Genomic DNA, 112,584 nt, shown 5'->3' on the forward strand with positions numbered 1-112,584 from the left:
TCCGGGAATATAGAGCGAACCGAGAGGGCACCACAACAATTCGGCGGCACAGCACTTGCTGCTTTGGAGATGCAGCTATGTCACCATGCCCATACGCGGCGTGGTATTTAATGACCTATCGTGCAGACGTGCGAGGCGCTGGGGATAACGTTAAAAATTCATCGTTGCTGAGAGCATCAATGTGCGCCCCTCGCTCACATTCAACGTCCCTGCTCCAGGGTATGTGGTCCAGAAACTTTTGTTGAACACATTGCGCACGTTCGCTCTCAGCGTGATCGGATACCCTCCTGAATGCTCCAGCACGTAGCGTGCGCCGAGATCCACTGTGGTCCATGGTTTGATGGACTGGGTATTGGCGGCATCAACATATTGCCGGCTGGCATGCATCACGCGCGAGGTCAAGGTCAGTCCGGTGACAAACGGTGTATCCCATTCCACCCCTAACGTGAAGTGATGGCGCGATGTACCGGGCGCTGTTTTGCCATCATTGACGCCGCCTGCAGTGTGGGTGAGTTTCGCGTCCAGCAGCATGTATCCCCCCAGCACACGCAGGCCATGCCACGGCTCGCCTGCCACGTTGAGCTCTATGCCGCGATTGCGTTGCTCGCCATCGTCGGTCAATGTATTGGAGATGGGATCGGCAATGGCAGACGCTTGTTCGATCTGGAACGCAGACAGTGTTGTACTGAGATTTCCCCAATCGACCTTGACGCCAGCCTCGTATTGTTTTGAGAGGTACGGTTCCAGCACTTCGTTGGCATTGGCATAGCTCGCGCCAACGACGGCACCCTGTTGCATGCCCTCGATGTAGCTCGCGTATAACGAAACGTCTTCCGTCGGTTTGACAACCAAGCCAACCATGGGCGTGTACGCTGTCTTGTCATAGCGCGACGTGCGCTCGTTGGTCGTGATGTTGTAGTTGTCCGCCATGATTCTTTGCTTGCGCACGCCCACCGTCAATTGGGCGCGTTCATCCAGAATCGAGAGCGTGTCGGACAGCGCGTAACCTGATAGCACCGTTCTGCTGATGCGGTTGCGTGATGGGGGATCCATGTCGGGTTTGTCCAGGAAAACAGGATCATAGATGTTGGAATTGATCGAGCCCAGCGTCATTGTCCCCGCACTCGTGCGATCCGCTTTGTAGCCATTCACGCTGAAGCTGATATCGTGCCGCACGGGCCCCGTATCCACCCGTGCGCGCAGTCCGGCTTCGCCGACAGTGCGTTCGATGCCGGTGAAATTCATGCGGCTGGTACTGAGAAAATCCCCGTTCTCTTGCAATTGCGTGCCGAAATCGAGGGCTTGTTTCCAGTCAGTATTACTGCGGCCGACGCTGGCGTATGCGGTCACTCGTGTATTGATGTCGAACTCGCCGCGCAGCATGCCGTAGAGATCCTCGGTATCGACGAAATTCCATGGCGACATAAAGCTCTTGTCGGCTGATGGCGGATTCGGGATGGACTGTCCGACGGCTGGCGCAATGGTGCTGTTTGCCCGGTCAGTGTGCATATTCTGGTAGCCCACATCCGCCGACAGACGGAACCGATCGCCGCGATAGTCCACGCCTAGAGTAAAGGTACCGAGCCGTTGCGATTGCTGATCGACCGAGGTATCACCGTCTCGATACATGGCGTTCAGGCGAATGCCGACGCGATTTTCCGGCCCGAAACGCCGGCCGATATCCAGATGGCCGCCGAACTGCGAATCGGATAGATAGCTGGCCGTGAATGACGTCAACGGGGTATCCCCGGCGCGCTTGGACACCAGATTAATCGCTCCGCCCGTTCCGCTGGGCGACATGCCGTTCAGAAACGCGGTCGGTCCCTTGATGACTTCTACGCGTTCGATACCTGTCAGCGTGGTTTGGTTATTCGGCGCCAAACCAAACAAGCCGTTAAATCCGACTGATCCGTTACCCAGCAAGAGTCCGCGCACCGTGAATGTGTTGGCGTAACTGGCATTCGTCGGATCGACATTCAGAATGGCTGGGTCGTTGGTGACGATGTCGGCTACGCTCTGAGCTTGTTGGTCCTCGATCGTTTGCAGGGTATAGCTGTTCACGGAGAACGGGATATCCATGATGTCCCGATCACCCAGCACACCCATCCCGGCGCCTCGTGCTATCTGCCCGCCGGCATAGGGTGCGGGCAAGTCCGGACGGTCACCGCTGGCGCCGACGACAGTGACGACCGGCAGTTCTGCTGCCCCCCCAGTAGTGGGGCGCTGGCGCAACGAGTAACTGCCGTCCGGGCGCGCAACCGATTCCAATTGCGTACCCGCCAATAACACCGACAAGGCCTGCGGCACGCTATAGCGACCTTGTAACCCTGCCGTCTGTTTGCCCGCGACCAGCGCGCTATCGAACGTCAATAGAATCCCCGCCTCGTTACCGAAACGCGTGAGGGCCGGTCCCAATTCACCAGGCGGCAGGTTGTAGGCGGCCTCGGCGGCTTGAGCATATCCCGGGACCGCCAGCCACATCGCCGCAAGCCCGGGAACGGTCCCGGTGAGCATCGCGCAGTATGAGCGACGGACGAGGTGCCGCCCGACAATGGTGCGGGGTGTGCGCAATAGCGATCTGTTCAGCTTGCCTGGGGTCATTCGACGTCCTTGAATCAGGTAGAAAATGAGGCTTCTATCTGTAAGGCCGGACGAAAAACGCAAACAGCTCATGTAACTCAAAAAAAGCCCCCACGCTGCGCCTTCGGCTTGCTGCCCCCCGAGGGGGTGTTTTTGTCTGGGGGCGGCCCGGCGACAAAAAAAAGCGTCACGACGGACGCGCCCGCAGCGTGACCCAGTAATTCGTGTAGCGCCGCACGTCGACCGGCAGCTCATACTCCAGCGCGCGCAGGATCCGATCCGTGTCTGCGAGCGGAAATGTTCCCGAGACCGGGAGCGACGCGATCTCGTCTTCGCAACCCAAATGGCCTCGCCGATACCGGGATAATTCCTGCAGGAATTGGCGCAAGGGCATTTCCGTGGCCACCAGCATGCCGCGCGTCCAGGTGGCACTGGTTTCCTGCGCAGGGCCGGCAGGGGTGATACGCATGTCGTCAAAGCGCACGCGAAAACCAGCGTGTATGACTTGCGCAACGGAATCGTTACGCGTGGCGCGAACCTCTACCGCACCCTCATACACCTGCAGTTCGCTATCGTCGCCATCTTGCCTTACCAGGAAACGCGTCCCCAGGGCACGTAATGTCCCATGGGCAGTTTCCACCAGAAAGGCGCGGCCGTGAGGTGCGGCATCCGCGGCAGTCGTCACCAGAATTTCGCCATGCAACAGCACCACCCGGCGCTCATTTGCGTCATATCGCACGTTGATGGCCGTGCCAGTATTCAATACGAGCCTGGACCCGTCTGGCAGTGTCACGTGACGAGACTCACCGATCCGCGTGGACTCGTCGGCACGCCAATCGACCCAAGGCGCTAAACGCACTGTGGCTATGCCCGCGCCGGTGACGCCTGCCAGCAGCAATAGTGTCTTGATGGCTTGGCGTCGATTCGTGCGCCGGGGTGTCAGTAACGTTGCTTGAATCAGCGGTTCAGGGACGCCGTGCAGCTGTCCCGTCACTGCCTGCACGCGTTGCCACGCGCGCTCGTGTTCCGGATTTGCTTTGCGCCACTCTAGACATGCCTGACGCAATGACGCTGTAGCCCCATCGGACTGCAGATCGACCCACCATTGGGATGCCTGGCGTACGAGGCGCGGGTCCAGGGTGGAGTGAGGGGATGAGGTCATCATCGCATCACTGCAGCAGGCAGCATTGCGTCAACCCACGCACAATATGGCGTTTCACCGTCGCGACGGAGATGCCCAGTTCGGTGGCGATACGTGCGTGTGTCCATCCACTGAGCTGCGACAGCAGAAAAGCCCGCCGCACCGCCGCCGGTAATTGGTCAAGTAACGCGTCCAGGGCGTTCAGCGCCTCTAATTGCAGTGCGCGTGTTTCCGGCGACGGTTGCAGCGGTTCCGGCAATTGCTGCAACGCCTCCAGATAGCGCTGTTCCAAAAGCTGACGCCGGCGAAAGTCATACACCAATCCGTTGGCGATGGTCGCGAGATACGGCCTCGGTTCACGGATGTTTACCGGTTCGCTCTTGCTCAGGACTCGGACAAACGTGTCCTGAGCCAAATCCGCTGCATGGTGCACGCAACCCAGTTTGCTGCGCAGCCACTTTTGCAGCCAGAGATGATTCTTGGCGTACAAATCCTCGATAGCGTGGATATCGGGTAGGGGTCCGGCGGACATGGTGCAGTGAACGGTAGATGAAAATGTTAATAATAACCATTTTCATAAAAATAGGATGCAAGAGCTTTCCTGGATGCGAGGCAGGTCGCCTCCCTGAGGCGGATTGCCGTATCTGCATGGCAACGAACGCTCGACGCCGAGGTCGGTATACACTCGATCGAAAGCCAGTCGCCCTGACTGCTGTCGGGTCGGCCCTAGTACAACATTTAGGAGAGAAAACATGCCCAGTCTGTTGCCCGACGTCGATCCGGACGGTTTGCTGGAATACTCGGTGGTGTACACCGATCGCGCCGTCAATCACATGTCGAACGCTTTCCAGGGCGTGATGAAAGACATTTCCAGGGTATTGAAGCAAACCTATAACGCCTCGGCGGCTATTGTTGTGCCGGGCAGCGGCACCTTTGGCATGGAGGCGGTCGCCCGTCAATTTGCGACCAACAAGCGTTGCCTGGTCATTCGCAATGGTTGGTTCAGCTATCGCTGGACGCAGATTTTTGACATGGGCAGCATCCCGTCGGAATCGGTCGTGCTCAAGGCGCGTCCCGTGAGTGATGGCAGACAGGCACCTTTCGCGCCCGCGCCAGTGGACGAAGTCGTGGCGGCCATCAAGCAGCACAAACCCGACCTGGTATTCGCTCCGCACGTCGAGACAGCATCAGGCATCATCCTGCCCGACGATTATTTGCGCAAAGTGGCCGATGCCGTACATGCCGAGGGCGGGCTCTTTGTGCTGGACTGTATTGCAGCGGGCACCATATGGGTCGACATGAAGGCGGTCGGCGTTGACATTCTGATCAGCGCTCCGCAGAAGGGCTGGTCGGCATCGGCATGCTGCGGTCTGGTCATGTTGAGTGAGACGGCGCGTCAGCGTATTGGCGATACGGTCAGTACCAGCTTTGCAGCGGATTTGCGTAAATGGCTGCAAATCATGGAGGCATATGAAGGCGGTGGACATGCCTACCATGCGACCTTGCCTACGGATTCATTGACGGTCTTGCGCGATGCGATGTTGGAACTCGAGGCCTATGGCGTCGATAAAGTACGCGCGGAACAACAGGCGCTAGGCGATGCCGTGCGTGCGTTGTTGCGGGAAAAAGGTTTTAAGAGTGTCGCGGCTGACGGCTTTGCTGCGCCCGGCGTGGTCGTGAGTTATACCGATGATGACGGCATACATTCGACTCGAAAATTCGCCGCGCTAGGGATACAGGCGGCTGCGGGCGTGCCGTTGCAGTGCGACGAGCCCAGCGATTTCAAGACCTTTCGGTTAGGGCTGTTTGGCTTGGATAAGCTGCACAATCTGGACCGTACCGTGGGGAATTTGAAGCGAGCGTTGGATGCCATGTCGTGATGGTGCATTAGCCCTGCGTTGACGGTCGCGGGCGTGTGACGATCCTGCTGGAATGCTACTTTTCAGCAGGATCGACTAGCTCGTTTTAGTTCACTTGAACGTCGCCCAGCTTCTTGTACAGATGCGATCGCGAAATCCCCAGGTACTCTGCTGCCTTCTTTTTGTTTCCGTCGAATTTTTCCAATGCGTCGCGGATCAGGTCCAATTCGACCCGTGACTTGGCCTGACGTACATCGGCCGATTCCTTGGGAGCAAACGGGAGGGTGTCAGACGGTGCCGCGATGTCTTGCAGCGCGGTATTCAACGGATCGAGGCTGACGCTCGTGTTCATTTCCAGAGGGACTTCGCAGTCCGAGCAGGTGATTTCGTTTTGCTCCGAAAAAATGGCAGAGCGTTCGACCGTGTGCTGCAGTTGACGCACGTTGCCGGGCCACGGCAATGATTGCAGATAAGCGATGACGCCCGGTCCGAAATACTTGCCCCTTACATTGTGGCGTTGCATGAATCGTTCGAGGAAGGTCTGAGCCAGCAATGGCACATCCTCAAGGCGTTCGCGTAGCGGCGGTACGCGGATAGTGACCGCACTGATGCGGTAGAACAGATCGAGACGAAAATCACCATCGGCCAGCATGCGCTGAAAGTCGCGGTTGCTGGCCGATATCAGGCGAAAATCCGACCGGCGTTGCGTGCTACTGCCCACGCGCTGAAAAGTACCGTCTTGCAGCGTGCGCAGCACCTTGACCTGTATGTCCAGCGGCATGTCGCCGATCTCGTCCAAGAACAAGGTGGTGTGATCGGACTCTTCGAATTTTCCTGTGCGGCCGCGCTTTTCTGCGCCGGTAAAGGCGCCGCCTTCGTAGCCGAATAGTTCGGCCTCCACCAGATTGCCCGGAATGGCTGCGGCGTTGACCAGCACCATGTCTTTGCTGCCGCGCGGACTGAGTTGATGGATGGCATGGGCGACGAGGTCTTTGCCTACGCCGCTTTCACCGACCAGCAGCACGGACACATCGAGGGCGGCGATTTTTTTGATGCGGTCTTTCAGTTTGCGGATGGCATCGCTCTCACCGACGATGGAATCCATGCCGTGTATATTGCCGCGCAGACGCGGTAACTCACGTTCATAGAAACTGATCTCCTGGCGCAGGCGTCTGATTTCCTCGCCCAGGGCCTCGACGGCGGCGGGGCTTTTGAACATGACCTGGCCGATGGCACCGACAATGCGGCCTTCGGGGTTGACGATAGGTGTGCGGCTGACCACCCGGCTGGTCCCGCGCATGCGCTGAATTTGGCCGATTTCGGTTTTGCCGCTGCGCAGCACGGCGGGCAAACGGCTGTTTTCAATGACGGTATTGACATCCGCACCCCAGCTTTGCCCCCGCTGAACGCCGAAGAATTTTTCGTGCACCGGGCTCATGTATTGGATGCGAGCCTTGTCGTCGATGACCGTGATGGCCTCGTACGGGTCGGTCACGAAATGGCGCAGGATATCGGCCGAAAAATCCACACTGCTGACGAACTCGTAAAGCGCATCGCCGCTATCGTGGCGATACAGCACAAAACAGCCTGTCCCCGCCGATACGAACGATACGACCGTGATGGGTTCGCTCGTGCCTTCGAGGGTGAACATGGGCGACACCGCTCGCAGGTCTCGATCCTTCCACAGGGAAGTGAGTTTTTCCTGGATGTGTTTATCCAACCCGGTACCGGAGGCGAAAACGGCGCTACCCTCGGAGTCGAGTACCAGAACGCCCTTGCGTGTACTTTGATTTTGTCTGCCTTCATCCATTTACATGTCCTTGTTCGATACATGGTGGACAATTTTTGGACACTTTACCACTCTGGCCGGTGCGGCAGTAGAGGGAAGACACACTTGGCATGAATTGTGCTTGAAATGGGAAGGAGAACCAGGACAAGGTAGCTGACACATGCAAAAAGAAGTGCTTGAACCCCCGTTTGCCGAGTTGCCGATGGTGGACAAAGAGGGGCACGACCTGTTGGGAGGGATGTGCGTGGTCGACCTGAGCACGTCGGTCGCGGGACCATACGCCACTCAGCTGCTGGCCGATTTCGGCGCCACGGTGATCAAGGTAGAGAAATCGGGCGCGGGCGATGATGCGCGCCAGTGGGGGCCGCCGTTCCTGCATGGCGAGTCGCCCTGGTTCCTGAGCGTGAATCGCAACAAGCATAGTGTGATGCTGGATCTGACCCGCCCCGAGGGCCTGGCCGTACTGGAAAAACTATTGGCCAAGGCCGATGTGCTGGTACTGAACATGACCGAGCCCGTGCAGAAGAAGCTGGGCATCGATTATGCCCGCCTCGGGGCTAAATTTCCGCGCCTGATCCATGCGTCCCTGACCGGGTTCGGCCTACGGGGAGCGCGCAGTCATCTGCCCTGTTATGACCTCATCGCCGAGGGATACTCCGGCGTCATGGACCTGACGGGTGAGGCTCAGAATGATCCTCAAAAGGTAGGCACGCCCGCGGCCGATCTCCTGGCGGGACAGGATGTGGCCATGGCGGTGATGGCCGCGTACGCCGCACGCCAGAACACCGGGCAGGGCGCGCAAATCGATGTGTCGATGCAGGCGAGCATGACGCGCTTCATGGCACCGCGCCTGGTGTCTTACTTGAGTTCGGACGAGCTGCCCAGGCGATCTGGCGGCAAGGACTCCGTCATTGCCATTTATCAGGTGTTTGACACAGCGGACCGGCAGATTTCGCTAGGGTTGGGCAATGATGCGATCTGGCGTCGTTTCTGGTCGGCCGTCGGACAGCCAGAGATAGGTGAAAACCCCCGTTATAAGTCGAATGCCGATCGCCGCCTGCATCGCGAAGAGATCGTTGCGAAGATCGCTGAAATCCTGATTACCCGCACCCGGGACGAGTGGCTAGACATCCTGGGCGAGCACCGTATTCCTGCTGGCCCTATCAATGGGTTGGACGACGTGGCACGCGACGAGGAACTGCTGCAGCAGCGATTCCTGTATCAGGCCCAGGCTGCCAACGGGCCGGTGCCGCAGGTTGGCCTCGGGATTGCCATCAATGGCAAGACAGCAGTACATCGTAAGGCACCGCCGGTATTGGGTGAGGACACGGAAGCGATTCTGAGCGGCATGCTCGCGCTGACGTCCGCTGACATCAAACGATTACGAGAAGCCGGTGCGGTGTGACCGCGCCGCTCGTGCATAGAAAGATTCATGGAGGAGTGTTGTGAACACCATACTGACGTTGCATGATCCACAGACCGCCAGGGAAAACTACCTGAGCGGTGTGTGGCACCAGGACACACTGTATTCGTTGACGCGCGAGCACGCCCGGGTACGGCCCAACGCCTGCGCGGTGCGCGACCCGTACCGCCGCCTGACGTGGCGAGAGGTCCTCGCTAATGTAGACATCATCGCCGAGCACTTATATCAGGGTGGCCTGCGGCGTGGCGACCGCGTGGCGATCTGGTTGCCTAACCGCATCGAGGCGGTGCTGATTTTCCTGGCATGTTCGCGCAACGGCTATGTATGTTGTCCGTCTTTGCATCAAAATTACACCAACGCCGAAATCGTCAAATTGCTCACGCGCATCCGCTGCAAGGCATTGTTCGCGCAGCCGGGTTACGGCGCCGACTCGGATCGCTATTCGATCTTCAAGGAGTCCGCGGGCATTGCGACGCTGAAGCAACTGTATGCCTTGGCTCCGCAAGGCTCCGAGCCCGCGAGCGGTTGGCTGCCCGAGGGAGCGTTGTCGTTTCCTGATCATGTCAGCAGCATCGGAATCAGCAGCGCACCGGTGCTCGATCCGGACAAAGTGGTATACCTGGCGTTCACCTCGGGCACCACCGGCGAACCCAAGGGTGTGATGCACAGCGACAACACGCTGCTCGCCAACGGGCGCGCGTTGGTCGCGGACTGGAGGCACGATGCGTCGACGATTCTGCTCGCGCTCAGCCCCATGAGCCATCACATCGGTACGGTGGCGCTGGAGCAATCTTTGGTCGCGGGCATTGAACTGGTGTTGTACAACCCGGCCGCCAGCCGCTCGACGCTGGATTGGGCGCTGGAAACCGGCGCCACGTATGTCATGGGCGTGCCCACGCACGCCATGGATATGCTGAGCGCACTGCGCGAGCGTGGCCTGAGCCAGCTGGGCAACGTCACGGTGTTCTATATGGCGGGGGCTCCCATTCCACGCGAGGTGGCGCAACGCTTTTTGGATCTGGGCGTCAAACCACAGAACGTGTATGGGATGACGGAAAACGGCTCGCATCAGTACACGCTGCCTACAGATGACAGCAATACGATCGTGTCGACATGCGGGCGTGCTTGCAAAGGCTATGAAATCAGAATCTTTAGTCCAGAAAACTCGGACGTTGAAGTTGCGCCGGGCGAGACGGGCGAGATTGGCGGCAAAGGCGGCGTGTTGACGCTGGGCTATTACGACAACCAGGATGCGACCGAGAAATCCTTTAATTCCTCGGGCTGGTTCCTGAGTGGGGATCTGGGCATGCTGGATGAAAACGGCTGCCTGCATGTGATGGGCCGCAAGAAAGATCTGATCATTCGCGGCGGCCACAACATCTATCCGTCACAGATCGAAGATCTGGCGCATCGGCATGCGGGCATCGTCAAATCTGCGGCTTTTCCAGTGCCCGATGATCGCTTGGGAGAAAAAGTCTGTCTGGCAGTGATTTTTGCGTCCGGCGTTTCGCTCGCTGCTAACGAAGTCCTGCAACACCTGCATGACGCAGGGCTGTCCAAGTACGACATGCCCGAGTATTTCTTGGCGATGGAGGCGTTCCCGCTCACCCCCAGCGGCAAGATCCTCAAGCGAGAGCTGATCGAGTGGTTGAAAGACGGCCGTCTCGTGCCTGAACCGGTACGCTGGAAAGCAGCATCTACATCCCATGACGTCAAAAATGCTATCAAGGAAGGGGTATCGCTATGAGCGTGAAGCTGGAGTATGACGGCGAGTTTGCGCATATCTCGCTCAATCGCCCTGAAGTTCTCAATGCATTGAGTTTCGAGATCTTGTCGGAACTGGGTAACGCGTTGACTCGGGTCGCCGAATCAGATGCGCGAGCATTGATTTTCACCGGTGCCGGTGAAAAAGCGTTTTGCGCCGGCGCAGACATCCCCGAGTTGATGAACCGGCCCTTGATGCAAGAGCTAGAGGGGGCTGCCAAAGGGCAAGCCGTGTTCAACCAGATTGCTGCGTTGAAGATTCCGTCCATCGCGGTGATTCACGGCTATGCCTTTGGTGGCGGCCTCGAGCTCGCTCTCGCGTGCACCTTCCGGGTCGCGACAGAGCGTGCGAAAGTCGGATTGCCCGAGGTCAAATTGGGCCTGATTCCTGGATACGGCGGCACTCAGCGGTTGCCGCGGTTGGTGGGCGAGGGACGCGCGCTGGACATGATCATGTCCGGCCGAACCGTCGCGGCGGAAGAGGCCGAGCGCATTGGCCTGGTCAACCGTATCGACAACGAGGGCAGCCCGTTGGAGATCGGCAAGCGGTATCTGGAGCCGTATCTGAAGCACAGTCTCTGCGCGCTGTTTTTCGCGCGCGAAGCGGTGCTGCGAGGTGGACGCACTGGTCTCGAAGACGGCCTGCGCATCGAACGCGATCTGTCGACGCTCGCGTACCGCAGCGATGATGCGGCTGAGGGCCTGCGCGCCTTTGTGGAAAAACGGCCCGCCAATTTCAAGGACTGCTGAAGCATGGACTCCGGACTGATTTACGTAACGGGTGCGAGTCGCGGTATCGGGGCGATGATCGCTTACGAGCTGGCCCGCCGTGGCTACGAGGTGGGATGCCTGTCACGCTCGGGTGACAAGCCACATGTCGCAGACGTACCTGACGATGTCGCTGCACGCTGGCATGCAGTGGCCTGCGATGTGACCGATGGCGAAGCGATGAAAGACGCCATGGCGGCGTTGCATAGCAAGCTGGGCGTACCTGTCAGGGGGCTGGTGAACAATGCCGGCCTGCATACCGAGGCACCCACTATCGACCTGCCGATGGATGAGTTTCGCAAGCTGATGGACATCAACGCGGTATCCCTGCTGCAGGCGTGCCAACTCGTGCATCCGCTGCTGAAGAACCAAGGTGGTGGCGTGATCGTCAACATTGGGTCTTTCTATGACAAGCTGGGCGTAAAGCGCAACGTGTCCTATTGCGCGTCGAAGGCGGCAGTGGGCGCGATTACGCGCTGCCTGGCGGTCGAGTGGGCCAAGGACGGCATCCAGGTGATCGATGTGGCCCCGGGCTACATCATGACGGACCTGAATCGCGAGGCCATGGAAGCCGGCCCCTTGCGCGCCTATCTGGACAAGCGCATTCCCCGCAAACAGCCCGGCGAAGCGCGAGACGTAGCCGTACTGGTGGCGTCGCTGTTCCAGGAAGGCATGGGCTTTCTCAGCGGGGAAACGATTTACATCGATGGCGCACAGAGCGTGTCGGTCTGAAGCCGCGCGACCACGCATGAACAGTGAAATGATCAAGGAGAAAGCATGAACGTACTGGAACGCCTGGACCAGGCGCTGGCGTTCTCGGAAGAAGAGGGCATGCTGCTCGATTCCGTCCGTGAGTTGGCCAAGAACGAATTCGCACCGCGCGCCGCGGCCTATGACGAGAAAAGCGAGTTTCCCTGGGAGAACATCAAGGCCATCAATGCGCTGGGTCTGAACGCCATGTTCATCCCCGAAGCCTATGGTGGAATGCCCTTGTCGTACCGGTGTTACCTGGCCTGCGTACGCGAGATATCCAAAGCCTGCGCCTCCACCGGCATTATCTGGGCCACCAATTTTCACGCGATCAAGCCGGTGATCCAGTATGGATCGGAGGAGCTCAAGTCTCGAATTCTGCCGCGTATGGCCGAGGGCGCGCTGGCATCTCTGGTGATCACCGAGCCATCAGCAGGCTCGGACGCAACGGGCATGAAGACGCAGTTCCGCGAAGACGGCGACGACATCGTCGTGGACGGACAGAAGATCTTCATCAGCAACGGTGATGTGGCGGACGTGTATGTCGTGTTCGGCAAATGGGCGGGCGCGGAGAACGCCAAGGAAGCCATTGGCGCCGTCGTGATTGAAAAAGATACGCCGGGACTGACGGTCACTGGCACCGAACATAAGATGGGTACGCGCGCCTCTGGTACGGCTTCGTTGTCGTTCGAAGGCTGCCGCATTCCGCGCGGCAATATTCTCGCGCCCGTCGGCAAGGGACTGAGCGTGCTGCTTGGCTCGCTGAACAAGTCGCGCCCCAGCGTGGCGGCGCATGCACTCGGCATTGCACGCGCAGCATTCGAGGACGCCACTGCCTATATCAATGACCGCAAGCAATCGGGAAAACGTATTCTCGAATTCCAGGGGATTCAGTTCATGGTGGCCGATCTCGCAGCGGAACTGGCACTGTGCGAAAGCTGGCTCTGGCACGTTGGCGGGCTGGTGGATCAGGGCGTGGACGACATGGGCATAGAGGCGTCCATCCTCAAACTCAGGGCGACCGATCTCGCCATGCGCATCACCACCGACGCGGTGCAACTGCATGGCGGCTATGGCTATTGCCAGGATTTTCGCGCTGAACGCCTGATGCGCGACGCGAAGATCACGCAGATCTGGGAAGGCACGAACCAGATCCATCGACAACTCATCGGCCGCAGCTTTTTGAAAAAGGAAGGAAAATGAGCGAGATAAAGACGGTCGGTGTCGTCGGCAGTGGCACCATGGGAACGGGCATCGCCATCGTGGCTGTACGAGCGGGATTCAGGACCATCGTGCTCGATGCGCGCCAGGATGCCCTGGACAATGCTCGCAAGCAGACCGCTGCATTTCTGGCGAAGTCTGTCGCCCGCGGCAAACTGGCAGCGGGGCAGGACGAGGCCATCATGGCGCAGTGGAAAGGCACCACGCGAGCCGAGGATCTGGCCGAGTGCGATGTGATTATCGAGGCCGTGTTCGAAGACCTGAAAGTCAAACACGCGCTGTTTTCTCAGCTTAACGACATCTGCCCGCCTCACACGCTGTTTGCCTCCAATACGTCAACCATCTCGATCACTGAGATCGCCGGTGGCAGCGGTCGCGCGGATCGCGTGGTGGGCATGCATTTCTGCTTGCCCGCGCAACTGATGAAGCTCGTCGAGATGTCGCCGGGGCTGTCCACGTCGGATGAGACCTTTGCCAAGGCCTGGGCTTTTTGCGAAGCGCTAGGGCAAAAGCCTGTCAAGACACGCGACACCCCGGGATTCATCCTCAACTATTTCCTCATCCCCTGGCACAACGATGTCATCAACATGGTGGACCAAGGTGTGGCCACGCCGGCGGACATTGATCTCGCCGTGAAAACGGCACTTGGCTATCCGCTCGGTCCGCTGGAATTGCTGGACATGGTCGGTATGGACACGCAGAAGCTCTTGTCAGACGCCATGCACGGGCTCACCAATGAGCCTCGCGCGGCTTGCCCGCCCCTGGTCAAACGCATGATCGGTGCTGGGAAACTCGGCAGAAAGTCCGGCGCCGGTTTCCACACCTATGACAGCAACAAGATTTTCGGAGCTTGAGAACATGAGCTATCAAATTATCAAGCGTGGCGAGAGCCTTTCTTTTCCTGATGCCCATGCGTTTATTGAAGCCGCTGCCAGCCAGGGCGACGGTGTCGTGTTGATCGGTGACGGCGCAGGCAAGGGATGGAGCGAAGGTGTCGAAGGGGCCGCAAGCAAAGCTTTCGTCGCCATCGAGCTCGATATGGAATGCCTTGGCGTGCACACCGGTGAAGACGAGGGCCCAGCCAATGTCGTGGGCTTTGCCCGCTTTAGATTGGGCGACGACGCGCCCACCAATCTGATCGAGTTGGTGAAGAAGCCCTACACAGACGAGGCTGCCGTAAACGCTGCCAAGCAAGCGTTCGAGGCTGCGGGCCTGAAAGTGGCCGTGTGCAACGACTTTCCCGGCCGCATTCTCAATCGCCTGGTGCGGCCGTACTACAACGCTGCCTTGCGCCGTCTGGACGACGGGTTAGCCAGCGCGTCGGACATGGACAAGACACTATGTCTGGGGCTGGGCTACCCAGAGGGCCCGATCTCATTGCTCAAGCGCAGTGGTCTGCACCATCACTATCGCGTCACACAAGCGCTGTACGAGGCGCTGGGTCAGGAACCCTACGCACCCGCACGCCGCGCCCAGGTCGCATGGGCACGCCACAACAAGGATGCGCCATGACGCAACCCCTGAAAGGGATAAAGGTGCTGGACCTGAGCACCTTGCTGCCCGGACCGATGTGTACGTTGATCCTCGCTGAAGCGGGGGCGGACGTGATCAAAGTGGAGCGCGACGCCGGCGACGAGATGCGCAGCTACGAGCCGCGTTTTGGCGACGATAGCGTCAATTTCGTATTGCTCAATCGCGGTAAGCGTTCGGCTTGCTTGAACCTAAAGGCCGAGGCGGATCGCGCGCAGCTGCTGGAGCTGGTGCGCGATATAGACGTCGTGGTGGAGCAATTCAGGCCGGGCGTCATGAAGCGTCTAGGGCTGGACTACGAAACCCTGTCGCAAATCAATCCTCGGCTGATTTACTGCTCTATTACCACCTACGGGCAGCATGGCCCCAAAGCGCTCAGAGCCGCCCACGACCTGAATTTTCAGGCTGAAACCGGCATGTTGGGCCTGTCTGGAGACGCGGGCGGCGTGCCCATCGTGCCGCCCACATTGACGGGCGATCTGGCGGGCGGAACGTATCCTGCGGTCATCAACATTTTGCTCGCCCTGCGCCAGCGTGATCTGGACGGCAAGGGGCAGCATCTCGATGTTTCCATGACGGATAACCTGTTCACACTGATGTACTGGGGCTTGGGCAACGGTTGGAGCCAAGGGAAATGGCCACGCGCAGGCAAGGAGCTCGTCAGCGGGGGCTCGCCGCGTTATGCCATCTACAAAACGGCCGATGGCAGATTCTTGTCGGCAGCACCGCTCGAGGACAAATTCTGGGCTACCTTTTTGTCACTCATCGAAGCCCCTCAACTGGCTGACGAGAAAGACGACGAACGTGCTTTTGCAGAGGTGTCACGTATCATCGCGTCGAGATCGGCGGACGAATGGATGCAGCGGTTTGACGGGCATGACGTCTGCGTTTCTGAAGTCGTCAACCTGGAGCAGGCGCTACAGGACCCGCATTTCAAGGCACGCGGCCTGTTCGAGCGCGAGGTATTGAACAGCAGTGGCGTGTTCATGCCCGCGCTGCCCGTGCCGGTGTGCGCAGCGTTCAGATCAGACGAGCGCNGCGTCGCGGCGCCAGCGCTAGGCCAACATACACAACAATTATTCGATGTCGCCACAGGAGACAGCGCCAAATGAAAGCGGTCGTTATTCATGAATTTGCTGAGCCCGAGAACCTCAGCGTTGAGGACTTTTCTGAACCCGTACCTGGCGAGGGAGAGGTTGTGATCGCCGTTACCCATGCCGGGGTCAACTACCCAGATCTGCTGGTGATGACTGGCAAATACCAGAATCTGCCCGCACGCCCGTTTGTGCCTGGCAAGGACGCTGCAGGCACGATCGCTGCGGCCGGGCCGGGCGTACAGGGCCTGAAAGTGGGCGACCGTGTCGTGGCGCAGGTCGAGTTTGGCGCCTTTGCCGAACGTACGCTCGCGGCCGCCGCGTCCTGCTATCCCTTGCCCGATAGTATTTCCGATGCAGATGCCGCAGGCATGGGACTGGTGTATCAAACGGCCTACTTTGCGTTGGTGGAACGCGGACAGTTCAAAAAGGGCGAGATCGTCCTGGTCAATGGCGCCGCGGGCGGCGTGGGCGGTGCGGCAATTCAACTCGTGAAGGCGCTGGGCGGAACGGCCTTGGCCGGCGTGGCGGGCGCAGAGCAGGCCGAGGCTGCACGCGCCCTGGGTGCCGATCACATCATTGATCTGTCGGCACCAGACCTGCGCGAATCACTGCGAGAGCAGGTATTTGCCTGCACCGGCGGACACGGTGTTGATGTCGTGCTCGATCCCTTGGGTGATGAAATTTTCGACGCTGCCATTCGTGCGGTGGCATGGTGTGGGCGGTTGGTGTGTATTGGTTTTGCTGCGGGCCGTATCCCGACACTTAAAGTGAACTATCTGCTGGTCAAGAACATCGCCGTTTCCGGGTTGCAGTGGAGCGACTATCGCGATCGTCAACCGGAAAAAGTACGCGAGGTGCAACGAGTGTTGTACGAGCTGCATGCCAAAGGCGCCTTGCGTCCACACATCGTCGAAGTGCTGCCTTTGGCACGTTTCGCCGAGCCGCTACGTGTGCTTGCGAATGGCAAAGCAAAGGGCAAGTACGTGTTGCGACTTTCTTGATCGATAGAAGGTTGAGCGAGCGGGCTGTGGCGGGCAGCGAGGATCTGCATTGCCTCGCGAGCGCTGAAATTTTTATGTGACGAACACAGATATATTGCCCAGAAAAAAACGCCGGCCTCGTGAGCCGGCGATTTTCATGGCGCGTCTACTACGTATCAGAACGGGCAGTCGGGATTGAAGCTGGGGCTGCGCTTTTCAAGGAACGCGTCAATGCCTTCCTTGCCTTCCGGCCCGGCGAAGCCTGTGAATTCAAATGCGAGCGACGCATCGAAAATCGGCATGGCCTGTTTGATCCAATGATTCAGCATCATCTTCGTCCATCGCTGTGCGGCCGGAGCGCCTTGCGCCAGGCGGTTGGCGATCTCCAGCGCGCGTGCTTCTACTTCCTCGTCCGGCAAGGCCAGCGACACCAGATTCATGCGCTCGGCCTCTTCACCGGTAATCGTATCCGCCGTGAGCAGGTAGTACTTCGCCTTGGCCATCCCGCAGAGCAGGGGCCAGATGATCGCAGCGTGATCGCCTGCGGCTACGCCGATCTTCAGATGGCCGTCAGAGAACTTGGCGTCTTTCGCCGCAATCGACACATCCGCCAGCAGCAGCGTCGCCAGACCGGCGCCCACCGCCCAGCCGCGCGCCGCCGTTACGATAGGCTTGCGGCAATCCAGCATATTGGTCACCAGATCACGCGATTCCTTCATCGCCCGCATGCGCAGCGCATAGTCGTCGCATACCTTGCGTTCATGCTTCAGGTCACCACCGGCGGAGAACGTCTTGCCGTCGCCTGTGAAGATCACCACATTCACGCTGTCGTCGGCGTCTACATCGCGCCAGATCTCCGACACCTCGCGGTGCATCTGGGCATCCATGGCACCCATCGTCAGCGGCGAGCGCATGGTGATGCGTAGCACCTTGGGGCCGGGACGATCAAAGGCGAGGCGTTCGTAGCGTGCGTAGCGGTCAGTCATGTCTTGTGTCTTCCTTCTGATTGAGAGAGGCGGGCGTTGTGGGGCACCCGAATTCAACTGTTAAAGATACATATGCAAAAGGCGTGCCAGGTATGGGAGGCTTGCTTTTGTGAGGGATTTCCCTAGGTGGATGCCGGGGAGTGACCGGGCCGCGGGGCGAAATATGTAATCGACAAGACCAGGGAGAGGCGCGATGTGTCCTCAGAGTGTCTTTATTTTGGGCACATGGCATAAAACGACGCAAGTTTGTCCAATTTCGCTGTGACGTGTTCGTTGTGGAGCACAAGGCCGAGTGATGAAATGAACATCTGTCGTCAGGCTACTAACTCACTCGGAGCATTCATTCGTGGCTGAAACCATCGCCGGTATCCACATTCCAGACAGTGCCATCGCACGCGCTGCCACTCAACTCGTTCGTGACACGGAGGACGATCTGCTCTATCACCACAGTCGCCGAGTGTTCTGTTGGGCGGCACTGACTGGAGAGCGTCGTGGCCTGGACTTTGACCCAGAGCTGCTGTATCTAGGCGCCATGTTTCACGATATGGGGCTGACAAAAACATACTCCAGTCGCGACTTGCGCTTTGAGGTTGATGGTGCGAACGCCGCTCGCGAATTCATGCGGGGCTATGGCGTTGCCGAACGCGACATCGAAGACGTTTGGACGGCGATCGCATTACATACGACACCAGGGATCCCCGAGCATATGCGACCCACCGTTGCGCTGGTAACGGCTGGGGTAGAAATGGATGTGCTGGGCATTGCTTATAACGATTTCACTCATGGCCAGCGTGAGCACGTATGCAAGTGCCATCCACGCGGACTGAACTTTAAAGAAAACATCATTGATCATTTCGCGGACGGCATACGTCATAAGCCGCTGACGACATTCGGCAACGTAAAAGCTGACGTGCTCGAGCTCAAGGACCCGGGCTACCAGAGGATGAATTTCTGCTCAATCATTCGAGGCTCAGCCTGGCCAAGTTGACCTAATAGGCTAGGTGCTTCTGGAACGCCGCGTGTATACCGAGAATCAGGGCGCGCGGCGGACCTGCTTTCTCCATGACGCGTTCGACGCAGGCTCCACTCATTGTCTGAAGCTGGCGCGATACTGCGCAGGCGTCACGCCTAGCCGTTCCTGGAAAACAATGCGCATGCGATCCGCAGCGCCGAAACCGCAGGCGTAGGCGACTGACTTCAGGGGACTATCGCTTGCTTCCAGCATTGTGCGCGCAGCGTCGACACGTATGCGTTGTACGAATTCGTGTGGCGTAACGCCGGTTTCCTGTATGAAGTGCCGAGTGAGATTACGGGGGCTCATCGATACTTCAACCGCCAGCGACGCCAGGGTGTGCCGTTTTTCAATGTCCGCCGTGATCAACGCCTGTATCCGTGCCACGGGCGAGTCGGGGTCCTGAACTGCAGTCAGGTAGGGACTGAATTGCGATTGACCGCCCTGGCGCTGTGCTACCACGACCAGCCGCTTGGCCACTGCCAGTGCAATGTCGCGTCCGTGGAGTTCGCGGACGAGCGCAAGTGTCATGTCTATCCCGGCCGTGACACCAGCGGATGTGATCAGGCGGCCATCGCGAATGTAGATGGCATCAGCTTCGACGTTGGCTCGGGGGAACATGGTTGCCAATTTCGCTGCGTTCTGCCAGTGTGTCGTGACGCGACGTTGTTCGAGCAGTCCTGCGTGGCCCAAGGTAAAGGCGCCGGTGCAGATAGAGCCATAGAGATCGGCATGGCTTGCCGCCCATTGCAGCCACTCGTTGAGCTGAAGATCCGGCGTCGCGTCTGGTAATGCAGGTCCGCCGGCGACGAGCACGATATCGAACGGTCGCGAGGTTTCGCTAAACGTCATATCCGCGATCAACCTCATTCGATTGGACGCATGAAGCGGAGCTCGCCTCGGCGCCACGAGGACTGTTTCATACCGGTCCCCTTCCTTCAAATGGCCATTGGCCTCATGGAATGTGTCGACCGGGCCTGCAACATCCAACGCCTGTACGCCCTCGTGAATGACGATAGCGACCGATCTGTTCTTCATCTTGCGCTCCTTGCGTTGAATATTTTTTTAGGCCGCACAGCTTTTCCGGGATGCCCTTACGTACCGCGCTTACTTACTACGCTTGACCATCGCCCGGATGGTTTCTGCCAACTCGTCCTGTGCTTGCTGTTCGCTGATATCACCGACAACGGTCGCCTGCGAAAGCGCATCCGCAGCCCCCAGCATTGCCCACAGGCTTGTCTGCGACACGCCCTGTGCGCCAGCAAAAGGTGCAAGGATCTGCTTGCACTTTTCGATGAAGGCCAACTGGTACTGGCGCTTGACCGCAGCCAGTTCCGCAGAGCCGCTGAGCGCTGCGAGCAGTTCTGGGATCTCGCGCCCCTGGGTCAGCACGCAGTTGACGTAGCTGGATGCGATGACGCGCGCCTTTTCGTTCAAGCTTGGCTTGCTCGCGGCAATCGCCGCATCAATCAGCGCGGTCTGGCGAATATCGTAATCCTCATAGAGCGCTGCCAGCAGTCCATTGCGCGTGCCGAAATGATCATAGGCCACGGGCTTGGTGACGCCAGCTTCTGCGGCAAGCCGTCCCAGTGTTAACGCGTCTGTGCCTTCATCGCTGATCAGTTTCCAAGACACATCCAGCAGTTGGCGCAGCCGCTCTTCCTTGGATAGGCGGCGAGGCGAAGCGGCCGCGGCCGCGCGTGAGGAGACTACCTGTGGACGATTTTTCATGCTTCGATTGCCTCTGCCTGTGTAGCAGCATGGGAAGCAAAAATCCCGCTACCGATTTCTCGTGCCGTATCGAGGTGCGCGTCGGGAAATCCGGCATCCGACGCAAGCAGCAACTCCGACGTCGCAACACGCGCGCCACAATAGCCGAAGATTCCGTGGTCGATTTGCGTCTTCATCGCATCGGAGTAACCATGCCGGACATATGTGCGCTGGCTGGCGCCACCCAATCCGATCAGATGTATTGGCAGGCGATGCAGTTTCTTGATGAGCTTGCCGTCTGCATCCTCCTCGTACGCCCAGCCCTGGGTGAATACCCGGTCGATCCATCCTTTGAGCAACCCAGGAAAAGACCACCAATACACCGGATAGACCAATACCAGGGCATCCGCGCGGTCGATGCGCGCATGCTCTGCCGCGACATCGGGCAATGGCTCCGCTTCCTTCAAATGCAGGGCCACGTCGGCCAGGGTAAATCGCGGGTCGAAACTCTCTGCAGCCAGGTCGGCGATTTCGAACGTGTTCTGAGAGCCCGATGCGGCTATCCCCTCTGCTATCTGGGCGGCAACTGCATGGGTCAGCGACGTTGGGTCAGGATGTGCGACGACGATAAGTGCATGCATGATTCGTTTACTCCATCGGAAGTTTTACCTACCAATGGTAACCTACTAATGGTAAGTTGTGTTTTTAATTTGATGGGGCGCGAAATTGATCGTTGTATTGACGGGAACAGAGCATGGGATCATCCGCTAGTTTCTGCTTGGTAGCAGGCCTGGCGTTTCGTGTTGTTCTGGGCACATCGCATTTCATCGGGTTTTGACCTGATCTGAAAAAAGCCTGTCCCGTTTTGTCAATCGACTTTGACCAGGGCTCCTAAAGTGTTCGCAACTGGTGTTCGCAACTGAGCCAACACTTTGCACTACGCTCAAAGGAGTCCGTTATGAACGATAAAAGCACGATCCAACCCTGGCAATGGCCAGAACAGGAATGGCGGCGTTTAGTCAGCCGTGTCAGAGCAGGGCGGCGGCTGCGTCCGCAGAAATGGAAAAACGGTGCGCAACTCGCTATCGCGTTGGCCTTTGACTCGGATCATGAGACCAACGAACTGCGCGACGGCGGCCGTTCGATCAATCGTCTTGCGTGGGGCCAATACGGCCACCGAGTTGGTGTCCCTCGTATCTTGGATTTGCTGGAGAAACACGCGGTCCCAGCCAGTTTCTATGTCCCAGCCGTGACAGCCTTGCTATACCCCGAAGAGCAGAAAAAAGTAATCACTGCTGGACATGAAATCGGCATCCATGGCTGGATTCACGAGCTGAATTCCAACCTCAGCATCGACGATGAGCGGAATTTGATGCTGCGTTCGCTCGACACGTTGGAAAAGGTGACGGGCAAGCGGCCCACGGGTTTTCGTTCGCCCTCGGCAGATTTCTCCGAAAACACGTTGCATCTGCTGCGTGAGCTGGGCATTTCGTACGATTCGTCGTTGGGGGCCGATGATGATTGCTACGAGCTGGAGATGCACGGCGAAGCCACCGGCATAGTCGAGATCCCCTTCGATTGGGTGCGCGATGACGCAGTCTATTTCCTGATGCACAGGTTCCAGGGGTTGCGTCCCTACACGCCGCCGACAGATGTGTTTGACATCTTCAAGCGCGAATTGGACGCTGCCTATACGGAAGGCGGTCTGTTCGAACTCACCATGCATCCGCATGTGATTACCAACCGCTCTCGGATTTGGATCCTGGACGAGTTAATACAGTACGCCAAGACGCTGCCGGGCGGAGTCTGGTTCGCGCGGCATGACGAGATCGTTGCCTATGTATTGGCGCATGGGGAAGAACAATGACATTACCTTTGCGAGTCTTTGTAGCGGGGTTCAAGCACGAAACCAACACTTTTGCCGCGCACCTGGCCGATTGGGCTGCGTTCGAACGCGGAGAGAGTTTTCCCCCTCCCGTTCACGGTCAGCCCATGCTGGATATGGTGATGAGGGTCGAGATTTCGGCGACGGGCTTTGCGCGTCAGGCGCAGCAGCGTGGCTGGACCCTGGTGCCTAGTCTGTGGTGTGGGGCGGTGCCTTCTTCCTATGTTACCGACGAGGCATTCGCGCGTATTTGTGAAACAATCGTGGCCGACGCGCAGCGCCTGGAGTACGACGCAATTTACCTCGAACTGCATGGTGCTGCGATGGCGCAATCGTTTGACGATGCCGAGGGTGAGCTGTTGACACGTATCCGTCGAGTGGTAGGGCCGTCAGTTCCTATTGTGGTCAGTCTGGATCTGCATGCGAACGTCACAAAAACCATGCTTGAACAGGCGGATGGCCTGGTTGCGTTTCGTACCTATCCGCACATCGATTACGTCAAAACCGGAGAGCGGGCCGCCGATTTACTCGAACGATACTTGCATAACGGCGGGCGTGAGGCGCTCAGCGTTGAACGGCTGCCGTATCTGATTCCGGTTAACTCTCAGGGCACCGCGTCCGATCCGGCAAAAGGCGCCTATGAGTTGTTGAACGAGATAGACGAACGCTTGGGCACGATGACCAGTTTCTGCATGGGATTCCCGTCTTCGGATTTCGATGAATGCGCTCCTGTATTGTGGTCTCACGGCGATCGTGCGGAGGAGGCCGTTGCCACCTTGCTAAAGCGGGTCGCGGAACCCACGCAATGGCGACTGAAGGCGCTGAAAGCAAGGGAGGCGGTCCTCTCCGGCCTGGAGCGCGCCGCCTCGACCCATCGCGCCGTTGTGATCGCAGATACACAAGACAATCCCGGCATTGGAGGCACCAGCTCGACAACAGGAATGTTGCACGCGTTACTGGATGCCAAGGCGGGCCAAGTATTCCCAGAGCGGGTGGCCCTAGCCGTACTTTATGATCCTGAGGCCGCTGCTGCCGCGCACCGTGCAGGAGTCGGGCAGACTTTGGAAATCCAGATCGGAGAATCGATCGAGACACCGACAGGGCAGAGTGAATCCCCTGTTTTTGGGACTTTCCGCGTCCTTGCTTTGTCAGATGGCGTGACGACGTTCAAGGGGCCCAAAATGACGGGCTTTCAAACCCGACTCGGTCCGAGCGCCTGTCTGGAAATCGATGGCGTGTTGATTGTCGTGGCGAGTGGCCGGATCGGAGCCCAGGACCGCGAGCTTTTCCGGATGGTGGGTATCAATCCGGAGGAAATGAAGATCATTGTCGTCAAGAGCACACAGCATTTCCGTGCCGATTTTGAAGCAGTCGTGGAAACCCCTGACACCGATATCCTGTATGCGTTGGCGCCCGGTATGCTGGCGGCCGATCCGGGCGACCTGCCGTGGAAAAAGCTTTCGCCTGCTACACGGGTTCGCCCCTGAAGCATTGACGTAGTCATTCGTCCCATGGACCAGGTTCTTGACCCCTTGCGATACCGATATCGTACCCATCCGAATCAGTGATTCCCCCAATATGTCTTGTCCCAATATGACAAGTGTATGTCCCATTTTGACAAAGTAGTTTTGGCGACTGGATCACTATGACGGTCAGGGCAGCTCATCATCACAGACTGATACGAAGCACAAATCGGGAGATGGGTTGTGCCCTCACAAGAAACAAGAACGCTGGTCCTAACCAACCTTTCGAGGGCGAAATGTCTACACAAATACCCGCGGTCAACGCTGCCGCTCACCCAGGGCCGTCTAACGCGACTACGAGGCCCAGCATAGCGAGCGTGCGTACGATCCTGGCACCGGTGATGGGCAATGTATTGGAGTGGTACGACTTCGCAGTCTATGCATTCGTTGCGGGTTTGATTGCAAAGAACTTCTTTCCCTCCAGCGATCCGGCGACGGCCTTGTTGGCGTCGTTTGCAGTATTCGGAGTTGGGTTTGTCGCCCGCCCTTTGGGCAGCATTGTGATCGGTCGAATTGGCGATACCCGGGGCCGCAAGGCTGCCTTGTTATTGACCGTCTACATGATGGCAGCGGGAACGCTGCTATTGGCAATACTGCCTACGTACGCAAGCGCGGGCATCATCGCGCCAGCATTGCTGGTGTTGGCGCGTCTGCTGCAGGGGTTCTCCGCTGGTGGTGAATGGAGCGGGGCGATCAGCTTCATCGTCGAATGGGCGCCCGAACGGCGCCGCGGCCTGTACGGCAGCCTGCACATGGTCGGTGTCGTCGGTGGCTTGTTGCTGGGATCTGGTGTGGCCGCCGTGCTCAATTCACTGTTAACGCCCGAAGAAATGCTTCAGTGGGGATGGCGCATGCCCTTTATCATCGGCTGCGTCATCGGACCCTTTGCACTGTGGATGCGCCGATCCATCGACGAGACGCCCGCTTTCGAGCAAGCGGCTGCGTTGCAAGAGCGTCCGATCCCCATGCTGCAGGACGGTGCGGGGTTCAAGCTGGCGGTCAAAGCATGCGGCATGTCAGTGCTGTCCAATGTCAGCTTCTACATACTGTTGTTCTACATGCCTACGTGGGTGACGTCGAATCTGCAGGTGACGGCATCCGAGGCATTGTGGGCCAATACCGTGGGACTATTGCTGCTGGCGGTGCTGACGCCAGTGTTTGGCCAGATATCTGACCTGATAGGCCGCAAGACCGTCCTGATGTTTTCCTGCGTGTTTGCATTGCTCGCTTCTTACCCGGCTTTTAACCATCTAGTGTCGTTGACGCCCGCAACACTGAAAGACCTGCTGTTGGTGCAATGTGTATTCTCGGTGATCCTCGCAGCTATCGCGGGTGGATTGCCAACGACGTTGGTCGAGATGTTCCCGACTCGCAATCGGACGACCTGGATGAGCATCGGGTACGGTGTTTCGGTGACGTTGTTTGGGGGCTTCGCGCCATTCGTAGCCGTGTGGTTGATTCAAAAATTCGAGACGCCGATTGCACCGGTGTATTACCTGATGGGTGGTGCGCTGTTGTCAGGCATAGTCACACTGTTTGCGCGAGAAACTGCCTTTGCCAAATTGAAGTAATCGCCGGCGGGACCATGCCCGTGCGGCGCAGGTCGAACGCAGCAGCAGATCTATTACTATTCGTACTGCCATCGGCCGCGTCGGTTGGGGAATAAGCAATGGAAGCGCGAAACAGAAGAACGATCCGAAGCGCCACGCTGGTAGGTTTCCCGGAGGCTGCCAGGGCTGTGGGATTAGATCCCGTAAAAATGTTGGCCGGCGTGGGCCTGGATATCGCCTGTATGGAGGATCTGGAAACTCAAATTTCCTTCGACGCATTTCTGAGACTCCTGGCCGAATGTGCTCGAGCGGCCGGTTGTCCAGACTTTGCGACACGCGCCGCGATTCAGCGTGGCATGCCCAACCTGGGAGAGGTCACGCTGTTAATGCGCGAGGCTGAAACCGTTGAGCAAGCGATCAATTTCTACACGTCCCATTTGACACTGCATGCCGACGGAACCTTTATCCAGTTGGATAAACGCTTTCAGAATCCTCTGGTAGTGATCGAGATCTCGGCACGCACACGAGAAGAATCCTTTCAATGTACGCAATTTGCATTGGTGGGTATAACGATGTTGGTGCGCTGGCTGCTGGGCGAAGATTTTCAACCCGATATGATTGCGCTCGCATTCGCCAAGCCCCCCAACATGCGAGTATTTCAGCGATTTTTTAAGTGTCCGGTTCAATACAAGCAGGTCTTGTCTGGGTTGGTCATCAACGAAAGCATCCTGCAGCGCACGCCGGTGACGTCATCCCCGTTTCTCAGACGCCTCGCCATGCAGCAGCTGACTCCCATCATGAAGCGCTCAGTGACCAGTTTCTCGAACAAGGTCGAGCGGCAGATGAGAAAAATGTTGGATGAGGGCGGTTGTGATGCGGAATCGTTGGCGGCCCATTTCAACATGGACCGCAGGACGGTGAGTCGGCATTTGTCGAGCGAGGGGGTGACGTTCTCGCGGATTCTCCAATGCGTGCGAGCGGATATTGCGACTCGTGCGTTGGCAGAAACCACCAGTTCGCTAGCCATGATTGCCGACCAAACAGGCTTTGAAAGCCTGAGCTCATTTTCTCGTTGGTTTCAGCAATCGTTCGGTTGCAGCGCTACCCACTGGCGCAGTCAACAGGCCGCACGAGATTCTGCGGAAGCTGGCGCCCTAATGAGCCTGGATAAACAACGCTAGCCGATGTATGTTGTAGTGCAGCCGCTGTAAGAGGGCTTGACCGTCTCTGCCTCAATGGAACCGCTCGCCGCGCTCAAGCTGGGCAAGGATTTTTGACAACCGCCTGGCGCGTGTCTCGGGACGCTTGGCCGTGTGAAGCCGATAGTAGATCGAATAGAGGTTCTTGCGATCCAACGTCTGGAAAAAGGCCAGAGCGGCAGGTATTGCCTCCAGAGCATCCAGAAAGTCTTGCGGGATGGTCATGGCGGCGGAGCCTTCGTAGGCGCTATCCCATTGACCACCAGCCTTTGCCGCCTCGACATGAGCGAGGCCCGCAGGCGTCATTCGCCCCTCTGCGATGAGCCGAGTCGCATGCTCGCGGTTCTTGGCAGACCAGTTTGACTTCTGCTTTCGAGGCGTTAGACGTTGCATAAACGAAGCCTCATCTAGCGGCAGCTTTTGCCCATCGATCCAGCCAAAACGGATAGCTTCGATCACGCAGTCTGTCCACGTGACCGATTGCTTGCCAGATCCTTTCTTGAATATCTGCACCCACACCTCGCTGCTGTGCTGATGATGACTCATCAACCACTCGCTCAATTCTGCAGAGTTCCGGAAGGCGATTGTTTCGTGTTTGCTCTGGGACATGCCATGAGGTTAGCAGAACTGAGAGCACGGCTGGTTATGTTGAATCCTGGGGGTGCCCAATGATAGAGGCGTTCGACTTCGTCGGATCGTCGTCAATCGAAATCCGTGGCGATGGACATCTCGCGCCACGCATCAATATCTCGACGGAACATTTCCAACTTGCGTTCTGCCTGTGAGTGCGCATGTGGGCCGATCGGTAAGTGCAGTGGCGGATCATCGGCATCGATCGCCCGAATCATCACGGCGACAGCTTTGCTCGGGTCCCCCAGTTGTCGTCCGTCGTTGCTCTCGCGATAGATGCGGGCGGCGCCTCCGCTTGCCGCATAGGCCTCGAGCTTCTGTCTGGCGACCGCGATAGAGCGCCCCAGGAACTCGGTGCGAAACGGCCCCGGCTCGACGATCAACACCCGAATATCCATAGGCGCTACTTCTTGCGCGAGTGCCTCTGACAAGCCTTCAACCGCAAATTTAGTTGCGTTGTAATAACCACGCCCACCCGTGCCGAGGATGCCGGCTCCAGATGAGAGGTTCACGATCCGACCTCCTTTGGTGCGACGCATTAGTGGCAGCGCGGCACGTGTCACCTCAATCAGGCCAAAAACGTTGACCTCGAACAGAGGGCGATATTCGTCTGACGTAGCCTCCTCAATCGCTCCCATGAACCCATGTCCGGCATTGTTGACCAGTACGTTCAGTTTGCCAAAGGTCTCCTCTGTCATCGCTATGGCAGCCCGTATCGTCTCTGGCCTGGTGACGTCCAGAGAAGCAAGGCGCACCGTATTGGGGTAGCGCTGCGCCAGATCTCTCAGGGTATCCAGGTTCCGTGCCGTTGCTACGACCTCGTCTCCGCGGGCTGCTGCCTCCTGAGCCAAATGCCGCCCGAAGCCGCTCGAACAACCGGTTATCAACCAAGTCTTTTTCATGCCTTTTCCCTTTCGCTTAATCGTGCGCTCAACAGTTCATTCCAACGCTAGGGTGGTATGTTGATATCAACAGAATTGTTTGAGAACTGCCATTTTTGTATATTGGTTGTACATTTTTGAACGCACAGGGTCTATGGCATGGAATGGAGCGATGTTCGAATCTATCTGGCAGTCGTCCGCTGCGGATCTTTCGGCGAGGCTGCCCGCAGCTTAGGCGTGAGTCATCCAACGGTCGGGCGCCGGATAAAGGCACTCGAAGACGAGGCAGAGCAGCCGCTCTTTCGCAGAACGGGAGATGGACTGGTGCTCACGGACGCCGGAGACACTGTACTCGCGTTGGCGGAGTCCATGGAGAACTCCGCCTTGGCAATGGAAAGGCGTCTGGCAGGCAATCACGAGCGACTCGAAGGTATCCTGCGGATATCTTGCGCAGAGTGGTTTGCCGGCTATGTGCTGGCCCCTGTCCTGGCCGAACTGACGCATCGCCATCCAGCCGTTGTGCCAGAGGTGATCGCGAGCTATCGATTGCTCAACCTATCGCGCCGTGATGCCGACGTGGCCTTTCGCATCGTTCCCTTCACCGAGCCGGACATTGTTCAACGCCGGCTGATGACGATGTCATATGGTCTTTATGGCTCGGCCGAAACCGCGCGTGCAATGCGGGACGATCCGAGTTCTGTGGGGCTTATTCTGATGAATACGGCGCAATCCCATTTTCCTGATGTCGTCTGGCTACTCGACAGGTTTCCACATTCACGGCGTGTCTTCACAAGCACGAGCCGAGCTGTTCAGGCGCAGATGTGCCTGCGCGGCATGGGCGTTGCCGTACTGCCAAGGCCGCTTGGCGATGCAATGTCCGGGCTGCAGCGTGTCGAAACACCAGATGAGATTCCACCCCGAGATATATGGGTGGGCTACCATCACGATCTGCGACATATGGATCGCTTGCGAGCGATGCTGGATATTGCCGATGCGATGCTCGCGGATTCGGCGATTGCAACACAATGGCCCCGTGCGTAGTCGGACCGTTTATTGCCACTGATGGGGCCTCGTCTGCGCAGGACTATTGATGCTTTTGTAGACAACAGTCTGTAGCTCTTGTTGCTATTTATCTATCTTCCTATCACCCCTAGAGTAGTGCTTCCAATGCACTATTCGGAAGTTAGAAAGCAAATGAAGATCGGTATTTTGAATGCAGGCAATGTCGGCAGTCGCCTGGCGAGAGCCTGGGCAGCCGCAGGTCATGACCTCGTCATTGCGAAGGACGGCGAGGATCGAAAGATCGCCCCGTTGCTTGCAGAATTGGGTGACAGGGCCCGGCTCGGCACGATTCGCGAGGCCGCCGAATTCGGCGAGGTCGTTCTGTTCTCCATCTACTGGCCGAGAGTCGATGCGATCGTCAACGAAGTGGACGATGCGCTCGATGGCAAGGTCGTGATCGAAACGATGAACCCGCTCGGCGTTACTGCCGAGTTCGTGCATTTCCACGATCTGGACTTTATGCGCGACAACTCGACCTCCGAGGTCTTGCAACAGCGCTTGCCGAAGGCTCGGATCGTCAAGTCATTCAACCTGTTGGCGGCGCCGCTGCTTGAGGCCGCTGCGTGGTCGAAGTCGCTGGTACAACCGAATGTCTTCTATGTCAGTGACGACGCAGCGGCTGGGCTGCTGACGCGCGGTTTGATCGCTGATGCCGGCTTCAAGCCTGTCAACGCCGGCCCGCTCAAGGGCGCCCGGCAACTGGAGCAGGCCGGCGTTCTGTTGCACCACGTCGTAGACCATGAATATGGCGGGAACGCCGACGACTTGATCCGCCTTGGCCTTTCGGTAATCGAGGCGAGTGGCGGCTACAAGCTCTGATCCCGCCTGGGAGGAGCTAGCTCCTACAACAATGAAAGATGGTATGACAAAGACTGGCAGGTGCTCGACGTTGTGCTAAAAAGTAGTAGAGCGAAACCCAACGAAAAGCGGAGGCTTTGCATGTACTTCATCGGCTATCACGGCACGAGCGAGGCGTCGGCCGTCAACATTCTCACAGTAGGAGTCCAGGAGCGGTTTCTGCCGCCGACGGGGCAGATCGGCCGGGGGTTCTATGTCGCAAAAATGAATGGCAAGCTGCCGAACTGGGGGGCTGAACAAGCGACTGCGCCCTCCCGCGCGCGTCAGCCACGATTTGTTCAAATCGTCAGCTGGCTTACCGGCGAGGCGAGGAACCCATGGCTCGACAGCAGTGCCAAGCGAACGATCCTGAAAATCTATGCCACGCGTCCGTTGTTGCGCTGCAAGTGGAACATAATGAATTCCGGTGATTTGGGATTCTTGAAGGCCGCGCTGTACAACAATGGCGGCCCGGGTTTGGATCTGGCGGGCGACGGCCAATGGCTTCAGATGGTGATACCGCCAGAGGAGCTTCAGTACCTGCGTGCGAGGCGAGATGATGGACTGTTCGAGATGCCGCAGAATTGGCATTCGAAAGAGGCGAGAACCTGAAGGGGCTGATGGGAATTGGGGTTGCGTGACAAGGGGGGGCAGCGGCCTCGGGCGGGCCGGTGGCCCGGGAGGGAAGATGAGCTGCCCTCCCGCTAGAGGTTGTGACCTCGCCGGCTTAATTAATTCGTCGTAATGTGGCCGACTTCGATCACGCGTTTCCAACGATCATATTCTTCTGCCTGGAATTTCTCGAACTCGGCGGGGGTGTTTCCGACGATCTCGAAACCCAGCTCCAACAACTTGGGTTTGATGGATGGGTCATTGAGGCTTTCGACGATCGCGTTACGGAGCTTGTCGCGGATAGTGACCGGCAGCCCTTTGGGTGCAGCAAACGCTTGCCAGGATGTGACCGTGACACCTTTCAAGCCCTGTTCTTCCATCGTCGGTACGTCAGGCAGCAGGGGAGAGCGCTTGGCGCTGGTGACAGCCAGCGCACGCAACTTACCAGACTGTACGTGCGTAAGGCACGTATTGATATTCGAGAACGACGCATCTACCTGACCACCTAGCAGATCGACGATCGCTGGTGCGCCACCCCTATAAGGAACGTGCGTGCCTTCGGTCTGCGTTTCCTGCCAGAACAGCGCCGCAGTCAAGTGATCCGAGGTGCCGTTGCCCGCCGACGCGAACGTCATCTTGCCTGGATTGGCTTTGAGATACTCGATGACGTCTTTCAACGACTTGAATGGTGAGTTCGCATTAACGACCAGAACGTTGGGCGCTTGGACCGCAACGGTGATGAAGTCGAAGTCCTTGCGTGCGTCGTAGCCAGGATTGGATACCAGATGAGGCGAGATGACGAACGGGCCGAGCGACGACACGAGGATGGTGTCACCATCGGGCGCCGCTCGCTTCGCATAAGCAGCCCCAACTGTGCCCCCCGCTCCGGGCTTGTTCTCGGTCAGGAACGTGCCGCCCAGCTTGTCTCCGACCTTCTGAGCGACGGTTCGAGCGATGAGGTCTGTCGAACCGCCCGGTGGGAACGGGACCAAGAACGTAACGGGCTTGTTGGGCCAAGCGGCCGCAGTGTCGGCTGCCGTGGCGACCGCTGGCGCCACCATCGCGACGCTGAAGGCAAGCAGAGTGGAAAACAGGCGTCTCATCATTTAGATATCTCCTCAGTATTGGTGTCAGCACTTGAATAGGTATGAGTCCCCGCAGGACGCGGGGGCTGGGCTGGTCGTGATGCGTCTAGGCGCGCTTACCCACCTCGACTTGCTCGCGGGTCCAGGTGCGTGCCTGGTCCGTCAGCGTCAGGCCAAGGCCTGGCCGGTTGGGCACCAGCATGCGGCCATTGCTCGTCTCCAGGCGTTCGTGGAAGAGAGGTTCCAACCAGTCGAAGTGTTCGACCCACGGTTCGGTCGGATAGATCGCAGCAAGGTGGACATGCAATTCCATCGCGAAGTGGGGAGCGAGCATCAAACCCGCGCTGTCGGCTTGCGAAAGAATCTTGAGAAAGGGCGTAATTCCACCGACGCGAGGCGCATCGGGCTGGATATAGTCGGCGGCGCGGTGGCGGATGAGGTCGCCATGTTCCGCTGCACTCGTCAGCATTTCACCGGTGGCGATAGGTGTGTCAAATGCAGCAGCTAGAGCCGCGTGCCCTTCATGATCGTAGGCGTCCAAAGGTTCTTCGATCCACACCAGGTTGAACTGTTCGAAGATTCGGCACATGCGTTGGGCGGTAGGGCGGTCCCATTGTTGGTTGGCGTCGACCATCAGCGGCACGTCGTCACCCAGATGTTTGCGTACGGCTTCCACACGACGGATGTCCAACTGGCGGTCTGGCTGGCCAACCTTGAGCTTGATACCGCCGATTCCTCTTTCGCGGGACGCCGAGGCATTCACCAGCAACTGCTCGGTCGGCGTATGCAGAAAGCCGCCTGAGGTGTTGTAGCAAGCCACGGAGTCGCGATAGGCGCCCAGCAATTTTGCCAGCGGAAGGTTGGCGCGGCGAGCCTTCAGGTCATAGAGTGCGACGTCGAAAGCCGCGATGGCCTGGGTCGACAGCCCACTACGGCCGACGGATGCCCCCGCCCAAGCCAGCTTGACCCAGAGACGGCCGATATCGCTGGGATCCTCGCCCAACAGGACCGGCGCGATTTCCTTGGCGTGTGCGAATTGCCCCGGACCACCCGCCCGTTTCGAGTAGCTGATACCCAGACCTTCATGGCCATCTTTGGTCTGAAGCTCGACGAAAAGCAGCGCTACTTCGGTCATGGGCTTTTGCCGGCCAGTCAATACCTTGGCATCGCTGATCGGGGTCGCCAGTGGCAGGTAGCATGAGGAAATACGTATCCAGCTGATGCTGTCGGCTGCTAGGGGTGAGTTCATTTTGTGTCTCTTGAGGTCGGAACTATTCACGTCGTCGGATCAATGGACAACGTTGTCATTTTTGGGGAAAAAATGTGCACTGAGCCATATCATGATTAAAAAGAGGACCCTGTTTGATCCCTGCATCACTAATGTTCAGTGCGTCATCGGAAAAAATGATAACGTTGTCCAATCGCTCCATCAAACCTTTTTTTACTGGGGTTTACCCTGGTTCTCAGTTCAATGCCTTCCGTCAAACAAAAGTCGATAACCCTGCGTGAAGTCGCCCGTGAAGCCGGTGTCTCCCTCATTACTGCGTCGCGTGCATTGGGCAATCCTGGCCGCGTTTCAGCCAAGACAGTGGAGCGAGTACAGGCCGCTGCTGAGGCGGTCGGGTATATCCCTAATCTGCTAGCGGGAGGGCTCAAATCGCGCCGTAGTCGAACGGTGGCTGCGCTTGTTCCAATCATCTCAGTCCAGCAGTTTCTGCCAACGATAGAAGCGTTGACCCAACTGTTGGACCGGGAGGGGTATCAACTATTGCTGGGGCAGACGGGCTACGACAGGGCACGCGAAGCGGACCTGCTTAACTCCATGGTTGGACGGCAGGTCGATGGCATAGTGATGGCTGGCCTTCTGAGTGACACGCCGGCAAGGGAGCGGGTTCGAGCGGCGGGAATTCCACTGGTGGAGACATGGGATATCACCGATGAACCGTTCGACATGCTTGTCGGTTTTTCCCACCTGAATGTAGGCCGCGCCGTCGCGGATTACTTCCTGGGCAAGGGATGGACGCGGGTTGGCGTGGCGACCGGAGACGATCAACGGGCCTTGATACGCCAACAGGGCTTTATCGATCGAATCGGGCATGATGTGCCCACCGCGTTCGTGCCGGCACCGAGTAATGTTGGATCGGGCAGGCGAGCTGCTGCTGAGCTCCTGGAGAAATATCCGTCGATGCGGGCGATCTTTTGCAGTTCCGACACGCTTGCAGAAGGTGTGCTGATAGAGGCTCGCGCACGTGGTTTGCGAGTGCCCGAGGACCTGGCTGTGTGCGGCTTTGGCGGTACGAGTTTTTCAAGCTATCTGATGCCCACGCTTACGACGGTGCACGTCGATGGTTCCCGGATCGGCGCAGAAGCTGCCCGCATTCTCCTTGCCCGCTGCAGGGGGGAGACACCCAAGGAACAATTTATCGATGTCGGGTTTGGCATCATTGAAAGGGAGTCAACGGCGGGGCGATGACGAAATGTTGGTGGGGCAATTCAGACGCGCCCCATCGACGAACAGAGCAACCACCATATCGAATTCCTGGCGTAGATCGAGACGAGGCTCTGTGAGCCAGCGCATCAGCGCGCCGAGATACAAGTAGTGGAAATAAGTCCCAAGCTGCTCTGCTGGGCGCTCAGCGCGTAGTTCTCCTCGTTCTTGCGCTGCGGCGATCAACATCTGCCAGACGGGCAAGAGGCCTGTGTCTTTCTCTGCTGCTGCGCTCGGATCGAAAGTCGCAAACTTGTGCCGGATATAAGGCAGCAAGTAATCCGTGTGCTGCTCGCACCACTGCGCAGATCCGTGCAACAAGTCCAAGACACTACTGCGGAAGCTGGCTTGGCTATCAATGTGGAAATCCTGCTGCGCCAAATCCTTTGCCAATTCATCCTCCAGCACGCGCTCCAATAGCGTCTCCTTTACAGGGAAATATTTGTACAAGGTGCGTTTGGACACGGTTGCCTGGCCGGCGATCTGTTCCATCGTCACATGCGTATAGCCATGCGATTGGAACAGTTGCTGAGCAACACGCTGGATGTGCGTAGGGATCTCTGCGCGGCGGTCGGGTCGTATGAGCTTGCGTGGCATGCGTGATGATGTTGCGGCGGGTGAAAAATGATATGCTAAAAGTATACGTCGTTTACTTTAGCGTTGAAAGCCCATGAAAATAGTCGTCCTGACATACGGCACCGACGGGGATACGCGCCCATTGGTTGCGTTGAGCCACGCCTTGATTCAAGCCGGGCATGAGGTTTCCTTGCTGGGAGAGGCGCGATCACTGGGATTGGCGCATCGCCTCGCAGTGCCGGCCGCGCCGTTGGACGGGGATATTCGAGCATTGTTTACCCGATGGAGCCAGTCGGGCGCACGAGGCACAGCGAAGGCGCTCGTAGCGTTGACCAATGCGAACGCCGCAGCGTGGATGGCACAGACGTTCGAGGCTACACAGGGCTGCGATGCCATTGTGGTGTCAGGGCTGGCTGGCTTTGTCGGATTGTCCGTTGCGGAACGTTTGGCGGTGCCGGCCATTGGCGCCGGGATGATTCCGCTGACGCCGTCGAGAGAATTTCCATCTCCGTTTCTGCCTTCCGCTTGGGTTCCTGCCCGATTGAACAGAGCCAGCCTCGCCCTGACGAATCAGTTGCTGTGGTTGGGTCTCAGGAAAGCACTCAATCGTGCCAGGGCCGATGTGCTGGGGTTGCCGCCCAGAGTAAAGCTTTGGACGGAGCATCCGATGCTGTATGGCATTTCACCCACGCTATTGCCGCAGCCTAAAGACTGGCCGGATAACGCCGTAATGTGTGGTCAATGGGTGCCGCCGCTGAGTACCGATTTCATCCCGCCCGCGGAGTTGACGCAGTTTCTCGATGCGGGCCCTGCGCCGATCTACGTGGGCTTTGGCAGCATGACTGGCATCCATCTGTCGCGCATGCTTGAAACTGTCATCAAAGCATTGAACGGTCGTCGTGCCGTGGTTTGGCCGGGGTGGAGTGATACGGGATCGATGACACTTCCGGAAAATGTCTTGCGCATTGATGCTACGCCGCATGACTGGCTGTTCCCCAGAGTGACGGCTGTGATCCATCATGGCGGTTCGGGGACGTCGCATTCCGCTGCGAGGGCAGGCAAGCCATCCATTGTCATGCCGTTTGCGGGGGATCAGTTTTTCTGGGCGGATCGGCTGTATAGGCTGGGAGTAGCGGCGCCTGCAGTGTCGCCTGTTCGCTTGAATGCTGCGGTTCTTGGCGATGCTATTTCATTTGTGGAGCAGCCCGCCGTTGTCGATTGTGCTGGCGTTGTGGGGCGGGCTATGGTTAGCGAGGACGGACTGGCTATGGGAGTAAGGATGATCGAGGAAATTCTCACTGGCAATTGACGATCACGTTGCCAAAAACCCCGTTCTCTACCGCTTGGTGGGCTTTGATGATGTCGGATAGTGCAAAGTTCGGGCCGATATGGTGTTGCAGCGTTCCGTCCTTGAGCAAGGCCTGAACGCCTTGCACCGCGCGATCGCGCTGTGCAGGCGTGAGCAGATACACCAGGAAGAAATGCAGCGATAACGAACGTGGCAACCAGGTCGCGTAGTTGACGGGCACGGCCCCGCGGTTGTTCGAGCCAAAGCAGACGAACTTGCCGTGCGATGCCAGCACGTCCTCATCGACCAGCGCCGCGGTCGTGGAGAAGTCCATATCGATGATGGCGTTTACGCCCTTGCCGTCGGTCAAGGCGAGGACGCGCTCGGCGACGGACTCTTTTTTGTACAGCACCGTATCTGGCAGTCCCGCGTCATGCATAAATGCTGCTTTCTCTGCAGAGCCTACCGTCGTGATGACACGCGCGCCGCGGGCACGCACCAACTGCGTGGCATAGTAGCCCACGGCGGACGAGCCTCCGATGACGAGCACGGCGTTGCCGGGCTCGAGGTCCGCGAGTTCGACGGCGCGATAGGCGGTCAACGCAGGGATGCCCAAGCAAGCACCGGCTTCGAACGACACGTCTTGCGGTAAGGGCACGGCCTGGTTGGCCGGCAGCGTGATGTATTCCGCCGCTGTCCCGTAGGGGCGGTTGTATTGCGCATTCCACACCCAGACGCGGTCGCCGACTCGATGAGTGCTGACATCGGGTCCCACTTGATCGACGATACCGGAGCCATCGCTATGCGGAATGATGTAGTCGTCGCGCACGGGACGGCTGCCGGCGCGGGATTTCACATCCGACGGGTTCACGCCAGAGCATACGACGCGGATCCTGACTTCGCCGCGGCCGGCCTCGGGGGTGGGCTTTTCGCCGAATTGCAGGACATCCTGTGCGGCGCCGTTTCTTTCGTACCAAGCTGCTTGCATCACGTAAGCCCCTCTTTGACAAAACGATTGCTCAGCGTCCCAAGCCCCGTCAGCGTGACATCGACCTGATCTCCAGGCTGCAGATTGGGCGAATGGCCGTCGGTCCCCATCCAGACGATGTCGCCCGGATAGAGCGTGAGATAACGGCTCATGGTGCTGATGAATTCCTCAACACCAAATAGCATATCCGCAGTTTCGAAACGTGTGGACTCTGTTCCATTGACGGACACGACGGTTTGCATTGATGGAACATCGGCCTCAGTGGAAATCCAGGGGCCCATGGGTTTGAACGTATCGGCGTTCTTGGCGCGCCAGAATGTGCGGTCCGAGGCTTGCCAATTGCGCTCGCTGACGTCATTGCCGATCGTGTAGCCGAGGATGCAGTCTTTGACTTCCGCCACCGAGATATTGCGTACCTTTTTGCCGATCACGACAACTAGCTCGCCCTCATAATGCACGCGGGTTGCATCGGCCGGCATAATGACGTCCTCACCATGCGCGATGAGTGCATTGTTCGCACGGTAGCCGACGTCGGGCTTTTTCGGAATGGACATGCCTTCTGTGCTGATGTGCTTGGTGTAGTTCAGGCCCACGCAATAGAACGTGGGCGGTACGACGGGCACCTCGATCTTGACGTCTTCCAGGCGCAGGCGTGTGGAGGTCGTTTCGTAGCCCTGAAAGGGGCAACCGTCTACCGCCGTGATCCGGTCATTCTCATCCAGCATGCCATAGCGGGTCTTGCCTTCCAGGCTGTAGCGTAACCATCTCATTGCGTCTGCTCCTTATGCGTCCATGGCAAAAATAATGTCTTCGGCCGACAGTTCGCTGATCAGCCATTTTCCGTCGTGGCGTTCCAGACTGACTCGCAGGTCCCGAATCGATTCGATTCCTTTGAGTGGCAGTGGGCCTGCGACGGCGGGCCCGGGATCATGACGCACCACCAGCATATATCCGCTGACCGTACACCGATGATCGTCCTGCAGTTTGCACGCCAGGTTGGTGATCAGATGGGCGATGCGCATGGTAGGCGAGCGCTGCGCCAGCGCTGCCCGAGCCTGTCCAGGGCCGGTGAGCACCTTGCCCTGGCGCCGCCACACGCCTTGCGGGGCAATCAGCTCCGCCAATGCATCGTATTGCCGATCGTCCAGGTACCTGAAGAACAGCATCACCTGGTTTTCGCAGAGTTTCAATTCAGTTGCCATAAAGGAAGTCCGGTCGGGAGTTTTGAGGGATAGCCAGCACCGAGCCGTCGATCTCGGAAACGGATGCGGTCGCGCACAGCTGCATAGTGCGGGTCAGTTCATCGCGCAGTATCGTCAGCGCGCGATCTACGCCGGCATAGCCGCCCGCCAGCACGCCATACAGCGTGGCGCGGCCAAGCAGTACGGCGTCAGCACCGAGCGCGCGTGCCTTGAACACATCGCTGCCTCGGCGGATACCACCGTCGAGCATTACGGGAACACGTCCATTCACCGCGCGCACGATCCCGGGCAACGCGTCCAACGTCGCCACACAGGTGTCCAGTTGCCGGCCACCGTGGTTGGATACGACTAATGCGTCGACGCCGATTTCCAGAATGGCGTTCACGTCGGCAGGGTTAACCACGCCTTTTACGATGAGCTTGCGTGGCCAGCGGTCGCGCAGGGCGCGCAGCGCGTTCAAGTCGAACGACGGGTCGTAATTGCGCCCGGCCACGCCTTGCATTTTGGTCTTGTCGGTGGCCAGCGACGCCAAACCTTGCAGGCTGGGCATCACGGGCGGTTTGTGCAGCAGCATGTCCAGCGACCAAAAAGGTTTGCGCACGAACTGACAGATGTTGCGATGCGTGAGCTTCATGGGAAAACTCAGTCCATTGGCCAAGTCGCGTTCACGTTTGCCACCGACAGGGAGATCCACGGTGATGACCAGCCCTTCGTAGTCGGCCGCCAACGCGCGATCGATGAGGGCATGCAGGCGATCTTTGTCTTGCAAGATGTAGGCCTGGAACCAGTGGCGGCCTGGCGCCTGGTTGGCGATTTCTTCGATGGAGGTGGTGGCCGATGTGGATAATGTGTAGGGAATACCGTGGGCGGCTGCAGCGCGCGCCAAATCGAGATCACCACCACGCCAGCCAAAGCCCACCGCGCCCGTAGGGCCGATGGCCATGGGTATGTTTAGAGGTTGACCAAAGAGCTCCGCGGACAAGTCAACCTGGGCTACATCGCGCAGTACCCTGGGGCTCAGACGCACCCGCTGAAAGGCGCTGCTGTTGTCGGTAAGTGTCACTTCGTCTTCAGCGCCACCGTCATAAAAATCGAATACCCCGCGCGGCAGCCGTCGCCTCGCCATCACGCGCAGACGTTCGATGGAGTAGCTGTCATTCAATTTCGAACGCATTTTTTGCTATATCCGCAATGCTGGTCGGCCCTTGCTTATTGCTTGAGCTCGACGATGTTTACCTCTGCCTCCGGCAGATCATTCCGGCTTAACGTTGCCCAGCTTGATCACATTGGCCCAACGCTCCTTGTCGGCGATCAGGAACTGGCGAAACTCCTCGGGCGAGTCTCCAATCACTTGAGCGCCCAGCTTGTTCAACTGCTCTTTGACTTGCGGGTCCGACAGCGCGGCGACGGCAGCTTTATTGAGTTTGTTGACAATCTCGGGTGGTGTGCCAGCGGGAGCCAGCATGCCGACGAACGGGGCGCCCTCGTCAAAGCCTTTCAGGCCTAGGCTCTCCAGCGTCGGCACACCGGGAAAGTCAGGATGCGGTTCGCGGGTGCCCACGCCCAGCACACGCAGCTGTTTGTCGGCCACATAGTTCGCGATGCCGATGCTGGGATAGAACATGAACGAGATACGGCCGGCGATCATTTCCTGCAGCGCCGGGCCATTGCCTTTGAACGGCACGTGGGTCATTTTCAGGCCTGCTTGCACACCCAGCATTTCCGCTGCGAGGTGAGCGGATCCGCCTACACCCGAAGAGCCAAACGTCAGCTTGCCCGGGTTGGCCTTGCCATCAGCAATGAGGCTCTTGAGGTCTTTGTATGGTGAGTCATAGTTTGTCACTAGCACCATCGGCAGGCTGGCGAAATTACTGACCGGCTCAAAAGCCTTGGTGGCGTCGTAGTTGTAGCGGTCCGGATAGAGCAGGGGGTTGACGTTCAGTGTCAGTGACGTCACGAGAACTTTATAACCATCCGGAGGTGAGTTCATGATGTCGTTGGCTGCGATGTGAGCGCTGGCGCCGGGCTTGTTTTCGACGATCACGGATTGGCCTAGATGCTCGCTCATGCTTTTGGCGACCACGCGCGCAATGACGTCGGTGGGGCCGCCAGCCGAATAGCCCAGCACCATTCGCACTGGATGCTCGGGGTATTCCGCTTGGACCGCGCCGCCTGCCATGCAAAACATTGTCGCGGTGGCGATGGCAAACTTTTTGATCAGTTTCATGCTGTCTCCTGTTTGGGTTTGTTATGTACATAGCTGCCTGCACGGCAGCATCGCTCAATAGAGATCGGGGAAATACTTGTCTGCCATGACTTGGCATCGCTTGATGAGTCGGTGCTCGTCGGGGCCGTAGTCGGCCACCGCGTTGTGGATGGTGCCCATGTTGTCCCACATCAGCACGTCGCCCTGGGCCCAGCGATGACGATATTGGTACTTTTCCTGTAGCTGATGCTGGAACAGAAATTCCAAGACTTCGTTGCTGCGGGCTTCGGACAATTCGTTGATGCGCATCGAATAACCGGGGTTGGCGTAGAGCACCTTGCGGCCGGTGATAGGGTGCGTCAGGAAAACGGGATGCGAGACAGGAGGCTTGCGCTTGCGTTGCTCCTCGGTCAGCGGGGGGCGCGTACTACCTTTTTCTCGCCGCATCATTTCCCAGAACTTGTTGAAGTCATGCGTGATGGTCATGCCCTCGAGCTCGAGCTGTAGTGTCTCAGGCAGTCCTTCGTATGCCGCATGCATGTTGCAGAACTCGGTGTTTCCCAGGGGTTCGCCATCGCGCATGGGGATTTTGATGCCATAGAGGATGTTGCTGAAAGCGATCGTCTTGCTATAGGACATGTCGGTGTGCCAGTCCTGGCCGGCGTCGCTCAGGCCAATAGGCTTGCCGTCTTCCTTGATGTTCGAGAGGATCATGACCTCGGGATATTCGGGGTCATGGAACATATTGGCGACGTTGATTTCCAGTGTGCCGAAATTTTCGGCGTAGTCGCGCAGTTGCTTGGCGGTAAGCGCCTGTTTGGGGAAGCTGATGACGCCGTAACGGCCCAGGGCCTGTTCGATGGCCCGATAGCGTTCTTCGGTCAGCGGTTGAGACAGGTCGATGTCGTAAATCGTGGCGCCCATGCCGCCGATTTTGGGTTCTATTCTCATAGTTTTTTCCTTGATAAGCATTACAAGGCCTGGCGCAGAATGGCCAGAACCTCGTCAGAATGAGTGACGGGACGCGGATTAACAGCGAGGCCGCGCTCGTGCATGGTTTGTTCAGCGATGGCGGGCAGATCTGCGCCTGTCAGGCCGAGTTCGGACAGCCGCATGGGCAGACCCCGTTGCTGGCTCACCTGTGCGAGCCAGTCCGCGACGTTGCGATGGGCCGTGCCTGATACGCGGGTCAGGATCTGGAGGGCAGGCGTCAGCATGTCGTGCGATGCGGGCTCGTTAAAGCGCAGCGCGTGGGGCAGTACGACGCTGTTGACCTCCCCATGTCCTACCTGATGTCGAGCGCCAATCACATGACAAATCGCATGATGTAGACAGGTCTTCGCCATCGAGAGCACGACGCCTGACAGATGGCCGGCAGCCATCAGTGTGTCGCGCTCATCGTCCACGCTTTCGGCTTGGCCGGTCAGCGCTTGTGCGAATAGTTCAATCGCTTGAAGCGCAATCGCGTCAGCCATCTGCGAGCGGTTGCGCGAATACATGCCCTCAAAGCAGTGGGCCAGACCATTCATGGCGGTGGCGTGCATGCGCTGCAGAGGAATGTCGCGACTGAGTTCGGGATCGATGATTACCGTGGTCGCGGCGAGGTGACGGTTCCAGAACAGCAGCTTGCGCGAACCGCTGCGTATGCCAAACGACGGCGTGATTTCCGCGCCGGATGCTGTGGTGGGCAGCGCGATGATCGGTAGCTTGGACTGTGTGCGCACTGGGATGTCCACAGTGGCCGGCGGAGTAAAACGCGTGGCATGGTCTGCCAGGCGGCCGCCTTCGGCAAATAGCATCGCGAGCGCTTTGACCGAATCCGACACGCTGCCGCCGCCCAGCGCCACGATGCTGTCGCAGCCGCTGTCTTGCAGGTCGTGAACAACCGTTTCGATCCATTCGACACTACCGTGCGTGGGCACCGATGTGTACACATGGAGATTCAAGTGGCGCAGTGTGCTGCGCAGATGGGACCATACCGCTGATTCAGCCATACGCCGCTGCATGAGGACAACCGGACGCGTGCAGCCCAGTGCCGCCAGCTCGTCGGCCAGGCCATTGGCTGCACCCCGGGCGAATCGGACATGCGTGCCGTACAGGTGATAGTCGAAGTCGGGAAGCGCCATAATCAGAGCCATCGGTCAAGTTGGTGACGATTCTAGGGACCGCGGCGCCATGTGAATACGCAGAGATGGCAAAATGAGTGTTTCCGTTTTGAGAACACTATGCGGAGCTCCCGATGAACACCGTTGAATGCATCGAAGTTTTCGTGGAGGTCGCTAAAGGGCTGAGCTTTACCCGGGCGGCGGAGCGTCTGGGAACAAGCCGATCGGTGATTACGAAGAAAGTCGCCTGGCTGGAGCAGACCTTTGAGACGCAACTGCTACAGCGCAATACGAAACGGGTCAGCCTCACCGAGAGCGGCGAGATTCTGCTGCGTAATGCCGACAGCGTCACGAGGACATTGAACGACCTGAGGGATATGGTGCGCAGCTCGGTGCAGCGGCCCGAGGGGCGTATCCGTGTCGGCTCGCCGCCTTCATTCGGGGCAGTGCATCTGGCGCCGGCTATCCAATCCTTTCTGGAGTCTTATCCAGATGTGCAGGTCACCATGCAGTTGGATGACGGACGCAGCGATCTGATCGCCGAGAACATGGATCTATCGGTGCGTATCGCGCCGCACTTGCGCGATACCAGCCAGATTGCCTACAAGTTGGCAGTGGTGCCGCAGGTGCTGGTCGCCACGCAAGAGTATCTTGAGCGTGTGGGACGCCCGAAGCGACCGTCAGATCTGAAAAACCACAACTGCCTGATTCACACGCTGAAAGCGCCCATGGGCCAATGGCAGCTGACCGACAAAAAAGGTCAAGTTCACACCGTTCAGATCAGCGGCAGCTTTAACTCGAATCTGGGCGAATCCATTCTGCATCTGGCGCGCCGTCACTACGGCATCTCGATGCATCCGCGTTATATGGTCGAGGACCTGATTTCGCAGGGGCAGTTGCAAATCGTGCTGCCGGACTTCAAGTGCCAGGGGTTGGATATTTACGCCATGGTGCAGAGCAAGCGTTATCTGCCTTACAAAGTCCGGCTGTTTGTCGATCATCTACGTACGCATTTTCAGAACGTCAATTGGGCGAGCTCCGCGGCGATATAGTGCACGAAGGTCGTGATGCCGTAATGTGCCTCATGGATGCCCGGATTTCTTCGAAATCAGGCGCCGGGGTTGAACCCATGCCCCATCAAGGGCTAAGCTGACCCCTGGCTATCGAGAGCGGCACCTGCGGATCCACAACAGCAGCAATACCGGAACCGCCCGTCGCAAGGAGAGCACTATGCGGCATGGGGTAGATCTGTCCGGGCGCGTGGCTATTGTCACGGGAGCCAATTCAGGGATTGGGCGTGGCATCGCCCTGGAATTGGCGGCAGCGGGAGCGCGCGTAGTCGTCAACCACCGTCCCAACGAAGACTCCGAGCGACGCGGTGTCGAGGTCGTGCAGGAAATTGCCCGCGCGGGCGGCCAGGCCATCCCAGCTGCCGCCGACGTCAGTCGCGAAGAAGACGTCGAGCATTTGTTCCGGGTAGCTGCGGATCATTACCAAGGCGTCGACATCCTGGTCAACAACGCCGGCATCGAACAGCCGGCGGCCATTCAGGACATGACACTGGCTCAGTGGCAGAAGGTCATCGACATCAACCTGACCGGCCAATTCTTGTGTGCCCGCGCCGCGGCCCGGGCCTTCCTGAATCGCGAACCCGCACCCCCGAACAACGCGGCCATCGGCAAGATCATTTTCATCAGTTCGGTCCATGAGGTCATTCCGTGGGCATTCCAAGCCAACTATGCCGCGTCCAAAGGGGGCGTGTCACTGTTGATGCAGTCGTTGGCGCAAGAGCTCGCTCCGATGAAGATTCGCGTCAATGCCGTGGCACCCGGCGCAATACGCACGCCCATCAACGCGCCCGCCTGGAACACACCGGAAAGCATGGCGTCGCTGCTCAAGCTGATTCCGTACGGGCGTATCGGCGAACCAGAGGACGTGGCGCGTGCCGTCGCCTGGTTGGCCAGCGACGATTCCGACTACGTGACCGGTTCCACACTATTCGTCGACGGCGGCATGACCTTATATCCTGCGTTTCGCGGTGCGGGGTGAACATCATGTCAAAGCCCATTGAAGACTATGGCCTGATCGGCAACATGCTGTCCGCGGCGCTGGTGGCACGCGATGGTTCCATCGATTGGCTCTGCTTGCCGCATTTCGATTCGCCAGCGTGCTTTGCCGCCTTGCTGGGTGATGAGAGCCACGGCCGCTGGCTGGTGGCGCCCAGCCAATCAGGATACACCACCACGCGTCGCTATCTGCCGGATACTGCAGTACTGGAAACCCGCCATGAGACGCCCTCCGGCGTTGTGCTCGTGTACGACTTCATGCCCCTGAGCGATGAAGAAGAACGGGTAGATGTGGTGCGCATTGTTCGAGGCGAGTCGGGCCAGGTCGACATGAGAATGGAATTGACGCTGCGCTTTAACTACGGGCAGGCGGTTCCCTGGGTGCGGCGGCGCGATTACGGCCTGAGCGCCATCGCCGGGCCCGATGCCGTCGAGCTGCATACGCCCGTGCCGTTGGAAGGCCGCGACATGAAAAGCGTGGCCTGCTTCACCGTGCGGGAAGGCGAGACCGTACCCTTTACCCTGTCGTACCACCGCTCGCACAAGACCCCGCATTTTGTGCCCGATCGCATGGAGAGCATGGACCGCACCATTGCGTGGTGGCACGAATGGGCCAAGCGATGCCACTGGGACAACGGACCAGACGCACGGCGTGACGCGGTGGTGCGATCGTTGATCACGCTGAAGCTGCTGACTTTTCAGCCGACCGGCGGCATCGTGGCGGCGCCCACGACTTCGCTACCCGAACAACTGGGTGGCAGCCGTAACTGGGACTACCGCCATTGCTGGCTGCGAGATTCGGCTCTGACTCTGTATGCCTTGTTGAATGCCGGCTATCGGGAAGAGGCCGAGGCCTGGCGGCAATGGTTGCTGCGTGCAGCTGCCGGTCACCCCAATCAGCTGCAGATCATGTATGGCATCGCTGGTGAACGCTGGCTGCCCGAGCACGATATTCCCTGGTTGCCGGGCTATGAGGGCAGTGCGCCGGTACGCCTGGGCAATGGCGCGGCCGGGCAGATGCAGTTGGATGTGTATGGCGAACTGATCGAGACCCTGCATGCCGCGAGAGTGGCCGACCTGGCACCGCTGGCCGAGGCCTGGCGTATGCAGAAGGTATTACTCAAGCCGCTCGAAGATCTATGGCGACAGCCGGATCATGGAATCTGGGAAGTACGCGGGCCGCCCCGGGCCTTCACGCATTCGCGGCTGATGTGCTGGGTGGCGTTGGATCGCACCGTGAAGTCTTGTGAACGCTTCGGCCTGGAAGGCCCGGTGGACCGCTGGCGTGCCTTGGCCGCCGAGATCCGCGAGGACATATGCACGCATGGCTATGATGCGGGGCGCAACACCTTCGTGCAGTATTACGGTGGCACGGCGCTGGACGCCAGCTTGCTGTTGATTCCGCAAGTAGGCTTTCTACCGCCAGACGATCCGCGCGTGGCGGGTACCGTGCAGGCGATCGAGCGCGAGTTATTGCGCGACGGTCTGCTGCTGCGCTATTCGACCGAGCATAGCGACGATGGCCTGCCAGGAGACGAGGGCGTGTTCCTGGTATGCAGCTTCTGGCTGGCTGATGCCTACATCATGCAGGGCAGACTCGATGATGCGCATCGCTTGTTTGATCGCCTGCTGTCGCTGCGCAATGATCTGGGACTATTGGCCGAAGAGTACGATGTGGTGCGCAAGCGCCTTGTCGGCAATTTCCCGCAGGGTTTTTCGCATATCGGTTTGGTCAATACTGCCTATAACCTGAGTGCCGCCGACGGCCCGGCGCGCCAGCGCTCATCGAGCGACGCGCCTCAGGAGTGAGGATGTATAGGCTCAGCCGCGAGGGCAGATCGGCTATAGGCGTAAGAATGATCGAGAAACTCCTTGCTCTTGGAAGCGATGGAGCGCCGGGAAATTAGTTTCTCGTTGATGTTCGGTCAAATGGTGATAGCAGGTATTTACGGTGCCCTCCCGACCGAAGGAGTGGCGCGCCACACGCTGGCCAACCATGGTTGTTGGTCCCTGGGTAAACCGGCGGGACGGTAGTAGTGCGTGATTTCCGTGAAGCCGGCGTTTTCCACATAGCGGCGCCACCTGTCGATGTCGTGATATGCACCGTAGCGGCCGCGATTCCAGCCTTCCTCATTGGTGCCGCGGGGATTGGAAGCAAACAGGACGCCGCCCGTTTTCAGCGCGGCACGTAGATCGGCGAGCACGCGCGGTAGCTCCTGGCTCGGCACATGAAACAGCGATGCATTGGCGTAGATGCCGTCGAAGGAGGCAGTCGGCAGATTGAGCGCTAGAAAGTCTTGATGCCATACCTCGCAGCCTGAAGTCTCGCGCGCCATTTCTGCGAACCGGCTTGCACCTTCCAGCCCGATGGCATGATGGCCGCGCGCCGCGAAGACGCGGAGGTCCCGTCCGGGGCCACAGCCGAAATCCAGGATGCGATACGGTGGCGGGCCCTGAATATTGTCCAGTAGTGCAGCGATGTTTTGGCTGACGTCGTGATCGAGCGTAGCGGCGCGGAATTCTTCGGCACGATCTTCGTAATGGCGCAGCGTCTGTTGTGAGATTAGATTCAGGTCTTCGGCGCTCAGGGGCATGCGGGGGCCTCGCGGTAGAAAGGGAGCCTGAGGCAATTGTTGCACGACTGGCTAGGCGGGACCGGGTGCCAAGCTGCTATACCCGCCTGATGTAACGTGAAAAAAAGCATCGTTTTCTTTACAAGTGCACCGATATTCAACGGGACACAGTAAGCGTTTTCCGTTTTGGGGTTAGTCCTTATATAAAAAATCCGCAAAAAATTTCAGAATTGTGAAAATCAGATCCGTTTTCCAGGTGGTGCAAGTCTCTTTACGGAGCAACCCGTGGTACCGATCGCAGCCCCGCTACAGCCAGAGCAGGACAGCCATACCGACTCGTCGGCGTGGCTGGGCAACGAAGTCAAGAATCTGCGCAAAGCAAGAGCTTATTCGCTGCAAATGCTGGCGCAGCGGTGCGGAAAGTCGATTGGCTATCTCAGCCAACTGGAGCGCGGCTTGGCAAAGCCCACCATCGGCGCAATGCAAGAAATTGCTCGGGCGCTCGGTGTACAGATCAGTTGGTTTTTTCCCGAAGGCAAGCCAGAAGACCCTTCCGATGACGGCATCGTCGTGCGAGCCGAATGCCGCAGGCGGCTGTCCTTTGCATCCGGCGTAGCGGACTATCTTCTTTCTCCCAATCTTTCCGGCCAGCTCGAGTTGCTGGTTTGCGTTCTAGACCCAGGTTCGGACAGCGGTGATGCGTACAGTCATCGCGGCGAGGAAGCTGGTGTCGTCATTCGCGGCACCCTGGAACTGTGGGTGCAAGGTAAGCATTTCGTATTGAACCCAGGCGATAGCTTTTCGTTCCTGAGTACTGAACCACATCGCTACTGCAACCCGGGCCTGGTACCTACTGAGGTGGTTTGGGCTATTACCCCACCAACGTATTGACCTGAGTGTGATGCCCGTCACACGGGCATCACACATTCAGAGCATGCGTGACGGCTTGCCGCATATTTGATCGATCACATATTTATGGGAAATCTATGCTGAGGCAAACATTGCTACGCCTTTTACTCGCCATCCCAGTGATGTTCGGCGTCTTGCTGATTGGCTTTTTGTTGATGCAGGCCGGTCCAGGTGATGCAGCGATCGTGCGTGCTGGACCTAATGCGACACAAGACGTGATCGAAGCCATTCGCATTGAAATGGGCTTGGACAAGCCACTATATGTGCAATTCGCGATTTATGTCTGGCAGCTCCTGCAGGGTAATTTCGGTGTGTCACTCATTAATAACGTGCCTGTCATCAACGAGTTGGCCAATACGATCGGGCCTACGCTGGAACTGATGTTTGCCTCGTTGATATGGGCCATTCCTCTGGGTATTTTGTTGGGCACATTAGGCGCGCGTTATCAACGCACATTGTTCGATCGTTTCGTGATGGCGTTCTCTACTGCGGGCGTGTCCGTGCCGGTATTTTTTGTCGGGCTCTTGCTGGTGTGGGGCGTCGGTTTCAAATTGCAGTGGCTACCGTTTACCGGGCGCGCCGGGCCACTGTGGACGCTTGAGGGGTTCAGAGCAATCATTCTGCCGGCGTTGACATTGGGTGGGGTATTTGTCGGACCGGTCGCCCGCATGACGCGCACAGCGGTGATTGATGTGCTTGGCGCAGATCATGTCCGCACCGCGCGAGCCAAGGGTTTGGCCGGCCACGTCGTGATGATGCGCCATGCTCTGCGCAATGCGCTGATTCCAGTGGTGACTTTGCTTGGCTTGCAGATTGGATTTTTGCTGGGCGGAGCGGTGGTCACCGAGACAATCTTCAGCTGGCCGGGCGTAGGCAGGTTAGCCGTAGGCGCGATTCTCTCCAGCGATTTTCCAATGGCGCAGGGCACGATCATTATTCTGGCTCTCGGTTTTATTTTCATCAATCTGACGGTCGATATCTTGTACACCGCACTCGACCCGCGCCTGCGTACTTGAGGAGACGAGATGAACCCTTTCCTCAAACTCGCAAAGCGCGATGCCGCGGCGGTCAGTTCCGCCGTACCTGGTGGTAATGCACAGCCCGTCCCCAATGTTGCCGATCCGGCCATTGCCGCCGCTCCCTCGACATTCAGGTTGCTGATGCGAGATCCCGCTGGCGCGATTTCTTTAACAGTAGTTATTTTGATTTTTGTCGTGGCCGTGTTCGCACCCTTGATCGCACCTCAAGGGCACTGGAGCGGCGACATGGCCAATGCGCTCAAGCCGCCTGGCGAAGCGGGTTGGCTGGGCACGGACTCGCAAGGTCGCGACATGGTTTCCCGTCTGATCTTTGGCTTGCAAACGACCATGCTCATGGCCGTGACAGCCGTGATCGTGGGCTGTGCCACCGGTGCGGTGATTGGATTAGCCGCGGCTTACTATCCGCCGGTCTCCGGGCTGTTGATGCGCTTGATGGATATTTTATTGTCGTTTCCAACGATTCTGTTCGGGCTTGCAATCGCCGCGATTCTGGAGCCTGGGTTGTGGGCGGTCGTGGTGGCCTTGTCCATCTCTTCCGTGCCTTTGATGGCACGCGTTGTACGTGGCGCGGCATTAACCGTCATGCAGCAGGAATATATAGAAAGTGCGAGAGCCCTGGGTGTGAGCGATCTCCATCTTTGGCGGCGCCACCTGTTGCCCAACTGTATGTCCTCGATCATGGTGTTTGTCACGCTGCGCTTCGGTCAGGTCATTTTGCTTGGCGCCGCACTTTCTTTTATTGGCTTAGGCGCTCAGCCGCCGAGTGCGGAGTTGGGTTCGATGGCTTCCGAAGGGCGGACTTTCTTGTTCTTTGCGCCACATGTTTCTGTGTTGCCAAGTCTGCTCATTTTTATCGTTGTGCTCGCCTTTAACACGCTGGGTGACGCACTGCGCGATGTACTCGATCCAAAGCTACGCAGCTAGTTTTCTTCTATCCAAGAACTATAGACTAAGGGGTTTGGCAATGCATTTTTCGAGTCGTTTATCTATTGTATTGAGCACCATGATGGTGGCCGGCGCAGCACTGCCCGTGATGGCGCAGCAGCCCTCGGTCTTGACTGTGCTACGGGTAGCGGACGCAGACACCTACGACCCGATTCGCACCACGTCCACTCGAATGGGCGAGGTGATGTTCATGCTGGGCGATACCTTGGTCAGTATGGATTACGACCTAAAAACTGTGAAACCCGGATTGGCCGAAAAATGGGAAATCTCTGACGACGGCTTGAGGTATCGGTTCACCTTGCGTCAGGACGTCAAATATTGCGATGGTCGGCCAATGAAGGCCGAAGACGTTGCCTACAGTTTGAAACGTCTTGCCGATCCCGCCAATAAGTCTCCGATCAGAAACAAGGTCGGGCCGATCAAGGATGTCGTGGTCGTCGATGACCATACCATTGACTACATCCTGTCTGCGCCTTTCAGCGATACCTTGTATCAGCTTGCTCTACCGTTCACGTCGATCGTTGACAAAAACGCGGTAGAAAAATTGGGGCCCAATTTCGGTACACAGGGCTTTAACGGCACGGGACCTTATTGTTGGCAGAGTTGGACGCCGCGTCAGCAACTGGTGTTGACCAAAAATCCCCATTACAACTGGGGGCCTTCCATCTATAAAAACCCATCGCCTCAGGTCGACCAGATCATTTGGAAGGTGGTGCCGGAATCCAACACGCTGATGGCTGCGATTCAGTCACGCCAGGGCGACACCAGTCAGAACGTACCGACTTTCGCTTTAGAGAGTATGAAGCGCGTACCGGGGATGCAGTTGTCCCACCAGGCCGCCGCCATTGATGATTATTTTCTGGGGTTTCGTGTTAACAAACCGGTGATGCAGGATCTGGTTGTTCGCCGGGCAATTAACGCCGCTATCGATCGAGACACGATTGTGAAGGCGATCTATTTCGGACGCGCCGATTCTCGGCGAACGATGGCTAATCCGAACGCCGTAGATTACGACCCCGGTTCAGAAGGCCTGTTGCCTGCCTACGATCCTGCGGCCGCCATGGCCATGCTGGACGAAGCTGGCTGGAAACCGGGCGCCGACGGTGTCCGAGAAAAGAACGGCGTGCGCGCATCTTTTCTGGTGTATGGCAGCCGCAATGATGTGACGTCACGTCTGGCCGAAACGATCCAGGCCAATCTGCGTAAGGTCGGCATCGATATGCGGATTCAGCTCTGGGATAACACGGCGGTATGGGGCAAGCTCGCGACGCAGGAATTTGATGCGTTCATTATGAACCTGCCGTACATCACAGTCAGCGAGTGGGCCAATTTCTATTTCCGCAGCACGCAGATGCCTACCCCCAACCGAATGAATTGGAACGATAAAGAGACGGACGAATTGGCGGCGCAGGCGTCAGCCGCGACCACGGACGAGTCCCGCGTGGCTGCTACGAAGGCGCTGCAAAAGCGTTTGTCGGAACAGGCGGTGTGGGCGCCATTGGTCAATGTGCAGTTGTGGAACGTGTCGAATGATCGGGTAGAGGGGATCAAGCCCCACGGACTGTACGGCGCAGCGCTCTACAAGGGTTTGGACATTCGAGTCAAAAACTGAAAAGGAAATAGGCAACCTATCATGACTATTACCGTTATAAAGAATGCAGAGTTTGTCGTTGGTTGGGATGCGGCAGCAGCTCAGCACGTCTATCTGAACGACGCTGATGTGGCGTTCGATGGCAACGTCATTGTGCATGTGGGACCGGGCTACGTTTCCAAAGCCGGCGAGCGGGTGGAAGAGGTCGATGGTCGGGGCAAGTTGGTGATGCCAGGGCTCATCAACATTCATTCCCACCCTGCCAGCGAGCCGCTGAACAAGGGGTACACAGACGAAGTGGGATCGCCGGGGCTATACAACTCCGGACTCTACGAGGTGATGCCGTTGATGCGCGGTGATGCAGAGGCTGCCCCGCATTGCCTGAATCAAGCGCTCGGGGAGCTATTGCTTAGCGGGGTCACCACGCTGGTCGATATGTCCGGGACGCACGAAACATGGATCGATGTCATGGCGGCCAGTGGAATTCGGGGCTGTATTGCGCCGCTGTTCAAATCGGCAAAGTGGTACACCCGCAACGGACATCTGGTGGAGTACGACTGGGATGAAAAGGCAGGGGAACGCAGCATGGAGGCTGCCTTGCAATTGGTCGATAAAGCCTGCTCGCACTCGAGCGGGCGGCTGTTCGGGATGGTCACGCCCGCGCAGGTCGACACCTGCACGCCTGAGCTGATCAAAGCGAGCCGGCAGGAAGCCGAGCGCCGCAATTTATCGTGGCAAATTCATGCGGCGCAATCCGTGCCCGAGTTTCATGAGATGACCCGTCGGCATGGCGTGACGCCCATACAGTGGTTGCATTCTCTAGGGGTACTGAAACCGCGCAGCATCGTCGGTCACGGAATTTTTCTGGACGATCATCCTCGGGCGGCCTGGCACACCAAAACGGACCTCTCTATCTTGGCCGACACCGGCTCGACCGTTGCGCATTGCCCGACCATTTTCATGCGTAGAGGCATGGCTTTACGTGATTTCGGTCGTTATCGCAGGGCCGGGGTCAATATGGGCATCGGTACCGATTCTTATCCCCACAACATGACCGACGAGATGCGTCACGTTGCATATCTGGCGCGATTGATGGCGGATGATCCACGCACCACGACCACAACGGAAATTTTCAATGCGGCCACGATAGGCGGGGCGACGGCGTTGGGACGTGACGATATCGGGCGTCTGGCAGTGGGCGCGAAAGCGGATGTGGTGCTGGTTGACCTCAAGCATCCCATGATGAGCCCGTATCGTGATCCCGTACGCAGCCTGATCTATGCCGCCGGAGAGCGTGCCATTGATACGGTGTACGTCGACGGCGCAAAGGTGGTCGAGAATGGAGAGGTGCTCACGATTGATCGTGCGGCAGCGGCGGCCGGGGTCCAGGAAGCACAACAGCGCGCGATCGAGAAATTCCCTGGGCTGGACTTGGTGGCCAACCGCTCTATCGCCGATGTTGCGCCGCTGACGTTTCCCCTCAACTAGGAGGCCGATATGGCTACACCCGTTCTGGAATTACGGGATCTGGTTACGGCTTTCGATACCCGTTTGGGACAGGTGCGTGCGGTTGACGGGGTCAGCCTGACGCTGGAGGCAGGACGCACCTTGGGTATCGTTGGCGAAAGCGGTTCGGGTAAAAGCATGCTCTCGCTGTCCATCATGGGCTTGGTTCCGTCGCCAGGACGGGTATGCGAAGGGCAGGTGTTATTGGAAGGCGTGGATCTGCGCACACAGTCTGAACGGCAGATGCGCAGCGTACGTGGCAATCGTATCGCGATGGTTTTTCAAGAGCCCATGACGAGCTTGAATCCGGTGCATACGGTGGGCTTTCAGATTATGGAAGCCGTACGGGCGCACCACCATTTACCGGCGAGCGAGCTCAAGACGATGGCTATCGAGTCGCTTCGCAAGGTGCGTATCTCTGCACCAGAGCGACGTTTTAGCGAGTATCCGCATCAGTTGTCCGGCGGTATGCGCCAGCGTGTGATGATTGCAATGGCGCTGGCTTGCAAGCCCACTGTGCTGATTGCCGATGAGCCCACGACGGCGCTGGATGTGACCATTCAAGCGCAGATTCTCAGTCTGTTGCGCGACCTGCAGCAGGACACCGGCATGGCCATCATTCTGATCACGCACGACCTCGGGGTGGTGGCACAGTGTGCGGACGACGTGGCGGTCATGTATGCGGGAAAAATCGTCGAGTCGGGATCAGCGGCTGCGATTTTTGAGGATTCTCAGCACCCGTACACCTTGGGGCTCATGGCGTCGCTGCCGCGGATGGATGTGGACGTGGAGAGGCTGTTGACGATCTCCGGCACGGTGCCGCCGCCGTTCAATTATCCCGCCGGGTGCCGATATAACCCGCGCTGCTTATTCGCTACCGATCAATGTCGCCACGACTCTCCGGTGCTCGAGTCGTTGGGTGACTCGCACCGCGCGTCCTGTTGGAATATGCCCTTGGAGCAACACGTATGACGACGCCTTTGCTGGAACTCAGAAGTGTGTCCAAGCGCTATCCCGTATATGACGGCATGGTGCTGCGCAGACAGGTAGGTGCCGTTCAAGCGGTGGACAATGTCAGCATGACGTTGATGCGTGGCGAAACGCTGGCGATTGTCGGGGAAACAGGTTGCGGTAAGTCGACCACGGCCAGATTGGCCATGCGATTGATTGAACCCACAGAAGGGCGGGTGCTCTTCGAGGGGCGGGACATTACCCGTTGTACACGCGCCGAGATGAATCCCTTGCGAAAAAGCATGCAGATCGTTTTTCAAGATCCCTACGCGAGTTTGAATCCCAGAATGACGGTAGGTGAGATTTTGTCTGAGCCGCTCAATGTGCACCGGGTGGGCGATGCTGTATCGCGCAAGCGTCGAGTAGAGGAGTTGCTGCGTCTGGTGGACCTGGCCCCCTATCACGCAGAGCGATATCCCCACCAGTTTTCCGGAGGGCAACGTCAACGGGTCGGTATTGCGCGCGCTCTCGCTTTGTCGCCCAAACTGATCGTGTGTGACGAACCCGTATCCGCGTTGGACGTGTCCATTCAGGCGCAGATCGTCAATCTGCTCAAAGACCTGCAGCATCGATTCGATTTCTCCTATCTATTTATTTCGCATGGCTTGGCCGTGGTCCGTCACATTGCAGATCGTGTCGGCGTGATGTATCTCGGACAACTGGTTGAAATAGGTAGCAAGCAGGACATTTATCGCAATCCTCGTCACCCGTATACACAGGCGTTACTGGCTGCGGCACCCGACCCGAATCCCGCCGCACGTCATAACGTTGCCCCGGTGGCTGGCGATATTCCCAGCGCGATCAACCCGCCCTCGGGTTGTCGGTTTCATACGCGTTGCCCCATGGCACAAGACCGCTGCAAGGCCGAAACACCCACACTGCGCGAGATGTCCACCGGCCATCAGGCGGCCTGCCATTTTGCGGAAGATGCGCCTGTGTACGAGGCCGCCCGGCACACGCAACACCCCACGCCGGGGTTGTTGATGCGCCAGGCGATATATGCGAATAGGCGGGCGGCTGCCTAGTCCTTTCAACATGTCGACGCCGCGCCTTTCTGCACCTATTGCCCAAGCCCGTCCTGTTGACGTGCAACTGAGTCGGGGCATCATCAGCATGTTGGTGGCCATGGGCGCGTTTATGCTGATGAACGCGTTCGTCAAATTGGCCATCGAAGCCTATCCGTTTGGCCAAGTGCTGTTCTTGCGCAGTGCCTTTGCGCTCATTCCCGCGTTTTGCGTGCTGCGATGGCAGGGTGGGTTATCCACGCTGCGTTGCGGCCGAACGAGCACTATGTGCTACCTGTCCGCCTTGGTAGTCGGGTCTATGGTGACCTCGTTCTGGGCTTATCATCTGCTGCCATTTGCTGATGCAACGTTTTATTCGTTTGTCGGCCCCTTGATGATCACCGCATTGTCGGCACCGATGTTGGGTGAGCGCGTGGGCGTGAACCGTTGGAGCGCTGTACTGCTGGGGTTTGCCGGTATTGTCCTGATTACGCCGCCAGGCCAGGGGGCGTTGAGCCTGGGGGTAGCCATTGCGCTATTGAGTGCCTTTTTATATGCAGTGGGTATGGTCATGATTCGCCGATCAAGCGGCAGCGAACATCCCTTGGCTATCGTGTTCTATTTCACATTATTGGCTACGGTCGTGGGCGCACTGTGGCTGCCGCTCGGGTGGCGGCAACCCGATTGGTATGGTTGGGCACTGATGGGCGGCGCCGGTATATCCGGCGCCATTGGCCAATATCAGCAGACGCAAGCCTTCCGGATGGCGCCTCCGTCGTTATGCGGCGCCGTCAGCTATGTTCGGATCGTCATGGCCGTTGCGCTCGGCTATTTGATCTGGGGCGAAGTGCCGCTGCCCATCACCTTTCTGGGAAGCACCATTGTGATTGGCAGCGGTCTCTATCTCACGTATTACGAATGGCGTTTGAGGCGGAGTAGCCAATAGCGTGGCATGGGATTTTTGAATGGTGCGGGGCCTGGCATCAACCGAATTTTTGGTTTTCGGTGAATGGTGCCTCTTTGCGCAGCATCACGAGAGCCGGTTGCATGTGTCTGGCCCCCACGCTCATGGCCCGCCGCAAATAAAGACCTGCATCATGTTCGTCAGCAAAACCGATGGCGCCGTGAAATTGCACCACTTCCTTGGTCACCCGCAGCGAGGTCTCTGCCGCCCGGTGTATCGCCGCCGCGGCAGCCCAAACACCCTGTGGGGTTTTCCATGCGCGCGCGGCCTCGTTCACCAGTGCGCCTGACGCTTTGACGTCGACATAGCAATCTGCCGCTCGGTGCTGTAGCGCCTGAAATGAACCAATTGGCACACCAAACTGCTTTCGCACTGACATGTACTCAACCGCGAGACGTAAGGCCGAGTCGGCCAATCCAGCCAGATAAGCTGCCTCAGCGATCAATAACAGCGACCGCGCACCTAACCAAACGGCATAGTCGGCCTCGCCATCGAGCAGCAAGGCGGATTGATCCCAGATAACTCGCTCCACGAGTGCGTTGGCGAGATGCGAGCCGTCAACTGCCATTCGTGCGGACAATCGCAGCTCACGCTGATCCGCTCGTATCAGGCGTACCTCGAAACCGGGACCTTCTCCACGCGCCACTAGCCACCACTTGGCTGAATCACCGTCCGCCACCAGGGTTATTCGCACGTGATCGCCTGCCGGTGCATCCTGTGCCTCGGCAAATGCCACACACTCATCGCCGTTCATGAGTGACTCAAATGCGCGTGCGGCATCTGGGGATTTCCCCGACACCTCAGCCAATAGGTATGCACCGGCCAATGCAGCAGCAATGGGTGACATTAACAGTGCGCGGCCACACTCCGCGGCAACGGCGCTGATGGCTGTCGCGTCCAGCCCCAGACCACCAGCCTCTTCGGATACCGCCATGCCGAGCCATCCCAATTCCACCATGGCTCGCCAATCTTCCAGATCCCAGACAGGGGCACCATCGCTCACCTTTCGAGCATGGCTAGCCCCTCCCGTTGCCTGTGCAAAATCCGCGGCGCTTTGTGCAACCATACGCAGTTGCTGATCATGTTCTTCAATCACGCTTTGCTTCCCCCTTTTGCCGCCGAAACAGGTAAACCCAGCACGCGTGTGGCAATCAGTGTGCGCTGCACCTCGCTGCTGCCCCCGTAAATGCCCAATCTGCGCGCCTGTAGAAACATTTCGGTCGAATCGAGCATGTCTACCCCGTTACGCTCCGCCAGACACAAAGCGGCGGCGGGTCCGGAAACCGTACGTACCAAGTCAAGCAGGCGATGCACCGTATTCGTTCCCAAGAGCTTCAGATAGGAACTGTCGGCAGCGATGCCTTTCTCCTGTGCTTCGGCTGCGTCCAGATAGGCGGCAATCAGTGTCTGTACCTCAATCTCGGCAAGAGCAACCGCATCACGTATCACAGGATCGCCGGCGACATCGGGATGCGCCCGAAGCATCATCCGAAGCCGCTCCCGCGCTCTCAACGCCTGGCCAGGAGCGCCAATGCGCAAGCGCTCCTCGCTGAGTACTGCCGTTGCTACCTGCCATCCAGCGTTGATATCGCCGACCACGTTTTCGATGGGGACCACCACATCGTCAAAGAAAACTTCGGCAAACTCGTCATCGCGTGCAATAGTGGTAATAGGACGCACGCGTATACCTGGCGTTTTCATGTCGATCAGTACAAAGGTAATGCCCTGCTGGGGTTTACCTTCAGTTGATGTGCGCACTAGCGCAAACATCCAGTCCGCGTGATGCCCCCAAGTCGTCCAGATTTTCTGGCCGTTGATGATCAAATGATCGCTACGAATGTCTGCTCGCGTGCGCAGGCTTGCCAGATCCGACCCTGAACCGGGCTCGGAATATCCCTGGCACCAGATAGCATCTCCGGAAAGGATCGCAGGAAGATGGCGATGTTGCTGTTCAGGCGTCCCTCGAGCAATCAGCAAGGGGCCGATATGGTTAAGGCCTTGCGTAGGAATGTCCGGGGTTCCCGCGGCGGCCATTTCCTCCATGAGAACGACCTGCTCCACGGGCGATGCGCCCATCCCCCCGTGCGACTTGGGCCAGTGCGGTGCAATCCAACCACGATGGGCCAGCGCACGATACCAGGGCATACCGTCCCTGGGTGGAGGGCGAAATGTCTTGTGCTTCAGTGCGGCAGGTACATTGGCCTCCATCCATTCACGCACCTCCGTTCGAAAAGCCGCGATCTCGGCGGTTTCAGGTCTCAGCATGATCTTCTAGATCCGTTCGAGCGCAAGCTCGCGTAATTCGGCCTTAAGTACTTTGCCCACGCCGTTGCGGGGGAGCGCGTCCATAAAGACCACATGTTTGGGTTTTTTATAGCTGGCGATACGCGTGCGCGTGTGCTCTATTAGATCTTCAGGTCTGACGTTCATGCCGGGGCGCAATTCGATGAATGCGGCAACGGCCTCTCCGAATAACTCGTCGGGAACACCAACCACCGCGGCATCACTCACGGCCGGGTGCTCTTGGAGAGCCTGCTCGACTTCTTTCGTATAGATATTGAAGCCGCCGCTGAGCACCATGTCCTTCTTGCGATCAACGATATACAAATATCCATCGGCGTCAAAACGGCCCATATCGCCGGTATGCACCCAGCCATGAACAATGGTGCTGGCCGTCGCATCGGGGCGTCCAAAATAGCCCTTCATCGTGGTAAAGCGGCCCGCTTCGCCAGAGCGCACCAGAATCTCCCCCACGTCATCGACGGCAACCTGATGCCCGTTTTCATCAACGAGCTTGACTTGCACGCCGGGCGTGACGCGGCCCACCGATGCAGGATGCGTGAATTGTTCTTCGTGATTGAGAACGGTGACCGAGCCCACTTCGGTCATGGCAAAGAAGGAATGCAGGCGTACATTCGGCAGCATGCTGATCATGCGGCGCTTAAGTTCCACAGGAAAGGCCTCGCCTGTCACGATGATATGACGCAGGCTAGCGCAGCTGCCGGGCCGTTGCTCCAATACCGGCATGAGCATTCTGCCTACTGTTGGCACCATGCCTAGCGCACTGACCTGTTCCCTGTCTATCACCTCCACGGCGGTTTTCGGATCAAAGCGCTTCATGACGACGAGCTTGGCACCGAGGCACATGGAATTCATCAAACGGGCAAGCCCTGTACGATGAGCCAAAGGGGTTGTCACAAGAAACACCTCGTCCGCCGTTACCCCCCATTCCACCGCATTGACGAAGGCATTGCTGATAACGAAATTCGCGTGAGTCAGTACGGCACCCTTGGGCTGACCCGTTGTGCCGGACGTGTAAAGAATCATCGCGTCATCCAGCTCCAGCGGCACCTCGGGGGTACGCTCATCCGAAGGAACCAAGAGATCGGAGAACGACTCCGCGCCGGGAGTATCGCCTCCCACCGCAAATTTCCGAATGCCAGCGAGATCGGCATCGACGTCGTTCAGGTCCTGTGCCGAATCCATGTGAAACACGAGCACGCGGGCCTGGCTGTCTTGTGCGAAATAGACCAATTCGCGGGGGGTGTTGCGCGTATTTACCGGAATGACGACCGCACCTATGGAGAACGCGGCGTACAGGATTTGCACGAACTCCAGGCAGTTCGGCAAATACACGACGATCCTGTCTCCGGCTTTGACGCCAGCCCGCGCGAGACCGGCGGCAAGCGAGTGTGAGCTCGCGAGCAAGGCCCCATAGGTGAGCGACGCTTCGCCCACGACTACCGCAGTCTTGCCGGGCGTGCGCAGCGCATGTGCTGCCAGGAAATGTTCTAGACGCATGGTGATATCAGGCGAGTTCGAAGGCCGGGTATGCATGTCCCGGGGCGAGCTGATCGACGGCCAGCTTGACGCGCTTTCCCACCGCGATATCAGAGGGAGAGCAATTCAACACGTTGGCAATCATGCGCACGCCCTCGTCCAATTCGACGGTGGCGACACACAAGGGAATGCGTCCCTCTACCCCTGGTCCTGGAATACGCACTACCGTGCAGGCGTAGATAAAGCCTTGACCCGACACCTCACGCCACTCTAGCGTGCGCCGACCGGTATAAAGACTGACTGGGCGTGGATAATGCTGAAAACGCTCGGCTTCTGTGCAGTATTGCAGCACCAGCTTGCCTTCAGCGATGCCATCCCAAAACGGCTTGGTGTCTACATAAACGGACTGGCGTGGAACGGGACGCACAGGTGCCGCGTTGACTACATTGTTTTCGCTCATGATATTCAAGCCTCCAGAACCATGGCCGAGCTGGTTCCCCAGTTGCGACCGTAAGGAATAACGCCAATACCGGTGACCAACGCATTGCGTGGATCATTGACCTGACGGCCGCCACCTTCGCCGAACATCTGACGCACGGCTTCCGCGAGATTGAGGCCGCCACTGGCCAGCCCTGGCTGACCCGCGGAGATCTGGCCACCACCGGTGTTCAGCGGCAGGTCGCCGCTGAACGAGAGATCTGTCCGTTTCGTGAAATCAGAACCCTCACCCATGCCGCAGAAACCGAATGCCTCGAACTGCATCATCACGGCAATGGTGAAATCATCATAGGGCTGGAACATGCGCACGTCCTTCGGCGCCAGCCCCGCTTTACGCAGCACCTCGGGACCTATCTTTGTGAAACCCGACAGTGTGATGTCCGCCAGCGGATCGCTACCATTAAAGTTCGTCACCTCACCATAAGCCACCGGATAGACTTTCTTCTTGAGCCCCAGACGCTTTGCGTTTTCTTCGGTAGTCACGATAAATGCATTGGCCCCATCGCAAAACATGACGCTGTCGAATACACGAAGCGGATCGGAAATGACCCGCGAGTTCATGTAGTCGTCCATGGTCAGTTCTTTCTGGAACTTCTTGTAGCCGTTCTGGTTATGCAGTGCGTGTTGTCGTTGCGTGACAGCAATCTTGCCGAGCGCCTCTGAATCCAAACCGTATTGATGGATATAGCGGCTCATCAGCAGGCCGAAGCTCGCCGGCGGTCCTTGCACTCCGGGAGGGTCCTGGAACTCGCCACGATAAGCGCCGTAGTTCGAGCGCCAGTCAGAACTGGGAGCATCCGCCGACATCACCACGGCCAGCTTGCACATTCCATCACGAATAGCCGACATAGCCCGGGCAATGCCTCCCGTAGCAGAGCAGCCGCCGATTCCTCCGTAATTCAGCCACGTCGGCGTGATGCCGAGGGCCTCCGTCATATACACGGCAAAGAAGGGATTCTGCGCCTCAGACAAGGCCGTCGTCACCGACAGGCCATCAATCTCGCTTTTGTCAATGCCTGTGCTTTCCAACAATAGATCGAGTGCCTCACCGGCCAGGTCATAGGCACTGCGCCCCGTCTTGAAATCAATCGGCGTTTCGGAATAGCCCGCAATGGCGATTTCTCTTTGCTTCATCACTCACTCTCCTTTGAATCCAGGTGTGCGCTTCTCACGGAACGCGTTGAGACCCTCTTGACGGTCTTTCGTGAAATACAACATGAAGGACACGTCCCCCTCGGCCGCCATGCCTTCAGCCAAAGGCATATCCATGCCCCGGTCGATGACGGCCTTGGTAAACATCACCGAAAGCGGTGCATTGCCCGCAATATTGCCGGCTATCTCCCGGGCCTTTTCTATGGCCTTGCCGGCGTCCGTCACGTGGTTGACCAGCCTGAATTCGAGCGCCTCTTGCGCCGTGATGCGCCGGCCGGTCCACATCAGTTCCTTTGCCAGAGCTGGCCCGACCAAGCGGGGCAGCGTTTGGGTGCCGCCACCACCAGGCATGAGGCCCAGTTTGATTTCCGGGAGGCCGAATCGCGCGTTGGCGCCTGCGACAATGATGTCGCCGACCAACGCCAGCTCCAGGCCGCCACCCAGCGCAAATCCCTCGATCGCGCTGATCACCGGTTTGGTAAAGCTGGGCAGTTCGCGAAACAGTTGATTGACCTTGCGCGAACGCTTGCGCTTGCGATAGAAGTCGAAGTACTCGTTGTCACCGATGGTGAACTCGCTGGTGTCGATACCCGTGCAAAAGGCTTTTTCGCTTCCCTGCAGAATCACTGCAGTCACTTCACGCTGGCCTTCCACTTCGTGCAGCACGTCCAGGATCTCCTGGGCCGTGGTTTCGCGAAGCGAGTTCAGTTTTTCTGGCCGGTTGATGGTGATTTCCACCCAACCTTCTTTCTTTTCAAGGATGATATCTTCGTAACTCATCTTCAGACTCTTTCTGCTCGTTTAATGGGTGAGTAATCAAGCCAGTTGTGGCTGCAGCGTAAGCGGAGAATGGGTTTCATCCTCCAGCGGATCTTCGTTACCGATGGCGCGCTCGATCTGTCGATGCATGCGCCGCATGCAATCGCCGTCCAGGCGCTGTTGGGCACTGATCGCCAGCTCAAGGCAAACCCGTGCGGGCGCAGCCAGCACAAGCACGCGATCGGCGATCTCTAACGCGTCTTCGATACGATGAGTCACGAACACGCAGGTCTTGCGTTGCTCACGCACGATCTCGGCGAAATCTCGTCTCAAGGTCTGAGAGGTCACATGATCGAGTTGACTGAACGACTCGTCCAAGAGCACCAACTCAGGATTGACAGCCAACGCTCTCGCCAGAGACACCCGCTGGCGCATTCCGCCCGATAGCTCCGACGGATACTTGTGGCCTGCATTACCCAGCTTGACGCGAGCAAGCCATTCGCGTGCGCGTGCCTGGGCCTCTGCTTTAGGCCGATTGAGTAATAGCAGACCCAGCTCTACGTTTTCCTGCGCAGTACGCCAGGGCAACAGGCGGTCCGTCTGAAAGCTCACGGCCAATTTACCTCTGAGCGCTGTGAAATCACGAGATGGATCAGCGCCTGCGACACGGACCACGCCTTCGTCAGCCGTAGCCGATCCCATGAGTAACGACATGACGGTGCTCTTGCCTGCACCCGTTTGCCCCAGCAGCGCCACGGTCTCACCTTCACGCACTACCATGGTCAGCTGGTCTATGGCGGTGTAGTCCCCGAAACGCTTGGTGACGTCGCGCAGTTCAATGATTAATTTTTCGTTGTTCATTTCAACGCACCTTTGCTTCTTTACGCCAGGAAAGCACTCGTGCTTCGACGACGTTCGCCAACCACTGAATAACGAGATTCAGTACGACCAGAAGAAAGGTCCAAGCCATTACCTGGTCGATGTGAAAGGTCGACTGTGCAAAGCTCATACGTGAACCAATACCAAAAGCCGAAGCGACCAGCTCTGCAAAGATCACCATACGAATGGCATAGCCGATCACCGATTTGGTGGTCAGAAAGATGTAGGGAATGATGTGCGGCGCAACAAGGTATCGCAGCATCTGCCAACGTGTTGGCCTGAAGCTTTCAAGCATGTCGACCCAGTCACTTGAAAGCGAGCGCACACCCTCATATACGTTCAGTGCGTAGAACGGAAGCAGAATTACCGTGAGGATAAAGAAGATGCGCGCCTCTGGGTCTTTGAACCAGAACACAGCCAGCAGCATCCAGCTCAACGCCGGTATGCCAGTATCGACCACAACGAGCGCTTTCAGATAGGGGCCGAATTTCTTCGACGTGCCCATTATCAAGCCGATTGCCACGCCTGCCAGAGCGGAGAACACGATAGCAACCACCAGTCGCCCCAGTGTGATCGCCACATGCATAAAGTCATTAGTCAGCAGGCTCACCAGCGCGTTACCGATGGCCAGCGGCGACGGCATGATGTAGTCGGGCACATACAGACTCGCGACTTGCATGACGGCGCAAATCACGACCACGACGACAAGTAGCGCCTTGAATTCGCTGAGATCCTTTGCCGGTGCCGCTGTATTAACAGCACGCCCTCCATTTGCGTTAGATGCTTGAGCCCGGTTCTGGGGGTTGACGGTAGCGGTCATGTTTCCCGTCTCCCTTACGCCGCGAAGAAACCGTCATCGACGGCCTTCGACAAGGCACCGTTGCGCACCATGAATTCGCTGGCAGCGAGAATAGTTCGACGCCCGTCCTCCTTTTGCATGGAGGTGTGCTTGAACTCGAGACGTTTTGACTCGATTGCGGCCTTCAGCACATCAGGAGACATCCCTGAATTTGCTCCGGCAATCGTTACCGCCTCGTCGGTGTTGCCAACGATGCCGGCGATGCATTGCGCGAATGCGGTGTTCAAGCGTGTGACTACCGACGGATCGCGCGCCACGACGTCCTTGCGAACGGCCACGCCAAAATACGGCAGATCAAGCCCCACCTTGCGACGATATTCCTCCCCTACGTTATAGAGGACACGCATATCCGGCGCGCGTTTCAATCCCGCCGAGACGTTCGGCTCCCACGTCAGCCCTGCATCGGCGCGGTTGGCCATGACCAGTGTGGCCGACGCGGCTGGGTTGTCCACGTTCTGCACTACGGCGTAGCTCTCGATATCCAACCCCGTCAGTTCCTTTAGCACGGCTCGCGTCATGCGATACGTGCCTGTGGACTGCGGCGCAGCAAGGGTTTTTCCCTTTAGATCCTGGATACTGTTGACGCCCTGAGCCTGGGTGATGAGGTTGATCATGTTGCCGGTCGTCACGGAGCAGACGTATTGCACCGGCACCGACGAGAGGTACCTGGACGCGAACGTGTCCCAACTGCCAATACACACGTCATAATTGCCCGCCACGAAATCGTTGTAGTAGGTGGTGACCGATGTGTAGGCCGTCGGTTTCCCTAGCTGCAAGTCGTTGGCCTTGTCGATGCCCTTGGCCACCATATAGTCGGTCAATAATGTCGTGAAGCCAGGGGTCAAATTGGCCCAGCGCAATCTCGCCGCTGCAGCGCGGGCTGGCTGAGGCACGGCAAGAAGCCCGAGCATTGCGCCGGAGGTCAGTGCCGTTGCGGCGCGCAGCAACGAGCGCCTGGAAAGTCGTTGGTCAAGCACGTTTGTCTCCTAATTCTCGATGGACTGTCTGTTTCACACCAGAGATTGCCGTTTGTGTCTCGGCTTGGTTGTGGAATGAATTCTAGGAACCCACGCGTATTACGAATAGGGACATATCTGGTCCGCCCGTTCCACTGGTGGAACGTTTAGCCAGCGGCACCGCCCGCCCCAGGGACAAACCACCATTGCGTGCGGGCTGTCCTCTGGTACGATGAATTTCATCCGGTAGAAACTAAAATAAGTCCGCTCTGTTCCATGCATGGAACCTGTGCGCCGCCTAAGAGATTAGGGCCTCCCCGAACCGCGTTTGGTCTACGCGAAAAAAATGTCCGAGAAAATCGATCTCAACTCATTGCGCCTCTTTTTTGAGGTAATCAATGCGCAAAGCATCACTCGCGCATCCAAAGAAACAGGAGTACCGAAGTCGACGATCAGCAGAAAGCTCTCGGCTTTGGAAAAACAAGTCGGCACCGCATTGCTAAAGAAGGGCAGCCGCAAGCTTGGAACCACCGAGGCCGGTTCACAGTTCTACGAACACTGCCGTCGCATTGTCGATGAAGCCGAACTGGCTCAAGCCGCCTCCACGCAGGTACAGAACCAACTGCGAGGGATCTTGCGAATCAGCATCCCCGTGGACTTTGGTATGTCTTGGATTGGACGCGCGCTGTCAGAATTCATGCTGGCGTATCCGGACATTGTCTTAGAGGTCGATGTCAACAGCAGAATCATTGATCTCCGCGAGGAAGCCTACGACCTCACAATACAGTTGGGACCATTGCAGGATACGGATCTGACTTACCGCCGGCTCACGACGTTGACGAGAGGCGTTTACGCCAGCCCCGAGTATCTGCAACGACGCGGGATTCCCTACGCAGTGGATGATCTGCACAAGCACGACTGCATTGTCACGGCACAACAGAAACATGATGGAATATGGACGTTGCGAAACAGTGCCTCGCACCGCTTTGCCACCATCCACGGAAAAGTCGTTGTCAACAACATATCAATCGCCAGGGAAATGGCGATCGCGGGCGTCGGAATGTGCATGCTGCCGAATGTCATGTGCACCAATGACCTCAAGGCAGGCAGGCTTCACCGCGTATTAGAAGACTGGCGCAGTCCATCAATGCATGTGACGGCCATGGTTCTGAGTCGTCGTGGCATGCCGAAAAAGATCCGAACTTTCTTGGATTTCTTTTCTGAGAAACTCAATGTGGATGAGTCACTTCTGAGTGCGTAGTGAAGACGTTGACGCGCCAGAGCGCTGGGTGGCGCAGCAGCTCAGGCTGATGTCCTCCTAAAGATCAACTAGCCTGAGGTTGATGGCTTATGGTCACCTGCCGACTTCTCTAGTGTGAGACGGCCCCCTTCAAGGAATGAGATCAATTGCTCAAACCGGTAGAAACAGACCCTCACCGATGCAAACGGCCGTTTGCGCCTCAATGGCGCCACGGAATGCTTTCGCGGCTAAGCTCACGGGCCGTCCCTCGGCGACAGCAAGCATGCGCGTAACGGAAAAACTTCGAATCGGCACGGCGACGAGATCCTTCCAAATCGTCGATGTCCGTGCGACGGAACTCGGCATTACCACCACGCCAAGCCCAGCGTGGGCGAGCTGCGCGGCACCTTCGCCGCCATCGATCTGGATGATAGGCTCCACTGCGCCGTGCTGTGCTTCAAAGCTATTGCGCAGGCCGAGGGAAATGATGATCGGAAGCTTGCGCAGCTCTCTCGCGTGCACGCTGGCGCGAGTGGCCAGTTTGCTGCCACCGGGACAGAAAACGGAGATCTCCTGCTCCAGCAAAGGCGTAAAGCGGATGTGCTCCCGGTTGCCTGGATCAGAGACAATGGCCATGTCGATAGTGCCGGCAGAGAGACGATGTAACGCATCCTCAGTCGGGCTCTCGGTCAACTCAAGCCGGATCAAGGGGAACCTTTCCCGGAAATCCATCGCGGTCCGCCCGTACAGAGCTTGCCCCACCGTCGGTGCTGCCGACATACGGACCGTGCCGCGCACATCGTGATTGAACCCGCGCATCCCGCGGTTGAAGTCGGATACGTCCTGAGTCGCGCTCTGCACTTCACGCAGGATGAATCTGGCCCGCTCCAGGAACATGAGGCCACTATCTGTCAGTTCCACGCCCGCAATACTGCGGATGAACAACGGGCCGCTCATGTTTTCCTCTAGCAAGCGTATCTGTCGGCTGACGGCGGATTGAGCCACGTGCAGCACGGCGGCGGCCGCGCTGATGCTGCCCTTGTCCGCCACCGCCAGAAAATATCGTATCTGTCGCAGATCCATTCCAACCCCTTGATCGATATCCATGCCTATTTTCGCTAGAGAGTATCTGAAATATATTCTTTTTAGTTGGATTTGTATGGCTCAGAATCGATACCGCTAACCAAAAGAATGGAGACCTTCATGACCACCCTACATGTTGCACCCAGTGCTATTCGGTCTATTTGGGCACGCTTAAGAACACAATCGCTTATACCCGTGCCTTTGCACTCGCTGCCATGCTGTTGTGCAGCGTAGCGAACGGTCAATATCCAGAAAAGCCCGTGCGCGTCGTCGTGCCCTTCGCAGCAGGCGCAGGTGCCGACATTGCTTCGCGCTTTATGGCAGATAAGCTGAGCGCGATGTGGGGCGAGGGCGTGGTGGTCGAGAACATGGTCGGGGCCAACAGCATCATTGGTGCTCAGCAGGTTGCGCGCGCCCGCGGCGACGGCTATACGCTGCTCGTGCCCAACGACACTACCCTGGCGGCGAACCCATGGTTGTATGCCAAGCTTCCCTATCGCCCGCTGGAGGACTTTGCGCCTATCGCACTCATTGGAGAAACTCCCTTCGTGCTAGTCGCATCGCCGCAGTTCTCGGCGCGATCGGTCAAAGAATTGGTCGACTTGGCCCGAGCCGAACCGGGCACGATCAATTTTGGCTCCAGTGGTGTCGCCAGCGCGCAGCATCTGCCGATGGAGATGCTTATGCACGACGCGCATATCAAATTGACGCATGTTCCGTACAAAAGCGCGTCAGATGCGGCAATAGGAGTGGTGGGCGACCAAATACAAGTCATGTTCGCAGGAGTGTCCGCAGTATTGCCGTTTCTGCAGTCCGGCCGACTCGTTCCTCTGGCAGTGAGTTCGGCAGAGCGGCTCGCTGTACTTCCTAACGTGCCCACAATGGCCGAGTCCGGCTTTTCCGGCTTTCGATACGGCGCATGGCTGGGCTTTGTCGCGCCCGGTGCCACGCCAACGCCAATCATCAACAAGATCAATTCCGACATTGACAATGTCCTGAGGCAGCCCGATACACGTGAACGACTTGTCGCCTTGGGCTTTCTTCCCGCCGCGCCGGCCACGCCAGAAGCATTCCGCAAGCATATCGACGACGAGACCGTACGCTACGGCAAGCTGATCCGAAGCGCCGGCATTGAGCGGTCACGCTAAGCAAACCAAATGTCCACGAATCCGAGCTGAACTATGCGTATCATCGCCCTTCATGAAGCCGCATTTCCGGTGCAAAGCACCATGCGCAATGCCGTATTCTCCTTTGCGGAGATGACCACCTCGATCGTCTCCGTGAAACTGGACCCTGGGGCCGGCGGAGTCCCGGTGACGGGTTACGCCTTTAACTCTACCGGCCGCTACGCGTGCGGCCAATCCATGCGGGAACGCTTTTTCCCGCGTCTGCTGCGTGCTACGCCTGAGTCGTTGCTCGATGCTGCCGGGGTGCTCGACCCAACAAAGGCGGTGGCGACGATGCTTATCGGTGAAAAGCCGGGTGGCCACGCCGAACGATGTATCGCCATCGGCACAATCGAGACCGCTCTGTGGGATGCGATAAGCAAGGCGCAAGACTTGCCCACTGCGGAAGTTCTGGCCCGTCGCTATCTCGACGGCTCGATGCAACAAAAGGTCCCCGTGTACGTAGGAGGCGGTTGGTATCGCCCGGGCGGCGTGCCGCAAGACGTGGCCGACGAGATCCGTTCACACCAGGACAACGGCTACACGCATGTCAAGATCAAGGTCGGTGGAGTCCCGCTGGACGAAGATCTGCGGCGCATCGAATGCGCCCTCGGTGTGCTGCCTGACAGCGGGCATTTGGCAGTCGATGCCAACTGCAAATTCGGGCGTGACGATGCGCTGGCCTATGCTGCGGCGCTGGCGCCATACCGGCTGCGCTGGTTCGAAGAGCCCTGCGACCCGAACGATTTCTCGTTGATGGCCGAAATAGCGTCCGTCTACGCGCCGCCACTGTCGGCAGGCGAGAACCTCTACGGCATGCAGGACGTTGTGAATCTCATCCGGCTGGGCGGGTGGCGCAGTGGGCAGGATCTGATCCAGGTCGATCCTCCGCAGTCCTATGGCCTGGATGCCTTCTCGACTATGGTGCTGGATCTGCAAGCGCAGGGTTGGCAGGCGACGAGTCACTTCCCGCACGGTGGCAACCAAATGTCGTTGGCCTTGGCAGCCGGTCTCGGCCTGGGAGGCTGCGAGGCCTATCCCGGTGTATTCGGTTCCTTCGGTGGCTTTGCGGACAGTACTGTGGTGGAGGATGGCTATGTGCAGCCGCCGCAACTGCCTGGCATCGGCTTCGAGGGCCACACTGCCTTGTACGCATTGATGCGTACGGTTGGCGCGGACTGACGGCCCGTGGCTCATTCAGAGTCAAGCCGACGTCATACGTGCGGCACGACTTAATTTTTTACTCTGAGAAATGCACATGAACTTTGTCACCTTCCGTACTGCAGCCGATGCTACGCCACACCTCGGTGCAATCGTGGGCGAATCAGTCGCCATCCTTCCTGGCGACATGATCGGCCTTTGCGAAAAGGGTGCTGCCGGCATTGCGGCCGCCGCCGAGATGGCTGCTGAGATACCCGCTGCAGAACGCCAACCCCTGGCCGCCGTTGAACTGCTGCCGGTAGTGCCGCGCCCCGGTAAGATAATCTGCATGGGGCTCAATTACGCCGATCACGCACTCGAGGGCGGCAACGACAAGCCAGAGTATCCGAGCTTTTTCTTGCGTTGCCCTTCGTCCCTAACCGCTCATGGCGCGCCCCTGAGGCGGCCACATGTCTCCACCAGGCTGGACTTCGAGGCCGAACTCGCCGTGGTTATCGGTAGGACCTCTCGCCACTTGGTCGCCACCGACGCCCTGGAAGCTGTGGCAGGTTATTCGTGCTTTAACGATGGCACGCTGCGCGACTATCAGCGCAAGTCCGCGCAGTGGACAATCGGCAAAAATTTCGACGAGACGGGCTCCTTTGGTCCCTGGCTGGTTCCGGCTTCGACATTGCCCGCGGGTGCCCGCGGCTTGAAGATCGAGTCTCGTTTAAATGGAACAGTCATGCAGCGCAGTAACACGGCGCACATGCTCTTTCCAGTGGTGGAAACGCTCTGCCTCATCACAGAGGTCATGACCCTGGAACCTGGTGATGTGATCATCATGGGAACGCCGGCAGGCGTCGGGTATGCTCGCACACCACCGGTATGGATGAAGGCCGGCGACACCATCGAGATCGAGATCGAAGGGATCGGCATTCTGTCGAATCGGATCGAAGACGAGGTTGACGGCAACGTTAAGATCGTGGCTGGAGCCGATACATAGAAGGAGGGAGGGCCATGGTAACTACGCCCGCTGTTCAGTCATCGGTGTTTACGAGTTCCGCTCGGTTGCCAGCTCTCGTCGCAGAGCATTCCATTCCTCAGCGCCGAATCGACGGAACACGGATGTAACATCCTCTGTCGAGGGAGGTAGCTTCCCGTCGATTCGCAATCGCGCTAGCGCGGCATCGCCAGCGGCCAGCATGGTGGTGAGTAGCAGGCCGGGCGCGATAGCGATGCGGTAGCCCATCTCTTGCACTTGATGCATGGGCAATATAGGAGTCCGGCCATTTTGCACCAGGTTCAATAGACAGGGGCCTTTTACACGCCGCGGAATCTCGCGGACCTCGTCGAGCGTCTGTGCCGCTTCTACGAACGCCACGTCGGCGCCGGCATCTAGCGCTGCGTTGGCACGCCAGATTGCCTCGTCCATGCCTTCGACGGCACGAGCGTCGGTTCGGGCGATGAGTGCCAACTCTGCTGAGCGGCGGGCTCGCACTGCTGCCCGGATCTTCGCGATGAATTCCTGCCTGGGTACGATTGACTTCCCATCGAGGTGACCGCAGCGCTTGGGCGAAACCTGGTCTTCTAGTTGTATCGCCGTCACTCCGCACGCCTCGAACTCACGCGTGGTTCTGGTGACGTTGAGGTCATTGCCATACCCCGTGTCTGCGTCGGCTATCAGAGGGATGGCGATAGCGCGCGCCATGGATGCTGCGTTGTTTACCATCTCGTCAAGCGTAAGCAGGCCGAAGTCGGGATATCCCCGGGCGGCGGACGTGCCCGCACCAGTCATATAGACCGCGTCAAAGCCGGCCTGTTCGATCATGCGCGCACCGATCGCGTCGTAGGCGCCAGGCGCGACGATGAGCGATTCGGATGTTAGCTGCTCACGTAGTGTGGTGGTTGTCTTCTTCATTCGGATTCCTTCAATGCAAACTCATTGAGGTGACCGGAAGGCAACGCATGGATTCCCGGGTCGGGGGGCAGCTCCACGCCGAACGAGCGCTTCAGAACATCCGAAATCAGTTCGTAGTAGGCGCCGATTCGAATGACCTCGAGCGTATTGAAGTTGATAACTGTGCCGGCCCGCTGGTAGATATGGGCACGACGCAGACCGTAATCGATGGTGATGTCGGCCAGATCACGAAGTACTTGCGGGACGTCCTCGACACGGTATCGAGAACCCGTACCCGTCAAATTGGCCGAGGAACCGAGCAGTGGTACGCACTCCGCATAGGCGAGTGCGCACAGTGCTTCGTGAAAAGGACCCGCGTTCAATAGCAGCGCGAGCGTGTCTGAAGCGGTGCTCGCACGTACCAGATCAGGATCGAGTTTACGCATCACAGGATGGTCAGTTCGGAATGTGCCGACTACGGCGACGGGGAGATTGTGATCGACGACGAGCGCTTCGACCATTTCTTGCGCTCTTCGATCGAGCGTGTGTAGTTCGCGCTGGGTGTCCAGATTTGCACCCATGGCGTTGCGTTTATGCGTGCCTCGCTGCTTGCTGACGAAGATTTTTTTTAGCGGATCCAGACTAGAGCCACACAGCGCATAGCCGGTATCGTTAGGCACCAGCGCGATACCACCCCGCTTGATGACATCAATAGTTCGGCGGGCGTCGCCCGCAATATCTAGGGTGGGCATGTCAAGTCTCCTGGTGAATGGGTTTAAGCCCAATGTCTGCGGATCGTACGTTGATGAGTTGCTCTACTGTGGGACGACGCCCGCCGCCTTGATCAGATCGCGCCAGCGTAGCCTTTCAGCGGCGATGAAATCACCGAACGCCGGTCCTGTGAGTCCTTTGACAACGACGGAGTTCTGGTTTTCTATTGCCTTCTCGAATTCAGGGTCGTTCAGTGTCATTTGCAACGCCGTCTCCAGTTTTGTCACCGCGTCGCGTGGTGTTCCTGCCGGCACCAGCAGTCCGAACCACGCTCTCAGGTTGATTTCCGGGTAGCCCAGTTCGGCGAAAGTCGGCACGTCGGGTAGTTCATGCAGCCGCTTGTTAGCCGTCGTGGCCAAGGCAGCAAGCGAGCCGCTCTGAACTTTGGGTGCAACGGAAACGGCATAGTCGAACATGAAGTCGATGTTCCCTGATAGCAGTGCAGTCATCCCGTCTGTACTACCTCGGAACGGAACATCGGTCATTTTCGTTTTCGTCATCTGTTGTAGAAGTTGATTAGCCAAATTCATTGCGCTTCCCGGACCTGCACTACCGACGTTGAGGTCCCCGGGATGTTGGCGGGCGTAGGCTAATAGCTGCTCGAGATTCCGGAAGTCATGATGCTTTCCGAGGGCAAGCACGAGGGGACTTTCCGAAAACGCACCGATCGGTTCGAAGGACTGTTCGGAATACGGCAGTTTTTTATATATCCACGGGTTGGTGGCTAGCGTGCCAGATGCGCCAAATAGCAACGTGTATCCATCAGGCTTCGCGTTGGCGACGTACTGTGTACCTACGATGCCAGAAGCCCCTGCCTTGTTTTGCACAATGACCGTAGCGCCGAGATGATCGGTCAAATTTCTTGCCAGCGTACGGGCAGCGAGATCAGTCGCTCCACCGGGAGGAAATGGAACAACGAAAGTGATAGGTCGCGCCGGATACTGCTCTGCGGCATGCGCAGCACCGAACAAAAAAGGAACGATCAGGGCTAGTAAAGCGATTTTTTTCATGGCTATCTCGATGTCAACGAGTGAATGTTCGGCGAATCAGTGAGACGACGTCTTCGTAGTCATCCTCTGTGACGAGTGGGGCAGCGTCGGCCTCTAGGCAATGAATGACGATCACGGCGTCTACATCAGGCAGGACGCCAATAAAGTGGCCACGTGCGCCAAAGGCGGTAAATGCGTGTCGACCATTCGATGAAGGCGCTACCCACCACATGCCGCCGTAGTGGGAAAACATTCCTTTCAAACCCGTCGTGGATATCGGTTGGGTGATCGACTTTAGCCATTCTGCCGGCACAAGGCTCTGGCCTTTGAATTCACCCTGATCGAGGCAAAGCTGACCAAACGCCGCCAGGTCATCGGCGGTCATCGAGAACTGATAGTACGGCGCTCGAATGCTGGCGCCGAGATAATCGTCTCGATACAAGTAGTTTCCGTGCTCAAACGGATCGAAGTGTTTCAGTCCCATTGGTTGAGCGATCAGGCGATCAAACGCTAGAAAGACACTTTTCCCCGTCAATTGTTCGAAAAGCAGGCCGGCAACATTGAAATCCCAGTTGTTGTAGAACCACTTCGAGCCGGGTTCAAAGGCTCCTCGTAGAGGGCGTGGATCATGAAGCCAATGACGTTGGCCAGGACGGCTGCGCAGCGGCGGGTAGTCTGCGGTATCTCCAGGTTGCTTGGGCGTTGGCAGATAGATTCCCGATCGGGCACAGAGCAGTTGCCATAATGTGGCTTGTCTCTCGTGCTCTGTCAGGCCGGGCATTTCATCAAAGCCCGTTGCCCGCAGCGTCAGGTTGGTGTCGATATCTCCCTGTCGAACGGCGACGCCATAAAGGGCCCCGAGTAGCGATTTACGTACGGAATTGACCGGGCCGGGCCGGTCGCAGGGGCCGAGCCGTAACACGGGCTTGCCTTGATGGTGCAGCACCAGCGCAACTGAATCGCCGCGCGATGTGGCCCAATGCGCAATGTCATGGAGATTCGTCGCCATGTCGGCTGACTGTGTTGTCATATGTCTCCTCCGGGATTTTTCCTTTCAGCTGTTAATCCCTGTTAGTTTGAATGGCGTAATGCGTTCCACTCGTCCGCGCCGAATCGCTGAAAGCCCTTTTGTAAAGCGTCTTGCCCTGTTGCGACCTTTGGAAGCCTGGTGTCGGCCAGGTCGGCCAATACTTGATCGAACGTGGCAATGGCTGAACGGAGCAATATTCCTGGGAGAATTGCCAACCGATATCCCATCGCCTGAACGTCATCAAGGCTAACCACAGGTGTCTTTCCTCCTGGAACGATGTTCAGCATGCATGGACCTCGCACCTGCTCGGGGATGGCCGCCATCTCATCGACAGTTTGAGGCGCCTCTACGAACACCATGTCGGCGCCCGCGGCGAGAGCGTCATTGGCGCGGCCGATAGCCTCGTCAAGTCCGTGTGAGGCGCGTGCATCGGTCCGCGCAATGATAAGAAAGTCTGGATCACGCCGCGCCTGTACTGCGGCGCGGATCTTGATCAGAAATTCTGCTCGCGAGACGATTTCTTTACCGTCAAGGTGGCCGCATCGTTTCGGTGACACTTGATCTTCAATGTGCAGTCCCGCAACCCCTCTTGCTTCATACTCGCGAACGGTTCGGGTGACGTTCAACTCGTTACCGTAGCCCGTATCGGCATCGGCGATAAGCGGTATCGAGACGGAACGCGCAATCACGCCGGCGTTTTCGGCCATTTCAGTCATCGTCACCAGACCGAAATCGGGAAACCCTCGTGCGGCGGAGGTACCCGAGCCGGTCATGTAGACCGCCTCGAAACCTGCCTGTTCGATGGTACGTGCTGAAATAGCGTCATAGGCTCCAGGCGCGATAAGCAGTTTGCTGCGTTGGAGTAATAGCTTGAGACGTTGCGGATGGCTCATTGGTCGCTTCAGTTCGTGTTGGCTTGATATGGGTTGGCGGGCAACTCCACGCCGAAGCGTTCACGCAATACGTCCGCAATCTGGTCGTAGCAGATCCCAAAGCGGACGACCTTGAAGTCACGGAAGTCAATCTGCGTACTTGACAGGCTGCGTGTCTGGCTGTGTTTCGATGGACCGTAGTCGATGACTAGATCGGCGGCGGCCAGGACCTCGGGTTCGATGTCTTCCACTCGATACTTGGTGCCTTTGAGCGAGGCATTGGCCGACGACCCGATGAGGGGAAACTGGTGCTCCCAGCTCAGTTTGGCAATTTCGTCGCGAAGTGTTCCCGCATTCATTAGAAAATTGACGGTCCCGTCGCGGGTGGCCATGCCACGCAGGAACGGTGTCAATTTACCCATGAAAAGGTCATCCTCCGCAAACGGGGCGATCACGGACAGCGGTAGGTCATGTTCTTGCACGATGACCCGAATCATTTCCTTTTTTTCGTCCGACAGAACGTGCACTTTGCGATGTATGTCGTAGCTGCCACTCACACCGCTGGCGCGATCATAGCTACGGTTTTTCGCTGCATAAACTTTGTGCAAGGCGTCGTCTGTAGCGCAGAGTACGGCGTACGAAACGTCGTAATGAAGGATGACGACACCGCCAGAGTGCAGGCATTGGAATGCCTTCTGGGCATCCTTCTTGATGGTGTCGATGTCAGGGATTTGTTTGGTGCTCATGAAGCATTCCTTTCCATACATTGAATAATTGTTTTGGTGTCTCAGGGGAGGGTGCCGAAACCCATTTCTGGCATCGGTTTATCAAATCATATTAACGTTATACCATTATGTCAATATAGAAAAAAATGAGACGAATTCGTGTGCAACGTAGCTCGGCTGTCTGAGAGGTACCTGATGGGGTAGGAGTGCGACGCATCGTCTGATGCGTGCTTATTCGCCCGCGATCATCATGATGGGGCGGGAAGATATAGAACGGAGATTGGCTGTTGACCCGTTATTGGCGGTTATCGATGGGTCGGTGATAGATGAGAAACTGAAGTGATCGTCGCAAGATCACTTCAGTGTGGCGTCGCGAGCGAGCCACGTGTCGTTCGGACGCTGCGGGGATCGTGGGGACCGAGGAATCTCTCGCGGCGAGGCTGCCAGGGTTCTATGATCCCTGTTGGTCGTGCACCAGTCTGCTGGCGATGCTTTTTTGCATCTCCGGAGGTGAATTCAATAACACGCGGCTTCGTTCCGGATTGGCATGGATGGTGAGGTGTTCCACGGGCCGTTCATTTTGGTCATACACAAGGCGCGTGACCCGCAAAAGCGGCGCCCCTACCTCGGCGTTGAGTAGTTTGGCGAATTGTGGGTTCGCTGACACGGCAGTGATTTCCTCGATCACTCGCCCGAATTCGACGCCTTGGTCGATCAGAAATTGATAGAGCGGCCTACGTTTCAGGCGTGCCAGAGTGACGGTCTTGCCCAAGTCTAATGGTACCCAAGCCTCTGTCACCATCAGCGGGACCTCGTCGGTATGGCGCAAACGGGCTGCGTAGACAGCTTGCTCGCCACTGTGCAACTGCATCTGAAACGCCACGATGCCAGGGGGGGCGGCAGTTCGAACCTCGAGCACATGAACCTGAGTTTCTTGCCCTCTTTCCTTGATCGCATCCAGGAAGCTGACGGCGTTGAACGAAGGTGGGTCCGGAAGATTAGAGCTGACAAAAGTGCCTCTACCTTGCTGGCGTTCCACGAGCCCTTGCTGGCTCAGATCGGACAGTGCCCGTCGTACTGTGATTCTGGAAACGCCAAAGTAATTGCACAACTCATCCTCGTTAGGCAACAACGCTCCTGGCGCATACACCCCTCGCATGATCTGCTCGCGCAGGACCAGGTACAGCTGGCGGTGCAGGTTGGTGCCGGGTGTTTTGACGAGCTTTTCTTGTTGGATGGTCACGTTAATCGCCTGCATGGGGAGGGTTCACACGCCACATTGTATCGTGACTGCCAAGTCATTATAATGTTATCGTGTTATGATGTTTTCAGTTTAAATCGTCACTTCGATCATCATGAAAACCGCGCTCATCCTCCTCGACTACATCGTCGACATCATGCATCCCTCGGGCAAAGTGGCGNGTTCGGCCGCACAGGCGGTCGAACGCGGCGTCGTCCAGAAAGCCAACATGGCCTTGGCGCATGCCAGGGCCAACGGATGGCTGCCCATCCTGGTAAAGGTGGGCTTTCGCAGCGGCTATAACGAGCTGTCGCGACAGTCCCTTATGTTTGGTAAAGCTGCCGATTTTGGCGCCCTGCAATTGGGCGGGCCAGGCACGGCGTTTCATCCCGATCTCCAGGTCCAGAACACCGATTGTGTGATCGTAAAACCGCGCATCAGCGCTTTTTACAGCACCGGGCTCGAGGCGCTATTGCGTGCGCAGCGGATCGAGCGCCTGGTGATTGCTGGGGTCAGCACGACATGGGCCGTGCAAGCTACCGCGCGCGACGCACACGACAGGGATTATCAGGTGGTTGTTCTCGAAGACGCTTGTGCGGCGGCACACGCCAGCGAGCATGGCGCCTCCATTCATCAGTTAGCTACCATCGCACAGATCATCCGGACCACGGATATAACCGAGCTCTAGGTCTTAGAACTCGCCACGCACACCAATACACTCCATCCGATTAAACATGTCGCAGCCCTTCACCCCGAAAACCTTGTTTGACAAGGTCTGGCAGCGCCACGCCATCCTGGAAAGAGACGGCGCGACGCTGTTACACGTCGGACGACATCTGGTCCATGACGGTTCTCGCAATGCCTTCCAACAACTCCATGATCATGGTTTGCTGTTGCGACGGTCCGAGCGCACGTTTGCGACTCCAGACCATTACGTTCCATCAGCCACTCGAAACTTGAGTGACGTGGTGGATGAGAAACGTGAGATGGTGGTGGCATTGAGCCGCAATGCCAAGGCGTTCGGCATACCCATTTTCCCTCTCGGCAACGAATATCAAGGTATCGTGCATGTGATGGGCCCGGAGCTGGGCATCACGCTCCCTGGTCTGGTTATCGTGTGTGGTGATAGTCATACCGCTACACATGGGGCGTTCGGTGCGCTCGCATTTGGTATAGGGACCTCAGAGGTCGCCCACGTGCTGGCGACACAGACACTTTGGCAGATCAAACCCAAGTCGCTGCGCATCCATGTTGCAGGAGAACTCGCCACTGACACGACAGCGAAAGATTTGATCCTGCATATCATCTCTCAAATTGGGGCTAATGGCGCAGGCGGCTACATTGTTGAATATGCTGGCAGCGCAGTGCGGGCCTTGAGCATGGAAGGGCGCATGACACTATGCAACATGTCGATCGAGGCGGGCGCGCGTGCGGGAATGATCGCACCCGATAGCGTGACGTTTGATTACCTGCGTGGCCGGCGATACGCGCCTGATCAAGATTTCGATGCCGCAGTCCAAGACTGGCAGACGTTGCGTACCGACGTGGGGGCCTCGTTCGACCGCGAAGTGCAGTTCAATGCTTCTGCCGTTTCGCCCATGCTGACTTGGGGAACGAGTCCACAGGACGGCGTGCCTGCAGCCGGCTGTGTTCCGGATCCGAGCTCCTTCAGTGACCCTATGCGTCAGGCGGCGGCCCGCAATTCACTTGCCTATATGGGCCTTGAACCGGGGCAAGCCTTGCGTACGCTGGCGGTGAACCGTGTATTCATTGGATCATGTACGAACGGACGGATTGAAGATCTGCGCGCCGCCGCGAGCCTATTGAAAGGCAGGAAGGTGCGCGTTCCTACACTAGTTGTTCCGGGATCGACGAAGGTGAAAACCCAGGCCGAACAGGAGGGCCTGGCGCGGATCCTGATAGAGGCGGGAGCAGAATGGCGCGAATCCGCGTGCTCGATGTGCTCCGGCACCAATGGCGACATCGGCAATCCAGGCGAGCGCATCGTGTCTACCACCAACCGAAACTTTGTTGGCCGGCAAGGCAAGAACGTACGTACCCATCTTGCTAGCCCCCTGACCGCTGCAGCATGCGCGATCGTGGGGCGGCTCATCGACCCGCGTGAACTTCAATGAAACCATTCAGCATCGTCCGCTCTCGACTCATCCCGTTGGATATCAGTAACTGTGACACTGACCAGATCGTCCCTGGTCGGTTTCTGTCTCGAAAGCGCGCTGACGGTTTTGGGAAGCAGCTATTCCATGATCTGCGCTATGAAAATGGTCTCGAACGGCCAGATTTTCCTATGAATAAGCCAGAATTTCGTGGTGCTGAGCTGCTGATTGTCGGGCCAAATTTTGCATGCGGCTCGTCGCGTGAGAGCGCGGTGTGGGCTTTGGTCGACTCGGGCATCCGTGCGGTTCTCGCGCCCAGCTTTGGCGACATATTTTCTAGCAGTGCCTTTAAGAACGGATTGCTTCCCATTGTGTTGTCGACGGCAGAAATTGAGTACCTCATGCGCGAGGCCCGCCTGCATCCAGACCAGGAACTCGATATCGATCTTGCTCACCAGATAGTTCGATGTGCCGATGGCCGGACGCTACCATTCGACGTCGATCCACTACGCAAGCAGATGCTGCTCCTCGGGATGGACGAGATCGCTTTTACGTTGACTCATGAAGATCAGGTGGCGGCCTATGAGCGTGGCTACGACACCCGCCATTCGTGGCTGCGACAGTGAGGGTGTGAGTGTCATTCGCATCGACAGCCCACAACAATAACGACGGAGTAGACAATGCAAGCAAAACGAAGAACGCTGCTGGCCGCGATGGCTAGCCTGCCTCTGGCGGCACGGGCCGCGCCTAGTCACGGTTGGCAACCGCGACGGCCCGTCGATATGTTGATCAGCTATCCCGTTGGGGGAGGTGCCGACAACATTGGCCGTGCACTGGCTAGCCAGATCACCACACAGCAAAAGGGATGGGAAATCATTCCGATGAACAAGCCCGGAGGCGGAGGCTTGATATTTTTGCGTGCGTTGAGTGAAGCGCAACCAAATGGAGGTACCATCGGAATATGTCTAAGTTCTCAACTGACGTTTCCACCTGACGGCGCTCGGACACAGGCCTTCGAACTCGCTAACTACACGCTACTGGGGGCCGTCGCCACCAGTTACCTGACTATCATCGTGAAGAGCAAAGGTCCCATCACGTCGATAGATACCTTTCGGGCGTTCGCCAAGAAAAAGGGGGCAGTCTCGATCGCGGTGAGTCCCACTTTCTCCTGGATCAGCAACGCATTAAGCGACAGCTTGGGCGTACCGGTGATTGGAGTCGTCTATAAAGGCGCCGGCGAGTATCTGCCCGCACTGGTAGGCGGGCATGTGGACTTGGTGCTATGGGCGGGTGGGACTCAGCAGCTCGAGGCAGCGGGCACCATCGACGTCATCGCGACGGTCGCGCCCCAGCGTATGCCGGGTGCGCCGTCTGTATCGACGCTGAAAGAAAGTGGAATACCTGTCGAAGTGGAGTCGCATTTCATTATGCTGGCGCCCAAGGGAATGGATACGAACATCGCCGATGTGTTGATAGATGTCGTGGCGGAAGCAGCACAGAACGCCGTTTTTCAAAACCGTATGGAAGCTCTGCTGGGACGACCCGCGCGATACATCCCACCGAACGAACTTGCACCGCTCATCGAGGCACAGCAGAAGGTAGCGGTTGAGTACGAGTCTCAGTATAGAGAGCGGTGAGAGGTGTAGCTCATTACGACCCCTAGAACCCACATCAAGCGTTTCACCAAAGCGCCTTTTCCTCACCTAAATTCCAATATAGGCCCGCCATCATTTCCAATCCTTGACGAGCGACCCGGGCTAACAGGTGCTCGTTCGGGCCATGTTGCCCGCAGGCGGGGCACGAGTGCGGTATCCATAATGTCGGCAAACCCAATATGTTGCTAATGGCGGCATTGGGGATAGACCTCGCCAAGTTAGGCATAATGACGACGTCTGGCTCGATCGTCTGCCTAACCTCCAACTGCGTGATGAGCCGCCCCGTACGGGACAATTCCTGAAGGTGGCTCATCTTTGGAAAATCGCGTCGAAAACCAAAAAAAGGTTAAGCCAAATACAAAAATTTTAATGTTGTCAGGCTAGGCCACTTGTCACATCATCCTCCTCACTTATCTGGAGGTTCGATCGTGAGAATAATACCGAGTGCCACGGGGTTTGGCGCGGAAGTCATTGACTGCCCGGCCGGACTAAAAGTGACGGATGACGAGCTGAATCAGTTTGTCCGCGCCTGGACGGACCATTCAATTCTGTGTTTTCGAGGCGTGGAAATGACGCCCGCCGAACACGTCGCATTCAGCCGGCGTCTGGGCGAGCTGCATATCATGACGCCCCTCAAATTCAACCTTGAAGGCTATCCCGAGGTGTTCGTCGTATCGAACGCCAGCAAAGCCGACCCATCCAGACCGGTTGAAGGAAACGCTGAAGGTGACGCGGGTTTGCGCCGCGCGGGCGAAGGCTTTCACACGGATGGGGAAGATAAAGCGATTCCCAACACCGGCTCGTTCCTATACGCGCGCCAGGTCCCGCCCGAGCGCGGCGACACGCTTTTTGTCGACATGTATGCAGCGTATGAAGCTCTGCCGGACAGTATCAAGACACTCATTGCCGGGCGGCGTGCGCGATACAGCCGCATCGACCTGCACGCTACCCACTACCCGTTGATGGCGCCTCTCACCGATGACGAAAAGCGCGCACGGCCTGATGTCTACCATCCTTTGGCGCGACGGCACCCGGTCAGTGGTCGGACTTCGCTCTACATCGGGCGCTGGGCCTGCGACGTAGATGGGCTCCCCGCCGAGGAAGGCCAGGCATTGGTCAAGTTCCTTCAGGATTTCGCCAAACAGCCTCAATTCATTTACACGCATAAATGGAAAGTGAGGGATGCCGTGCTCTGGGACAATCGCTGCACCCAACATTGCGCGACCGGCTTTGACGACACGAAATACGTCAGAACGATGCACAGAACCACGCTTGAGGGTGAGCTGCCCATCATGGCACGGTCGAGCGCAGATATCTCGTCGGCGGTGCTAAATGAATATTCGATTTCTTGAAACGGCGCTTTGGCTGGCAAAGCTCAAGAGCATCAAGGCGACCGCCGAAAAGCTCTGCCTGACACAGGCCGCTGTCTCCAGCCGAATCGCCAATCTCGAGCAGGATCTCGGCGCATGCCTTTTCACTCGCGGAGGCGACGGCTTCGAACCGACCTCCGCCGGGATCACGTTTCTCGAGCATGCCGAACGTATTGTCAGCGCACACCAGGCGCTACGAGCATCCATGTTGGACTCGAGCAAATTGTCTGGCTCGCTGCGTATCGGCATGACGAGCACCTTGATTCCGACGATTTTGCCTGGCCTCGTTGATACATTACGAAGAGGCTACCCCGGTATCTCGATCAGCCTCAAAACCGAACTGACCGAGAAATTGCTGAAGGAATTGGAGATCGGACGGGTCGATCTGGTACTGGGCGCGGACAATGAGGCTGTGCACGAACGGTTCGAAGTGGTTCCCCTGTGCTCATTCGCGATGATCTTCGTGGCCAGTCCGAAGCTGGGCGTGGACCTTGTCGATGCCTTGCCTGAAGACCTTGCCCAGTACCCCATCATCGGGTACCCGCCAGGCACCAGATCGCAAGCGCGGCTCGATCGCTATTTCGAGAGCTGTGGCACACGACCTCAGATCATTCATGTCTCTCAAGCCGTGCCTACCAATCTACAGCTCGCCACTTCGGGTATAGGCCTGGCAGCTGTTCCTGAGGCCATCGTCCAACGAGAAATTGCAGCGGGCGAATTAGTGCCCGTCAAACTCAAGCATCCCTTCGTTTCGGTGAACTACCAGGCTGTGTTCCTACGTGATCAAGGGCAAGGCCTGGCCCGAGCGGTAGCCGCCCTCGCGCGCGACGTAGCGGCAAATTATTGCGAATCCGTCGACAAGCGGATCGCGTGGCAATAAAGAGAATCCCTGATGAAAATATCCGTTATCCAGATGAACTCCGTCTCCGACAAGGCGGCTAACCTCGCCACCGCGGAGCGATTGACGCGCGCTGCAGTCATGCAAGACGCTCCAGACATGGTCGTGTTTCCCGAGCACTTTGACTGGGCAGGCGGCAGCGTCGCAGACAAGGTCGCGGCTGGCGAACCGCAAGCCGATGGTCCGGCATATCGTCTGTGCGCACGCATGGCAACCGAATACGGTATCTATGTGCATTCCGGCAGCTTCTATGAAAAAGTGCCCGGGCAAGACCGTGTGTACAACACGACCGTAGTGTTTGACCCGCATGGCAAAGAAATCGCGCGCTATCGCAAGATTCACATGTTCGACATTTTCACGCCAGACGGTCTGCGGTATGGAGAGTCTGATGCCGTCGCGGCAGGGGCTGAACTCAGCACCGCTGACGTGGGCGATTTTCGTCTTGGACTCGCGATCTGCTACGACCTGCGATTTCCCGAACTATTCCAACGTCTGGCTGGTAAGGGTGCCAATGTCATCGTCTTGCCTGCCGCTTTCACACTGCAAACGGGCAAAGACCACTGGGAAGTGCTATGCCGCGCCCGGGCAATCGAAACACAGTCCTATGTCGTGGCCTGCGGCTCTCACGGTCCGTTCAGCCAGGGCGGTGAGACCCGCTATACCTATGGCCATTCAATGATTGTCGATCCCTGGGGCCATGTGATCGCCAAATGTTCAGACGGCGACGGCTTTGTCACCGCACGCCTGGATATTCAGCTGATTGATCGAGTACGTAAACAAATCCCGTTAGCCAAACACAAGGTGCTGCAGTGAACAAGTTTGATATCAATCCGATGCCGGCGCCGCTGGATTCGAAATACGTAGACCTGCTTTCCGAGGTTGAAACCGCGACGGTCGGGCACTTTCGTCACTGGGGCTTCATGGCTCCCGAAATCAAGCCGATCAACCATTCGCGCAAGATTATCGGCACAGCCGTGACCTTGTCCCTACCGGGCCAGGATTCCACTTTGTTGCATCACACGTTGAGTCTGCTACGCCCGGGCGACATCCTGATCATCGATCGCCTCGGGGATCAGAAGCATGCCTGCCTCGGTGGTGGCGTGGCACTGGGCGCGTCGCTGGCTGGCGCACATGGCGCGATCGTGGACGGCATGTGCACGGACCCATCCGAGCTGGAAGCGTTCAACTTCCCCGTATGGGCGCGTGGCGTCTCACCGATCACCACCCGCATCTACAACATCGGCGGTCAACTGAACAAGCCTGTCGCATGCGGTGGAGCGGTCGTCAGCCCGGGCGACATCATCCTGGCAGACGAAAACGGCGTGTTGGTACTGCCCGCGGACGAAGTTGCCGAGGTGTCAAGACTGGCATTGGATAAACAAGCGCGCGGAAACGCTAATGGTGAGCGCATGCGCCGTGGCGAGCGGCTGGGCGATCTGTCGGGCGCCAGCAAGTACATCCTCGAACAAGCGTAAAGAGCACTCTTTGGAGAATCGCATGAGACTCTGTCAGATTATTGCTGTTGGTATTGCCTCTAGTTGTCTGGCTTTCATGGCGACCGTCGCCCACGCCGCCTGGCCAGAGCGCCCGATAAAAATCGTGGTTCCGTTCCCTCCCGGCAATTCCTCTGATGTCTCTATGCGTTTGCTGGCGGAATTGCTGGCGCCACGCTTGGGGCAGGCTGTCGTTGTCGAAAATAAAGTCGGCGCAGGCGGCACGATAGGTACGGGTTACGCCGCCAAGCAGCCTGCGGACGGCTACACCCTCGCCATGGGATCGACGGGGCCTCTGTCAATCGGACCGTGGCTGCGTCCGGATACCATGACATACGATCCGCTCACAGATTTGGAGCCCATCGCCGCGGTCGCTTGGGCGCCGCAAGTCATGGTCGTGCGTACAGACGAGCCGTACGACAACATCGAGGGGCTGATCCAGCATACGAAGAAAAGTGGTAGTCCCTTAAAGTATGGAACGCCGGGAGTGGGAACAACCCCGCATCTGGTGATCTCGAAATTCCTGCGTGATGCCGGCATCCAGGGCCAGCACATTCCCTACAAAGGAGGCATGCAAAGTCTCGCTGATCTGATCGGCGGGCAGGTCAACTTCATGTCCGATAACGTGCCGGTTTTCAGCGCAGCCCTGGACGGCAAGCGCGTAAAACCCATTGGCGTGACTTCTGCCGAGCGCATTCCCAATCTGCCCAACGTTCCGACGCTCGCGGAGCAGGGTTTGAAGGGCTTCAGCATGCAAGGCTGGATTTTGCTCATGGCTCCCGCCGGGGTACCCGATGAAGCAAAAAAACGCCTCGAAAAGGAAGTCGCCGCCGTCATGCAGGATAAAAACATGCAGCAACGTCTGCTGGGTTTCGGTTTGGTTCCGATGAGTATGCCTCAGTCAGAAATTCCCGCTTTTCTGAAAGACGAGTCGCAAAAGTGGAAAGAGGTCGTTGAGCTCTCTGGAGCGCAAAACTAGTGCGCAATAACTTTCTGGAATAGAACGAATGAATTTATATCGCTTGTGTTCGTTCCAGCAATGCTGCCATGATGAAAGAAAGGAACTTTAGCCAAGTCAGTACTCCCTGCGCCACACAAACCTACAACGAGGAGACAACGTGGACGTTGCAGCACCCATGACTAAAGAAAACTCGGCGGAAACACTCGACAAGCGTGCCTTGACCCGGCGCAGCCTACTTGCCCTCGCCGCGCTCGCGCCGATTGCACGCACAGCGGCCGCCGAGTCAGCGTATCCGTCCAAACCCATACGATTAATCATCCCATTCAGCCCCGGAGGCGCCACCGATGTCGCAGGCCGGCTCGTCGCGGACGGCCTCGCCGCAGCGCTAAAAACAACGGTTGTAGTCGAGAACCGCGATGGTGCAGCCGGCGTTATCGGATTACAAGCGGCCGCAAAATCCCCTGCCGATGGCTATACCATAGCCATCGCGGGCAACTCGCTCTTGACCTCGCATCGCACGTTGTACCCGGCGTTGCCCTACGACCCACCGAAAGACTTTCTGCCTATTGCACGTTTAGTCGCGGGTTCCCACATTCTGGTCGTCAAACCCTCGTCACCGTTCAAAAACGTTCAAGACCTCATACAAGCAGCAAAGAAGAACCCGGGCCAGATTACCTACGGGTCCGGCGGCAAAGGCACTAGCGTTCATTTGGCGGCGGAATTGTTCCAGATCCAAGCGGGCATCAAGCTGCTGCATGTACCGTACCGCGGCACATCGCTGGCCCTCAATGGCTTGTTGTCGGACGATACGGATCTGCTGTTCGACACAACCCCTTCCGCATCCCCACGAATTCTGTCGGGACAACTGAGGGCCTTGGGTATCGCTTCCTTGCAGCGCGATCCAAATCTGCCGGATGTCCCCACCATCGCAGAACAAGGCTTGCCGGGATACGAAGTGCTGTTCTGGTTAGGCATGTATGCGCCTAAAAATACACCGGCACAAGCACAACAGACCCTTGAACGCGCCGTTCACGAAGTCGTCACCAGCGCGGAATTCGAGCGCAAATTAAAGACGTTGGGAATGACTTCCTACTTTGCGACAGGTGCTGATCTGTCTGATCAAATCGCTCGGGAAACGAACGAGTGGCGCGACGTTATACACAAAGCTGGCATAACCATGGAGTAACGTAGTAATGACCGCACTTAATTCACTGGGATTGCGCATCCGCGCTGAGTTCAACCGACCCGAAAAATCCTGGATAGACCGCGCCCGAGCCATCCCTGTGGCCGTTATCGGAGATTGCGCGCAACGGCTACAAGCCTTGCCATCAGGGTTCAGCCATTATGGCGGGCGTCAACAGTTTGCGGGCCCGGCCCTGACGGTCAGGGTGCGGCCGGGCGACAACCTTTTCCTGCATAAAGCGCTCGATCTCGCGCAACCAGGTGATGTAATCATGGTGGATGCAGATGGCGCGACGCGATCCGCCATCATAGGCGCGATGATGACGAACTACGCCAAGAGCCGTCACATCGAAGGCCTCGTCGTCGATGGCGCCATACGTGACGTCAAGGAATTGGCACAGATTGATCTTGCGGTACTCGCGCGAGGCGCCACGCCAAATGGTCCCTTTAAATCGGGCCCAGGAGAGATCGGGCAATCGATCTCATGCGGAGGCATATCCATCGCAGCCGGTGACCTCATTGTGGGTGACGAAGATGGTGCCTTGGTCATTCCCCTGGCTGAGATAGAAACCGTCATCCTCGCCGCGGAGGAAAAGCACCGGCTCGAACAAAGCTGGGAAAAGCAGATCGCCAGTGGCACGTGGGATCGCAGTTGGGTCGACGAGGCTTTAGCAAAACTTTGATCGTTTCGTCGTACGTGCCGTGAGGATACATCTGGATTCTCACGGCTCGCTAGGTCTCCCCATTTGTGGCGACGCCAGCCCTTATTTCCAGGTACATCGGCAACGTCGAGCAATTAAACAAGACAAGAAAGCTCGATGCGAGTATCATGCACAGGTTGTTTATCAATAAAACGGCTCAAAAAGCCGGCCAAAAGCCGTGTACGCGGCGCCCTTGTTGTTCAAGATTATCTACGTACCTGGCGCAGAGTTGCGAGATCGCTTTAATCACGCGACTGTGTCTGGGTAACGCTGGAATGCGTAATCCGACTCGATTTGTCTGAAGTACATCCGGCATTCTGAACCGTGTGGTTCTACTGTGTTGGCGACGTGTTTGCCAACGCCATTTCTATTGGCGCGCGCCCATGAGCAGCGCTTGTTTTTGCTGGCCAGAAGGCCTCGCAGCGCGATAGAGGTAGTAGTCATTCTGATGAATGCATTGGCATTGCCATGGGCTTTACCAACGCACGCATCAAAACCTCGAAGGGGTGACTCGTCATCCTTTCACACATGGAGGAAATTTCCCGTTGTCCATCACTAAAAAAATCAGCGCTGGCATGTTGGTGCTCGCCGTTGTGATCGGTGCCCCTGCACATGCATTCACCCCGGAATCAAGCGACCCGATAAAAATCGCGGACAATAACTGGTCGAGCCAAAAAGTGCTCGCTCGTGTCGCTCAACAATTGCTTGAAAAGCTAGGCTACCAAACCAAAGTGGTGCCAGCCGATAGCCAAGGGCAATATGCGGCAATGGGCCTGGGCGATCTGGATTTACAGATGGAAATCTGGGAAGGGACCATGCACAACAGCTTCATGAAAGAAGTCAAAGCTGGACGCATGGTCGACGTGGGCAGTCACACAGCGACAACGCGCGAGGACTGGTGGTATCCGGAATACATGGAAGAAATCTGCCCTGGTCTGCCAGACTGGAAGGCATTGAACGCATGCGCAGAGAAATTTGCCGTGCCCGAGACGGCTCCCAAGGGCCGCTATCTGGCGGGTCCGGTAGACTGGATCAAGCACGACAAAGAGAAAATCGAGGCCTTGGACCTGAACTTCACAGTGGTCAATGCCGGCTCCGCCGCAGCGTTGTTCGGCGAACTGAAGTCAGCCTATGCACGCAAAGAGCCGATCGTGTTGTTCAACTGGGCTCCGAACTGGGTTGGGGCAGAATTCGCCGGTAAATTCGTCGAGTTTCCCGAGCACGAAGCCGCTTGCGTCGAGGATCCGAAATGGGGTGTCAACCCCGATAAGACCTACGATTGCGGCTCACCCAAGGGTGGCTACCTGAAGAAAGGCGCCTGGTCCGGCTTTGAGAAAAAATGGACCTGCGGTTATCAGCTGATCAAGAACATCAACTTTACCGGCCCGATGATTGATCAGGCTGCGGCACTCGCAGATGTCAAAGGTTTGACGCACGATGCAGCCGCCACCGCATGGATCGAGCAGCACCCACAAGAGATCGCAGCCTGGATGCCAGATTGCGCTAAGTAATCTCCCTGCGTGCGCGCGACACGATCAACGTGGCCGCGTGCACCGTCCTGTGGGTCTTCGCACCATGATGTGCGTCATCTCAGATCCGTCCCGTACTTTCCGACACTATCGTTTTTTTGCGCTGAATCAGCCTTGATATCGCCATACCGCTGATCTTGTCGGAAAGTGACCGCGCAGTGTTGCGCGCTATTCGACAGGAATAGTTATGAGTGACTCGGTAAAAATTTCATGCCAAAACCTATGGCACCTGTTTGGCAAGCGCGCCACGGGCTTTCTGGAAAAACATCAGTATCAGCCCACCGACGAGCAGCTCGCCGCAGCGGGGTTGGTCGCCGCCGTCCGTGATGTCAGCTTTGATGTCCACAAGGGCGAGATCCTCATCATCATGGGCCTGAGCGGCTCGGGTAAATCGACGCTGATCCGCTGTTTGACGCGACTGATCAAGCCGCATGCGGGGAAAGTACTGTTTGATGGTGTCGACTTGCTGCAAGCCTCGCGCGCCAGCTTGACAGATATTCGTCGACGCAAGATGGGCATGGTTTTTCAGAACTTCGGTTTGCTGCCGCATCGTACCGTGCTCGAGAACGTCGCGTTTCCGCTGGAGATACAGAACGTTCCCGAAGCGACGCGGTTGGCCAAGGCGCAGGAGTTGATCGCCACGGTAGGCCTGGAGGGGCGCGAGCATTATTTCCCCCGGCAACTGTCGGGCGGGCAGCAGCAGCGTGTCGGCATCGCTCGCAGCTTGATCGGCGAGTGCGACGTGTGGTTTTTGGATGAGCCATTCTCCGCGCTGGATCCGCTGATCCGCCGCGAGATGCAGGACGAGTTCATCAAGCTGCAATCCAAGCTGCACAAATCCATCGTGTTCGTGACGCATGACTTCGATGAGGCCGTGCGCTTGGGCGACCGTATTGCGATCATGAAAGACGGACGTCTAGCGCAGATCGGGACAGCCGAAGAGCTGCTGCTGGCGCCGGCCAACGATTACGTCAAACAATTTGTGCAGCATGCACCGCGGGCCAAACTCATTACGACGCAGCGGATCATGACACCGGCTGACCCGGCTTATATCACGATCGCCTCCGATCAGGATGTGATTCGGACGACCGATGTATTGGAGAAAATCGCCAAGCGTGTCATCGCATCAGAGCGTGCCTTGCCCGTCGTCGACGCGTCGGGGGCGTTGGTCGGACAGGTCAGCCGCGAACAAGTGGCGGGAGCGCTGTTCCAATGAGTCAGGCTGCCATGCTATCGAAAAAGGACGTGGCGCAGGCGCTCGACTCGCCCCGATCGGCAGCGCCTGCGACAACGCGCAATGCTGTCGTCGCGCCGCCGTCAGGTCGTCGACCACAGGCATCCTGGCATCGCGGCATGTTTTACTGGATCGCCGCTCTGGCGATCATCCTACTGGGACAAGTGGCTGCAGGACGAGTGAGTTGGGTCGCGAAATACCCCTCCGATTGGATGTTGCCGCTAAAAGACTGGATCGACGCGTTCTTTGAGTGGGTCGTATACGGTGCGCGTTTCTTCGAAGGCACAGCGTTTGAATTCACCGCACGCAATGTGACGCGCGGGTTTTCTTCCTGGCTGTCTTATCCGTTGAGCTTCAGCGAATCGCTGTTCTTCAATGGCTTTGCCGGCAGTGTGCCTGCGTTGCCGTGGATCACGGTGATGGGGCTCGCTACGATAATGGGCCACTGGCTCGGCGGATGGCGTACAGCACTGCTCGCTGCAGTGGCGTTCACGTACCTGGCGCTGTTCGGCGTCTGGCAGCCGTCCATGCAAACGTTCGCGCTCGTGGTCATCACGGTGCCCATGGTGTTCCTCATCGGTCTGGTGTTGGGGATATTCATGAGCAAGAGCGCGCGCTTCAAGAGTCTGGTGACGCCGTTATTCGATATCCTGCAGAGCATGCCGCCTTTTGCGTATCTGGTGCCCATCGTGGTGCTGTATGGCGTCGGCAACGTGTCTGCCATGATTGCGACGGCGTTGTTCGCGGTGCCCCCAGTCGCGCGCTGTGTGGCGCTCGGTCTGGAAACGGTCAGCAGCGGTGTGCTCGAGGCGGGGCGCATGATGGGCTGCACGCGCTGGCAATTGTTGTGGCGAGTGCAGGTACCGGCCGCGCGGTCGCTGTTGCTGACAGGCTTGAACCAAGGCGTCATGCAAACCCTCGCCATGATCGTGCTGGCGGCATTGATCGGCGCCGCGGGGTTGGGCAGTGAGCTATTGACGTCGCTACAGTCGTTGCGCCTGGGCCAGGCATTGGAACAAGGTTTGGCAATCGTCGTGATCGCTGTGGTCTTGGACCGTCTGAGCCGGGCCTACGCGTTGAAGGCGCCGGTCTATGTGGATCCTGACCTCAGCTGGCGGCAGCGTCATCCTTATTTGGTGATGGGGCTGGTATTCCTGGTGGCCAGTGTGTTGCTGGCTCGCGTGGTGCCAGACCTGGCGCAGTTGAGCGGTGAACACACCATTACCTCGGCTGCCTACTGGAATGCGGGCATCGACTGGATAAACTTGAATCTGTATGACTCGGTCCAGGCGTTTCGCAATTTCGCGCTGCTCGAGGTGTTGATCCCGATTCGCACATTTTTTCAGGCGATCCCGTGGGTAACATTTGTCGCACTCGTGGCGTTGGTTGGCTATCGCTTTGGCGGTTGGTCGGTGGCGCTCGTCGCTGGACTGCTGATCTGGTTTCCTGCCGGTACGGGGCTGTGGACCGAAGCCATGACTACGCTGTATATGATCGGCACGGCTGCTGTCGTGTGCATCATCGTGGGCTTTGTGCTGGGTCTGCTGGCGTCGCGTACCGCCAACTGGTCACGTTTTGCGGCGGGCGTATGTGATTTTTTCCAGACCTTCCCGTCGTTTATCTACCTGATTCCCGTCGTGATGCTGTTCAAAGTCAGTGATCTGTCTGCCATCATTGCCGTGTTGCTGTTTGCCGTGGTGCCGATGGTGCGCTACACGATGTTGGGTTTGCGTAGCGTACCCGCTCCCATTATGGAGGCCGCGACACAACAAGGTACGACACGACTGCAGCGCTTTACGAAGGTGGAGTTGCCGATTGCGTTGCCTGAAATCATGCTGGGCGTGAACCAGGTGATTTTCATGGCTTTGTTCATGGTGGCGATTACCGCATTGATCGGCACTCAGGATCTGGGGGCGCAGATTAATGCTGCACGTTCCGGTAATGAGATTGGCAAGGCGCTAGTGGCGGGGCTGTGTATTGCCTTTATGGGGATTGCTGCCGATCGGTTGATCGGAGCTTGGGTCAAACGCAAGAAAGTCGAGTTGGGCTTGGTAGTGGCTTGACCCGTCGTTGTACTGGGTCGCCTCGGGTTCTCGAGGCGACCCAGTACGGCACCTGTTGTCCCTTAAGTTAAAACGGCTCAATGGGTTTGAAAATGCCCGTTTTTGTCATTTGTCGCCGTATATCAAATTGCGCGAGTAACTCCACAACATCGACCATGGCGAGTTGCTTGAAATCCATACGCTCCCAATCGTCTCGCGCCACGCTGACAGAGTATAGGTAGTCATCGCGTGCTTTGCCGGTGGCGGCGTCGTGACGCTGAGAAAAGCCCGATAACGTGACTCGACGGGCGCAGGGAAGGGCGGCGAATGTTTCGCCGATGATCCGGAAGCCCACCCCGTGTACATGTGCCATATAACGCTTGCGTACTTGTACGGCTGGCAAATCCTTGACAGAGAGTTTTAAGCCTCGACTCGGAACTGCTGCGGTCTTGGACGGCATATCTTCGATTTCAGGCAGATCCACGTCGAGACGGATATGTTGGCCTTGCTCTACGATGTCCAGCGATATCAACGTTTCCCTTGGCCAGGTGATGTCCTGCAGATTCTCCTCCAACCAACGCTCCATGGCGGCAGGGTCCTGATGAATCTCATGTTCGAGGAAATGGCGTCGTTGAGTCTGATTTTGCTCATGTTGATTCTTGTTTTTCTGCCATGCGTCGAGTTGGCGTCGATAGTTAGCCATAGCCTGTTGGTGGGAGGCCTGCAACGTCGCTAATCGCTTAGAGAAGAGTTTTTCCCACCAGCGTGGGGTTGGTGGCGCGGGCTGAGACGGGGCTGGGTGTGGGTAGGGCTCAGGCGAAAAGGTAGGTGAAATGTGGGGTGAAGGTGTATCTAGATGGATGTTAGCGAGAGCATCCAGCTCCCCATTGATCTGATCACATTTGCGCTGAATCAAATCCAAAATAGCCTGGCGGTTTTGCTTCTTTGCCTCCTCAACCACGGATTCGCTGACGAGCTTGCCGTCCTTGTCGTGGAACGTTAGAACACCATCATCCGTCACGCCGCAGGTTAGGGCGACGTAGCTGCGCGGTGATGCGGGCTCAGGCGCGGCAGATCGTCGTGGAGAGGGAGTAGGCTTATACAGGCTCTGACTGGATGAAAATCCCATCATGCTGGTGTTGAGGCGTGCTCCGCGCTTACCAATTCCGACCGTAGAGCCGCGTGGCCCGACCGTCCAGCTCACACCGGATTTGCTCAAATTCATACGTATGCCCGGCGCCAACTTGATGGATCGACGAAAGCGCAATGCCATAACTTCGCTCCCTGCTCCCTTACGGGACATGATGTCGTAGTACGGCTGTATATCACAAATAGTTACTTGGAGTGTCCTTTTGCTTGTTTGCTTATTTTCTTTGGGGGTACAATTAAATGCGTACTGTGGCCGAAACTCCCACGTTCCAGAAACAAGCTGCTGAAATTTGGAACGAGGATGAGCGTCATGCCTTCATCGCCTGGATTGCGGAAAACCCCGACGCGGGCGACGTCATTCCTGGGGCTGATGGAGCTCGAAAGGTGCGCTGGGCGCGTAAGGGCATGGGCAAGCGTGGCGGAGCGAGAGTAATTTACTTTCATCTGGTCGATGACGAGGTCGTGTTGTTGGTCATGGTGTATGCCAAGGCTGAGCGTGAGAACGTGATGCCCAAGGAAATCAAGCGGAGGAAAGCATGAAGACCCTGAAGAAACTGGATATGGAGAAGGTGGCCAAGGCCGTCGAAGCCGACGCTGGGCAGGCACTTCCTGGTCTGCGCGATTCTTTGGCGGAAGCCAGGGCTGGGAAGTTTGCGGAGGTGCACACGCCGGAGAAGATTAAGCGGCGTGGGCGTCCGGCGGGCAGTACTCAAGCCGTGACGAAAGAGGCAGTAAAGCTGCGTCTCGATGCCGACATTTTGGAGGCGCTTCGCGCCAGCGGGGAGGGATGGCAGACCCGCACCAACGATATGCTGCGCGCGTCCCTGGCTTTGGCTGGCAAGGTCGCTTCTGCTCGTTGAGAGTTCAACGAACTCCCTTATCTTTGGCCCCCTGGCTGGGAATGCTCTTGAGCAGTTCGCTGTCTTGCTTGACGTCAAAATGATGATCGATATGGTCCCTGATCACCGGATCGCAGTGAAAGATGGCATAGGCCAATCAAACAACATTGGAAACCCGCCTGCCAACATCTCCTCGGAGCAACTCCGCCAATCGGGTCAGGCCGTGCGTCAGGCGAGTTCGATCAATCGCGCCACCCAATGACACACGCAACGCTGCGGGGCTGAAAGACCCCGTGGCAAACGCCTCCGAATCAGTGACTCCCAACCCTTGTTGTAGCGCCGTTTGTGTGAGTCGGTACGGGTCGATATGACGCGGCAACTGGAGCCAGAGGTGTAGCCCATGCGGGTCGGCTTGGATATTTCCCGGCAGGATCGATGCTGCGATAGTTTGTCGATGCTGCATCTCGCTCTTGATCCGTGCCAGCCATTGAACGGCGGCTCCCGACTCTATCCACGTCGTCGCCAATTCAGCCATCCAAGGCGTGGGCATCAGAGCCAGCGAGCGCAGGGCGTCAAGAACCGGACTTAACGGCTCACCTGAAGGTACAACCAGGTAAGCCGTTCTCAGGCCCGGTGCTATACATTTCGATAGCGTCGAGACGTAATAAACCGGGACCGTAGATGTGTCGGCAGCCAATGAAAACATTGTGCTCGGTGGACGTTCGCTCAACAGCCAGTAAGGATCATCCTCAATGACTGGCAGCGCATATTTCTCTGCAACACGTAAAAGCTCCGCTCGTCGCGCGACCGAGAGCGTCAGCGCAGTTGGATTTTGAATCGTCGGATTCAAGTACAACGCCGCGGGACGATGTTGTTCGCACACGCGTTCGAGATCGGCAGGATCCATTCCGTGTTCATCTGACTTCACCCCTAGGGCTACGCGCTGGAGCAAGCGGGCTGCGGCCAAGAAGCCCGGGTAAGTCAACTCATCGCAAGCAATGGCATCCCCGGACTGGCTCTTGGCCAGCAGCAGTGCCGCGATCGCGGTTTGCGCACCAGAGCAGACCACGACCCGCTCAATGTCCGTGTTGCCAATCATCGGCTGCAGCCATTTTGCCCCTGCGGCACGATGCCGATTCGCCCCTGCGCCCACGTGATAGCTCATCAGATCCATCGGGCTGGCTGTTGTCGGGGTTGTGCCACCGCCTTGCGCGAGCATGTGCGCAAACTCTGCACTGTTGAGCAAGGGAGGGATATTCATTCCCAGATCAATCGTCCCGTTTGTTCCCGATTCGGAATAGGCGACATAGGTCCCACCTGCGCCGTGAGCCTCCAAAAGCCCTTTCTGGCGAACTTCCGTGTAGGCACGAGTGACGGTCGTGAGATCGACTCCCAATGCCTGGGCGAGTTCGCGTTGAGGGGGCAGGCGATCGCCCGGTTTGAGAACGCCATCCTCCACCGCGGTAACGATTTGCGCGGCGATTTGCTGGTACCGAGAGCCCAAGCCTGCCGTCAGGGGGCGCACCCAAGACAGGTTTACTTTCTTAAGGCGGCGCGTGGGAGACGAGTCGTCCGGCGATGTATGGATTTTTGGCAATTTTGTTGGGGACAAAAAAGCCATATAATACAAAAAATCTGGTTATTTGTATGGATTTAAGGCGTTTGGATTGAACACTTGTATGGATTGTGGTGTCCGGCCAACTCGCCACCAGGTGGTAACTGAAGCTGCTGAAGCAGCGTTTTGAGAAAAAGATGCAGTGGGTCCCTATAGTCTTCGGTTCGTTTAAGTTGATCGTGTTAGTCGTCGCCATGTACTTCGGCATTAAGTCGCATTACGACGGAGAGAAGGCAGAGAAAGCGAAAGAGAAGGAGAGAGAGTCTTCCGCAGATTCAGGAGGCTCCGTCGGGCCTCAAAAGTAAGGCTCAATAGGAGGGGTGTCACTGATCACCATCAGCTCACTGCTGGTCGTGTTTTTAGAGTTTCTTGATCATCAGATCAGTGATATCGGAAAGCGCCGTCGATTGGGCATCTTCGCCACAAGTAGAAATAAATGCACGGTAGTCAGCTAGCAAGCTAAGGCTTTCATCTTCCATCCAATCCTGATAACGGCCTTCTCCATCGAGCTTGTTGATCGCAAAACCGATGACAATTAGCAGTGTTGCGGTTGCCGCGTCGCAAGGGCAGGCCGTGCCGCCACCTGCAATCAGCGCCTCACCTTTATCGGTTTCTTTTTGCAGACGGGTATAAATGGCCTGCAAATCCGACAGCGACCGGGCCTCTAGAGCACGAGCCGCGCTACGGTCTATGTCCAATGTAGTGGGTAGGACCGCCGTCGAACGGCCCGCATGAGGTACTGCCAGTTTCACCGTTTCTGCTTCTTCGTGGGCCGTCGGGCTTTTTTGAAGTCCATCGAGGCGAAGCTTGAGTGCTTCGAATGCATCGCCTGCATCCTCAATGCGCTGTAAGTCCCCACTTTTCGATGCCAAGTCCAGACGTCTCTGCATCAAGGCCTGGGCATCGTCGAGGCGCCCCTGTTCGAAGGCCAGTACGCCAAGTTGAAACAAGCAGTCGTCGATGTGTGCCGACTCGTCATGTTGGAGTGAAAGCGCCAAACGGCGTTCGAGCAAGGTGCGTGCCGTATCGTAGTCGTGCAGCATGTAGGCGTTTTGAGCCAGATTGGTCAGTACAACGTTCAGCTTGTTGCTGTTTGCGCCGTACAAGCGCTCGCCCGTGGCTAGAACTTGCTCATTGATTTGCCTGGCACGCAAGTATTCCCCCGCCTCATGCAAGCAGTAGGCGAGGCGCTCTTGCGTGCCCGCGCATTGATTTTCATCTACCTTGGGGACGGTGTCGAAAAGAGCGATGGATTTCTCGTAGTATCGGATGGCATCTGACCAATGGCCCATTTGCTCGGCGTGAACGGCGAGTAAATAGACGGGTGGGACAGCTGAGCCAGATTGCAACGTGAGATCGACGGGCGAGTCTTCGATTGACTGTAAATACTCTTGAGCGAGCTCATAGTCTTTATGCGCCGCCAGACTGATCAGACGCAGTCCCTCCGAGATATTTTTTTCGATTCCCCGTCCTTCGTAATACGCTTTTCCCAGAAAATAGTTCGCGCCGACATGATCGGGGCCGGCCTTGAAAAATAGCGCAACGGCTTTGCGCTCGTTGCGCAGCACGATATCTCCGGCCCAGTATGAAAGCCCCAAATTGAAATAACCTTTTGGATATTGAGCCTGTGCCGCTCGTCGAAACCAGTAGAGAGCTCTCAACGGACTAACCGATACGCCCACTCCATTGTCGTATGCGTAACCTAGAGAAACCATAGCGTCGTTGTCACGCAGGCGAGAGCCTTTTTTGAACCACCGAACCGATTGAGGCAAGTCTTTGCGAAGACCGCCTCTACCCTGAGTGAAGAAATGGCCGAGATTGTTCATGGCCTTGCCGCAACCTGCGGCGGCACCTTGTTCGTAGTAATGCCGCGCTTGCTCATCGTCCTGGGGCAGTCCGTCACCGTGCTGGCTCATGCTCCCCAGATTGTTGAGCGCGTCGCCATCTCCACGCTCTGCCGCATAGCGGTACCACCAAACCGCAAGCGATAAATCTTGATCGACCCCATTCTGGCCTTGGTCATAGATATCGCCTAATACGTAGGCGGCCTTGGCATCGCCGTCGTTCGCGCGTTGCTGCAGATCTGCCAAGGGCAGGCGATACAGAGAATCCCACCATGGACGTTCTGACGGGCGACGAGTGAGTCGTTCGAACAGGTGATCCACCAGGCTATTCAGGACCTTCGCGGCGATGACTGTCATGATCGTGTCGGAGATAGATTGGTTGTATCAACACTGTACAACAGGGGCATTCAGACATTGATGAGGAACGATCGATGACTTCGCTACAATCAATTCTCAATGAGAGATGTCGTTGCGAGAACGGCACCGTTACAGATTTGAAACACGGGGTGCGCTCATGCGAATGATTGGATTAATAGCGGGCTTTGCGCTGATGTGCAGTGTTGCGGCCCATGCAGAGACAGTACGGATACCTGTCCAGAGTGCTGCTGTTGCACATGATGATGTGACGAATCAGGACTTCGTCGACGTTAAGCTGACGGCGGAGGGCCAACGTAACCTGGCAGCGTTTACGCGTGACCGTGTCGGCAAGATGATTCATATTCGTGCCGACGATGTGATGTTGGCGTCGCCGACGGTAATGAGTCCGATCGAGGGCGGGGCGTTACGCTTGTCTCCCGGTGTGGATGGTTTTGGCGGGATGTCTGCTCAGGAGATTGTGAAACGGCTCAGCACGGGTAGCACAATTAACGTTTCCGACGATAAGTAGACTTGGCTGCTTCGCCGCGATGATCACCACTGCCCAAAGTAGATGCCCGCCCGCTTGTGCGCGTTGGTAGACCTCTCAACCGCCTCGTCGGACATGGTCGTGCGCCGCTTGCTACGCAGCGACCAGTCCAGCAAATGCTGCCGCATCTCGGCGCGCACTGCGGCGTGGGACTGGCTGGCGCCCAGATCCTCGAACTCGTTGGGGTCGCTCTGCAGGTCGAACAGTTGCTCGGGCTCGTCGCGCCAGTACACATAGCGCCATCGATCGGTGCGCACTGACCATGCGCGGCACTGCTGCGGCGTCTTGCTCAGTGTGAGCCGAGCCTGGCGGAAGCTGTAGTCCAGTTCGGACACCGCCGCGGCACGCCACGGCATGCCTTCCGGTGCGCCATGCAGCAGCGGCTGCAGGGCGCGCCCCTCGAGCAGGTGGCCGGCTTGCGGCACGTCCAGCGCCTGCAGGATGGTCGGCGTGATGTCCACGCTTTCCACCAACTGCCGGGACACCTGACCGCGCGTGCCCTCGGCCGCGGCGCTCGGGTCCATGATGATCAGCGGCACCCGCTGCACAGTGTCGTAGAACAGCTCTTTCTCGCCGAGCCAGTGGTCGCCCAGGAAATCGCCATGGTCGGCAGTAAACACCACCAGCGTGTTGCGCATCAGCCCGGCGCCTTCCATGTAGTCAAACAGCCGGCCCAGGTGGGTATCCAGTTGCGTGATCAGCCCCTGGTAGACCGGCCGCACGGTGCGCACGCATTCCTCACGCGCGAAGCTCTGGCTTTCTTCATGCTGGCGATAGGCCTGCAGCACTGGATGCGCGCCGGCCAGCTCCTGCTGGTTGCGCACTACCGGCAGGCATTGGTCGCTGCGATACATACGATGGTAGGGATCGGGCGCCATGTAGGGCCAGTGCGGCTTTACATAGCTCAGGTGCAGGGCCCAGGGCTGCGAGCCGCGCTTGCGCATGAAATCCAGGGCGCAGTCGGTGGTGTAGGCGGTTTCCGAATGCGGCTCGCGGACGCGCGCGGGCAGGTGCGTATTGCGCATATGCCACCCGCTGACCACTTGCCCGTCTGCATCCATCGCGGAAATGACATAGTCCGACCACGGATCGGGCGAATTGTAGCCATGACGGCGTAGGAATGCCGGATACCCGCTTTCATCGCCCGGCTCGTGGTGGCCGTCATAACGGTCGGCCTCGCGGAAACTGCCGCGCGCCAGCAAGGTGCCCAGTTCTGAGCCGCCATCGATGGCCAGCCGCTGCATGCCGGCCTGGTCGGGAATGACGTGGCTCTTGCCGATCAATACCATATCGCGCTCGCGGCTGGCCAGGTACTCGCCCAGCGTGACCTCGCTAACGGACAGCGGCACGCGGTTCCAGGTCGTGCCGTGACTGGATGGATAGCGCCCGGTGTAATAGCTCATGCGTGATGGCCCGCACACGCCCGAATTTACGAACGCCTGCTCGAAGCGCATGCCGCGCGCCGCCAGCGCATCCAGGTTGGGTGTGCGCAGGTAAGGATGCCCGTAGCTGCCCAAGTGGTCGGCCCGCAACTGGTCGGCCATGATGAACAGCACGTTCTGGATCTTGCTCATGGAATGCATGCCCCTGTTACTGAGTTGCCTTGAAGCTGGATTCGCGCACCACTGGCTCCCATTGCTTGCGATAGGCCGCCAGCGCTTGTGTCGTCTGCGCTGCGTCGGCCGAGATCGGCTCGAGGTTGATGGCGCGCACGGCCTTTTGCAGCGTCGGATCGCTCATTACCGCGGAGATATCGCGCGCCAGGCGCTCGACCTTGTCCTGCGGCATGGCGGCCGGCGCAAAAAATGCGTTCCAGCCATCCGCCGCCAGGTCGATGCCGGCCTCGCGGAAGGTCGGCACGTCCGCCAGCTCTGCCTCGCGCTCGGTGCCCGAGGTGGCCAGGATGCGCACGCGGCCGCCCTGATGTTGTGGCAGTAGCGTATCCAGGGTATCGATTGCCTGCGGCAGGATGCCGCCAACCAGTTCGCTGATCAGCGGCGCCGAGCCGCGATAACCGACCACTTCAGCCTGCTGGCCGATCTCGTCGCCCAGCATCAGCGCGAAGAAGTGCGGCAGGCTGCCGGTGGCCGGCACGCCCAATGTGAAGCGCTCGGGATGTTCCTTTAGCCATGCTCGCAGGGCCTTCATGTCTTTCATGGGCGAATCGGCCGACACCGCCAGTGCGAATTTGTAGCTGCTGACCAGCGACACGGGCTTGAAATCGCGCTGCGCATCGTAGCCGGGATCGGCATAGACCAGCGGGGCGACCACCATCACGGCGGGGTTGCCGAGCAACAGCACGTTCTGGTTCGCGTCGGCGTTGTGCAGGAGTTGCGCCGAAATGCGGCCACCTGCGCCGGTCTTGTTCTCGACGATGACAGAAACGCCCACTCGATCTTTCAGGCGCTCGGCCACCAGCCGGGCGATGCGGTCCGAGCCGCCACCGGGCGGATAGCCCACCACGATGGTCAAAGGGCCGCTCAGCGGTGCGGCCGCCCATGCCGAGGTGGCCAGCGCACATGCCGCCAGGGCGGCCAGTATCATCCGTTTGATCATGTTTTCCTCTTGTCTTGCCGTCTTTTGATGGGTTGTGGTCAAGATGGAGAGACTGTAGCAACGGACGTGTTTCTTGATCTAATCCAATATCGGCATAAGCAAACGTACAAAATCCAGGTAGGAGAGCCTCTGATGCCTTCTGTGTCCGTACAGCGTCCCTTTCATCTGGCGGAGATGCCTATGTATTGCCTGTACCAGGCTTGGTCGCAGGCCAGTCCGATGTTCGTGCGGCTGTGCGAGGGCCGCTTTGGTATTACACGGCGTGAGTGGCGCCTGCTGGCGGCGGTGGTGGAATATGGCCCGCTGACGTCGGCGGAGCTGGCGGCTACTGCAAAACTAGACCTGGTGCGGACTTCGCGTGCCCTGGGCTCGCTGTGCGGCAAGGGCTGGGTCGACAGGGGGCGCGATACAGACGACAAACGCATCACGAATGTCATGGCAACGGAGTCTGGGCAGGCGCTGTATCACGCCATGTTGCCGGAGATCGCCCATCTGAATGACTTGCTGATGGCGGACTTGACTCCGGATGAAGGACGTCAGCTGCTGCATTTGTTGCAGCTGGTGGCGCAGCGTGGCGAGCGTATGTCTAATGAGAATGTCGTGGCGGATAAGGCTAGCCGTCGGCAGGGAGGTACGCGCCGCTCGCGGGCGCGATAGCCATGTCAGCGTAAAGTCGCCAGGCACGGGGCGCCTGGGTTTCACTTATTTTCTTCTAAGGCCGATCATCAACTGATTGATCTGCCGGATCGGGTCGAAACTGCTATATCTCATTGATGCGAGATCGAAAGTACTCGGCGGTTTCTTTGTCAGTGCAATACACATAGCATCCCTTCATCCCACGATAGAAGAGAATTCGCCTTCTGTGCCCCTCCAGAATTGAAGGTCTCGTTTCCTAAGTGTTCGGAGCACGGCACGGAGATGCTTGTCCCGGACTGCAAGTCTTGCAAATATAGCCCCGCCCAGTGCGGGGCTTTCGCTTATCTCGGTTGCTTGGGCAGCGGGTGCCCGCTTCGGAGAGTTGGCGCTGCTGCACAGGGTCTATGCTGAATGCATTCGTTGCAAGCGGCGACCGTCCACACTGAATGCGACATCTTCGCTTATGCAGTTCAGGCCACAGCGGTCAAAGCCTTGTCCCCCCAGGAAATAGGTGTACGCGTCGGCAATGCGCCAGCTAAATTGCTGACTGCGTCCAAATGCGCAATGTGGTCGGCGGAGAGCTCCACCGCCAGCGCTCCAAGGTTGTCCTGCAACTGCTCGGGCGTACGAGGGCCGATGATCGGAACGGAGCCATGCGTACCGGCCCAAGCGATGGCAACCTGGCTGGGCGGGACGCCCAAGTCACCGGCAATGGCCAGGACGGTATCAAGCACTTGAGTGCGCTGTGGCGAGTTTTCTGGTTGGAACACCTTGCCGCCAAAACCCTCGGCACGTCCCTTTACGCCCTGGCGGTACTTGCCCGTGAGCATGCCGCCGCCCAGCGGCGACCAAGTCACGACCCCAAGCCCCAACGCGTTCGAGGCCGGAAACAAGTCGGCCTCGGCTTCTCGGCGCACTAGGCTATGTTCAAACTGCGCGGCTGCGATGGGTACGGCCCCTGTGAGTTCGGCCAGTGTCACAGCACGGGCCAAGCGCCAGGCGGGGAAGTTGGAAAGGCCCGCGTACAGGATCTTGCCCGACCGCGCCAGATTCTCGAAACCGCGGACAATCTCTTCGGTAGGCGTGACCTGATCTGGCCAGTGCGCCCAGTAAATGTCGATCCGATCCGTCTTCAGCCTTTTTAGGCTCGCTTCGACCGACGCGATAATCGCCTTGCGGCTGTTCCCGGTGACCAGGCGATTGGCGTTGGGCGCTGCGCCACGGGTGAATTTTGTGGCCAGCACGAAATCCTCGCGCCGTCCCTGCAGCAGCTTGCCAAGCAGTTCCTCGGATTGGCCGAACTGGTAGACATCAGCAGTGTCGATGAAATTGCCGCCTGCTTCACTGTAGGCGTTCAAAATGGCCTCGGCGATATCAGGGTCAGCCCCGTGCCCCCAGCCTGTGCCGAAGTTGCCCGTGCCCAACGCGACCTGCGACACCTGCAGGCCGGTTTTGCCGAAAACGGTGTATTTCATTTTGGCTCCGATTGAAAGGTTGTATTCATGACTTCTATGCTGGTTTCGTCCGGCGCAACACGACAAGATTGCTCACCGACGTCTGCACTACCTCGTCGTCCTGGTTGAACGTGGTGGTGCATACCTTCACCAGTCCTTGCTCTGGTCTGGACTTCGACGGCCGGACTTCGAGTACTTCGCTCTCTACGCGCAGCTCATCGCCAGGCCGTACCGGTCGCGGCCAGCGCAATTCATCAACGCCTGCACCCACGATGCCGCCCGCAGGTTTGAATTCGCTGTCGACCAGCAGGCGCATGGTCACCGCGGCGGTGTGCCACCCACTGGCCGCAAGACCCCGAAAGATCGAGGCCCGGGCCGAGCGCTCATCGAGATGGAAAGGTTGGGGGTCGAACTCCGCGGCGAAAGCTGTGACGCGGCTCTCCTCAATGCGGATACGCGTCGTTCCAGGAAATCGCTGCCCCGGCTCCAGGTCTTCCAGGTAAAGGAGAGTCATGGCTATTTCCGTTGCTTCAAAGCACTTCAAGCGCCAGGGCAATGCCCTGACCGCCGCCAATGCACAATGTCACGACTCCGCGCCTGAGTCCGTCACGGCGCATCGAATGCAGCAGCCGTGTCGTCAGTACCGCTCCAGTGGCTCCAATGGCATGACCATGTGCAATGGAGCCGCCTTCGACATTGACGATGTCCTCCGGCAACCCCAGCTCGCGCAGGCATGCCAACGTGATCGCGGCGAATGCCTCGTTGATCTCGACGCGCTCGATGTCAATGTGCGTCCAACCTGCGCGCTCCAGGGCCAGTTTGACCGCCGGTATCGGCCCCAGGCCGAATAAACCTGGCTCGACTGCAGCGACGCCATGGGCGACTAGCCGCGCCCACGGCTGCAAGCCTTGGGATTCGGCGTACCCCCGATCGGCGACGATCAGCGCTGCCGCGCCGCTGTTGAGTCCCGGTGCGTTGCCTGCTGTGATCGTGCCGTCCTTGCGAAAAGCCGGCTTGAGCTTGGCCAACGTCTCCACGGTCGTCTCGGGGCGATTGGCTTCGTCGCGCTCGAACCGGACAGGGCCCTTGCGGCTGGCAAGCTCCACACCGACGATCTCTGCATCGAACTTCCCAGCGGCTTGCGCCGCGCTGAAGCGCTGCTGAGAGCGTGCTGCCCAGCGGTCCTGATCTTCCCTGGTGATGCCGAACTGGCTGACCAGGTCTTCGGTGTGCCAGCCAGAATGCTGGCCGCTGAATGCATCATTTAGGCCGTCGCGCAGCATGCTGTCGATCATCACCGCATCGCCCATCCGGTTGCCCCAACGCCCGCCAGGCACGAGATAAGGTGCCTGATCCATGTTTTCCATGCCGCCAGCGATCACCGCGTTGGCATAGCCCGCCAGGATTTCGAGAGCCCCCGTCGCGATGGCCTGTGCCCCCGAGCCGCAAACGCGGTTGACGGTCAGTGCCGGCACCTGGACAGGCAAGCCCCCGCCGATGGCGGCCTGCCTGGCAGGGTTCATCTTCACACCGGCCTGAATGACGTTGCCCAACACGACAGCGTCGACCTTATCCGCGGCTAGGCCCGAGCGGCTTAGCGTCTCACGCACGACTGCGGCACCCAGTGCGGGCGCGGGAGTGTCCTTGAGTGCGCCGCCGTAGGTACCGATGGGCGTGCGCACCGGGGCGCACAGGACGATTTCAGGTTTGCTCATGGGAACTCCTTTTGATGTGAGCGGGAACATCGAAAACCAGGCAAGTCGTCGTAGCATGGGCATACAGCTTGCCGTCGGGGCCCACGATGCGGCCTTCCGCGGTGGCTACCTGTCGCCCTGCATGGATCATCTTGCCCTCGGCGCGTACCGGTGGCACGCGGTCGTTGAGCGGGGGGCGCCATGTTCACCTTCAGTTCGAGCGTGGTGAAACCTTTACCCGCAGGCAGCGTGGCATGGGTCGCACCCGACTGCGGAATCGATCAACGTCGCGAACCAGCCGCGCCAAGTCGCGCTCTTACGGCTTCTTCCTCTCCGCGCCAACGCGCGGTGATCTCTTCGGCCTCCATTCGTCACGCCTTTTGCTGTATGATTGTATCTACAATAGTTGTAGGTACAATATATAGCATGGATAACGCCATCAAGCCACAAGGCTGCACCAACCTAAAACTGCGCCAGCTCGATCGCGTGGTGACAAGGCACTACGACCAGTATGTCGCCAGGACGGGGCTGAAGAACACGCAGTACGCCTTGCTATCGCACGTGGTCAGGCTTGGCCCTATCCGGCCGGGGGACTTGGCGCGTCACATGCAAATGGATGCCTCGACGCTCACCCGCAATTTGCAGCCTTTGGCAGCGCAAGGCTTGCTCACGATCGGTGCCGGGCCCGATGCGCGCAGTCGCCTGGTCCAGTCGACAGAAGCTGGTGTGGCCAAGCGCGCTGAGGGTCAGCGCGCTTGGAAGCTGGCTCAGACAGCCTTGAATGAACGCCTTGGCGAAGCGAGTGTTGTTGAGCTGCATCTGCTTTTGGATGCCTGTATTGCCCGCCTTGCCGAGGACGCGGAAGAGGATGTGGGCTGAGCAAATCATTGGATGGCGTCTGTTCCATATTGCGCCCCTGGCGTCCTTCGGCCTGACCGAGCAGCAGGCCATCGACGAAGGCCATGGGGTCAAGGTGGCCACGTTCCCGTTCACCGCCAACGGCAAAGCCCTGGGCGTCGGCGAACCCTTCGACTTCATCAAGCTCATCGCCAACGCGAGTGACGGCAAGCTGCTGGGCTGCCGCTTGGTCGGTCACGACGTCGCCGAACTGCCACCGGAACTTACGCTTGCTCAGAAGTGGGGCCTGACCGCAGATCAACTGGCACGCAACGTCCACCCCCATCCGACACTCGGCGAAGCCCTGCTGGATGCATTTCATGGCCTTTCCGGGCACATGATTAACTTTTGAACCATCACTAGATTAAGGAAGAAGCTGATGACCCAAGCACTGTTCTCGCCTCTAAAGCTCGGGGCCGTACAACTTACCCACCGTGTGGTCATGGCGCCGCTGACCCGGATGCGTGCGACCCCTCCGGGCAACGTGCCCAACGAGCTCAACGTTGAGTACTACCGCCAACGCGCTTCCCAGGGGGGGCTGATCATCACCGAAGGCGCGCAAATCTCGCCGCTTGGCCAGGGCATGCCGGCGACGCCCGGAATTCACAGCGAAGCGCAAATCGCTGGCTGGAAAGTGGTCACCAAAGCGATCCATGACAAAGGCGGTTTTGTGTTCCTGCAGCTATGGCATGTTGGCCGTATTTCACATTCGTCGTTGCTGAACGGTCAATTGCCCGTCGCGCCGTCGGCCATCGCCGCGCCCGGCAATGCCTTCACCGCGGACTTCGGCCGGGCACCCTTCGAGACGCCGCGAGCGCTCGAAACCGCAGAGATCGCGGCGGTCGTCGAGGATTACACGCGCGCCGCGTTGAGCGCGCAGCGGGCAGGCTTCGATGGCGTCGAGATCCACGGGGCCAATGGCTACTTGCTGGAGCAATTCCTGCAAAGCCGCAGCAACCAGCGCACAGATGACTATGGCGGTTCGATCGAGAACCGCTGCCGACTGATGCTGGAGGTGGCGCGCGCTGTATCGGCCGTCTTCGGCTCGGATCGGGTCGGTATCCGCCTGTCCCCCTTCGGCGTGGCCAACGGCAGCGGCGAGGGTGATCCGCTGCTTCTGTACACCTATCTCATCGATCGCCTGGCAGAGCTGGATCTGGCGTATCTGCACCTGATCGAGCCCCGGGCCAGCGGCGCGGGACAGGCCGACGTCGATCATCAGAACGTACCTTTTGCCTCGGAGCTGTTCCGACCCCACTGGCCCAATGCCCTCATCGCTGCGGGCAACTACAAACCCGACACGGCCTCCACCGCTATTGACGCCAATCGCGCGGACGCCGTTGCATTCGGACGCCTGTTTATCGCCAATCCCGATCTGCCCGAGCGGGCTCGTCGGCGCGTAGGCCTGAATCCCTACAACCGCGCCACTTTCTACGGTGGTGGGGCCGAAGGTTATCTGGACTACCCGACCTTTGAAGCATCGAAGCTGCCAGCGGGGCAGCAGTGAACAACATGTCATCTGTCGAACGTTCCCCGTCAGCGCTGTCGCGCGCCCCACAAACGCTGACGGCGGGCGTGTTGTTCCTGCTCGCCGCGCTGGCGGCATTGGGCGCGCTGGCCACGAACATCATCCTGCCGGCGTTTCCAACCATAGGCCAAGACCTTGGTGTTTCAGTCCGGGATCTTGGCGCAACGCTCAGCAGCTTCTTTCTGGCCTTCGCCGTAGGGCAGTTGTTCGTCGGACCTCTGTCCGATCGCTTCGGCCGTCAACGGCTGGTGGTGATCGGGCTGGCCATTTTTATGGTGGGCAGCGTGATCTGCGCTCTGGCGAGTACGCTGCCGCACCTCATCAGTGGTCGGGTGGTGCAGGCGCTGGGCGTTTGCGCGACTTCGGTGCTGTCGCGTGCGATCGCCCGCGACCTCTTTGATGGCCAGGAACTTGCTCGTGCGCTTTCATTGACGATGGTTGCGATGGCGGCGGCACCTGGATTCTCGCCGCTGTTGGGTGGTGCCCTAGAAGGGCTGCTGGGCTGGCGAGCCACCTTTATCGTACTTGCAGGGATTGCGCTGCTTCTGGGGCTGGGGTACGTGACCGGGCTAGGTGAAACCCATGCACCGGACAAGCGTTCCCCGCTATCCATTCGCGCTGTGCTGCGCACCTATGGATCACTGGCGCGAGATCGCAGGTTGATGGCGCCCGCCGTGGCAGTTGGTATGGTCATCGGTGCGCTCTATGCGTTCTTCTCGATGGCGCCAGCTATACTGCTGAGCGGCTTTGGGCTCACCTCGTTGGCATTCGGGCTGTTTTTTGCATCCATCGTGTTCGTCGTATTTGGGGCAGGCCTGTTGGCGCCACGACTGGCGCAACGCTGGGGTACAACAAGAGCCGCGTGCGCCGGCCTTTTCGTCGCCCTGGCGGGTAGCGCACTCCTGCTGTTTGGTCCGGAAGAGTTTTTCGTTTTCTGCACGGCGTTGAGCATCTTTCTGTTTGGGATGGGACTGTTCAACCCGCTGGGCACATCGGTTGCGCTGCATCCTTTCGCGCGACAGGCGGGGGCCGCCTCAGCCATGCTGGGTTTTCTTCAGATGGGATTCGCTGCACTGGCAATTGCCGTCGGAACCATGCTGCCTTTGCCTGCCTATACGGTGCTTGGCACGATCCTGTTTGTCGCGCTTGGCGGTGCATTTCTAAGTTTTTTGTTAGCCCGTTAGTTCGGCTGCATCTGAGCAAGCTGCGGAGGGTTGGATCCGCAGCCCACGACACTTCACGTTCAATGCGGTGTGGTGCCAACACGCTGTTGTCGCAGCCGCAAGGCACTGCCGACGATGGAGGCCAAGCTCAGGCTCATGGCCAACGCCGCGATCGTCAGGGTGTCGACCTTGCGCACGCGCTCGATGGCGGCCGCGTCACGAAACGGGATGCCCTGGGGCGCTTCGCGTCTGGTCGCCACCATGATAGACATTGGCGTGGCCAGCCGTAAATCGCACGGGCAGGAGATGATCAACACGGACGAACATAGGAGCATCTGTTCCTGACCACACCGTATTCACTCTGCGTCGTTCTGCGAGTCAAGCCGGAGCACGCGGAGGAATTCGTCACGAAAACTCAGCGTCGTGGAGTGGCCCAATTGCCAGAGGCGACTGAGGCCAGCACGCAAAGTCCGTACGCTGTCATAGCCACGGCTCCGGTGACGAAAAACGCAGTCAGAGATCCTGTCACGTGTAGGATCAACCAACCTATGCCGGCGTAAAGCACCAGTCGCATCGCGCCGGCCAATAGCGGCCATTTCAATTGCCGCGCGCCCTGGGAGGCGAAGTAGAGCGCAAAACCCATTGCGAAAAATCCATAGAAGGGACCGGCAATGCGCAGATATTGCGCGCCGGTCTTCAGGAGTGTTTCGTCAGTGCCGAACAGCGTGAGCCAGGTTTCAGGCCAAATGGCAGCTGCCAAACCAACGGTTTCGGCAACAGCGAACGCCATGGCTCCACCAACCAAAGCAATACGTCGAGCACGCTCTGGCTGCCCAGCGCCAATGTTCGAGCCCACCAAGGCCACCATGGGGCCGCCGAGGCCGAAGGCCAATGGGATCAGCAGATACTCCAGCCTGGCTGCCGTAGCGTAGCCCGCCAGCGCCTGGGTTCCCGCGTAAGCACCAACGATTGCAGCCGTGGACGCGATCAATCCGTTCGTCAGCAAGGGGTTGATGCAAGCTAGGCCGCCCACGCCCAGGATGTTGCCCATCGGTGCCCAGTGAAGGGGGCCGAGGCGCAACCTGGCCGCGTTTCGCCCGCTCAAGCAATACCAGCCGAGGGCTAGCGTTCCGAGTGCCTGGTAGGCTACCAACGCCCAGGCACCGCCGGCTACGCCAAGCGGTGGCACGGGTCCAAAACCGAAGATCAATCCCGCGCAAATCGGGATCAGCAGTATGGCTCCGCCGCAAATGACTGCACTGGGTAGCAGCATGTTTCCCGTGCCACGTATCACGCTGGCCAGCGCACTCATCACCCACGTCAACATCAGTCCCCCGAACACGATATGACCGTATTCCTTTGCCGCTACCAGCGAGGCGCCTTCGGCACCCAGAAAGCGCAGCAAGGGCGTGTTGAACGACAGGAGCACCAACGTGAACACCAGGCCGATCGAGGCACTGAGGACGACGGCGTGTCGTGCCAGGGAGTCTGCCAATGCCTTATCGCCAGCGCCTAACGCTCGCGCGATAGCTGCGGAAATTCCTCCACCCATGGCACCTTGCGACATGTTCTGCATCAACATCAAAACGGGCACGACCACGGCTACACCCGCCAGTACATCCGTGCCGAGTTTAGCCAGAAACCACATCTCGATCAGGCTGGTCGAGGCAAGGGCCAGCATCATTACTGTGTTCGGCCCGCTCATTCGAAGCAGAGTCGGCACGATAGGATCATTCAGCATCCCCCGCAGACGCGGATTGGCCGCCCGTTGCACTGTTGCTTGTGCTGGTACAGAGGGAGTCACTAGTTTCATCGCTTGCCTGTGCTCTGGGATATGTAGAAGACCTTGATACGTCCGACCAAGTACGTGTATATGCAACTATCTAGATTGGGAATCTAGTTGCATATACCCCTAATGGTCAAGGATAATTGAACGATTGGACGCGTGGCCTGATGTTCATATCAAGGTTCACGCACCATGGTGACTATGGAGGTGGAGATGTCTTCAGCGACGCGTCTGAAAGACCCCCTGATTTGCAATGGCGCCGCCTTACGCAAGGCGACGCGACGCATCACCCAGCTCTATGATGGAGTGCTTGCCCCGTGTGGGCTCACCGTTTCACAGCGCTCTGTGCTCGTTCACATTGCGCGCGCTGAATCTGCGACAGTAAGCGAGCTGGCGCATGCGATGGTGCTTGACCGCTCATCGTTGGGTCGTAACCTCGAACCACTGACGCGTGAGGGCTATGTCGCAGTGCGATCAGACACTATTGATCGCCGCAGTCGGCGAGTGGAATTGACCGACAGCGGCAGATCGAAACTGGCAGAATCCAATCGCTTGTGGCGCAAGGCACAGGATCGCTTTGAATCTGTCTACGGTGCTGAACGGGCAGCTGCTTTGCGCCTTGCCTTGGCAGAAATTTTCTCGGATGAATTTGCCGAAGCATTCAAGCGGCCTACCGGCTCTTGCTAGAACCCACTGAGCCGCGCCAAGCTTGGTTTTCCGGAGGGTCAGCTCAATTTAGCATTACGCTGTAATTGGACGATTTTGGGTGAGTTTCGCTCCCCCTTGGCTCCTATTTGGCTCCTAGAAATCGTCATTTAACAGGAGGCGTTATGGCTATTTTGAAGCTGACCAAAACCGTTTTGGAAACTGCCACGGCCGCGGGCAAGCGTGGAGCTCACGCCCGGTCTCGCAGACTGGCCTTCAACCATCGACAGAATTCGCCCGCCGTCTGCGCATGCGCGCTATGTGCATGGACATAGGCGACGTAGCTCGCGCCCGAGCCGATGCGTTGATCGTCAAAACTAACCAATGAGCCATCCTGCAGTTGCTGCAGCACCAGCCATTGGGGCACCACCAGAAACCCAGCACCACCGATAGCTGCCGTCGCGGCCAGAAACAAGTGATCGTAGGTCGCCACGACGTGCAAGCGGTCGGGCGAGACCTCGGCAGCCACCGCCCAGATCGCAATCACATCGGGACGGGATCGGGCCGCAACCATAGGCATGCAGATCTCCGGCTGGGCGTTGAACCGCTCGATCACAGCAGGTGAGGCCACGCAGATCAACTCTTCGCGCACCAACTCCCAGCACTCCGTTCCTGGCAGGCTGAGGTCGCGTGAAATCAGAACATCGAAATCGTCGGATGTCTGAGGAGGCGACAGAGAGGTGATCAGATCGATCTGCACACCGTGCTTGGCGGTGTAAGTGCCCAGCGACGGGATGACGACGGTCATCGCGAAACTGGGCAGTGAGGTTCTGACTTTCAGCCTGTCATGGCGTTGGCCGCGCTGAGCCAGTAACTGCATGGTGAGTTCAATGGTAGACAACGCGTCTTTCACCGCCTCGAACAGCTGCAAGCCGGGCGGCGTGAATTCGATCGTGGAACCCCTGCGCACGAACAGCCGACAGTCGGCGAAGGTTTCCAGCGTCGAGATGTGCCGGCTGACCGCGCTTTGGGTGATGCCCAGCGAGTCGGCCGCACGAGTGAAACTGCCGTGGCGACCTACCGCCACGAATGCGCGCAGTGCGGTCAAGGGCGCATCGGGCGCTCTAGTATGCAAAATACTCATGTTTTCCCCGGGTATAGGAATACTGTCACGGAAATCGCATTGAACAGATTGAGCTGATCTATAGAATGAAAATCTTCCAAACAAGAAAACAAAAGGGGTTCGAATCATGTTCGGTCGCATGTTCAAGTTATGTATTTTACTCATCGCGCTGCCTCTCTCCATGAGTGTGACACGGG

General features: G+C 58.1%; 107 protein-coding genes and 5 pseudogenes (1 of these 112 cut by a window edge). 61 read left to right on the top strand and 51 right to left on the bottom strand.

The features are described 5' to 3' along the window. Window positions 1-150 precede the first annotated feature (150 nt). The 3 genes from ACNA0J_RS02275 to ACNA0J_RS02285 form a co-directional block, all read right to left on the bottom strand. On the bottom strand, window positions 151-2,601 hold the full coding sequence (locus ACNA0J_RS02275) for a TonB-dependent siderophore receptor (protein ID WP_415815969.1): 2,451 nt from the start codon (window positions 2,599-2,601) through the stop codon (window positions 151-153). A gap of 166 nt (window positions 2,602-2,767) precedes the next feature. After that, window positions 2,768-3,745, bottom strand: coding sequence for a FecR domain-containing protein (locus ACNA0J_RS02280; RefSeq protein ID WP_415815971.1), 978 nt, complete (start codon window positions 3,743-3,745; stop codon window positions 2,768-2,770). Between the two features lie 4 nt (window positions 3,746-3,749). Next, window positions 3,750-4,253, bottom strand: a complete 504-nt coding sequence (locus tag ACNA0J_RS02285) for a sigma-70 family RNA polymerase sigma factor (RefSeq protein WP_415815973.1) — start codon at window positions 4,251-4,253, stop codon at window positions 3,750-3,752. 220 nt (window positions 4,254-4,473) lie between these two features. Between ACNA0J_RS02285 and ACNA0J_RS02290 the strand changes: the two genes are divergently transcribed. After that, complete coding sequence (locus tag ACNA0J_RS02290; protein WP_415815975.1) at window positions 4,474-5,601, top strand: aminotransferase class V-fold PLP-dependent enzyme; 1,128 nt, start codon at window positions 4,474-4,476, stop codon at window positions 5,599-5,601. Between the two features lie 85 nt (window positions 5,602-5,686). Here the strand turns inward: ACNA0J_RS02290 and ACNA0J_RS02295 are convergent, their stop codons facing one another. Beyond that, window positions 5,687-7,390 carry a sigma-54 interaction domain-containing protein gene (locus tag ACNA0J_RS02295; protein WP_415815977.1) on the bottom strand — a complete coding sequence of 568 codons (1,704 nt, stop codon included), beginning with the start codon at window positions 7,388-7,390 and terminating at the stop codon, window positions 5,687-5,689. A gap of 139 nt (window positions 7,391-7,529) precedes the next feature. Here ACNA0J_RS02295 and ACNA0J_RS02300 point away from each other — a divergent pair, with 139 nt between their 5' ends. The 10 genes and pseudogenes from ACNA0J_RS02300 to ACNA0J_RS02345 all read left to right on the top strand — a co-directional run bounded on the left by ACNA0J_RS02300 (window position 7,530) and on the right by ACNA0J_RS02345 (window position 16,923). Continuing rightward, window positions 7,530-8,774: a CaiB/BaiF CoA transferase family protein gene (locus tag ACNA0J_RS02300; protein ID WP_415815979.1), complete on the top strand. Its 1,245-nt coding sequence runs from the start codon at window positions 7,530-7,532 to the stop codon at window positions 8,772-8,774. Window positions 8,775-8,814: 40 nt separating this feature from the next. Then, complete coding sequence (locus ACNA0J_RS02305; RefSeq protein ID WP_415815981.1) at window positions 8,815-10,539, top strand: class I adenylate-forming enzyme family protein; 1,725 nt, start codon at window positions 8,815-8,817, stop codon at window positions 10,537-10,539. Further along, complete coding sequence (locus tag ACNA0J_RS02310; RefSeq protein WP_415815983.1) at window positions 10,536-11,306, top strand: enoyl-CoA hydratase/isomerase family protein; 771 nt, start codon at window positions 10,536-10,538, stop codon at window positions 11,304-11,306. Before ACNA0J_RS02305 ends, ACNA0J_RS02310 begins: the two co-directional genes overlap by 4 nt. A 3-nt stretch (window positions 11,307-11,309) precedes the next feature. Further along, window positions 11,310-12,056 (top strand): SDR family NAD(P)-dependent oxidoreductase, encoded by a 747-nt coding sequence (locus tag ACNA0J_RS02315; RefSeq protein ID WP_415815985.1) that lies wholly within the window; start codon window positions 11,310-11,312, stop codon window positions 12,054-12,056. A 45-nt stretch (window positions 12,057-12,101) separates the two neighbouring features. After that, window positions 12,102-13,277: an acyl-CoA dehydrogenase family protein gene (locus ACNA0J_RS02320; RefSeq protein ID WP_415815987.1), complete on the top strand. Its 1,176-nt coding sequence runs from the start codon at window positions 12,102-12,104 to the stop codon at window positions 13,275-13,277. Next, window positions 13,274-14,149: a 3-hydroxyacyl-CoA dehydrogenase family protein gene (locus tag ACNA0J_RS02325; protein WP_415815989.1), complete on the top strand. Its 876-nt coding sequence runs from the start codon at window positions 13,274-13,276 to the stop codon at window positions 14,147-14,149. The genes ACNA0J_RS02320 and ACNA0J_RS02325 overlap by 4 nt, the downstream gene beginning before the upstream one ends. A 4-nt stretch (window positions 14,150-14,153) precedes the next feature. Beyond that, a complete protein-coding gene (locus ACNA0J_RS02330; protein ID WP_415815991.1) occupies window positions 14,154-14,807 on the top strand; it encodes a 3-hydroxyacyl-CoA dehydrogenase family protein in 654 nt (217 codons plus the stop codon). Then, a partial coding sequence (locus tag ACNA0J_RS02335; RefSeq protein WP_415815993.1) for a CaiB/BaiF CoA transferase family protein occupies window positions 14,804-15,862 on the top strand: 1,059 nt, incomplete at its 3' end. The genes ACNA0J_RS02330 and ACNA0J_RS02335, both read left to right, overlap by 4 nt. A 1-nt stretch (window position 15,863) precedes the next feature. Next, window positions 15,864-15,937 (top strand): annotated as a pseudogene (locus ACNA0J_RS02340) (hypothetical protein); the annotation flags it as partial. Then, window positions 15,934-16,923, top strand: a complete 990-nt coding sequence (locus tag ACNA0J_RS02345; RefSeq protein WP_415815995.1) for an NADPH:quinone oxidoreductase family protein — start codon at window positions 15,934-15,936, stop codon at window positions 16,921-16,923. The pseudogene ACNA0J_RS02340 and the gene ACNA0J_RS02345, both read left to right, overlap by 4 nt. Before the next feature lie 155 nt (window positions 16,924-17,078). Here ACNA0J_RS02345 and ACNA0J_RS02350 read toward each other — a convergent pair whose 3' ends face one another. After that, complete coding sequence (locus ACNA0J_RS02350) at window positions 17,079-17,888, bottom strand: enoyl-CoA hydratase/isomerase family protein (RefSeq protein ID WP_415815997.1); 810 nt, start codon at window positions 17,886-17,888, stop codon at window positions 17,079-17,081. Window positions 17,889-18,234: 346 nt separating this feature from the next. On the opposite strand from ACNA0J_RS02350, the gene ACNA0J_RS02355 reads away from it, so the two are divergent. Then, window positions 18,235-18,876, top strand: coding sequence for an HD domain-containing protein (locus ACNA0J_RS02355; protein ID WP_415815999.1), 642 nt, complete (start codon window positions 18,235-18,237; stop codon window positions 18,874-18,876). Between the two features lie 99 nt (window positions 18,877-18,975). On the opposite strand, the gene ACNA0J_RS02360 is transcribed toward ACNA0J_RS02355, so the two are convergent. The 3 genes from ACNA0J_RS02360 to ACNA0J_RS02370 form a co-directional block, all read right to left on the bottom strand. After that, window positions 18,976-19,938, bottom strand: coding sequence for a GlxA family transcriptional regulator (locus tag ACNA0J_RS02360; RefSeq protein WP_415816001.1), 963 nt, complete (start codon window positions 19,936-19,938; stop codon window positions 18,976-18,978). A gap of 69 nt (window positions 19,939-20,007) precedes the next feature. Next, on the bottom strand, window positions 20,008-20,631 hold the full coding sequence (locus tag ACNA0J_RS02365; protein ID WP_415816003.1) for a TetR/AcrR family transcriptional regulator: 624 nt from the start codon (window positions 20,629-20,631) through the stop codon (window positions 20,008-20,010). Next, window positions 20,628-21,251 (bottom strand): NAD(P)H-dependent oxidoreductase, encoded by a 624-nt coding sequence (locus ACNA0J_RS02370; RefSeq protein WP_415816005.1) that lies wholly within the window; start codon window positions 21,249-21,251, stop codon window positions 20,628-20,630. Before ACNA0J_RS02370 ends, ACNA0J_RS02365 begins: the two co-directional genes overlap by 4 nt. A 317-nt stretch (window positions 21,252-21,568) precedes the next feature. Here ACNA0J_RS02370 and ACNA0J_RS02375 point away from each other — a divergent pair, with 317 nt between their 5' ends. The 4 genes from ACNA0J_RS02375 to ACNA0J_RS02390 all read left to right on the top strand — a co-directional run bounded on the left by ACNA0J_RS02375 (window position 21,569) and on the right by ACNA0J_RS02390 (window position 26,749). Next, complete coding sequence (locus ACNA0J_RS02375; protein ID WP_415816007.1) at window positions 21,569-22,477, top strand: polysaccharide deacetylase family protein; 909 nt, start codon at window positions 21,569-21,571, stop codon at window positions 22,475-22,477. Continuing rightward, entirely contained in the window at window positions 22,474-23,982 is a 1,509-nt protein-coding gene (locus ACNA0J_RS02380; protein WP_415816009.1) for a M81 family metallopeptidase, read from the top strand. Before ACNA0J_RS02375 ends, ACNA0J_RS02380 begins: the two co-directional genes overlap by 4 nt. 353 nt (window positions 23,983-24,335) lie before the next feature. Then, window positions 24,336-25,589 (top strand): MFS transporter, encoded by a 1,254-nt coding sequence (locus tag ACNA0J_RS02385; RefSeq protein ID WP_415816011.1) that lies wholly within the window; start codon window positions 24,336-24,338, stop codon window positions 25,587-25,589. Window positions 25,590-25,756: 167 nt separating this feature from the next. Continuing rightward, window positions 25,757-26,749, top strand: coding sequence for an AraC family transcriptional regulator ligand-binding domain-containing protein (locus ACNA0J_RS02390; protein ID WP_415816013.1), 993 nt, complete (start codon window positions 25,757-25,759; stop codon window positions 26,747-26,749). A 51-nt stretch (window positions 26,750-26,800) separates the two neighbouring features. Here ACNA0J_RS02390 and ACNA0J_RS02395 read toward each other — a convergent pair whose 3' ends face one another. Both ACNA0J_RS02395 and ACNA0J_RS02400 read right to left on the bottom strand, forming a co-directional pair. Further along, window positions 26,801-27,313 (bottom strand): YdeI/OmpD-associated family protein, encoded by a 513-nt coding sequence (locus ACNA0J_RS02395; RefSeq protein WP_415816015.1) that lies wholly within the window; start codon window positions 27,311-27,313, stop codon window positions 26,801-26,803. A 155-nt stretch (window positions 27,314-27,468) separates the two neighbouring features. After that, window positions 27,469-28,299, bottom strand: coding sequence for an oxidoreductase (locus ACNA0J_RS02400; protein ID WP_415816017.1), 831 nt, complete (start codon window positions 28,297-28,299; stop codon window positions 27,469-27,471). Window positions 28,300-28,437: 138 nt separating this feature from the next. Between ACNA0J_RS02400 and ACNA0J_RS02405 the strand changes: the two genes are divergently transcribed. The 3 genes from ACNA0J_RS02405 (at window position 28,438) to ACNA0J_RS02415 (ending at window position 30,789) form a co-directional block, all read left to right on the top strand. After that, window positions 28,438-29,319, top strand: coding sequence for a LysR family transcriptional regulator (locus tag ACNA0J_RS02405; RefSeq protein WP_415816019.1), 882 nt, complete (start codon window positions 28,438-28,440; stop codon window positions 29,317-29,319). Window positions 29,320-29,472: 153 nt separating this feature from the next. Continuing rightward, entirely contained in the window at window positions 29,473-30,159 is a 687-nt protein-coding gene (locus ACNA0J_RS02410) for an NADPH-dependent F420 reductase (protein ID WP_415816021.1), read from the top strand. Window positions 30,160-30,279: 120 nt separating this feature from the next. Further along, window positions 30,280-30,789, top strand: a complete 510-nt coding sequence (locus ACNA0J_RS02415) for a hypothetical protein (protein WP_415816023.1) — start codon at window positions 30,280-30,282, stop codon at window positions 30,787-30,789. A gap of 119 nt (window positions 30,790-30,908) precedes the next feature. On the opposite strand, the gene ACNA0J_RS02420 is transcribed toward ACNA0J_RS02415, so the two are convergent. Both ACNA0J_RS02420 and ACNA0J_RS02425 read right to left on the bottom strand, forming a co-directional pair. Continuing rightward, window positions 30,909-31,892 (bottom strand): Bug family tripartite tricarboxylate transporter substrate binding protein, encoded by a 984-nt coding sequence (locus tag ACNA0J_RS02420; RefSeq protein WP_415816506.1) that lies wholly within the window; start codon window positions 31,890-31,892, stop codon window positions 30,909-30,911. A gap of 88 nt (window positions 31,893-31,980) precedes the next feature. Continuing rightward, window positions 31,981-33,123: an L-talarate/galactarate dehydratase gene (locus ACNA0J_RS02425; protein ID WP_415816025.1), complete on the bottom strand. Its 1,143-nt coding sequence runs from the start codon at window positions 33,121-33,123 to the stop codon at window positions 31,981-31,983. A gap of 222 nt (window positions 33,124-33,345) precedes the next feature. Between ACNA0J_RS02425 and ACNA0J_RS02430 the strand changes: the two genes are divergently transcribed. Beyond that, window positions 33,346-34,347 carry a LacI family DNA-binding transcriptional regulator gene (locus tag ACNA0J_RS02430; protein ID WP_415816027.1) on the top strand — a complete coding sequence of 334 codons (1,002 nt, stop codon included), beginning with the start codon at window positions 33,346-33,348 and terminating at the stop codon, window positions 34,345-34,347. Here the strand turns inward: ACNA0J_RS02430 and ACNA0J_RS02435 are convergent. Beyond that, complete coding sequence (locus ACNA0J_RS02435) at window positions 34,330-34,959, bottom strand: TetR/AcrR family transcriptional regulator (protein WP_415816029.1); 630 nt, start codon at window positions 34,957-34,959, stop codon at window positions 34,330-34,332. The genes ACNA0J_RS02430 and ACNA0J_RS02435 overlap by 18 nt on opposite strands. A gap of 73 nt (window positions 34,960-35,032) precedes the next feature. On the opposite strand from ACNA0J_RS02435, the gene ACNA0J_RS02440 reads away from it, so the two are divergent. Beyond that, window positions 35,033-36,247, top strand: coding sequence for a glycosyltransferase (locus ACNA0J_RS02440; protein ID WP_415816031.1), 1,215 nt, complete (start codon window positions 35,033-35,035; stop codon window positions 36,245-36,247). Here ACNA0J_RS02440 and ACNA0J_RS02445 read toward each other — a convergent pair. From ACNA0J_RS02445 to ACNA0J_RS02475, 7 genes are all read right to left on the bottom strand, one after another. Beyond that, complete coding sequence (locus ACNA0J_RS02445) at window positions 36,234-37,214, bottom strand: NADPH:quinone reductase (protein ID WP_415816508.1); 981 nt, start codon at window positions 37,212-37,214, stop codon at window positions 36,234-36,236. The genes ACNA0J_RS02440 and ACNA0J_RS02445 overlap by 14 nt on opposite strands. Then, a complete protein-coding gene (locus ACNA0J_RS02450) occupies window positions 37,214-37,984 on the bottom strand; it encodes a fumarylacetoacetate hydrolase family protein (protein ID WP_415816033.1) in 771 nt (256 codons plus the stop codon). Before ACNA0J_RS02450 ends, ACNA0J_RS02445 begins: the two co-directional genes overlap by 1 nt. 12 nt (window positions 37,985-37,996) lie before the next feature. Beyond that, window positions 37,997-38,416, bottom strand: coding sequence for a nuclear transport factor 2 family protein (locus tag ACNA0J_RS02455; protein ID WP_415816035.1), 420 nt, complete (start codon window positions 38,414-38,416; stop codon window positions 37,997-37,999). After that, window positions 38,406-39,590 (bottom strand): alpha-hydroxy acid oxidase, encoded by a 1,185-nt coding sequence (locus ACNA0J_RS02460; RefSeq protein WP_415816037.1) that lies wholly within the window; start codon window positions 39,588-39,590, stop codon window positions 38,406-38,408. The genes ACNA0J_RS02455 and ACNA0J_RS02460 overlap by 11 nt, the downstream gene beginning before the upstream one ends. Before the next feature lie 78 nt (window positions 39,591-39,668). Then, the gene (locus tag ACNA0J_RS02465; RefSeq protein WP_415816039.1) at window positions 39,669-40,643 is read right to left on the bottom strand and encodes a Bug family tripartite tricarboxylate transporter substrate binding protein; all 975 of its coding nucleotides are present in this window, start codon (window positions 40,641-40,643) and stop codon (window positions 39,669-39,671) included. A 54-nt stretch (window positions 40,644-40,697) separates the two neighbouring features. Then, complete coding sequence (locus tag ACNA0J_RS02470) at window positions 40,698-41,573, bottom strand: TauD/TfdA dioxygenase family protein (protein WP_415816041.1); 876 nt, start codon at window positions 41,571-41,573, stop codon at window positions 40,698-40,700. Window positions 41,574-41,593: 20 nt separating this feature from the next. Further along, window positions 41,594-42,748: an iron-containing alcohol dehydrogenase family protein gene (locus tag ACNA0J_RS02475; protein ID WP_415816043.1), complete on the bottom strand. Its 1,155-nt coding sequence runs from the start codon at window positions 42,746-42,748 to the stop codon at window positions 41,594-41,596. A 113-nt stretch (window positions 42,749-42,861) separates the two neighbouring features. On the opposite strand from ACNA0J_RS02475, the gene ACNA0J_RS02480 reads away from it, so the two are divergent. From ACNA0J_RS02480 to ACNA0J_RS02490, 3 genes are all read left to right on the top strand, one after another. Continuing rightward, a complete protein-coding gene (locus tag ACNA0J_RS02480) occupies window positions 42,862-43,779 on the top strand; it encodes a LysR family transcriptional regulator (protein ID WP_415816045.1) in 918 nt (305 codons plus the stop codon). A 178-nt stretch (window positions 43,780-43,957) separates the two neighbouring features. Continuing rightward, entirely contained in the window at window positions 43,958-44,776 is an 819-nt protein-coding gene (locus ACNA0J_RS02485) for a glucose 1-dehydrogenase (protein WP_415816047.1), read from the top strand. Window positions 44,777-44,781: 5 nt separating this feature from the next. Then, window positions 44,782-46,602: a glycoside hydrolase family 15 protein gene (locus ACNA0J_RS02490; protein ID WP_415816049.1), complete on the top strand. Its 1,821-nt coding sequence runs from the start codon at window positions 44,782-44,784 to the stop codon at window positions 46,600-46,602. 137 nt (window positions 46,603-46,739) lie between these two features. Here the strand turns inward: ACNA0J_RS02490 and ACNA0J_RS02495 are convergent, their stop codons facing one another. Then, complete coding sequence (locus tag ACNA0J_RS02495; RefSeq protein ID WP_415816051.1) at window positions 46,740-47,387, bottom strand: class I SAM-dependent DNA methyltransferase; 648 nt, start codon at window positions 47,385-47,387, stop codon at window positions 46,740-46,742. 264 nt (window positions 47,388-47,651) lie between these two features. On the opposite strand from ACNA0J_RS02495, the gene ACNA0J_RS02500 reads away from it, so the two are divergent. From ACNA0J_RS02500 to ACNA0J_RS02535, 8 genes are all read left to right on the top strand, one after another. Beyond that, complete coding sequence (locus ACNA0J_RS02500; protein WP_415816053.1) at window positions 47,652-48,257, top strand: cupin domain-containing protein; 606 nt, start codon at window positions 47,652-47,654, stop codon at window positions 48,255-48,257. Window positions 48,258-48,352: 95 nt separating this feature from the next. Further along, window positions 48,353-49,291, top strand: a complete 939-nt coding sequence (locus tag ACNA0J_RS02505; RefSeq protein ID WP_415816055.1) for an ABC transporter permease — start codon at window positions 48,353-48,355, stop codon at window positions 49,289-49,291. Window positions 49,292-49,435: 144 nt separating this feature from the next. Continuing rightward, window positions 49,436-50,239, top strand: a complete 804-nt coding sequence (locus tag ACNA0J_RS02510; RefSeq protein WP_415816057.1) for an ABC transporter permease — start codon at window positions 49,436-49,438, stop codon at window positions 50,237-50,239. 40 nt (window positions 50,240-50,279) lie between these two features. Next, entirely contained in the window at window positions 50,280-51,872 is a 1,593-nt protein-coding gene (locus tag ACNA0J_RS02515) for an ABC transporter substrate-binding protein (protein ID WP_415816059.1), read from the top strand. A 21-nt stretch (window positions 51,873-51,893) separates the two neighbouring features. Continuing rightward, complete coding sequence (locus ACNA0J_RS02520; protein ID WP_415816061.1) at window positions 51,894-53,339, top strand: amidohydrolase family protein; 1,446 nt, start codon at window positions 51,894-51,896, stop codon at window positions 53,337-53,339. 9 nt (window positions 53,340-53,348) lie between these two features. Continuing rightward, window positions 53,349-54,329 carry an ABC transporter ATP-binding protein gene (locus ACNA0J_RS02525; protein ID WP_415816063.1) on the top strand — a complete coding sequence of 327 codons (981 nt, stop codon included), beginning with the start codon at window positions 53,349-53,351 and terminating at the stop codon, window positions 54,327-54,329. Next, window positions 54,326-55,393 carry an ABC transporter ATP-binding protein gene (locus tag ACNA0J_RS02530; protein ID WP_415816065.1) on the top strand — a complete coding sequence of 356 codons (1,068 nt, stop codon included), beginning with the start codon at window positions 54,326-54,328 and terminating at the stop codon, window positions 55,391-55,393. The genes ACNA0J_RS02525 and ACNA0J_RS02530 overlap by 4 nt, the downstream gene beginning before the upstream one ends. Window positions 55,394-55,403: 10 nt before the next feature. Continuing rightward, window positions 55,404-56,318, top strand: coding sequence for a DMT family transporter (locus tag ACNA0J_RS02535; RefSeq protein WP_415816067.1), 915 nt, complete (start codon window positions 55,404-55,406; stop codon window positions 56,316-56,318). Window positions 56,319-56,355: 37 nt separating this feature from the next. Here the strand turns inward: ACNA0J_RS02535 and ACNA0J_RS02540 are convergent, their stop codons facing one another. From ACNA0J_RS02540 to ACNA0J_RS02580, 9 genes are read right to left on the bottom strand one after another with little or no spacing between them, the layout of a single operon-like run. Further along, window positions 56,356-57,432, bottom strand: coding sequence for an acyl-CoA dehydrogenase family protein (locus ACNA0J_RS02540; RefSeq protein WP_415816069.1), 1,077 nt, complete (start codon window positions 57,430-57,432; stop codon window positions 56,356-56,358). After that, window positions 57,429-58,601, bottom strand: coding sequence for an acyl-CoA dehydrogenase family protein (locus ACNA0J_RS02545; protein WP_415816071.1), 1,173 nt, complete (start codon window positions 58,599-58,601; stop codon window positions 57,429-57,431). The genes ACNA0J_RS02540 and ACNA0J_RS02545 overlap by 4 nt, the downstream gene beginning before the upstream one ends. 6 nt (window positions 58,602-58,607) lie before the next feature. Beyond that, window positions 58,608-60,137, bottom strand: a complete 1,530-nt coding sequence (locus ACNA0J_RS02550; RefSeq protein ID WP_415816073.1) for a class I adenylate-forming enzyme family protein — start codon at window positions 60,135-60,137, stop codon at window positions 58,608-58,610. Window positions 60,138-60,144: 7 nt separating this feature from the next. Further along, on the bottom strand, window positions 60,145-60,576 hold the full coding sequence (locus ACNA0J_RS02555) for a Zn-ribbon domain-containing OB-fold protein (RefSeq protein WP_415816075.1): 432 nt from the start codon (window positions 60,574-60,576) through the stop codon (window positions 60,145-60,147). 5 nt (window positions 60,577-60,581) lie between these two features. After that, window positions 60,582-61,748 carry a thiolase family protein gene (locus tag ACNA0J_RS02560; RefSeq protein WP_415816077.1) on the bottom strand — a complete coding sequence of 389 codons (1,167 nt, stop codon included), beginning with the start codon at window positions 61,746-61,748 and terminating at the stop codon, window positions 60,582-60,584. Between the two features lie 3 nt (window positions 61,749-61,751). Continuing rightward, complete coding sequence (locus ACNA0J_RS02565) at window positions 61,752-62,546, bottom strand: enoyl-CoA hydratase/isomerase family protein (RefSeq protein WP_415816079.1); 795 nt, start codon at window positions 62,544-62,546, stop codon at window positions 61,752-61,754. Window positions 62,547-62,582: 36 nt separating this feature from the next. After that, window positions 62,583-63,386, bottom strand: coding sequence for an ABC transporter ATP-binding protein (locus ACNA0J_RS02570; RefSeq protein WP_415816081.1), 804 nt, complete (start codon window positions 63,384-63,386; stop codon window positions 62,583-62,585). A 1-nt stretch (window position 63,387) separates the two neighbouring features. After that, window positions 63,388-64,224 (bottom strand): ABC transporter permease, encoded by an 837-nt coding sequence (locus ACNA0J_RS02575; RefSeq protein WP_415816083.1) that lies wholly within the window; start codon window positions 64,222-64,224, stop codon window positions 63,388-63,390. Window positions 64,225-64,238: 14 nt separating this feature from the next. Beyond that, entirely contained in the window at window positions 64,239-65,240 is a 1,002-nt protein-coding gene (locus tag ACNA0J_RS02580; RefSeq protein ID WP_415816085.1) for an ABC transporter substrate-binding protein, read from the bottom strand. Between the two features lie 325 nt (window positions 65,241-65,565). Between ACNA0J_RS02580 and ACNA0J_RS02585 the strand changes: the two genes are divergently transcribed. Continuing rightward, a complete protein-coding gene (locus ACNA0J_RS02585; protein WP_415816087.1) occupies window positions 65,566-66,480 on the top strand; it encodes a LysR family transcriptional regulator in 915 nt (304 codons plus the stop codon). Between the two features lie 150 nt (window positions 66,481-66,630). Here the strand turns inward: ACNA0J_RS02585 and ACNA0J_RS02590 are convergent, their stop codons facing one another. Beyond that, the gene (locus ACNA0J_RS02590; protein ID WP_415816089.1) at window positions 66,631-67,566 is read right to left on the bottom strand and encodes a LysR family transcriptional regulator; all 936 of its coding nucleotides are present in this window, start codon (window positions 67,564-67,566) and stop codon (window positions 66,631-66,633) included. Window positions 67,567-67,757: 191 nt separating this feature from the next. On the opposite strand from ACNA0J_RS02590, the gene ACNA0J_RS02595 reads away from it, so the two are divergent. The 3 genes from ACNA0J_RS02595 to ACNA0J_RS02605 all read left to right on the top strand — a co-directional run bounded on the left by ACNA0J_RS02595 (window position 67,758) and on the right by ACNA0J_RS02605 (window position 70,854). After that, a complete protein-coding gene (locus ACNA0J_RS02595; protein WP_415816091.1) occupies window positions 67,758-68,690 on the top strand; it encodes a Bug family tripartite tricarboxylate transporter substrate binding protein in 933 nt (310 codons plus the stop codon). 33 nt (window positions 68,691-68,723) lie between these two features. Beyond that, the gene (locus tag ACNA0J_RS02600) at window positions 68,724-69,890 is read left to right on the top strand and encodes an enolase C-terminal domain-like protein (RefSeq protein ID WP_415816093.1); all 1,167 of its coding nucleotides are present in this window, start codon (window positions 68,724-68,726) and stop codon (window positions 69,888-69,890) included. A 76-nt stretch (window positions 69,891-69,966) separates the two neighbouring features. Next, window positions 69,967-70,854 carry a fumarylacetoacetate hydrolase family protein gene (locus ACNA0J_RS02605; protein ID WP_415816095.1) on the top strand — a complete coding sequence of 296 codons (888 nt, stop codon included), beginning with the start codon at window positions 69,967-69,969 and terminating at the stop codon, window positions 70,852-70,854. A 48-nt stretch (window positions 70,855-70,902) separates the two neighbouring features. Here ACNA0J_RS02605 and ACNA0J_RS02610 read toward each other — a convergent pair whose 3' ends face one another. From ACNA0J_RS02610 to ACNA0J_RS02640, 7 genes are all read right to left on the bottom strand, one after another. Further along, window positions 70,903-71,769 (bottom strand): isocitrate lyase/PEP mutase family protein, encoded by an 867-nt coding sequence (locus ACNA0J_RS02610; RefSeq protein WP_415816097.1) that lies wholly within the window; start codon window positions 71,767-71,769, stop codon window positions 70,903-70,905. Next, the gene (locus tag ACNA0J_RS02615; RefSeq protein WP_415816099.1) at window positions 71,766-72,500 is read right to left on the bottom strand and encodes a Sua5/YciO/YrdC/YwlC family protein; all 735 of its coding nucleotides are present in this window, start codon (window positions 72,498-72,500) and stop codon (window positions 71,766-71,768) included. Before ACNA0J_RS02615 ends, ACNA0J_RS02610 begins: the two co-directional genes overlap by 4 nt. A gap of 63 nt (window positions 72,501-72,563) precedes the next feature. Then, window positions 72,564-73,529, bottom strand: coding sequence for a Bug family tripartite tricarboxylate transporter substrate binding protein (locus ACNA0J_RS02620; protein WP_415816101.1), 966 nt, complete (start codon window positions 73,527-73,529; stop codon window positions 72,564-72,566). A gap of 13 nt (window positions 73,530-73,542) precedes the next feature. Next, on the bottom strand, window positions 73,543-74,538 hold the full coding sequence (locus ACNA0J_RS02625) for a serine hydrolase domain-containing protein (RefSeq protein WP_415816103.1): 996 nt from the start codon (window positions 74,536-74,538) through the stop codon (window positions 73,543-73,545). 41 nt (window positions 74,539-74,579) lie between these two features. After that, window positions 74,580-75,431, bottom strand: coding sequence for an isocitrate lyase/PEP mutase family protein (locus tag ACNA0J_RS02630; protein WP_415816105.1), 852 nt, complete (start codon window positions 75,429-75,431; stop codon window positions 74,580-74,582). Between the two features lie 8 nt (window positions 75,432-75,439). Further along, window positions 75,440-76,156, bottom strand: a complete 717-nt coding sequence (locus ACNA0J_RS02635; protein ID WP_415816107.1) for a Sua5/YciO/YrdC/YwlC family protein — start codon at window positions 76,154-76,156, stop codon at window positions 75,440-75,442. A gap of 430 nt (window positions 76,157-76,586) precedes the next feature. Then, window positions 76,587-77,378, bottom strand: coding sequence for a GntR family transcriptional regulator (locus ACNA0J_RS02640; protein WP_415816109.1), 792 nt, complete (start codon window positions 77,376-77,378; stop codon window positions 76,587-76,589). Between the two features lie 112 nt (window positions 77,379-77,490). On the opposite strand from ACNA0J_RS02640, the pseudogene ACNA0J_RS02645 reads away from it, so the two are divergent. The 5 genes and pseudogenes from ACNA0J_RS02645 to ACNA0J_RS02665 all read left to right on the top strand — a co-directional run. Further along, window positions 77,491-77,556, top strand: a pseudogene (locus ACNA0J_RS02645) (cysteine hydrolase); the annotation flags it as partial. Window position 77,557: 1 nt separating this feature from the next. After that, window positions 77,558-78,063: pseudogene (locus tag ACNA0J_RS02650) on the top strand (cysteine hydrolase family protein); the annotation flags it as partial. Window positions 78,064-78,109: 46 nt separating this feature from the next. Then, window positions 78,110-79,510 carry a 3-isopropylmalate dehydratase large subunit gene (gene leuC, locus ACNA0J_RS02655; protein ID WP_415816111.1) on the top strand — a complete coding sequence of 467 codons (1,401 nt, stop codon included), beginning with the start codon at window positions 78,110-78,112 and terminating at the stop codon, window positions 79,508-79,510. Continuing rightward, entirely contained in the window at window positions 79,507-80,115 is a 609-nt protein-coding gene (gene leuD, locus ACNA0J_RS02660; protein ID WP_415816113.1) for a 3-isopropylmalate dehydratase small subunit, read from the top strand. The genes leuC and leuD overlap by 4 nt, the downstream gene beginning before the upstream one ends. A gap of 54 nt (window positions 80,116-80,169) precedes the next feature. After that, window positions 80,170-81,126, top strand: a complete 957-nt coding sequence (locus ACNA0J_RS02665) for a Bug family tripartite tricarboxylate transporter substrate binding protein (protein ID WP_415816115.1) — start codon at window positions 80,170-80,172, stop codon at window positions 81,124-81,126. 43 nt (window positions 81,127-81,169) lie between these two features. Here ACNA0J_RS02665 and ACNA0J_RS02670 read toward each other — a convergent pair. Continuing rightward, window positions 81,170-81,373, bottom strand: a pseudogene (locus tag ACNA0J_RS02670) (M20 peptidase family dipeptidase); the annotation flags it as partial. Between the two features lie 199 nt (window positions 81,374-81,572). Here ACNA0J_RS02670 and ACNA0J_RS02675 point away from each other — a divergent pair. The 10 genes from ACNA0J_RS02675 to ACNA0J_RS02720 all read left to right on the top strand — a co-directional run bounded on the left by ACNA0J_RS02675 (window position 81,573) and on the right by ACNA0J_RS02720 (window position 92,575). Continuing rightward, window positions 81,573-82,496 carry a TauD/TfdA dioxygenase family protein gene (locus ACNA0J_RS02675; RefSeq protein ID WP_415816510.1) on the top strand — a complete coding sequence of 308 codons (924 nt, stop codon included), beginning with the start codon at window positions 81,573-81,575 and terminating at the stop codon, window positions 82,494-82,496. Beyond that, window positions 82,477-83,394, top strand: coding sequence for a LysR family transcriptional regulator (locus tag ACNA0J_RS02680; protein ID WP_415816117.1), 918 nt, complete (start codon window positions 82,477-82,479; stop codon window positions 83,392-83,394). The genes ACNA0J_RS02675 and ACNA0J_RS02680 overlap by 20 nt, the downstream gene beginning before the upstream one ends. A gap of 12 nt (window positions 83,395-83,406) precedes the next feature. After that, window positions 83,407-84,225, top strand: coding sequence for a carbon-nitrogen hydrolase family protein (locus ACNA0J_RS02685; RefSeq protein ID WP_415816119.1), 819 nt, complete (start codon window positions 83,407-83,409; stop codon window positions 84,223-84,225). Beyond that, window positions 84,222-84,887: an RraA family protein gene (locus ACNA0J_RS02690; RefSeq protein ID WP_415816121.1), complete on the top strand. Its 666-nt coding sequence runs from the start codon at window positions 84,222-84,224 to the stop codon at window positions 84,885-84,887. Before ACNA0J_RS02685 ends, ACNA0J_RS02690 begins: the two co-directional genes overlap by 4 nt. Window positions 84,888-84,909: 22 nt before the next feature. Then, window positions 84,910-85,884, top strand: coding sequence for a Bug family tripartite tricarboxylate transporter substrate binding protein (locus tag ACNA0J_RS02695; RefSeq protein ID WP_415816123.1), 975 nt, complete (start codon window positions 84,910-84,912; stop codon window positions 85,882-85,884). 157 nt (window positions 85,885-86,041) lie between these two features. Further along, the gene (locus tag ACNA0J_RS02700) at window positions 86,042-87,052 is read left to right on the top strand and encodes a Bug family tripartite tricarboxylate transporter substrate binding protein (RefSeq protein ID WP_415816125.1); all 1,011 of its coding nucleotides are present in this window, start codon (window positions 86,042-86,044) and stop codon (window positions 87,050-87,052) included. Between the two features lie 7 nt (window positions 87,053-87,059). Then, window positions 87,060-87,731 (top strand): RraA family protein, encoded by a 672-nt coding sequence (locus ACNA0J_RS02705; protein WP_415816127.1) that lies wholly within the window; start codon window positions 87,060-87,062, stop codon window positions 87,729-87,731. A gap of 563 nt (window positions 87,732-88,294) precedes the next feature. After that, window positions 88,295-89,260 carry an ABC transporter substrate-binding protein gene (locus tag ACNA0J_RS02710; RefSeq protein ID WP_415816129.1) on the top strand — a complete coding sequence of 322 codons (966 nt, stop codon included), beginning with the start codon at window positions 88,295-88,297 and terminating at the stop codon, window positions 89,258-89,260. Between the two features lie 205 nt (window positions 89,261-89,465). Further along, complete coding sequence (locus ACNA0J_RS02715; protein ID WP_415816131.1) at window positions 89,466-90,494, top strand: quaternary amine ABC transporter ATP-binding protein; 1,029 nt, start codon at window positions 89,466-89,468, stop codon at window positions 90,492-90,494. A gap of 11 nt (window positions 90,495-90,505) precedes the next feature. Next, window positions 90,506-92,575, top strand: a complete 2,070-nt coding sequence (locus tag ACNA0J_RS02720; RefSeq protein WP_415816133.1) for an ABC transporter permease — start codon at window positions 90,506-90,508, stop codon at window positions 92,573-92,575. 67 nt (window positions 92,576-92,642) lie between these two features. Here the strand turns inward: ACNA0J_RS02720 and ACNA0J_RS02725 are convergent, their stop codons facing one another. Further along, window positions 92,643-93,827 carry a DUF4236 domain-containing protein gene (locus tag ACNA0J_RS02725; RefSeq protein WP_415816135.1) on the bottom strand — a complete coding sequence of 395 codons (1,185 nt, stop codon included), beginning with the start codon at window positions 93,825-93,827 and terminating at the stop codon, window positions 92,643-92,645. A gap of 116 nt (window positions 93,828-93,943) precedes the next feature. Here ACNA0J_RS02725 and ACNA0J_RS02730 point away from each other — a divergent pair, with 116 nt between their 5' ends. Further along, window positions 93,944-94,243 (top strand): DNA-binding protein, encoded by a 300-nt coding sequence (locus tag ACNA0J_RS02730; protein WP_415816137.1) that lies wholly within the window; start codon window positions 93,944-93,946, stop codon window positions 94,241-94,243. After that, complete coding sequence (locus ACNA0J_RS02735) at window positions 94,240-94,563, top strand: BrnA antitoxin family protein (RefSeq protein ID WP_415816139.1); 324 nt, start codon at window positions 94,240-94,242, stop codon at window positions 94,561-94,563. The genes ACNA0J_RS02730 and ACNA0J_RS02735 overlap by 4 nt, the downstream gene beginning before the upstream one ends. Before the next feature lie 136 nt (window positions 94,564-94,699). Here ACNA0J_RS02735 and ACNA0J_RS02740 read toward each other — a convergent pair whose 3' ends face one another. Both ACNA0J_RS02740 and ACNA0J_RS02745 read right to left on the bottom strand, forming a co-directional pair. Beyond that, window positions 94,700-96,067, bottom strand: a complete 1,368-nt coding sequence (locus tag ACNA0J_RS02740) for an aminotransferase-like domain-containing protein (protein WP_415816141.1) — start codon at window positions 96,065-96,067, stop codon at window positions 94,700-94,702. Window positions 96,068-96,516: 449 nt separating this feature from the next. Beyond that, complete coding sequence (locus ACNA0J_RS02745) at window positions 96,517-98,358, bottom strand: tetratricopeptide repeat protein (RefSeq protein ID WP_415816143.1); 1,842 nt, start codon at window positions 98,356-98,358, stop codon at window positions 96,517-96,519. Window positions 98,359-98,515: 157 nt separating this feature from the next. Here ACNA0J_RS02745 and ACNA0J_RS02750 point away from each other — a divergent pair, with 157 nt between their 5' ends. Further along, window positions 98,516-98,887 (top strand): SecDF P1 head subdomain-containing protein, encoded by a 372-nt coding sequence (locus ACNA0J_RS02750; RefSeq protein ID WP_415816145.1) that lies wholly within the window; start codon window positions 98,516-98,518, stop codon window positions 98,885-98,887. A 23-nt stretch (window positions 98,888-98,910) separates the two neighbouring features. Here the strand turns inward: ACNA0J_RS02750 and ACNA0J_RS02755 are convergent, their stop codons facing one another. Together ACNA0J_RS02755 and ACNA0J_RS02760 are read right to left on the bottom strand one after the other, a co-directional pair. Further along, complete coding sequence (locus ACNA0J_RS02755) at window positions 98,911-100,479, bottom strand: sulfatase-like hydrolase/transferase (RefSeq protein ID WP_415816147.1); 1,569 nt, start codon at window positions 100,477-100,479, stop codon at window positions 98,911-98,913. 16 nt (window positions 100,480-100,495) lie between these two features. Then, window positions 100,496-101,461: a Bug family tripartite tricarboxylate transporter substrate binding protein gene (locus tag ACNA0J_RS02760; RefSeq protein ID WP_415816149.1), complete on the bottom strand. Its 966-nt coding sequence runs from the start codon at window positions 101,459-101,461 to the stop codon at window positions 100,496-100,498. 132 nt (window positions 101,462-101,593) lie between these two features. Between ACNA0J_RS02760 and ACNA0J_RS02765 the strand changes: the two genes are divergently transcribed. Continuing rightward, window positions 101,594-102,118, top strand: coding sequence for a MarR family winged helix-turn-helix transcriptional regulator (locus ACNA0J_RS02765; protein ID WP_415816151.1), 525 nt, complete (start codon window positions 101,594-101,596; stop codon window positions 102,116-102,118). A 449-nt stretch (window positions 102,119-102,567) separates the two neighbouring features. Here the strand turns inward: ACNA0J_RS02765 and ACNA0J_RS02770 are convergent, their stop codons facing one another. The 4 genes and pseudogenes from ACNA0J_RS02770 to ACNA0J_RS02785 form a co-directional block, all read right to left on the bottom strand. Then, entirely contained in the window at window positions 102,568-103,572 is a 1,005-nt protein-coding gene (locus ACNA0J_RS02770) for an aldo/keto reductase (RefSeq protein ID WP_415816153.1), read from the bottom strand. A 34-nt stretch (window positions 103,573-103,606) separates the two neighbouring features. Further along, on the bottom strand, window positions 103,607-104,065 hold the full coding sequence (locus ACNA0J_RS02775) for a MaoC family dehydratase (RefSeq protein ID WP_415816155.1): 459 nt from the start codon (window positions 104,063-104,065) through the stop codon (window positions 103,607-103,609). Window positions 104,066-104,081: 16 nt separating this feature from the next. Then, the gene (locus ACNA0J_RS02780; RefSeq protein WP_415816157.1) at window positions 104,082-105,266 is read right to left on the bottom strand and encodes a thiolase family protein; all 1,185 of its coding nucleotides are present in this window, start codon (window positions 105,264-105,266) and stop codon (window positions 104,082-104,084) included. Further along, window positions 105,253-105,545: pseudogene (locus tag ACNA0J_RS02785) on the bottom strand (PaaI family thioesterase); the annotation flags it as partial. The pseudogene ACNA0J_RS02785 and the gene ACNA0J_RS02780, both read right to left, overlap by 14 nt. Window positions 105,546-105,671: 126 nt before the next feature. Here ACNA0J_RS02785 and ACNA0J_RS02790 point away from each other — a divergent pair. Genes ACNA0J_RS02790 through ACNA0J_RS02805 form a run of 4 tightly spaced genes read left to right on the top strand, consistent with a single transcriptional unit; the run spans window position 105,672 to window position 108,854 of the window. Beyond that, window positions 105,672-106,124 carry a MarR family winged helix-turn-helix transcriptional regulator gene (locus ACNA0J_RS02790; protein ID WP_415816159.1) on the top strand — a complete coding sequence of 151 codons (453 nt, stop codon included), beginning with the start codon at window positions 105,672-105,674 and terminating at the stop codon, window positions 106,122-106,124. Further along, window positions 106,114-106,494, top strand: coding sequence for an NAD(P)/FAD-dependent oxidoreductase (locus ACNA0J_RS02795; protein WP_415816161.1), 381 nt, complete (start codon window positions 106,114-106,116; stop codon window positions 106,492-106,494). Before ACNA0J_RS02790 ends, ACNA0J_RS02795 begins: the two co-directional genes overlap by 11 nt. Window positions 106,495-106,521: 27 nt before the next feature. After that, a complete protein-coding gene (locus tag ACNA0J_RS02800; RefSeq protein ID WP_415816163.1) occupies window positions 106,522-107,649 on the top strand; it encodes an alkene reductase in 1,128 nt (375 codons plus the stop codon). 5 nt (window positions 107,650-107,654) lie between these two features. Next, window positions 107,655-108,854: a multidrug effflux MFS transporter gene (locus tag ACNA0J_RS02805; RefSeq protein WP_415816165.1), complete on the top strand. Its 1,200-nt coding sequence runs from the start codon at window positions 107,655-107,657 to the stop codon at window positions 108,852-108,854. A gap of 59 nt (window positions 108,855-108,913) precedes the next feature. On the opposite strand, the gene ACNA0J_RS02810 is transcribed toward ACNA0J_RS02805, so the two are convergent. Both ACNA0J_RS02810 and ACNA0J_RS02815 read right to left on the bottom strand, forming a co-directional pair. Beyond that, window positions 108,914-109,105 carry a hypothetical protein gene (locus ACNA0J_RS02810; RefSeq protein ID WP_415816518.1) on the bottom strand — a complete coding sequence of 64 codons (192 nt, stop codon included), beginning with the start codon at window positions 109,103-109,105 and terminating at the stop codon, window positions 108,914-108,916. Window positions 109,106-109,248: 143 nt separating this feature from the next. Beyond that, a complete protein-coding gene (locus tag ACNA0J_RS02815) occupies window positions 109,249-110,574 on the bottom strand; it encodes an MATE family efflux transporter (protein ID WP_415816512.1) in 1,326 nt (441 codons plus the stop codon). Between the two features lie 258 nt (window positions 110,575-110,832). Between ACNA0J_RS02815 and ACNA0J_RS02820 the strand changes: the two genes are divergently transcribed. Next, a complete protein-coding gene (locus ACNA0J_RS02820; RefSeq protein WP_415816167.1) occupies window positions 110,833-111,306 on the top strand; it encodes a MarR family winged helix-turn-helix transcriptional regulator in 474 nt (157 codons plus the stop codon). A gap of 208 nt (window positions 111,307-111,514) precedes the next feature. Here the strand turns inward: ACNA0J_RS02820 and ACNA0J_RS02825 are convergent, their stop codons facing one another. Continuing rightward, complete coding sequence (locus ACNA0J_RS02825; protein WP_415816169.1) at window positions 111,515-112,408, bottom strand: LysR family transcriptional regulator; 894 nt, start codon at window positions 112,406-112,408, stop codon at window positions 111,515-111,517. 160 nt (window positions 112,409-112,568) lie between these two features. On the opposite strand from ACNA0J_RS02825, the gene ACNA0J_RS02830 reads away from it, so the two are divergent. Continuing rightward, window positions 112,569-112,584, top strand: the start of a protein-coding gene (locus tag ACNA0J_RS02830; RefSeq protein WP_415816171.1) for an ABC transporter substrate-binding protein. It continues 914 nt past the right edge of the window; only the first 16 of its 930 coding nucleotides appear in the window; it begins with the start codon at window positions 112,569-112,571; the stop codon falls past the right edge of the window.

The sequence above is a fragment of the Bordetella tumbae genome (genome assembly GCF_965139195.1).
Lineage (GTDB): Bacteria > Pseudomonadota > Gammaproteobacteria > Burkholderiales > Burkholderiaceae_B > Bordetella_A > Bordetella_A tumbae.

What these genes read in the sequence shown, in the direction of transcription:
- ACNA0J_RS02275 (WP_415815969.1), bottom strand. Translation starts at nt 2,601, where the DNA reads ATGACCCCAGGCAAGCTGAACAGATCGCTATTGCGCACACCCCGCACC.
- ACNA0J_RS02280 (WP_415815971.1), bottom strand. Translation starts at nt 3,745, where the DNA reads ATGATGACCTCATCCCCTCACTCCACCCTGGACCCGCGCCTCGTACGC.
- ACNA0J_RS02285 (WP_415815973.1), bottom strand. Translation starts at nt 4,253, where the DNA reads ATGTCCGCCGGACCCCTACCCGATATCCACGCTATCGAGGATTTGTAC.
- ACNA0J_RS02290 (WP_415815975.1), top strand. Translation starts at nt 4,474, where the DNA reads ATGCCCAGTCTGTTGCCCGACGTCGATCCGGACGGTTTGCTGGAATAC.
- ACNA0J_RS02295 (WP_415815977.1), bottom strand. Translation starts at nt 7,390, where the DNA reads ATGGATGAAGGCAGACAAAATCAAAGTACACGCAAGGGCGTTCTGGTA.
- ACNA0J_RS02300 (WP_415815979.1), top strand. Translation starts at nt 7,530, where the DNA reads ATGCAAAAAGAAGTGCTTGAACCCCCGTTTGCCGAGTTGCCGATGGTG.
- ACNA0J_RS02310 (WP_415815983.1), top strand. Translation starts at nt 10,536, where the DNA reads ATGAGCGTGAAGCTGGAGTATGACGGCGAGTTTGCGCATATCTCGCTC.
- ACNA0J_RS02315 (WP_415815985.1), top strand. Translation starts at nt 11,310, where the DNA reads ATGGACTCCGGACTGATTTACGTAACGGGTGCGAGTCGCGGTATCGGG.
- ACNA0J_RS02320 (WP_415815987.1), top strand. Translation starts at nt 12,102, where the DNA reads ATGAACGTACTGGAACGCCTGGACCAGGCGCTGGCGTTCTCGGAAGAA.
- ACNA0J_RS02325 (WP_415815989.1), top strand. Translation starts at nt 13,274, where the DNA reads ATGAGCGAGATAAAGACGGTCGGTGTCGTCGGCAGTGGCACCATGGGA.
- ACNA0J_RS02330 (WP_415815991.1), top strand. Translation starts at nt 14,154, where the DNA reads ATGAGCTATCAAATTATCAAGCGTGGCGAGAGCCTTTCTTTTCCTGAT.
- ACNA0J_RS02345 (WP_415815995.1), top strand. Translation starts at nt 15,934, where the DNA reads ATGAAAGCGGTCGTTATTCATGAATTTGCTGAGCCCGAGAACCTCAGC.
- ACNA0J_RS02350 (WP_415815997.1), bottom strand. Translation starts at nt 17,888, where the DNA reads ATGACTGACCGCTACGCACGCTACGAACGCCTCGCCTTTGATCGTCCC.
- ACNA0J_RS02360 (WP_415816001.1), bottom strand. Translation starts at nt 19,938, where the DNA reads ATGAAGAACAGATCGGTCGCTATCGTCATTCACGAGGGCGTACAGGCG.
- ACNA0J_RS02365 (WP_415816003.1), bottom strand. Translation starts at nt 20,631, where the DNA reads ATGAAAAATCGTCCACAGGTAGTCTCCTCACGCGCGGCCGCGGCCGCT.
- ACNA0J_RS02370 (WP_415816005.1), bottom strand. Translation starts at nt 21,251, where the DNA reads ATGCATGCACTTATCGTCGTCGCACATCCTGACCCAACGTCGCTGACC.
- ACNA0J_RS02375 (WP_415816007.1), top strand. Translation starts at nt 21,569, where the DNA reads ATGAACGATAAAAGCACGATCCAACCCTGGCAATGGCCAGAACAGGAA.
- ACNA0J_RS02380 (WP_415816009.1), top strand. Translation starts at nt 22,474, where the DNA reads ATGACATTACCTTTGCGAGTCTTTGTAGCGGGGTTCAAGCACGAAACC.
- ACNA0J_RS02395 (WP_415816015.1), bottom strand. Translation starts at nt 27,313, where the DNA reads ATGAGTCATCATCAGCACAGCAGCGAGGTGTGGGTGCAGATATTCAAG.
- ACNA0J_RS02400 (WP_415816017.1), bottom strand. Translation starts at nt 28,299, where the DNA reads ATGAAAAAGACTTGGTTGATAACCGGTTGTTCGAGCGGCTTCGGGCGG.
- ACNA0J_RS02405 (WP_415816019.1), top strand. Translation starts at nt 28,438, where the DNA reads ATGGAATGGAGCGATGTTCGAATCTATCTGGCAGTCGTCCGCTGCGGA.
- ACNA0J_RS02410 (WP_415816021.1), top strand. Translation starts at nt 29,473, where the DNA reads ATGAAGATCGGTATTTTGAATGCAGGCAATGTCGGCAGTCGCCTGGCG.
- ACNA0J_RS02415 (WP_415816023.1), top strand. Translation starts at nt 30,280, where the DNA reads ATGTACTTCATCGGCTATCACGGCACGAGCGAGGCGTCGGCCGTCAAC.
- ACNA0J_RS02420 (WP_415816506.1), bottom strand. Translation starts at nt 31,892, where the DNA reads ATGAGACGCCTGTTTTCCACTCTGCTTGCCTTCAGCGTCGCGATGGTG.
- ACNA0J_RS02425 (WP_415816025.1), bottom strand. Translation starts at nt 33,123, where the DNA reads ATGAACTCACCCCTAGCAGCCGACAGCATCAGCTGGATACGTATTTCC.
- ACNA0J_RS02430 (WP_415816027.1), top strand. Translation starts at nt 33,346, where the DNA reads ATGCCTTCCGTCAAACAAAAGTCGATAACCCTGCGTGAAGTCGCCCGT.
- ACNA0J_RS02435 (WP_415816029.1), bottom strand. Translation starts at nt 34,959, where the DNA reads ATGCCACGCAAGCTCATACGACCCGACCGCCGCGCAGAGATCCCTACG.
- ACNA0J_RS02440 (WP_415816031.1), top strand. Translation starts at nt 35,033, where the DNA reads ATGAAAATAGTCGTCCTGACATACGGCACCGACGGGGATACGCGCCCA.
- ACNA0J_RS02445 (WP_415816508.1), bottom strand. Translation starts at nt 37,214, where the DNA reads ATGCAAGCAGCTTGGTACGAAAGAAACGGCGCCGCACAGGATGTCCTG.
- ACNA0J_RS02450 (WP_415816033.1), bottom strand. Translation starts at nt 37,984, where the DNA reads ATGAGATGGTTACGCTACAGCCTGGAAGGCAAGACCCGCTATGGCATG.
- ACNA0J_RS02455 (WP_415816035.1), bottom strand. Translation starts at nt 38,416, where the DNA reads ATGGCAACTGAATTGAAACTCTGCGAAAACCAGGTGATGCTGTTCTTC.
- ACNA0J_RS02460 (WP_415816037.1), bottom strand. Translation starts at nt 39,590, where the DNA reads ATGCGTTCGAAATTGAATGACAGCTACTCCATCGAACGTCTGCGCGTG.
- ACNA0J_RS02465 (WP_415816039.1), bottom strand. Translation starts at nt 40,643, where the DNA reads ATGAAACTGATCAAAAAGTTTGCCATCGCCACCGCGACAATGTTTTGC.
- ACNA0J_RS02470 (WP_415816041.1), bottom strand. Translation starts at nt 41,573, where the DNA reads ATGAGAATAGAACCCAAAATCGGCGGCATGGGCGCCACGATTTACGAC.
- ACNA0J_RS02475 (WP_415816043.1), bottom strand. Translation starts at nt 42,748, where the DNA reads ATGGCGCTTCCCGACTTCGACTATCACCTGTACGGCACGCATGTCCGA.
- ACNA0J_RS02480 (WP_415816045.1), top strand. Translation starts at nt 42,862, where the DNA reads ATGAACACCGTTGAATGCATCGAAGTTTTCGTGGAGGTCGCTAAAGGG.
- ACNA0J_RS02485 (WP_415816047.1), top strand. Translation starts at nt 43,958, where the DNA reads ATGCGGCATGGGGTAGATCTGTCCGGGCGCGTGGCTATTGTCACGGGA.
- ACNA0J_RS02490 (WP_415816049.1), top strand. Translation starts at nt 44,782, where the DNA reads ATGTCAAAGCCCATTGAAGACTATGGCCTGATCGGCAACATGCTGTCC.
- ACNA0J_RS02495 (WP_415816051.1), bottom strand. Translation starts at nt 47,387, where the DNA reads ATGCCCCTGAGCGCCGAAGACCTGAATCTAATCTCACAACAGACGCTG.
- ACNA0J_RS02505 (WP_415816055.1), top strand. Translation starts at nt 48,353, where the DNA reads ATGCTGAGGCAAACATTGCTACGCCTTTTACTCGCCATCCCAGTGATG.
- ACNA0J_RS02510 (WP_415816057.1), top strand. Translation starts at nt 49,436, where the DNA reads ATGCGAGATCCCGCTGGCGCGATTTCTTTAACAGTAGTTATTTTGATT.
- ACNA0J_RS02515 (WP_415816059.1), top strand. Translation starts at nt 50,280, where the DNA reads ATGCATTTTTCGAGTCGTTTATCTATTGTATTGAGCACCATGATGGTG.
- ACNA0J_RS02520 (WP_415816061.1), top strand. Translation starts at nt 51,894, where the DNA reads ATGACTATTACCGTTATAAAGAATGCAGAGTTTGTCGTTGGTTGGGAT.
- ACNA0J_RS02525 (WP_415816063.1), top strand. Translation starts at nt 53,349, where the DNA reads ATGGCTACACCCGTTCTGGAATTACGGGATCTGGTTACGGCTTTCGAT.
- ACNA0J_RS02530 (WP_415816065.1), top strand. Translation starts at nt 54,326, where the DNA reads ATGACGACGCCTTTGCTGGAACTCAGAAGTGTGTCCAAGCGCTATCCC.
- ACNA0J_RS02535 (WP_415816067.1), top strand. Translation starts at nt 55,404, where the DNA reads ATGTCGACGCCGCGCCTTTCTGCACCTATTGCCCAAGCCCGTCCTGTT.
- ACNA0J_RS02545 (WP_415816071.1), bottom strand. Translation starts at nt 58,601, where the DNA reads ATGCTGAGACCTGAAACCGCCGAGATCGCGGCTTTTCGAACGGAGGTG.
- ACNA0J_RS02550 (WP_415816073.1), bottom strand. Translation starts at nt 60,137, where the DNA reads ATGCGTCTAGAACATTTCCTGGCAGCACATGCGCTGCGCACGCCCGGC.
- ACNA0J_RS02555 (WP_415816075.1), bottom strand. Translation starts at nt 60,576, where the DNA reads ATGAGCGAAAACAATGTAGTCAACGCGGCACCTGTGCGTCCCGTTCCA.
- ACNA0J_RS02560 (WP_415816077.1), bottom strand. Translation starts at nt 61,748, where the DNA reads ATGAAGCAAAGAGAAATCGCCATTGCGGGCTATTCCGAAACGCCGATT.
- ACNA0J_RS02565 (WP_415816079.1), bottom strand. Translation starts at nt 62,546, where the DNA reads ATGAGTTACGAAGATATCATCCTTGAAAAGAAAGAAGGTTGGGTGGAA.
- ACNA0J_RS02570 (WP_415816081.1), bottom strand. Translation starts at nt 63,386, where the DNA reads ATGAACAACGAAAAATTAATCATTGAACTGCGCGACGTCACCAAGCGT.
- ACNA0J_RS02575 (WP_415816083.1), bottom strand. Translation starts at nt 64,224, where the DNA reads ATGACCGCTACCGTCAACCCCCAGAACCGGGCTCAAGCATCTAACGCA.
- ACNA0J_RS02585 (WP_415816087.1), top strand. Translation starts at nt 65,566, where the DNA reads ATGTCCGAGAAAATCGATCTCAACTCATTGCGCCTCTTTTTTGAGGTA.
- ACNA0J_RS02590 (WP_415816089.1), bottom strand. Translation starts at nt 67,566, where the DNA reads ATGGATATCGATCAAGGGGTTGGAATGGATCTGCGACAGATACGATAT.
- ACNA0J_RS02595 (WP_415816091.1), top strand. Translation starts at nt 67,758, where the DNA reads ATGCTGTTGTGCAGCGTAGCGAACGGTCAATATCCAGAAAAGCCCGTG.
- ACNA0J_RS02600 (WP_415816093.1), top strand. Translation starts at nt 68,724, where the DNA reads ATGCGTATCATCGCCCTTCATGAAGCCGCATTTCCGGTGCAAAGCACC.
- ACNA0J_RS02605 (WP_415816095.1), top strand. Translation starts at nt 69,967, where the DNA reads ATGAACTTTGTCACCTTCCGTACTGCAGCCGATGCTACGCCACACCTC.
- ACNA0J_RS02610 (WP_415816097.1), bottom strand. Translation starts at nt 71,769, where the DNA reads ATGAAGAAGACAACCACCACACTACGTGAGCAGCTAACATCCGAATCG.
- ACNA0J_RS02615 (WP_415816099.1), bottom strand. Translation starts at nt 72,500, where the DNA reads ATGCCCACCCTAGATATTGCGGGCGACGCCCGCCGAACTATTGATGTC.
- ACNA0J_RS02620 (WP_415816101.1), bottom strand. Translation starts at nt 73,529, where the DNA reads ATGAAAAAAATCGCTTTACTAGCCCTGATCGTTCCTTTTTTGTTCGGT.
- ACNA0J_RS02625 (WP_415816103.1), bottom strand. Translation starts at nt 74,538, where the DNA reads ATGACAACACAGTCAGCCGACATGGCGACGAATCTCCATGACATTGCG.
- ACNA0J_RS02630 (WP_415816105.1), bottom strand. Translation starts at nt 75,431, where the DNA reads ATGAGCCATCCGCAACGTCTCAAGCTATTACTCCAACGCAGCAAACTG.
- ACNA0J_RS02635 (WP_415816107.1), bottom strand. Translation starts at nt 76,156, where the DNA reads ATGAGCACCAAACAAATCCCTGACATCGACACCATCAAGAAGGATGCC.
- leuC (WP_415816111.1), top strand. Translation starts at nt 78,110, where the DNA reads ATGTCGCAGCCCTTCACCCCGAAAACCTTGTTTGACAAGGTCTGGCAG.
- leuD (WP_415816113.1), top strand. Translation starts at nt 79,507, where the DNA reads ATGAAACCATTCAGCATCGTCCGCTCTCGACTCATCCCGTTGGATATC.
- ACNA0J_RS02665 (WP_415816115.1), top strand. Translation starts at nt 80,170, where the DNA reads ATGCAAGCAAAACGAAGAACGCTGCTGGCCGCGATGGCTAGCCTGCCT.
- ACNA0J_RS02680 (WP_415816117.1), top strand. Translation starts at nt 82,477, where the DNA reads ATGAATATTCGATTTCTTGAAACGGCGCTTTGGCTGGCAAAGCTCAAG.
- ACNA0J_RS02685 (WP_415816119.1), top strand. Translation starts at nt 83,407, where the DNA reads ATGAAAATATCCGTTATCCAGATGAACTCCGTCTCCGACAAGGCGGCT.
- ACNA0J_RS02695 (WP_415816123.1), top strand. Translation starts at nt 84,910, where the DNA reads ATGAGACTCTGTCAGATTATTGCTGTTGGTATTGCCTCTAGTTGTCTG.
- ACNA0J_RS02700 (WP_415816125.1), top strand. Translation starts at nt 86,042, where the DNA reads ATGACTAAAGAAAACTCGGCGGAAACACTCGACAAGCGTGCCTTGACC.
- ACNA0J_RS02705 (WP_415816127.1), top strand. Translation starts at nt 87,060, where the DNA reads ATGACCGCACTTAATTCACTGGGATTGCGCATCCGCGCTGAGTTCAAC.
- ACNA0J_RS02715 (WP_415816131.1), top strand. Translation starts at nt 89,466, where the DNA reads ATGAGTGACTCGGTAAAAATTTCATGCCAAAACCTATGGCACCTGTTT.
- ACNA0J_RS02720 (WP_415816133.1), top strand. Translation starts at nt 90,506, where the DNA reads ATGCTATCGAAAAAGGACGTGGCGCAGGCGCTCGACTCGCCCCGATCG.
- ACNA0J_RS02725 (WP_415816135.1), bottom strand. Translation starts at nt 93,827, where the DNA reads ATGGCATTGCGCTTTCGTCGATCCATCAAGTTGGCGCCGGGCATACGT.
- ACNA0J_RS02730 (WP_415816137.1), top strand. Translation starts at nt 93,944, where the DNA reads ATGCGTACTGTGGCCGAAACTCCCACGTTCCAGAAACAAGCTGCTGAA.
- ACNA0J_RS02735 (WP_415816139.1), top strand. Translation starts at nt 94,240, where the DNA reads ATGAAGACCCTGAAGAAACTGGATATGGAGAAGGTGGCCAAGGCCGTC.
- ACNA0J_RS02745 (WP_415816143.1), bottom strand. Translation starts at nt 98,358, where the DNA reads ATGACAGTCATCGCCGCGAAGGTCCTGAATAGCCTGGTGGATCACCTG.
- ACNA0J_RS02750 (WP_415816145.1), top strand. Translation starts at nt 98,516, where the DNA reads ATGCGAATGATTGGATTAATAGCGGGCTTTGCGCTGATGTGCAGTGTT.
- ACNA0J_RS02755 (WP_415816147.1), bottom strand. Translation starts at nt 100,479, where the DNA reads ATGAGCAAGATCCAGAACGTGCTGTTCATCATGGCCGACCAGTTGCGG.
- ACNA0J_RS02760 (WP_415816149.1), bottom strand. Translation starts at nt 101,461, where the DNA reads ATGATCAAACGGATGATACTGGCCGCCCTGGCGGCATGTGCGCTGGCC.
- ACNA0J_RS02765 (WP_415816151.1), top strand. Translation starts at nt 101,594, where the DNA reads ATGCCTTCTGTGTCCGTACAGCGTCCCTTTCATCTGGCGGAGATGCCT.
- ACNA0J_RS02770 (WP_415816153.1), bottom strand. Translation starts at nt 103,572, where the DNA reads ATGAAATACACCGTTTTCGGCAAAACCGGCCTGCAGGTGTCGCAGGTC.
- ACNA0J_RS02775 (WP_415816155.1), bottom strand. Translation starts at nt 104,065, where the DNA reads ATGACTCTCCTTTACCTGGAAGACCTGGAGCCGGGGCAGCGATTTCCT.
- ACNA0J_RS02780 (WP_415816157.1), bottom strand. Translation starts at nt 105,266, where the DNA reads ATGAGCAAACCTGAAATCGTCCTGTGCGCCCCGGTGCGCACGCCCATC.
- ACNA0J_RS02790 (WP_415816159.1), top strand. Translation starts at nt 105,672, where the DNA reads ATGGATAACGCCATCAAGCCACAAGGCTGCACCAACCTAAAACTGCGC.
- ACNA0J_RS02795 (WP_415816161.1), top strand. Translation starts at nt 106,114, where the DNA reads ATGTGGGCTGAGCAAATCATTGGATGGCGTCTGTTCCATATTGCGCCC.
- ACNA0J_RS02800 (WP_415816163.1), top strand. Translation starts at nt 106,522, where the DNA reads ATGACCCAAGCACTGTTCTCGCCTCTAAAGCTCGGGGCCGTACAACTT.
- ACNA0J_RS02805 (WP_415816165.1), top strand. Translation starts at nt 107,655, where the DNA reads ATGTCATCTGTCGAACGTTCCCCGTCAGCGCTGTCGCGCGCCCCACAA.
- ACNA0J_RS02810 (WP_415816518.1), bottom strand. Translation starts at nt 109,105, where the DNA reads ATGTCTATCATGGTGGCGACCAGACGCGAAGCGCCCCAGGGCATCCCG.
- ACNA0J_RS02815 (WP_415816512.1), bottom strand. Translation starts at nt 110,574, where the DNA reads ATGCTGAATGATCCTATCGTGCCGACTCTGCTTCGAATGAGCGGGCCG.
- ACNA0J_RS02820 (WP_415816167.1), top strand. Translation starts at nt 110,833, where the DNA reads ATGTCTTCAGCGACGCGTCTGAAAGACCCCCTGATTTGCAATGGCGCC.
- ACNA0J_RS02825 (WP_415816169.1), bottom strand. Translation starts at nt 112,408, where the DNA reads ATGAGTATTTTGCATACTAGAGCGCCCGATGCGCCCTTGACCGCACTG.